The following is a 115,343-nucleotide window of genomic DNA, read 5'->3' as shown; positions in this document are numbered from 1 at the left end:
CAGCAGGTGGCGGTTATTCCTTACGTGGCCTGCCAGCAGTGTCCGGCATGCCTGAGCGGGCGCACCAACTGCTGCGAGAAGATTTCAGTGATTGGCGTGCACCAGGATGGCGGTTTCAGTGAATATCTGTCCGTTCCGGTGACCAACCTGCTGGATGCGCAGGGGATTGACCCGCAGGCGGCGGCGCTGATTGAGCCTTACGCTATCAGCGCTCATGCGGTACGCCGGGCGGCGGTGGCTCCGAGTGAGCAGGTGCTGGTGGTCGGCGCGGGTCCGATTGGTCTGGGGGCGGCAGCGATTGCCAAAGCCGATGGCGCACAGGTGGTGGTCGCCGATACCAGTCCAGCACGCCGGGAGCACGTGTCTTCCCGGTTGGGACTCCCGGTTATCGACCCATCCGCTGAAGATTTTGATGCGCAGCTGCGCGCTCAGTTTGGCGGTTCGTTGGCGCAAAAGGTTATTGATGCCACGGGGAATCAGCATGCGATGAATAACACGGTGAATTTGATTCGTCATGGCGGCAGCATCGTTTTCGTTGGGCTGTTCAAAGGCGATTTGCAGTTCTCTGACCCTGAGTTCCACAAGAAAGAGACCACCATGATGGGCAGTCGCAACGCCACGCCGGAAGATTTCGCCAAAGTGGGCCGTCTGATGTCGGAAGGCAAACTTACCGCCGACATGATGCTCACGCACCGTTACGCGTTTGCCACACTGGCAGAAATCTACGAACGGGATGTGATTAACAACCGTGAACTGATTAAAGGCGTGATCACGTTCTGAGAGGGGAAATGTGATGAAGACATTGAATCGACGTGATTTTCCGGGGGCCTGCTACCCAACGCGCGTGATCCAGTTTGGTGAAGGTAACTTCCTGCGGGCGTTTGTTGACTGGCAACTGGATATCCTCAACGAGCAAACCGATCTGAACGCTGGTGTGACCATCGTTCGCCCGATCAATACCGATTTTCCGCCGTCGCTGAATACCCAGGACGGGCTGTATACCACGCTTATTCGCGGGCTAAACGAGCAGGGTGAGGCAGTGAGTGAGGCACGGCTTATCCGTTCGGTGAATAACGAAATCAACCCGTATCAGGATTTCGCGGCGTATCTGGCGCTGGCGCACAATGCGGACATCCGTTTTGTGTTTTCGAATACCACCGAAGCCGGAATTAGCTATCACGCAGCTGACCGTGTGGATGATGCGCCGCCGGTGAGTTTTCCGGCCAAGCTGACACGCCTGCTGCTGGAGCGTTTTAACCACTTTGCGGGCGCGGTGGATAAGGGCTGGGTAATTATCCCGTGCGAGCTTATCGACTATAACGGTGAGGCGCTCAAAACCCTGGTGCTGCGCTATGCGCAGGAGTGGCAGCTTCCTCCGGCATTTGCCGACTGGGTGGAGACGGCAAACACGTTCTGTTCCACGCTGGTCGACCGTATTGTCACCGGCTACCCGCGCGAAGAAGCCGCTACGCTGGAGGCTACGCTTGGCTATCACGATGCGTTTCTCGATACCGCGGAGCATTTTTACCTGTTTGTGATCCAGGGGCCGCAGTGGCTGGCAGAGGAGCTGAAGCTGGCGCAGTGTCCGCTGAATATCCGTGTGGTGAGCGATATCAAACCGTACAAAGAGCGCAAGGTCGCTATCCTCAATGGTGCGCATACGGCTCTGGTGCCGGTCGCGTGGCTGTGCGGGCTGGAGACCGTTGGCGAGGCGATGCAGGATGCTGATGTCCGCCGCTTTGTCGAGCGGGCGATTAGTGAGGAGATTATTCCGGTGTTGGATCTCCCAGCGGACGAATTGCGTGAATTTGCCGATGCGGTGAGCGGGCGTTTTCAGAACCCCTACATTCGCCACCAGTTGCTTTCCATTGCGCTTAACGGGATGACCAAATTCCGCACCCGAATTTTGCCGCAGCTGCTGGCGGGTCAGCACAATGGGCGCTGGCCCGTGCGGTTAACGTTTGCCCTCGCTGCGCTGCTGGCGTTTTATCGTGCAGAGCGCGACGGGGAACGCTATCCGATACAGGATGATGAGCAGTGGGTAAGCCTGTATGCCAGCCTGTGGCCGCGAGTTGGCAATGATTTAACGCTGCGTGAACTGGTGGATGCCGTGCTCGGCGATGCGGCGCACTGGGGAGAGGATTTGACGTTGTTACCTGGGCTCGCCGGGCAGGTGACGGCCAATCTGGAGATGATTCTGGTGCAGGGTATGCGCCAGGCGGTGAACGGTCTGGAATAAGGTTGCCATGCAGCGCCCGGTGTGGTGTTGGGCGCTGTTTTTTTTCAGACAATACATTCGGTTCACGATAGGCCTGATAAGCAAAGCGCTATCAGGCCTTTCATGTTACGAACCCTGAGCCACTACTTTGATTTCAACCATCCCGATCCCCAGCTTACGCGGTGAGTGACCGAGAATATTGCCTTCGTTGGTGGCGACCGGATCGGGTGGAACAATTACCAGCGTATCGGCATCCGCCGGGTTATCAAAATGTAAGGTGGTGGTGCTGACATCATGGCCTAACACCAGCGTCTGCTCCTCGTTGCCAACGCGCACGGGGATCGGACGATTGGCATTGTCACCGAAGGCTTTCGCGGTAATGACCAGATCGAATTTCTTCGGTAGCGGGGCTTTGTACTCAATCGTTACTTCTTCGCTGAGCTGCGCATTGGACCAGCGTCCCCAGGATTCGGGGCGTGAAATGCCGCTAAACTGTTTGACTTCTTCCGGCGCGCCCGCCACGTTGAAAACGAAGCTATCTGCTTTGTAGCGAATGTCGTTATCGACAATTTTCAGCGTATCGACGTTACCTTTATAGCGCTCCATGTCGATCACCGTGTCTTTAAATACGGTTTTACTTTTCCACTTGGCTTTATCTACGTGCTGTACGATTTGCTGTCCGCCCAGCTGCCCCTGTGATACGCACCAATCGGTAGAGAGTGCCAGCTCCGGCGCCCACAGTTGCGCCATTTTGTAGCAGCGATCGACCCAGACGAAGTTATCGCGTGGGGCGAAATCTGCTAGTTGGAAGCGCAGCGGGGCCGAGTATTCGCTTTCCGGCAGCGGCTCGACGCGTTTGTCCGATACGCGCAGCAGCAGCGGCAGGCGGAAATGACTGCCGGAGAAAGAGATCATATTTTTTTCCTGGTCGACGGTGAACTCTTTCATCTCTTTCGGGAAATTCCACAGGCGAATGATATCGGGCTTCCACGCCAGCATTTTTTCTTTGATGTTCAGGAACACTTCCGAGACGGATTCGCTCGACAAGCTGCTGCGGCCAAGGCCGATAAAGTTATCGCCGCCGAGAATATCCAGTACCGTTGCGCCGTTATCCATTGTGTTACGCTTTACCGCCAGCGTGTCCTGTTGCGGTTGATCGCCGCGCAGTACGAAGAACAGGTTGTTGCGGTCCTGCTTGTTCAGATACTTCCATGCGGTGTTGTTCATCGCCAGATGATCGGAAGACACCACGATAACGGTATCTTTAAACCACGGCGATGCTTTGATTTTATTGATAAATTCGGCAATATTTTCCTGGCTGCAGCTGACCGCGCTGAACGATTGGTTGGCCTTCCCGTCGATGTCATAACGTTTACGGTTGCAGCTACGGGAGATAAATCCATCCGGATGATGGGTATCCACGGTCAGGGTAAACAGTGAAAAACGCTGGCCCGAGCGCGAAAGCTCTTCGAATTTTTTCCACGCTTCGTCCAGCACGGTATCGTCGTAGAAGCCCCAGTCGTTACGATAGGTCGGGTCCGCCACCACGCTTTTTAACTCTTCCGCACCATACAGATGGTCAAAGCCGTGAGATTTCAGGAACACGTCTTTGCCAGCAAAGCGCAGGTTGGCACCCTGCACAAAGTAGTTCTGATAGCCGGAGTTTTTCAGGATATCGCCCAGACAAATATTGTTAGGGAAGAAACTTGAAACCGACGCAGAGGCGTTGCCTTCAAACGGCGCAAACAGCGGAATACCGCACTGGGAGGCGACCATGCCCGCGATGGTGTAATCCGTACCCGGCAGCTGCATGGTGTTGCTGAAATCCAGACCTTCGTTTTTCAAGGCGCCGAGTTCCGGGGTCAGATCCGGGAATGCGTCGTTATTAAAATAGGTACGTTCGAGGCTTTCACCGTAGATATACACCAGGTTCAGCTTCGGATTGGGAATGGTTTTCGATGGCTCTTTATAATACGTCGGGAAATCCGGGTCGCCATCGCGTGACTGCGACTTCACCAGTTCGGTTATCTGGTGAAATGCCGGGCTAGCGTCAACGGAGGCCAGCGCCAGCAGCAGGGCCAGCAGACTGTAACCCACATGATGTGGATGATGGCGACGGCGGCGTAGGATCCAGCCGAGAGCGACAAAAACGGTCGTCAGCGCCAGCGCGATCCCAACGCCCGGCAGGATATATTTGCCGATGCCTGCGCCGGTCAGGCTGTTGGTCAGCGTATAGAGAACCGCGTCATTGATCCCGTCGCCGGTGAAATAATCACTGGCGTACAGCGTGATATTCAAGACAATAAAAATCCCCAGCACCGTTAACGTGGCGGCAAACCACCAGGTGTTGCGACCCGCTTTCCAGGCATAAATCAGCACTGAAGCGAGAAACAGAGTGATGGAGATTAATTCTGACAACGGTCGATCCTCAGTAAACCGGGCAATTGCCTGGCAGGCTAATCATTTGGTGAGAGAACAATGTAATAGCGTTGTTACATTGCTGCAATTGTAGTGACATTAAATTACGTTGTTATTCAGAATTGGTTTAGATATGCGCGTTTTTGTGGGGAAATACTGTTTATTTGGAATGTGAATGTATTGTCGAAAATAAATAGATGCCGCGCAGGTTATACGCGGCATGTCGTGCGTCAGGAAATGAAGTTCATGCCCTGTTTTAACACCAGATCGCAGGCCTTGGTTTTTACCTGCTTCGCCAGCGAGCTGTTACCGATCGTGCTCAGGTTCAGCTGTTGACCATCTTTGGCGTTGAGCAGCCCCTGAATCCCGTCCATATAGTTGGTATCTTGTTTCTGCTCTGGCGCGCTGAGTCCCAGTTTATCCAGCACCTGGTTTTTGACGTTTTGCGCGTCGGTGACCGAGGCCAGTTTCTGTTTAGCGCAGTATTCCAGGATCCCGGCGGCGTTATTCATGCTGCTGGAGGTCAAAGACTGATTGCTGCCGTTCAGCAGGCTGGTCAGGGAAGAGAGCGACGAGCTGCTTTGCGAGCCGGAGCTTTGTTTGCTCAGCTCACTGGCCGCGCTGGAGAGCGAATCCTGCCAGGAGGCGGCGAAAACGCTGGTAGATATGAGCGTGCTGGCGGCAAGCGCACAGCACAGCAGACGTTTGGTAGTTTTCATCATTATATGCAACTCGTGTTATGCCTTTTCAGCGCAGTATAGCGCTGGCAGTCTTAGGAGTGGTCCTAATACGTTAATACTCTTTACCGGTTACCCGACTACGGTAGCTTTCCCAGTTAAAAATGACCCACAGACTGTTGCCAAGGCGCATACGATCCATCACGCGCTCACCCAGCAGCTTGTTCATTTCATCCATATTGCTGTTAGTTAACATACCGGTCGGACGTTTTGAGGACGAACGGCGATCGACAATCTGATTAATGATCACTTTTTCATAGCGGGATTCGGTCTGCATGCCGATCTCGTCGATCACCAGCAGATCCACATTGCTCAGATCGTTGAGCAGCTGTTCTTCGCTGGTTTCACGATTACTGAACGTTTCTTTCATCGCCGACATGATATCGGCCACGGTAATAATCAGTACCGACTTGCCGCGCAGCAGCAGTTCGTTGCAGATGGCGGCGGCTAAATGGTTTTTGCCGGTGCCGGGTTTGCCGGAGAAGATAAAGCTGGCGATGTTGCCGTCAAACTCTTCAACATACTGGCGGGCTTTGCTCAGGGCGTTCATCTGACCTTCGCACTCTACCCGATAGTTTTCGAACGAACAGTTCTGATGCAGCGGACGGATACCGGAACGGTTGAATGTGCGCTGCATTTTCATAGCCCGGTTTTCGCGGGCCAGCGCTGCGGCACGAATTTCACCTTGCTCTTTTTGCCATGCCAGCAGCTCTTCGCCCGTTTTAAAGGCGGGCTCGACATTAGGTGGCATCATTTTTTGCAGACGTTTCATCAGGTCGCCAACGTTTTTCATCGTTATCCTCTAAAACCCGGTGGAATGTGGCTGTCAGGTTCACTGACGCTGTTCACATCGCGCTTTGGCATTCCGCCATTGCTGGCCCGTCCAATCTGAATGCTGCGCGCCAGTTTTTGCTGCCACTGAATATGGTGAAAGACTTTGCCTTCAGCCTGCCAGTAGGCAACAAAAGAGGCCAGCTCTTCAGCAGTAACCGGCTCTCTCAACGCTACGCCCCATAAAGCAGCCTGACGCTGAAAGTCGGCATCAGGCTGCCAGGCAGCGTACATCGCAAATTTCCCCATTGGTACGGCAACGGGAGCGGCTTGCGGCTCTTCATAAAATTGATCATCCAAAGTCACATCGCTTCCCGGGCGTGACAGTTTCTCCTCAAGCGCCAACAGCTCAGCCAGTCTCGCAGGCGTCACCGCGTAAAACGCTGGCGCATTGTTAGCGAATACGGCTACGGCGCCACCCGCAGACTTGGCCAGCACGGCGTGGTGATCGTGTAGTAAGGCGTCAATGCTAGTGACGTCTGGCGTCAAAATTTTGCAGGGCATAATGTTTCTCAATACTGAACAACAACCGAGAAGGGGACTGCTTTTATAGTAACACAGAGAAGAAGGAGAGCAGCAGATGAGGGGGAGATTCCCCTCTCTGCAGGGTATTAAAGAAAGTGCACCGTCAAACGCGTGGGCGTTTGCGATACAGCCATAATCCTGGCACGGATAGCCCGATGGAGAGCGCGCCGACAATCGATGAGGCTTTCAGGAAATTGGTCAGCAGGGTGATCATCAGCGCTTCGCTGTAGCCAAAATGACCGATTTTTACCGCCGAGATCATGGCGGTGTAGGCGGAGATCCCAGGGAACATCGGGATCACTGCCGCAACGGTAAAGACTTTCGGATGTGCCAGATACCAACGCGACCACTGGATCCCAATGCAGCCGACCAGCAACGATGCCATAAAGGTCGACCATTCGATATTAAACCCTGCGCTCATCATTACCATTCGCGAACCGTGGCCGAGCGCGCCGAGTAACGCACACCAGGGGAGCGCCCGATGAGGGACATTAAATACCATGGCAAAGCCTACCGCCGGGATCGCCGACAGGATCATGTCCTGCATTAATGCCAATATGAAATCGATCACGCCCATCCGCGCAGCCCCCATAAGGTCATCGACATGACCACGCCAATGCAGGTTGCCAATGTCAGCAAACTGGCAATCGCCCAGCGGGCGAGCCCGGTATTAATGTGTCCCTTAAACATATCCGCGACGGAGTTGATCAGCGGAAAGCCCGGAACCAGCAGCAGCACGCTGGCGGCCATGGCGATGGTCGGGGTGTGGTTAAACGTCGGTAGCGTCAGCAGCAGACCAGAAATCGTTGTCGCCACAAACGCGGTGATGCAAAAGTTAATTTGCGGGTGCAAATGCCGGGACGCCAGAATCTGGCGGATATACATTGCCACCATGCTGGCGAAAAAGGTGATCACCGCACCATCCCATCCGCCGTTATTGAGCTTACAAAAGCAGGCGCAGGACAAGCCGACCATGAAGGCGACCAGCCATCTTGGATAGCGTAGCGGCTTAATCTGGCTAAAGCGTTTCTCTACCCCTTTAATATCCAGCAGTTTATGTTCCGCCAAAATGACAATGTGCTGCACTTCCGTCACGACGTGCATATTAATGCCGCGATCCTGATTTTTTCGCGTTGATGTCAGGCATTGCCCGTCTTTAATGGTGGTCAGGACGATAGCGTTAGAGGAGATGGCGCTTTCTACGCTATCCATGCCAAGTGCCAGCCCGAGTCGGGTGGATAACTCGTCAACCAGAGCGCTTTCTGCCCCATGCTGAAGTAAAAAAAGTCCGCATTGAATACATAACCGTGTAACCGTTCGCTGTGACGACTGCTCTGTTTGCATGGCTCGCTCTGACTGAAAAGGATCTCTTTGAGTGACGAATGTCTTCTTTTTATCATGAAGCATGAGCCCGCTGGCTCTGGCTAAGATCAATCTTTGTGTCGAAAAAAGACACAGGTGATACGGTTGTGGCATCTTAACGCCCCCGTTCGCTAAGGTACGAGAGGGAGACATGATTGAAATGTAGCGCTATTTTCCCGGATGGCAAATACGTAAGCCATGCTAACGATCTATTGTAGTTATTATAATTGTACAGATAATGTATTTATACGTAATTGTGCAATAATAGCTTAGAATTTGGCGCTATTTGGATGGTGCCGTCAATACTTTTTGAAATAAATACCAAGGATAACAATTCACCCCGCTTATTGTTCGGAGTATTTTCCTGTGAGTTAAGATTATTAATCCACCCGGGAGAATTTAATTAAGTACGATTGCGGACTGGTGAGTGTGGAGGGGATATGTTGCCAGGACGCTGCAAAAACGCAATTATTATTAGTAAATCACCGATTATACAAACTGGGCTTAAAGGTATAATGCAGGGAAAGTTCTCCGATTACGAACTTACCTACTGTCGTTCTGTTGAAGAACTGACGTTATTACAGCTACGGTGTGCTGATTTGGTAATTGCTGATTTAACCGGAGACTGCAATCATCCACGTGCAGTTTGCGAACAATATTATTCTTTATTATCTCAATACCGTGATATTCACTGGGTATTTCTCGTATCTCGTATCTTTTATCCTCTGGCGGTTGAACTACTGATGTGTCCTGTCAGCTCGCTGCTCTCTGACGCCGAGCCGATTGAAAGTTTAGTGAATGTCATTCACGCGGGAAATACACGAGCAGAGAGAATAAGCAAGGCGCTGCTCTCTCCGCCTGCTATGCCGCAATTGTTAGACCATAGCGCACGATCTATCATTCTCACTCTCTCTGAAAGAAAAGTATTGCGCCTCCTTGGGAAAGGATGGGGGATTAACCAGATTGCGGCGTTGCTGAAAAAAAGCAATAAAACAATCAGTGCCCAAAAGAATAGCGCTATGCGTCGCTTGTCGATAAATAGCAATGCAGAAATGTATGCCTGGATAAATAGTTCTCAAGGATCGCGAGAACTTAATTTACCTTCAGTTTATGGAGAAACCACGGAATGGAAAGCAGAATCATCAAAAGAAACGTTGCACTGGTAGAAAAGTGCACGATGAGCAGCGTGGGTATTAAGAGTTTATTTAATACCATGCCGGATGACCAATATAAACTTCATCTCTTTTCAAACCAGCCCGCTTTTAGCCAGGCAATGTTAAAGATGTCGTTTTCGGCAGTTATTTTTTCCCTCTCTGCAATCAGAACCGATCGAAGAGCAGGGTTGACCTATTTAACGGAGCTGGCGATAAATTATCCGCGGATTCGCCGTGTGGTGATTGCCGATGATGACGCTGAAGCGCGTTTAATTGGTTCCCTATCCCCCTTGCCGTTAGATGGCGTTGTGAGTAAAGCTTCTTCGTTAACGGTGTTGCAGGACGCGTTATTTACGGCGTTAAGCAGCCCTGGCCGGGGAACCGAAGGTACGAAAAACCATTGGTATATTAATCAAAGCCGTATGCTCAGCCCGACAGAACGAGAAATACTGCGCTTTATGTCGAATGGTTATTCGATGCCACAGATTGCTGTTCAGCTTGAACGGAACATCAAAACCATTCGGGCACACAAATTTAATGTGATGTCCAAACTGGGGGTCAGCTCGGATGCCGGGTTATTGGATGCCGCCGACATCCTGTTGTATCTGCGTGCCGGCGAGCCAGCGCCTTTTATGCAGGCGGTTTCGTGACGGGCAACGTTGACGTGTTTCTTGCCGGGCTTGGCAGCCGGTTTAGCGCGTGGAACATTACTGACACACGTCAACCCAGGTGGCAGAAGTCAGTTCAGCCATCCTTTCAGGCGTGATGCGAACCGCGCTGTGGATGGCACCAGCGGCAGGCAGCACTTCAGCGTAGTGTTTCAGAGAAACATCACAGTACACTGATATCGGTGTTTCTAATCCGAAGGGGCAAACGCCGCCAACGGGGTGCCCCGTCGCGTTCACGACCTCATCACTACTTAACATTCGGGCTTTGGCACCGAACGTACTCTTAAGCTTTTTATTATCCAGTCGGGCATCGCCTTTTGCCACGACCAGGATGATATCGTTCTTCACCTTTAGCGAAAGTGTTTTCGCTATTTGGCCAGGTTCAACGTTATGGGCTTTTGCTGCCAGATCAACGGTTGCTGTGCTCTGGTTTAATTCGATTATCTCGATATCTGGTGCATGTTGCGCCAGGAATTGGCGTACTGATTGCAAACTCATTCTTCTCTCCCTATCGCTTACAGATAGCCCTGCACAGCAGAAAACTGCAGGATGTAATTTGTCATAGGGGCAACCACACTGTAAATATTTTATTGTAACAACATAGCAACATTAGCAGTTTTTCGATCGTCTTCACAATCAAAGAAACCGGTTACAGTAACCGGTTGCAGAATGCTGAAATGACGATTAATACTGAAGTTGTCACTTCCTCTGTATCACATAATAAGAGCCATCTATGAAACTTAACTCGAAAAGCGGTAGCGCTGGTGTTCCTCCCGGCACGGTTGCGAAAAGTGGTAATGGGCTTTACGTGGTGGCGGTGTTGATGCCAGCACGGTTGCAGGGTTTTGCACAACGGGAGAACGGCTATGTCTACTAACCATGCTGTGTTTAACGTGATTTTCCGCTTTGTTGAAAATTACGTCAGCCCTATTGCCGGGCGCATCTCTTCGCAACGACATGTAATGGCCATTCGCGACGGTTTTATTTCGGCGATGCCTTTTATGATTGTAGGCTCTTTTCTGCTGGTTTTTGCCTACCCGCCTTTTTCTCCGGATACCACCTGGGGATTTGCTCGCGCGTGGCTGGATCTGGCAAAACAGTTTGAAGGCCAAATCCTCACACCGTTTGATATGACGATGGGGATTATGTCGGTCTACATATGTGCGGCTATTGCTTATAACCTGGGCAAGCACTATGTGAAGTCCCATCAGTTAGATCCGTTTATGTGTGCGATGCTATCAATCATGGCTTTTTTGCTGATTGCCGCGCCAAAAACCAAAGGCACAATGCCGGTTGAAAGCCTGGGAGGAACGGGGATTTTCACCGCCATCCTGGTGGCCATTTACTGTGTTGAAATGATGCGCTTCCTGAAGGCGCACAACATCGGCATCCGTTTACCCGATCAGGTGCCGCCGATGATCAAAAACTCTTTCGATCTGCTGATCCCGGTGCTGGTGGTAGTACTGGCGCTGTACCCGCTGAGTCTGGTGATACAGTCGCAGTTTGACATGCTGATCCCGCAGGCCATTATGGCCATCTTTAAACCACTGGTGTCGGCTGCAGATTCTCTCCCGGCGATACTTCTGGCGGTATTGATTGGACATCTATTGTGGTTTGCGGGTATTCACGGCGCGGCAATTGTGTCGGGAATGCTGCAAATGTTCTGGCTAACTAATCTTGGGATGAACCAGTCGGCGCTGGCGCAGGGCGCGCCGTTACCGCATATCTTTATGGAAGCGTTCTGGACGTTCTTTATTGTGGTCGGAGGGTCAGGTGCAACGATGGGGTTGGTGATTTGCTATCTGCGTAGTCGTTCGGCTCATCTACGCTCGATTGGGCGTCTGAGCGTAGTCCCCAGCATTTTTAATATTAACGAACCGGTGATTTTTGGTACGCCGATTGTCATGAACCCGGTGTTTTTTATCCCCTTCCTGCTGGCCCCAATGGTGAATGCGGTACTGGCCTGGGCGGCGATGAAACTGGATTTAATTGGGCGGGTCATTTCAGTGGTTCCCTGGACAGCACCGGCACCGGTTGGCGCGGCATGGGCATTAGGCTGGGATTATCGTGCGGCTATTCTGGTGGTGCTGTTGGCGCTGGTGTCGGCCGTTATCTACTTCCCATTCTTTAAGGTCTACGAAAAGCAGCTATTGGCGCAGGAAAAAGAAGAAGCGCAGCGTATGGAAGAGGAAAACCAGCAGGTTGCATAAATATCTGGCGAGGGGCTACGGCTCCTCGCTTACTTCAGCGTGCAGTCTCCGCATTGCTGAACGTCAGGCAGGCGATAGCGTTGGCAGCAGGTTCTGCGTACTAACAGCCCCTCGCGCGGAACAACGGTTCGCCACAGAGGGTTATCCTGACCGCAGGAGAGTTGTTTCTCAAAAAAGCAGGTCTGGCGCAGCGTGGTCAGCAGTTCCTCACCTAGCAACGGCTTCATTTCCGTTAAATACCAGTGAATTAAATATCCGGTGTTGCTCCAGATAAGCTTCGCGTTGATCTCGCCCGTCGCTTCCAGCGCCTGCACAACCGGCGTCAGCGCTGAGAGAATCAGCGTTTCCATGCGTTGTTGAGGAGACAGGGCTGTAGCCTGGTGATCCTGATGGACGTCGATCCAGAAGCAGGCCGCTCGGCCCGTTTCGTGAAACTCTACGCGCATATGTTCAGGAGAGACGTCGATAGCCTCTTTTTGCGTCAGTAGGGCCACCATTAACGGAGGCATCATCAGGCCGATATACCATTGCGCCCAAAGAGAAATCAGGGGCTTATTTTCGCGGGGTAGCGTGGGTTGGTTGCGATAGATATGGTCTGAATAAACGGCCAGCAGCGAGCTAAGCGTCGCCGGTTGCGTCCATTCATGCAGCGTCATTGCACCTGGCACAGGTGTTTCGTCAAGACGAATGAAGTCCAGCAGGTGCTCGCGAGTTTTGGCTATCGTTGCGCGTACGGCAGCAGCCAGCGAGGGCATCTCTGAGGGGAGATGGCTACGCCAGATGACATCTTCAACGATCGGTGCGGAACGATAAGCCATGTCGATATAAGGATGTTAATCTTAATGATAATGATTGCTAATCCTATAATTGACATTGAGCGATGGCAAGATCTTTGTCGCCATCCCGAGCGGCAGCGCACAGAAAGCTCAGGTAGAGGGGCAGTTTACCCGCAGCTCATCGCTGACCAGGGTATTGTTACGCCCAAGATTCTTGGCCTCGTAAAGGGCTTTATCCGCTTTGGCGATAGCAGCATCAATATCCTGTTCTACCAGAGGTGCAATGCCGATACTGACGGTTACGTTGGTTGCCACGCTCTCATTAAACATGTGAGGGATTTTAAGGTCGTACACTTTCTGGCGGATACGTTCGGCGGCAGCCTGGGCCTGCTGTGGATCGACCGCGGTCAGCAAAATCATAAACTCTTCACCGCCAAAACGCGCCACCACATCCCGGGAGCGTACGGAGTCTCGGATGGCGGCAGAAACACGGATCAACGCCTGATCGCCCATCATATGTCCGTAATGATCGTTATAGGATTTGAAATGGTCGATATCCAGCAGCAGAACGAAGTGCCTCGAATTACTCAGAGCCAACAGCGTATCGAGCCGGTGTTGCAGCCCCCGGCGATTATACAAACCGGTTAGCGGGTCGAGCATGCTGAGCCCGTTTAGGGTTTCCCTTTCCTCCAGTAGTTTGTACATCAGTTGCTGAGCGAATCCATCGTAGCGCTTTTGTATCACATGCTGGATGGCGATACCGGCCATAGGCAGCGCCATAAAATAGAAAATCCGCAAACCATGTTCGCTGCCGTTAAGCCATAAACAAACGGCGACGGAGGGGAGTGAGTGGAGCGTAAACGCGATGATATTATTGGCAAAAGCGATAGAGCCAATAAACAGTACGCTGAGCAGCGCTATTAACAGGAAATAATAATCATTCTGACCTAGAGCATTATATTTCAAGAATATATGTAACGCCCATAACAAGCCAAAAACGATTGAAATAAAAGGGAGATTAATTCTTTTATCCGCGTATTTCCCATGCCATACCAGCAGCAGTGTACTCATCACCAGCATCAGCAACGCCGGTACTGATAAGGCTTTGACCGCAAACAGTGGGAAAAAAAGCGTAAACAGCGCGGAGACTGCGTTGAGCAGTAGAAACAGTCGTAAAGAGAGTTGGTATTTTTTTGTGCGCAGAGTTCGCCAGGATTGTACTGTCATAGGTAAATATTGTTAGTTATCTGCAATGTACGAAGGTGTGTTGGTAAATAAAACAAATAACGAACGGGGTATCATTCGCAGAGGTTTTTATTGTTTTTAGTTGAAGAGCTAACCGCTGAGCAATTTATCACCTTGGATTATTCATGTCATCAATCGTTAAGTAAAACTCATATAATTGATAGTGCTTCACGGCTGACAAATGAGAAATTTTATCATATGATATTGGTTATCATTATCAATGTCATAGGTGAAATCATGTTGCAACGTACGCTGGGCAGTGGATGGGGTGTTCTGCTGCCGGGAATGCTGATTGCCGGGATGGCATATAGCGACCTGTCGGTCTACGTATGGAAGGTGATGATTGTATTAGGATTACTGCTGACTTCGCTCATGCTGTACCACAAACGTTTACGGCACTTTGTTTTGTTACCTTCATGCGCGGCACTGATTGGTGGCATTGTTTTGGTAATGATGAACTGGAATCAGGGATGAACAAAACAGAGAAGGAAATCGAGAGGGAAATAAGATAATTGGTGCGAGGGGGGGGACTCGAACCCCCACATCCTAAGGACACTAACACCTGAAGCTAGCGCGTCTACCAATTCCGCCACCTTCGCACAGTCATCTTATTTTTTTGATATCGCCTCGTTGGTGCGAGGGGGGGGACTCGAACCCCCACATCCTAAGGACACTAACACCTGAAGCTAGCGCGTCTACCAATTCCGCCACCTTCGCCCAGTGCGAGCAATATCAACGTGGATTATGGTGCGAGGGGGGGGACTTGAACCCCCACGTCCGAAAGGACACTAACACCTGAAGCTAGCGCGTCTACCAATTCCGCCACCTTCGCATACCATCGACACTCAAAAAGTATCGTTACCACGGGGGCGAATTCTAGAGATTTTATGCAGGGCGTCAACAGTTAATTTTCGAACTTAACGTGATTGCCGAAAAAAAAGGCGTTTCTTCGGTTTTTGGCGTTTTATGCAGGCCGGATAAGCGATAGCGCCATCCGGCGTTGCTCGGTGTCACGCCGAATGGCGGCGTAAACGCCTTATCTGGCCTACAGCCGTTAGGCTTTTTTCGCCTGGCGCGTCATCACTGTGCGATAGACCTTGAAACGTCCGGTCTGCGCGATAACTTCATGGAAGCCAAACACATCATCCAGTACCTTCGGATAAGGCAGGAAGGCGTTCGCCACAATTCGCAGTTCACCACCGCTGTTGAGATGACGCACTGCGCCACGAATCAGCGTTTGTGCGGCATCAAGGCTGGTCTGCATACCGTCGTGGAACGGCGGGTTGGAGATGATCATATCAAAACGACCCGTTACGTCAGAAAAGACGTTACTGGCGATGACGTCACCTTCAATGCCGTTGGCTGCAAGCGTTGCGCGGCTGGCTTCAACGGCGGCGGCGCTAACATCGCACAGGGTTAAGCGCACTTTCGGCGAGTGGCTGGCTAAGGCGACGGAGAGAACGCCTGCGCCACAGCCGACATCCAGCACTTTGCCTTTGGTGTGCGGCGTCAGCGTGGAGAGTAGCAGTTGGCTGCCAACATCCAGACCGTCACGGCTGAAGACGCCCGGCAGCGTTTTGATGGTCAGATTTTCTGTCTGGTATTCATCCCAGTATTTTTCTGCATCAAAGACCGGCTGTTTTTCCAGACGACCGTGGTACAGGCCACAGCGACGTGCGCTGTCGACTTTGTTTAACGGTGCGTATTCGGCCAGCATCTGCTCTGCGCTACGTACGCCGCTGCGATTCTCGCCGACAACAAAAATATCGGTGCCCACCGGTAACAGCGACAGAATGTTCATCAACTGGAACTGGGCTTCTGGCTTATTCTTCGGCCAGTAGTAGATCAGCGTATCGCTATCGGCAACGTCATCGGCCTGCGCGACGAGGCTGAAACGGACGTTGTCGCCCATCTGGCGGTTAAGCACCTGCCAGTGGTGAAGTTGCTGGGTGTGCGCACGGCTTGCGGCGCTTTCAAAATGGGCAGGCAGGTCATCCTGCAAATCACCGGCAAACAGAATACGGCTTTGTTCGAAATCATCACTGTGGCGCAGCAAGACTTCACTTGCCGGGGTAAAAGCAGACATGGAATGCTCCTTAAATTGTACAGCGGAGGATTATAGTTGTTTGATGGCACGGATTCGACAAATTTGCTATATTTGCGCCCCTGATAGACAGGAGTGTTTCGCTATGACATCCCGACGAGACTGGCAGTTACAGCAACTGGGCATTACGCAGTGGTCGTTGCGTCGTCCTGGCGCACTGCAGGGCGAGATCGCGATTTCCATTCCTGCGCATGTCCGTTTGGTGATGGTTGCTGCACAGTTACCCGCGCTAACCGAACCGTTGATCAGCGATATTTTACGCGCATTAACCGTTAGCCCGGATCAGGTTTTACAACTGACGCCTGACCGTGTCGCCATGCTGCCGCAAGGCAGTCGCTGTAATAGCTGGCGGCTGGGAACCGAAGAGCCGCTGCTGCTGGAGGGCGCTCAGGTCGAGAGTCCTGCGTTTAATGAATTACGGGAAAACCCAGCGGCACGCGCCGCGTTATGGCAACAAATCTGCGCATATGAACACGATTTCTTCCCTCGAGCCGACTGATTTACCCGCAGCATTTCAGATTGAAAAACGCGCCCACGCTTTTCCGTGGAGTGAAAAAACATTTGCCAGCAACCAGGGCGATCGCTACCTCAATTTTCAGTTGAGGGTTGACGACGTGATGGCCGCCTTTGCAATTACGCAGGTCGTACTGGATGAAGCGACGTTGTTCAATATCGCCGTCGATCCTGACTTTCAGCGCCGGGGCCTGGGGCGTGAGCTGCTGGAGCATCTGATCGATGAGCTGGAAAAGCGTGGCATTTTGACCCTGTGGCTTGAAGTGCGCGCCTCGAATGCGGCCGCTATCGCGCTGTACGAAAGCTTAGGCTTTAACGAGGCGACGATTCGTCGCAACTACTATCCAACGGCCGATGGTCACGAAGACGCCATCATTATGGCGTTGCCAATCAGCATGTAAGATAAGGTGTAATGATGAAGAAGTGGGACTGGATTTTCTTTGATGCCGACGAAACGCTGTTTACGTTTGACTCGTTTACCGGCTTACAGCGGATGTTTCTCGACTATAGCATTACCTTTACCGCTGAAGATTTTCAGGACTACCAGGCCGTGAATAAACCGCTGTGGGTGGATTACCAAAACGGCGCGATTACCTCATTACAACTGCAGCATGCCCGTTTTCAGAGCTGGGCCGAACGCCTGAAGGTTGAACCGGGCCAGCTTAATGACGCATTCATCAATGCGATGGCGGAGATCTGCTCACCGTTGCCGGGGGCGGTTTCTCTGCTCAATGCGATTCGTGATAAAACGAAAATAGGCATCATTACTAACGGCTTTACCGCGTTGCAGCAAATCCGCCTTGAGCGGACGGGGCTGCGCGACTATTTCGACCTGCTGGTGATTTCTGAGCAGGTTGGGGTGGCAAAACCCGACCCCCGTATTTTTGACCATGCGCTGGAGCAGGCGGGTAATCCTGACCGTTCTCGCGTGCTGATGGTGGGTGACACCGCAGAGTCCGATATTCTTGGCGGCATTAACGCCGGGCTATCCACCTGCTGGCTAAATACGCACCACCGCGAGCAGCCAGCGGGCATTCAGCCGACCTGGACCGTAGCGTCATTAAGCGAACTGGAGCAGCTCCTGTGTAAACACTGATTGCCTCCCCCCCGTTGATGGGTAAAATAGCCGCAATTTTTCGTATTCAACTTGCCCGGCCCGTTGCCGTGCTTACCTAAGAAGATTTGACTATGACGTTGTCTCCTTATTTGCAAGAGGTGGCCAAACGCCGCACTTTTGCCATTATTTCTCACCCGGATGCCGGTAAAACGACAATTACTGAAAAGGTACTGTTATTCGGACAGGCCATTCAGACCGCCGGTACGGTAAAAGGCCGTGGTTCCAGCCAGCATGCAAAATCTGACTGGATGGAAATGGAAAAGCAGCGTGGTATCTCCATTACCACCTCTGTGATGCAGTTTCCGTATCATGACTGCCTGGTGAACCTGCTGGACACCCCGGGGCACGAAGACTTCTCCGAAGATACCTATCGTACTCTGACGGCGGTGGACTGCTGCCTGATGGTTATCGATGCCGCAAAAGGCGTCGAGGATCGTACCCGTAAGCTGATGGAAGTTACCCGTCTGCGCGATACGCCGATCCTGACCTTTATGAACAAACTCGACCGTGACATCCGCGATCCGATGGAGCTGCTGGATGAAGTCGAGAACGAACTGAAAATCGGCTGTGCGCCAATCACCTGGCCAATTGGCTGCGGTAAGTTGTTCAAAGGTGTCTATCACCTTTATAAAGATGAAACTTACCTGTATCAGACCGGTAAAGGACACACCATTCAGGAAGTGCGTGTTGTTAAAGGTCTGAACAACCCGGAACTTGATGCTGCCGTGGGTGAAGACCTGGCGCAGCAGCTGCGTGACGAGCTGGAGCTGGTGCAGGGCGCGTCCAATGAGTTCGACCATGAGCTGTTCCTCGCGGGCGAAATCACCCCGGTCTTCTTCGGTACCGCGCTGGGTAACTTCGGCGTTGACCATATGCTGGACGGCTTAGTGGAGTGGGCGCCTGCGCCGATGCCGCGTAAAACCGACACCCGCGTCGTCGAAGCCTCAGAAGAGAAGTTCACCGGTTTCGTGTTTAAAATTCAGGCCAACATGGACCCGAAACACCGTGACCGCGTGGCGTTCATGCGTGTGGTATCCGGCAAGTATGAGAAAGGCATGAAAATGCGCCAGGTGCGCATTGGTAAAGACGTGGTGATCTCCGACGCACTCACCTTTATGGCCGGTGACCGTTCTCATGTGGAAGAAGCGTATCCGGGCGATATTCTCGGTCTGCATAACCACGGCACTATCCAGATCGGTGATACCTTTACCCAGGGCGAAATGATGAAGTTCACCGGTATTCCGAACTTCGCACCGGAGCTGTTCCGTCGTATTCGCCTGAAGGATCCATTGAAGCAGAAACAGCTGCTGAAAGGACTGGTTCAACTGTCAGAAGAGGGCGCTGTGCAGGTATTCCGTCCGATTGCCAATAACGATTTGATCGTGGGCGCGGTGGGTGTGCTGCAGTTTGACGTGGTGGTTTCACGTCTGAAGAGCGAGTACAACGTTGAAGCGATTTATGAATCTGTCAACGTGGCGACTGCGCGCTGGGTAGAATGTTCTGACGTGAAGAAATTCGAAGAATTTAAGCGTAAGAACGAAATTCAGCTGGCGCTGGATGGCGGCGATAACCTCACCTATATCGCACCAACCATGGTTAACCTGAATCTCACCCAGGAACGTTACCCGGACGTTCAGTTCCGTAAAACACGCGAACACTAATCGACCTTCCAGGGCACGGTATCCGCCGTGTCCTGCAACTTTTCCTGTCTTTTAAATCCCTTGCGGAATGTTCTTAAAACCTCGCGTTTTTCTTTTGTTTGCCTGTTTTTTAATCAATTCTGACTGCGATCACGAAATCGTGAACTATATTTAACAATGTGATGACATAAATATCGGCGTTAAATGCTTTTTAGGCTGCCTGTTGCAGCGTCTATTGCTGATATTTATTCCACTTACAAGATTAGTTGCTGGTTCAGGCCGTGTAACGGCAGAGCATAGCTTTTAGCAAAACATACAGGAATACATCGATGACAATGACAGGACTTAAGATTTCTAAAACGCTGCTGGCCGTGATGCTGACCTCCGCTGTTGCAACGGGTTCTGCTTATGCAGAAAACGCCACGATGGATAAAGCGCAATCCGGCGTCGAAAGTGCGGGGCAGAAAGTCGATAGCTCTATGAACAAAGTCGGTAATTTCATGGATGACAGCACCATCACCGCGAAAGTAAAAGCCGCGCTGGTGGACCACGAAAGCATTAAGAGCACCGATATTTCCGTCAAAACAGATCAAAAGGTGGTGACACTAAGCGGGTTTGTTGAAAGCCAGGCACAGGCCGAAGAAGCGGTGAAAGTGGCGAAAGGCGTTGAGGGTGTGACCTCCGTTAGCGACAAACTGCACGTGCGCGATAGCAAAGACACCTCTGTAAAAGGTTATGCGGGCGATACGGCAATCACCAGTGAGGTAAAAGCCAAGCTGCTGGCCGATGATATCGTCCCTTCCCGCAAGGTGAAAGTTGAGACCACCGAGGGCGTAGTGCAACTTTCAGGCACCGTCGATTCACAGGCTCAAAGCGATCGTGCTGAGAGCATCGCCAAAGCGATTGATGGCGTGAAAAGCGTCAAAAACGATCTCAAAACTCAGTAATTAGACTTAATTCGTCCTCCTGACGTTTGTCGGGAGGCGTGTTGTGCACCACACTGAAAATATCGCCGATGGGCAGCCTGAGCGCTCATATCAAGCGGTGAAATTAACTATGGTAAAGGAGAAGCATATGTTTCGATGGGGCATCATATTTCTGGTTATCGCGTTAATTGCCGCTGCACTGGGTTTTGGTGGACTGGCGGGTACCGCAGCCGGCGCTGCGAAAATTGTGTTTGTGGTGGGGATCATTCTGTTTTTGGTCAGCCTGTTTACCGGGCGTAAACGACCCTAGCCCATAGCCGTAAAGAAAAATTGCTACTAAGCCAGTCCATTGGACTGGCTTTTACGGTTTTAGCGTCAGGCGATTTGCGTTACTTTGTTGCTCTATTACAAAAACAACAGGAAGGCAGAGGTGGGGCAGAGAATACCCGTCACGCTCGGTAATATTGCGCCGTTATCGTTACGTCCATTTCAACCAGGCAATATGGCGCTGGTGTGCGAGGGTGGGGGACAAAGAGGTATCTTTACCGCTGGCGTACTGGATGAATTCATGCGCGCGCAGTTTAATCCTTTTGAGCTCTTCTACGGGACGTCCGCTGGCGCGCAAAACCTTTCAGCCTATCTCTGTAACCAGCCCGGTTACGGCCGCAAAGTTATTATGCGATACACTACCCGACGCGAATTTTTTGACCCGGTGCGCTTTGTGCGCGGGGGAAACTTAATCGATCTCGACTGGCTGGTGGATTCGACTGCGTCCCAGATGCCGCTGGCAATGGATAACGCCGAGCGTCTGTTTGCCGCAGGGAAAGCGTTTTATATGTGCGCCTGTCGGGGCGATGATTACACGCCCGGCTATTTTTCGCCGAACCGGCAAAACTGGCTCGACCTCATTCGAGCCTCCAGCGCGATTCCCGGGTTCTACCGCACAGGGGTTGTATTGGACGGCGTGAACTATCTGGATGGAGGAGTTAGTGATGCCATACCTGTGCAGGAGGCAGCGAAGCAGGGGGCAAAAACGTTGGTAGTGATTCGCACTGTGCCTTCGCAAATGTACTACACCCCGCAGTGGTTCAAACGTATGGAGCGCTGGTTGGGTGAAAGTAGCCTGCAACCGTTTCTGAATCTGGTGCAGCATCATGAGACCAGCTATCGTGCTATCCAGAGTTTTATTGAGAAGCCGCCGGGCAAGCTGCGTATTTTTGAGATCTATCCGCCAAAACCACTCCATAGCATGGCGTTGGGCAGCCGTATTCCGGCACTGAGGGAAGATTACAAAACCGGACGCCTGTGCGGTCGTTACTTTCTGGCGACAGTCGGCAAACTGCTGGCGAAAAATGCGCCCTTGCCTCGTCAGACGCCGAAGATTGTGGTGCCGGGACCGGTGGTAGTTCCTCCCGCACCGGTGGCCAACGATGCCCATGTGCCAGTGGTGACCGATGCACCTCAGGCGAACGACACGACGTTTGATAATGAGGATTTGGCGTGAGTTATCGTTTTATCGATACGCATTGTCACTTTGATTTCCCGCCGTTTACCGGCGATGAATCTGCCAGCATTCAGCGCGCGGCGGAGGTTGGTGTACAGAGCATTATCGTTCCGGCCACCCAGGCGGCGAATTTTCCCCGCGTACTGGCGTTAGCGGAAAATTATCCTCCATTGTTTGCCGCGCTTGGTCTGCATCCCATTGTTATTGAAAAACATAGCGATGACTGCCTGGACCAGTTGCAACAGGAGCTGGATAAGCGCCCACAAAAGCTGGTGGCGCTAGGCGAGATTGGATTGGATCTGTATCGGGACGATCCGCAATTCGAAAAGCAAGAGCGGGTGCTGGAAGCGCAGCTAAAGCTGGCGAAGCGGTATGAATTGCCGGTGATCCTGCATTCGCGGCGTACCCATGACAAGCTGGCGATGCACCTGAAACGTCATACTTTGCCACGAACTGGCGTGGTGCATGGTTTTTCCGGGAGCGTGCAGCAGGCAGAGCGCTTTGTGCAACTGGGATACAAAATTGGCGTGGGAGGCACCATTACCTATCCGCGCGCCAGTAAAACCCGCGAGGTAATAGCGCAACTGCCGCTGGAATCTCTGTTGCTGGAAACCGACGCGCCGGATATGCCGCTCAACGGCTTTCAGGGGCAGCCCAATCGCCCGGAGCAGGTAGTCAGAGTCTTCGACGTCTTATGCGAACTGCGCCCGGAACCTGCGGACGTGATCGCTGACGCGCTGTATCGTAATACCACGGCGCTGTTTAACATGTGATTGGATGGCGTAGCCAGCCGACAAAAGTGTCCGCTTCGTAGGCCTGATAAGCGAAGCGCATCAGGCATAACTTTGCCGGATGGCGGCTGCGTCTTATCAGGCCTACAAAAGTGTGTGCTTCGTAGGCCTGATAAGCAAAGCGCATCAGGCATATTTTTTGCCGGATGGGGCTGCGCCTTATCCGGCCTACAAAAGTATGCGCTCCGTAGTCCTGATAAGCGAAGCGCATCAGGCATAACTTCGCCGGATGGGGGCTGCGTCTTATCCGGCCTACAAAAGTAGGCGCTCCGTAGGCCTGATAAGCGAAGCGCATCAGGCATAACTTCGTCGGATGGCTGCTGTGTTTTCTCCGGCCTGCAAATGATGTAGCCGCATCCGGCAATCACAGGTACAGCGCCGGGAAGATCAAATTATCCACCCCGCGCTCGCGCAATCTTTGCGCCAGGTGTTCCACATCCTTCGGCGTGGCGCTCGGCCAGTCCTTCGCTTCGCCATACACCCCGTGCGCATGAAAGGCATTCAGCCGTACCGGTACGTCACCGGTGCGTTTGATAAACGCCGCCAGCGCATCGATATGCTGTAGATAATCTTCCTGACCAGGAATTACCAGTAGGCGGAGTTCCGCCAGTTTTCTCTGCCCGGACAAAAAGGTAATGCTTTGTTTAATCAGCGTGTTATCGCGGCCGGTAAGCTGCCGATGACACGTGCTGTCCCAGGCTTTTAAATCCAGCATTACGCCGTCGCACACCGGCAGCAGCTTCTGCCAGCCGGTTTCGCTCAGCATGCCGTTGCTGTCGACCATGCAGGTCAGGTGTTGCAACTGCGGATCGGTTTTAATCGCGGTAAATAGCGCCACAATAAACGGCAGCTGGGTAGTCGCTTCACCGCCACTAACGGTTATCCCTTCGATAAACAGTGACGCTTTACGAATATGTTGCAGCACTTCATCAACGCTCATACTCTGCGCCATCGGCGTGGCCTGCTGGGGGCACATATGCAGGCAGGTGTCACACTGCTGACACACATCGGACTGCCACCACACTTTCCCCGCGCTCAGGTTCAGCGCCTCATGCGGGCAATGCAGCACACACTCCCCGCAGTCGTTGCAGCGTCCCATCGTCCACGGATTGTGGCAATTTTTACAGCGCAGATTACATCCTTGCAGAAACAGAGCCAGGCGACTGCCCGGGCCGTCGACGCAGGAGAAAGGAATCAGCCTACTGACTAAAGCGCATCTGCTGTTCATGGCTAATCACGCGAGGTTGTCGTTCCAGAATGCGCGTATTGCGCGCGGCTTCTTCGCCAAGCCAGGTGGTGTTGGTTCGTGACCCTTCGGCGCGATACTTTTCCAGATCCGACAGGCGCACCATATAACCCGTAACGCGAACCAGATCGTTGCCGCTCACGTTGGCGGTAAACTCGCGCATTCCGGCTTTAAACGCCCCGAGGCACAACTGTACCAGCGCCTGAGGATTACGCTTGATGGTTTCATCCAGAGTGAGAATGTCGCTGATCCCGGCGTGATAAAACGCGTGATGTGGCGCAACGGTTTGCAGATGGGTGATCGGGTCCGGCTCATCGCCGTAAGGCAGACGTGCACCTGGCGTGGTGCCGATGTCAGAACTGATCCCCGACTGTGCATGCAGCATCGCGCGCTGCTTCCAGCCATATTTCACCGGGGTGTTTTCGACAAACTCCGCCAGGTAGGCGCTAATACGATAGCCGAGCTGATTGGCGAACTCATCTTTCCCATAGCGCGCATTCTGTCCCGACTTATCGCACAGCAGGTTCACCGCCTCCGCCAGACCATACATCCCGAACATAGGCACAAAACGTTCGGGATCAATCAACCCTTCCTGCACGAGGAAGCTATTCTCAAAGAAATGTGATTTCTCATAGAGGAATTCACATCGTGAATCAATGATGGCGATTTGCTGCTGGCAGTAGTGCGGTAGGGTGCGAGTAAAGAAGTCATCGACAGAGGTGCTGCGCTCTGCGATGGCTTTCAGATTAAGCCTGACCAGCGTGCTTCCACCCCCGGCGAGCGGCAAAGAGTTGTAACAACTGACGACGCCATACTGACCTTTTGTGAAAATTTTATCATTTTCAGGGCCGTTGGAAATATGCGGCTTACTGCACTCGCAGATATTTTGCGCCACGTTGAGCAGCAGATCGTCAGGTGTGATTTGCGGGTCATAAATGAATGTCAGATTAGGCGAAACCTGCTTTAACTCTGCATCTGCGCGTAAAATTGCACGGGTGACTGGTGTATCGGCGGGGCCGATATTGGCATGCATAAACGCGTCTGGCAGGGTTCTGTCGAGATAACGCCAGAAACGTTTTATTCGAATATCGATCTCGTCTTGTGTTAGAATTATAACATACGGTTGCAGCAAGGCATCGAGGTGGCCGAGATAAACCGGCATCGACGTCACTGACGGAACATGGTGGTAAAGAATAGTGAGTAAGGACAACGCGTCATCAAGATCCCTGGCGCCTTCCAGCTCCAGCCACGATGAGCCATTGGCCAGAAAACGCGCGTAATCGGGTAAAACATAGCGCGGTTTGAACGGGGCATGACCTTCGTACATATCGCAGATTACCCCATCATCCAGCGCCTGACGTGCCTGTGCAGGCAGTTGCGGGTAAGGCAGCGCGTTTTCAGCCTCCAGCGCCAGAAAATGGCGTTTCTGCTCAGGGCTGAGCACCGGACTGGTCACGATTTGTTGGCAACGCTGTTGCAGCGCGAGTTCGCTTGAAGTGGGCATCGTTGATTCCTTTTTATCCCGAAGGTGTAACGCCATTGTAGAAAGCAACGCCGCCGCAACCTTTGATCCGGATGCGCCTGATGCCACCGCATCCCTTTAGAAAAGGTGATTTATTTGAAGTAGATCTCATTAGAGTAATGCAAATCTGTATGTGGTTTTCATTAACTGTGATGTATATCGAAGTGTAATAGCGAGCGGATGTTAGAATACTAACAAACTCGCAAGGTGAAATTTTATACGGCGATGCCGTTGGAGAATGTTATGACCGATTTAACAGCAAGCAGCCTGCGTGCACTGAAACTGATGGACCTGACTACCCTGAATGATGACGACACCAATGAAAAAGTGATCGCGCTGTGTCATCAGGCGAAGACCCCGGTTGGCAACACTGCCGCAATCTGTATCTATCCGCGTTTCATCCCTATTGCGCGTAAGACCCTGAAAGAGCAGGGCACGCCGGACATCCGCATTGCAACCGTAACCAACTTCCCGCATGGCAACGACGACATCGAGATTGCGCTGGCTGAAACCCGCGCGGCGATTGCTTACGGCGCAGATGAAGTTGACGTGGTGTTCCCGTACCGTGCGCTGATCGCCGGTAACGAGCAGATTGGTTTCGATCTGGTTAAAGCCTGCAAAGACGCGTGTGCGGCGGCAAACGTGCTGCTGAAAGTCATCATCGAAACCGGTGAGTTGAAAGAAGAAGCTCTGATTCGCAAAGCGTCTGAAATCTCCATCAAAGCTGGTGCTGATTTCATCAAAACCTCTACCGGTAAAGTGCCGGTCAATGCGACGCCGGAAAGCGCACGCATCATGATGGAAGTGATCCGCGACATGGGTGTTTCTAAAACTGTAGGTTTCAAACCGGCTGGTGGCGTGCGCACTGCAGAAGATGCACAGCAGTTCCTGGCGATTGCCGATGAACTGTTTGGCGCTGACTGGGCTGATTCTCGTCACTACCGTTTTGGCGCATCCAGCCTGCTGGCGAGCCTGCTGAAAGCGCTGGGTCACGGCGACGGCAAGAGCGCAAGCAGCTACTAAGCCTTATATTGCCGGAGCTGTAGCGACGTAGGCCGGATAAGGCGTAGCCGCCATCCGGCATTAAGACGACTGCCGGGTGGCGCGTTGCTTACCCGGCCTACAACGGCCTTCTACTCTTTTCCCCTGGGGGTTACCGTGTTTCTCGCACAAGAAATTATTCGTAAAAAACGTGATGGTCATGCGCTGAGCGATGAAGAAATTCGTTTCTTTATCAATGGTATTCGCGACAACACCATCTCTGAAGGGCAAATCGCCGCCCTGGCGATGACCATTTTCTTCCACGATATGACAATGCCTGAGCGAGTTTCGCTGACCATGGCAATGCGTGATTCAGGAACCGTGCTGGACTGGAAAAGCCTGCAGCTGAACGGCCCGGTTGTGGATAAACACTCTACCGGCGGTGTAGGTGACGTAACGTCACTGATGTTAGGCCCGATGGTCGCAGCGTGCGGCGGCTATATTCCGATGATCTCCGGGCGTGGCCTGGGGCATACCGGCGGTACGCTCGATAAACTGGAAGCGATTCCTGGATTTGACATCTTCCCGGACGACGCGCGCTTCCGTGAAATTATTAAAGACGTGGGTGTGGCGATTATTGGGCAAACCAGCTCGCTCGCACCGGCGGATAAACGTTTTTATGCCACCCGCGATATTACCGCGACGGTGGATTCCATCCCGCTGATTACCGGTTCCATTCTGGCGAAAAAACTGGCGGAAGGGCTGGATGCGCTAGTGATGGATGTGAAAGTGGGCAGCGGCGCCTTTATGCCGACCTACGAGCTTTCTGAAGCTCTTGCTGAAGCGATTGTCGGTGTGGCAAACGGTGCGGGTGTACGTACCACCGCGCTGTTAACCGATATGAATCAGGTGCTGGCCTCCAGCGCAGGTAACGCGGTCGAAGTTCGCGAAGCGGTGCAGTTCCTGACCGGTGAATACCGCAATCCACGTCTGTTAGACGTCACCATGGCGCTGTGCGTGGAAATGCTGATCTCCGGCAATCTGGCGAAAGATGACGCCGAAGCCCGTGCGAAATTGCAGGCGGTGCTGGACAACGGTAAAGCGGCAGAGATTTTTGGTCGCATGGTTGCGGCGCAAAAAGGCCCGACCGATTTCGTCGAAAATTATGCGAAGTATCTGCCGACGGCAATGCTCAGCAAAGCGGTATATGCTGATACCGAAGGTTTTGTCAGCGCGATGGATACCCGTGCGCTGGGGATGGCGGTCGTTTCCATGGGCGGCGGTCGTCGTCAGGCTTCGGACACCATTGATTACAGCGTTGGCTTTAGCGATATGGCGCGTCTGGGCGACAGCGTAGACGGACAACGCCCGCTGGCGGTGATCCACGCGAAAGACGAAGCCAGCTGGCAGGAAGCGGCGAAAGCGGTCAAAGCGGCAATTAGCCTTGACGATAAAGCGCCAGAAATTACACCGACAGTCTATCGTCGTATTACCGAATAACTGTATACTGATCTGATCGCTTTTTTGCGGCGCAGATGTATGGAGAACAAGATGAAACGTGCATTTATTATGGTGCTGGACTCCTTTGGTATTGGTGCGACTGAAGATGCGGATCGCTTTGGCGACGTAGGTTCAGACACTATGGGACACATTGCAGAAGCCTGTGCGAAAGGTGAGGCTGACAATGGTCGCAAAGGTCCACTGAATCTGCCTAACCTGACCCGTCTGGGCCTGGTGAAAGCTCACGAAGGTTCTACCGGTAAAATTGCTGCTGGTATGGACGGTAACGCGGAAGTGATTGGTGCCTACGCATGGGCGCATGAACTTTCTTCCGGGAAAGACACGCCGTCTGGCCACTGGGAAATCGCGGGTGTCCCGGTTCTGTTTGATTGGGGTTATTTCTCCGATCATGAAAACAGCTTCCCGCAGGAACTGCTAGATAAACTGGTAAAACGTGCCAACCTGCCAGGCTACCTCGGCAACTGCCACTCTTCCGGTACCGTGATCCTGGATCAACTGGGTGAAGAGCATATGAAAACCGGCAAGCCGATTTTCTATACCTCCGCTGACTCCGTGTTCCAGATTGCCTGCCACGAAGAGACGTTTGGCCTGGATAAACTCTACGAGCTGTGCGAAATCGCACGTGAAGAGCTGACCGAAGGTGGTTACAACATCGGTCGTGTTATCGCACGTCCGTTCATCGGTGATAAAGCCGGTAACTTCCAGCGTACCGGTAACCGTCACGACCTGGCCGTTGAGCCGCCAGCACCGACCGTGCTGCAGAAATTGGTCGACGAAAAAGACGGTCACGTGGTTTCCGTCGGTAAAATTGCGGATATCTACGCTAACTGCGGCATCACCAAAAAAGTGAAAGCCACCGGTCTGGACGCGCTGTTCGACGCCACCATCAAAGAGATGAAAGAAGCAGGTGATAAGACCATCGTCTTCACCAACTTCGTTGATTTCGACTCTTCCTGGGGACATCGTCGCGATATCGCCGGTTATGCTGCGGGCCTGGAACTGTTCGACCGCCGTCTGCCTGAGCTGATGGAGCTGGTGGGTGAAGATGACATTCTGATCCTGACCGCTGACCACGGCTGCGACCCAAGCTGGACCGGCACTGACCACACCCGTGAACACATCCCGGTACTGGTCTACGGCCCGAAAGTGAAACCAGGTTCTTTAGGTCACCGTGAAACCTTCGCGGATATCGGTCAGACGCTGGCGAGCTACTTTGGTACGTCACCGATGGACTACGGTAAAAACATGCTGTAATACCCGTTGTCTTTCGCGCTGTAGATGCGTTGATTTCATTCGCTCACCCCGGTCACATAGTGAATCTATGCTCCCGGGGATTCACGAATTCGTCGCCTTCCTACAACGCGAAATCCTTAGGGTATTTCACTGTTTTGCATACGTTTTGTAGGCCTGATAAGGCGTAGCCGCCATCAGGCAATAACAACGAAATAAGGACAAAAAATGGCAACTCCACATATTAATGCAGAAATGGGTGATTTCGCTGACGTCGTATTGATGCCGGGCGACCCGCTGCGTGCAAAGCATATTGCTGAAACTTTCCTCGAAGATGTTCGTGAAGTGAACAACGTTCGCGGCATGTTAGGTTTTACCGGTACTTACAAAGGCCGTAAGATCTCCGTTATGGGTCACGGTATGGGTATCCCGTCCTGCTCCATCTACACCAAAGAGCTGATCACCGATTTCGGCGTGAAGAAAATCATTCGCGTAGGCTCCTGCGGCGCTGTGCGTATGGACGTTAAACTGCGTGACGTGGTTATCGGTATGGGCGCTTGCACCGACTCCAAAGTTAACCGTATCCGTTTTAAAGATCATGACTTCGCTGCTATTGCTGACTTCGACATGGTGCGTAACGCGGTTGATGCGGCAAAAGCACTGGGTGTAGACGCGCGCGTGGGCAACCTGTTCTCTGCTGACCTGTTCTACTCTCCGGACGGTGAAATGTTCGACGTGATGGAAAAATACGGCGTGCTGGGCGTGGAAATGGAAGCGGCGGGCATCTACGGTGTTGCTGCGGAATTTGGTGCAAAAGCGCTGACCATCTGCACCGTTTCCGACCATATCCGTACTCACGAGCAGACCACTGCCGCTGAACGTCAGACGACCTTCAACGACATGATCAAAATCGCGCTGGAATCCGTTCTGCTGGGCGATAAAGAGTAAGGGTTGTTATGGCCCGGTGGCGCTTCGCTTATCGGGCCTACGGGAATGCCGCTATTAATGCCTGATGGCGCTTCGCTTATCAGGCGTACAGGAGCGGTCTTGTAGGCCCGATAAGGCGCAGCCGCCATCCGGCAATTCGCCACTAATCGCTTAACGCACGGCCTTCGCCACCCACGCCGCCAGTTCACGCAGCTCGTTTTCCTGATCCGGATATTCCGTAACCAGCGCTTCGCAAGTCTGCTGTAAAACATCGGCGCGATACTGGCAGCCCTGTAGCCGCTCCGCCAGCGCTTCTAACGGCGCGGGATTGAGACTGTCGGTAAACACCTGTGTGCGCGTGATATGACCTTTTTCGACGTCGAAATGCAGCTCAACGCCACCCCAGGTGAAACGCTCGTCCAGCAGATGCGAGAAAGCAGGTGCCTGACCAAAATTCCATTCCCAACTGCTCTGGCGGGCAAAGGTTTCGGCAAAATTTGGCAGGTCCGGCGTTTTATCTGGTGAGATCACTTCCGCTTCAACGCGTTCGCCATAATGAGCAAAAAAGGCTTCCGTGATGGCCTGACAGACCTGTTCATGGGTGATGCCCGGTAACAGCTCCGTCAAATTCGCCACCCGTGAGCGGACAGAGGTGATCCCCTTTGCCGCGAGTTTCTTTTTGTCGGGATTGAGATAATTTGCCAGGCGGCTGAGATCGGCATTTAGCAGCAGCGTGCCGTGGTGGAAGCCGCGATCTTTCGTTTCCCGATAAGCAGAGCCTGAAACCTTGCGATCGCCGTCTGGCGTTTTCACAACCAGATCGTTACGCCCGGAGGCGTCCGCCGTCACACCCAGAGAATTCAATGCGTTGAGGACAATCGCGGTGGAAATGGTTTTGTCGTACTCCGGTTTACCGGCCATAAAGGTAAAGCAGGTATTACCTAAGTCATGGAACACCGCGCCGCCGCCGCTGCTACGGCGGGCGAGCCGCACGTTGTCTTCCTCCATACGGCGGGTATTACACTCTTTCCACGGGTTTTGCGCCCGGCCAATCACCACCGTATCGGCGTTACGCCACAAGAACAGGACGCGCTGCGTGGCGGGCATCTGGCGAAAAATGCACTCTTCGACCGCGAGGTTAAACCACGGATCATAAGAGTCTGAGATAAGCAGGCGTAGTGTAGTCATGGTTGATTTCCCTTCTGTATTACAGTTTTTACTGCTTTTACTCTTTTTTCTCGTTGTCTTCTTCCTGCACCGGTTTGTTGGCGGTCAACAGGAAAGGGGATTGCTGCCAGCGGGTACGCTTGCCTTGCAATAAGGTACGGGTGAGCACGACGCCAATCGCCAGCGCCAGCAGCAGCATCAGGCGTAAGATATTGGTGGTGTTATCTACCTGCTTCGCCTCGGTGGCGAGGGTGTGGGTATCCAGCGTCAGACGCAAATAGCCCAGCGGACCATTTTTCCCCTGAATGGGTTCGACAATCTGCTGGTTAAAATAACCCCCGGCTTTTTTGCCGTCGAGCGCCAGTCGGTCACGAACGTTGACGCTCTCGCCGGTGCGCGTAATCAGGTCTCCCTGTTCATCGTATACGCCAGCGTCCAGAATACGGCTACTTTCCGTCAACTGTGTGAGTACCGCTTTGATGCGTTTTTCATCCGGCGTTTCGGTACGCATTAGCGGAGCAACATTTAGCGCCACCTGGCGGGCCAGCGTACGGGCCAGCTCTTCGAGCTGCGGATTACGCTGCTGCTGGTGACTTTGACTAAACCAGGATGCGCCCTGCATCAGGGCGACGAGCAGCGCAAGACAGAACAATACAATCACTGCACGATGAAGTCGGAATTTCAGTTTTGCGCGAGCCATATTCCACCTGCTGAAAATTTGAGACTTAATGTTGCCAGAAGCGCTGGTTACAGGGTAGCCTCATGCGTTATTTTCCCCTGATGATTCCGACCCGAACGATTTTACAGGAGCTTTAATGCCTAACATAACCTGGTGCGATCTACCTGAAGATGTTTCTCTGTGGCCAGGTCTGCCTCTCTCTTTAAGTGGCGATGAAGTCATGCCGCTGGACTACCACGCGGGCCGCAGTGGCTGGCTGCTGTACGGTCGTGGGCTGGATAAACAACGTTTAACGCAATACCAGAGCAAACTGGGTGCAGCGATGGTGATTGTTGCTGCCTGGTGCGTCGAGGATTATCAGGTGATTCGCCTGGCGGGTTCGTTAACGCCGCGCGCGGCAAAACTGGCGCATGATGCCAAACTGGATGTTGCCCCGTTAGGCAAAATTCCGCATCTGCGCACACCGGGTTTACTGGTGATGGACATGGACTCAACGGCAATCCAGATCGAATGCATTGATGAAATTGCTAAACTGGCTGGAACCGGTGAGATGGTTGCGGAAGTCACGGAACGCGCAATGCGCGGCGAACTGGACTTTACCGCCAGCCTGCGTAGTCGCGTGGCGACGCTGAAGGGCGCTGATGCCAATATTCTGCACCAGGTGCGCGAAACGCTACCGCTGATGCCAGGCCTGACACAGCTGGTGTTAAAACTGGAAACGCTCGGCTGGAAAGTGGCTATTGCCTCTGGCGGCTTTACCTTCTTTGCCGATTACCTGCGTAATAAACTGCGTCTGACGGCGGCTGTAGCAAACGAGCTGGAGATCATGGACGGTAAATTTACCGGCAACGTGATCGGCGATATCGTCGATGCCCAGTACAAAGCCAATACCCTGACCCGCCTGGCACAAGAATATGAGATCCCGATGGCGCAGACGGTGGCGATCGGCGACGGTGCTAACGATCTGCCGATGATCAAAACGGCTGGGCTGGGTATTGCGTATCATGCTAAACCGAAAGTGAATGAAAAGACGGAGATTACTATCCGCCACGCTGACCTGATGGGCGTGTTCTGCATTCTCTCCGGCAGCATGAACCAGAAATGATTAAATTGCCCGATGGCAAGGTGTCCGTAGGCCGGATAAGCGCCTGCGCCATCCGGCAAAAGCGTTAACGAAAGAGGTAAAACGTGGCCAAAGCTCCAAAACGCGCCTTTGTTTGTAATGAATGCGGGGCCGATTACCCGCGCTGGCAGGGGCAATGCAGCGCCTGTCAGGCCTGGAATACCATTACCGAGGTGCGCCTTGCCGCATCGCCAACGGTGGCGCGTAACGAGCGGCTCAGTGGCTATGCCGGGAATGCGGGCGTGGCAAAAGTGCAGAAGCTGTCTGACATCAGCCTTGAAGAACTACCGCGTTTTTCCACTGGATTTAAAGAGTTTGACCGCGTGCTGGGCGGCGGTGTGGTACCCGGCAGCGCTATTCTGATTGGCGGTAACCCCGGCGCGGGGAAATCAACGCTGCTGCTGCAAACGCTGTGCAAGCTCGCTGAGCAGATGAAAACTCTGTACGTCACCGGTGAAGAGTCACTGCAGCAGGTGGCGATGCGTGCGCACCGGCTCGGTTTGCCGACAGCGAATCTGAATATGCTGTCGGAAACCAGTATCGAACAAATTTGCCTGATTGCCGAAGAAGAACAGCCGAAGCTGATGGTGATCGACTCCATTCAGGTAATGCACATGGCGGATATTCAGTCTTCGCCGGGCAGCGTGGCGCAGGTGCGTGAAACGGCGGCTTATCTGACGCGCTTTGCCAAAACGCGCGGCGTGGCGATTGTGATGGTCGGCCACGTCACCAAAGACGGCTCGCTGGCCGGGCCGAAGGTGCTCGAACACTGTATTGACTGTTCGGTACTGCTCGATGGTGACGCCGATTCCCGTTTCCGTACTCTGCGTAGCCATAAAAACCGCTTTGGCGCGGTGAATGAGCTGGGCGTCTTTGCCATGACCGAACAGGGCCTGCGTGAAGTCAGCAACCCTTCCGCTATCTTCTTAAGCCGTGGCGATGAGGTCACCTCCGGCAGTTCGGTGATGGTGGTCTGGGAAGGTACGCGCCCGCTGCTGGTAGAGATTCAGGCGCTGGTCGATCACTCAATGATGGCGAACCCGCGTCGCGTGGCGGTCGGTCTGGAACAGAACCGTCTGGCGATTCTGCTGGCGGTGCTGCATCGTCACGGTGGCTTGCAGATGGCGGATCAGGACGTGTTTGTTAACGTAGTCGGCGGCGTAAAAGTCACCGAAACCAGCGCCGACCTGGCGTTGCTGCTGGCAATGGTCTCCAGCCTGCGTGACAGACCGCTGCCACAGGATTTAGTGGTCTTTGGCGAAGTGGGGTTGGCGGGCGAAATCCGTCCGGTACCCAGCGGGCAGGAGCGTATTTCGGAAGCGGCGAAGCACGGCTTTCGCCGGGCGATTGTCCCTGCCGCTAACGTACCGAAAAAAGTACCGGAAGGCATGCAGGTCTTTGGCGTTAAGAAGCTTGCGGATGCGTTAAGCGTGTTTGACGACCTATAATCAAATACCCGTACATACTGATTTTGTAGGCCTGATAAGCGAAGCGCCATCAGGCAGTGTTACGCGATTTTTCCAGCAGGAGGCTCTTGTGTCATTTGAATATCTGAAAACCGCCATAAAGCAAAAGGGCTGTACCCTGCAACAGGTGGCGGATGCCAGTGGCATGACCAAGGGATACCTAAGCCAACTGCTGAATGCCAAAATCAAAAGCCCCAGCGCGCAGAAGCTGGAGGCGTTGCACCGCTTTCTCGGTCTGGAGTTTCCGCGCCAGCAGAAAAATATCGGTGTGGTATTCGGCAAGTTTTATCCGCTGCACACCGGCCATATCTATCTTATCCAGCGCGCCTGTAGCCAGGTCGATGAACTGCATATCATCATGGGCTATGACGACACGCGCGATCGCAGCCTGTTTGAAGACAGTGCCATGTCACAACAGCCTACGGTGCCCGATCGTTTACGCTGGCTGCTGCAAACCTTTAAGTATCAGAAAAATATCCGTATTCATGCCTTCAACGAAGAAGGCATGGAGCCGTATCCGCACGGCTGGGACGTGTGGAGCAACGGGATCAAAAGGTTTATGCAGGAGAAAGGGATCCAGCCAAACTGGATCTACACCTCTGAAGAATCAGATGCCCCGCAGTATCTCGAACATTTGGGGATCGAAACCGTGCTGGTGGATCCTAAGCGGACGTTCATGAGCATCAGCGGCGGGCAAATCCGTGAAAACCCGTTTCGCTACTGGGAGTATATTCCGACCGAAGTGAAGCCGTTTTTCGTGCGCACCGTGGCGATCCTCGGCGGGGAGTCGAGCGGTAAATCGACGCTGGTGAACAAGCTCGCCAATATTTTTAATACCACCAGTGCGTGGGAATACGGGCGTGATTATGTCTTCTCCCATTTGGGCGGCGATGAGATGGCGTTGCAGTATTCTGACTACGATAAAATCGCCTTAGGACAAGCGCAATACATTGATTTTGCTGTTAAGTACGCCAATAAAGTGGCGTTCATCGACACCGATTTCGTGACCACTCAGGCCTTCTGTAAAAAGTATGAAGGGCGTGAACACCCGTTTGTGCAAGCGCTTATTGATGAGTATCGCTTTGACCTGGTGATCCTGTTGGAAAACAACACCCCGTGGGTGGCGGATGGCTTACGCAGCCTTGGAAGCTCAGTTGACAGAAAAGCGTTTCAGACGCTGCTGGTCGAGATGCTGCAGGAAAACAATATCAATTTCGTGCACGTACAGGAGCCTGACTACGACGGTCGCTTCCTGCGCTGCGTGGAGCTGGTGAAAGAGTTGATGGGCGAGCAGCGTTAGGTTTTAATGCCGGATGCGCTGCGCTTATCCGGCCTACAAGTCGCACTAACCTCGTAGGCCGGATAAGGCGTAAAGCCGCCATCCGGCACTTAACGCTAATTACTTAGAAATACGCTTGTACTTAATACGTTTCGGCTCCAGCGCATCGGCACCCAGCGTACGTTTCTTGTACTCTTCGTATTCGGTAAAGTTACCTTCGAAGAACTCAACCTTACCTTCATCCTGGTAATCCAGAATGTGGGTGGCGATACGGTCGAGGAACCAACGGTCGTGCGAGATAACCATCGCGCAGCCCGGGAATTCCAGCAGGGCGTTTTCCAGCGCGCGCAGGGTCTCGATATCCAGGTCGTTGGTTGGTTCATCGAGCAGCAGCATGTTGCCGCCAACCTGCAGCAGCTTCGCCAGGTGCAGACGACCACGCTCACCACCGGACAGCTCGCCGACGCGTTTGCCCTGATCCACACCTTTGAAGTTGAAGCGGCCCACGTAGGCACGGCTTGGCATCTCGGTGTTGCCGATTCGCATGATATCCAGCCCGCCGGAAACTTCTTCCCACACGGTTTTGCTGTTGTCCATGGCGTCACGGAACTGGTCAACGGAGGCCAGTTTGACGGTTTCACCCAGCGTGATGGTGCCGCTGTCAGGCTGTTCCTGACCGGACATCATACGGAACAGGGTAGATTTACCCGCGCCGTTCGGACCGATGATGCCGACAATTGCGCCTTTCGGTACGGAGAAAGTCAGATCGTCGATCAGAACGCGATCGCCGTAGGATTTACGCAGATTGGTGACTTCAACGACTTTATCGCCCAGACGTGCTCCAGGTGGAATAAACAGTTCGTTGGTTTCGTTACGTTTCTGGTATTCGGTGTTGTTCAGCTCTTCAAAGCGTGCCAGACGGGCTTTACCCTTAGACTGACGACCTTTAGCGCCCTGACGCACCCACTCCAGCTCTTTCTCAATGGATTTACGGCGAGCCGCTTCCTGAGAGGCTTCCTGGGCCAGACGCTGATCTTTCTGCTCCAGCCAGGAAGAGTAGTTACCTTCCCACGGAATACCTTCACCACGGTCCAGCTCCAGGATCCAGCCCGCAACGTTGTCGAGGAAGTAACGGTCGTGGGTAATCGCCACTACGGTGCCTTCGAAGTCGTGCAGGAAGCGTTCCAGCCACGCGACGGATTCCGCATCCAGGTGGTTGGTCGGTTCGTCGAGCAGCAGCATGTCTGGTTTTTCCAGCAGCAGGCGGCACAGCGCAACGCGGCGGCGTTCACCACCGGAGAGATTCTCAATTTTAGCGTCCCAGTCCGGCAGACGCAGGGCGTCAGCGGCACGCTCAAGCTGCACGTTCAGGTTATGGCCGTCGTGCGCCTGGATAATTTCTTCAAACTTGCCCTGTTGTGCGGCCAGTTTATCGAAGTCGGCGTCCGGCTCGGCGTACTTGGCGTAAACTTCATCCAGACCTTTCAGTGCACTAACCACTTCGGCAACCGCTTCTTCAACGGATTCACGAACGGTATGTTCTGGGTTCAGTTTTGGTTCCTGCGGCAGGTAACCGATTTTAATGCCTGGCTGTGGGCGAGCTTCACCTTCGATATCGGTATCAATACCGGCCATGATGCGCAGCAGGGTAGATTTACCCGCACCGTTCAGACCGAGAACACCGATTTTGGCGCCAGGGAAGAAGCTCAGTGAGATGTTTTTAAGAATATGACGTTTCGGCGGAACGACCTTGCCGACACGATGCATGGTATAAACGAATTGGGCCACGTTGGACTCGCCTCTATGTTTATCCCGTCATACTTCAAGCCGCAGATGCGTTGGCTGTGTCGTTCACCCCAGTCACGTACTTTTGTACGCTCAGGGGATTCACTTCCTCGCCGCCTTGCTGCAACTTGAATTATTTAGGGCTAATTATTGGTAAATAGTTATCAAAGGCGAAGTGTAGCCTTTTTCATTGCCCAATCCCAGCCAGCAGATCCCACTCGCAACAAAAGTAAAAAAGTGTCCGTGACGTGGCGCATTCTGCAATGTCTGGTTAGCATGAATTAATTAAGCGGCATGATGCTGCACAGACGTAACATGAGAAGAGGAAGAGCTTGTGGACAAAGCCAATCAATTTACCTGGCGCCTGCTGGCAGCCAGCGTATGTCTGCTGACGGTCAGTCAGGTGGCGCGAGCCGACTCCCTGGATGAGCAGCGCAATCGCTATGCGCAAATTAAGCAGGCCTGGGATAACCGACAGATGGATGTCGTAGAGCAGATGATGCCCGGCCTGAAGAACTATCCTCTGTATCCCTATCTGGAATATCGTCAGATCACTGACGACCTGATGAATCAGCCGACCATTACCGTCACCAATTTTGTGCGCGCCAACCCGACGCTGCCCCCGGCGCGTACTCTGCAATCGCGTTTTGTGAATGAACTGGCGCGCCGCGAAGACTGGCGTGGACTGCTGGCGTTTAGCCCGGAAAAACCGGGTACCACGGAAGCGCAATGTAACTATTACTTCGCGAAATGGAGTACCGGGCAAACCGAAGAAGCCTGGCAGGGCGCGAAAGAGCTGTGGTTGACCGGGAAAAGTCAGCCGAATGCCTGTGACAAATTATTTGGCGTATGGCGCGCCTCAGGCACTCAGGATCCGCTGGCGTATCTGGAGCGTATTCGTCTGGCGATGAAAGCCGGGAATACCGGTCTGGTGACGGCGCTGGCCGGACAGATGCCCGCACAATACCAAACCATTGCCTCTGCGATCATCTCGCTGGCCAACGATCCGAATTCGGTGATGACTTTTGCTCGCACCACTGGTGCCACGGATTTCACCCGACAGATGGCGGCGGTCGCCTTTGCCAGCGTGGCGCGTCAGGATGTGGAAAACGCCCGCCTGATGATCCCGTCCCTGGTACAGGCGCAACAGCTTAATGACGAGCAAACCCAAGAGCTACGCGATATTGTTGCCTGGCGTCTGATGGGCAATGACGTCACCGACGAGCAGGCCAAATGGCGTGATGATGCGATTATGCGCTCCAATTCCACCTCGCTTGTGGAGCGCCGCGTGCGCATGGCGCTGGGAACCGGCGATCGTCGTGGCCTGAATACCTGGCTGGCGCGTCTGCCAATGGAAGCAAAAGAAAAAGACGAGTGGCGCTACTGGCAGGCTGATCTGCTGCTGGAGCGCGGACGTGATGCGGAAGCCAAAGAGATCCTGCACCAGCTCATGCAGCAGCGTGGTTTCTATCCGATGGTGGCGGCACAGCGCCTGGGCGAAGAGTACGAGCTGAAAGTGGATAAAGCGCCAGCGAACGTTGATTCTGCGCTGACTCAGGGGCCAGAAATGGCACGTGTACGCGAGCTAATGTACTGGAACATGGATAATACCGCGCGCAGTGAATGGGCGAATCTGGTTACCAGCCGTACCAAGTCCGAGCAGGCTCAGTTGGCGCGTTACGCGTTCAACAATCACTGGTGGGATCTGAGCGTTCAGGCGACGATCGCCGGTAAGCTGTGGGATCATCTGGAAGAGCGCTTCCCATTGGCCTATAAAGATCTGTTTACCCGTTACACCAGCGGCAAGGATATTCAGCCAAGTTATGCGATGGCGATAGCGCGTCAGGAAAGCGCCTGGAACCCGAAAGTGAAATCACCGGTCGGCGCCAGCGGGCTGATGCAGATTATGCCGGGCACGGCGACGCATACGGTGAAAATGTTCTCGATTCCAGGTTACAGCAGTCCGAGCCAGCTACTGGATCCTGATACCAACATCAACATTGGTACCAGCTATTTGCAGTACGTATATCAGCAATTCGGCAATAACCGCATCTTTGCGTCGGCAGCCTATAACGCCGGTCCGGGACGCGTTCGCACCTGGCTTGGCAATAGCGCTGGCCGCATTGATGCTGTGGCGTTTGTCGAAAGTATTCCATTCTCAGAGACGCGTGGTTACGTGAAGAATGTGCTGGCTTATGATGCGTACTATCGCTATTTCCTCGGCGATAAACCGGAGTTGATGAGCGACGCAGAATGGCAACGTCGTTACTGATCGTGTCGATTGTGTTATGCTATCGTACTCGTTAAAGAGTACAAAAGGGGGAAGCAAGCACGCTTCCCCCGCAACGATGGCGATATCTTATGACTCAGCAATCACCCTATTCAGCAGAGATGGCAGAACAACGTCACCAGGAGTGGTTACGTTTTGTCGATCTGCTTAAACACGCCTACGAACAAGATTTACACCTGCCACTGCTCAATTTGATGTTAACGCCGGATGAGCGTGAAGCGTTGGGCACGCGTGTGCGTATCATTGAAGAGCTGCTGCGCGGCGAGATGAGTCAGCGTGAGCTTAAAAACGAGCTCGGGGCGGGAATTGCCACTATTACGCGGGGGTCGAACAGCCTCAAATCCGCACCGGTGGATTTGCGTCAGTGGCTGGAGCAGGTGTTGCTCGGGAAACATTGATCCGCCGGATGCGGCTTTGCCTTATCCGGCCTACGATTGAACATCCGGCACAATGCTATAAATACACCGCGTTATGAAACGGGCTGAGCGCCAGAATCACCGCCTGGTGATAGACGCTTGAGCGCGTCAGCTTGCCCGCGGTAAAAACGCCGATTGCGCCTTCTTTACGGCCAATCTCATCAATACCTGTATAGTCCGACATCACCGGGCCGAGTGCTTCACCTTTACGGACTCTGTCGAGAATGACAGTAGGCAATGGCAGCGTGGCTGAACGAGCTTCACCGCGCTGAACGCCGTTATCAATCACCACCCAACTAAAGGTGGCGTCATCGTCAATTCCTGCTTCAATGGCGACCCAGAAATCAGCCTGCGGGTGCAGGCGGCGAGCGTTATCAACGCGATTTCGTGCGCCAGTGCGCGTTTCCTGGTTTCCGAAAGGTTGTTCCGGCACGCCACTCTCGACGGCGACGGGTTCAATATGGCAGGATCCTTCCCCGAAAATCTCTTCAAATGCCCGCAGAATTGCCTGAATTTTGGCAGGATTGGTGGTCGCAGAGATAACCTTGTGCATAATTAAGCTCAGTTTGAAAATTCATCGCAGAGTCTACTCAAAGTATGACGAGTATATAACGGAAAAAAAGCATGTTACAGGTATACCTTGTTCGCCATGGCGAAACGCAGTGGAACGCCGAGCGACGTATTCAAGGCCAGTCAGACAGCCCACTAACCGCTAAAGGTGAACAACAAGCCATGCAGGTGGGAGAACGCGCCCGCTCGTTTGGTATTACGCATGTCATCAGTAGCGATCTTGGTCGTACACGACGCACCGCAGAAATCATCGCCCAGGCCTGCGGCTGTGATATCACCTATGATTCTCGTCTGCGTGAGCTGAATATGGGGGTGCTGGAAAAACGTCACATCGATACGCTGACGCCAGAGGAAGAGGGCTGGCGTCGCCAGTTGGTGAACGGCACGGTGGATGGTCGTATTCCGGAAGGGGAATCGATGCAGGAGCTGAGCGATCGCGTCAATGCGGCGCTGGCATCCTGTCTGGAGCTGCCGCCGGGAAGTCGTCCACTGCTGGTCAGCCACGGTATCGCGCTGGGTTGCCTGGTGAGCACAATTCTGGGATTACCGGCATGGGCTGAACGTCGCTTGCGTCTGCGCAACTGTTCAATTTCTCGCGTTGATTACCAGGAAAGCTTATGGCTGGCGCCGGGATGGGTCGTTGAAACGGCAGGGGACATCTCACATCTGGACGCCCCTGCGTTGGATGAACTACAGCGCTAGCGGCGAATCGGAATCAGGAATTCGCAGCGCAGGTTGATCGGGCGATCTCCCGCTTTGGCATCTTCTGCCGGGTAGTATCGCTCGATATCCTGTCCTTTACGGCGCGTCAGGTTCAGCATCGGCATGCATGTGCCGTAAACCGTCAGGATAAACTCTTGCACGCCGGTTCCCAGCCCTTCGTAGGTAAACATCACGTACTCGCCACCCTGTAACAGGATAGGCTGCGCCGACGGCACATAGCCATTGGCCTGCTCCGGCGTCAGTGCTGTGGTGTAAAACACTTCCTGTTCGTCATCTTTTTCAATGCTCGGACGCGTTTCGTTAAGCCCGTACAGCACTGGCGGGATCGCCGGAGCCTGAGCAAGGAAGTCGCGCCAGAACTGAATACGCATTTCATGACGGAAATCTGAAATCTGTTCCAGCGAGCAGGAATAGCTTTGCGTGGTGCCGAGCAGTTGCGTATCTTCCAGCGTAACGAACTCGTGCGCAGGCATCGCAAATTCACCCAGTCGCATTGGCGGGCGAATACCAAACGCACTCCATTCCGGTGAACGGCGATACAGCGCTGGTGTCTGCGAAAATTGTTTCTTGAATGCGCGAGTAAAAGTTTGTTGAGAGTCGAAGCGATATTGCAGCGCAATATCCAAAATTGGACGCGCAGTCAGGCGCAGCGCCACTGCGGATTTCGATAAACGACGGGCGCGGATATAGGCGCCAATAGCATGGCCCGTCACGTCCTTAAACATTCTCTGCAGGTGCCACTTGGAATAGCCCGCTTTTGCCGCCACATTGTCAAGCGACAAAGGCTGATCCAGATGACCTTCCAGCCAGATTAATAGGTCGCGAATAATGCCAGCCTGATCCATAAAATATCCTCATCCTTTCAACAACGAGTACCTGACGTCAGGTATGAGGATAATAGCATTTTTTGCTGTTTTAGCATTCAGTGTTTTTTTTGCTCATAAGTGCTTTTTTCGGACATACGAAAGCGTGATTATTGTAATCCTGTGATCTGTATACATTTTATCTTAGAATGTTTAATAATTACGCAGAACAACTTTTAAGAATGGTAACAATATGAAATATAAGAGCTTAGTCATTTCCTCAATTCTGCTGATGTTGGCGCAGGTCGCCCATGCGGAGCAGATTGGATCTGTCGATACGGTGTTCAAAATGTTTGGGCCGGATCATAAAATTGTGGTCGAAGCGTTTGACGATCCGGATGTTACCAATGTGACCTGCTACGTGAGTCGTGCGAAGACCGGCGGCATCAAAGGTGGACTGGGGCTGGCGGAAGATACCTCCGATGCCGCCATCTCTTGCCAGCAGGTTGGGCCGGTAGAACTGAGCGACAGAATCAAGAACGGTAAAGCTCAGGGCGAAGTGGTATTTAAGAAACGTACCTCGCTGGTGTTTAAATCTTTACAGGTCGTGCGTTTTTACGATGCGAAACGTAATGCGCTGGCCTATCTGGCCTATTCAGATAAAGTGGTCGATGGATCGCCCAAAAATGCCATCAGTGCGGTACCCATCATGCCGTGGCGGCAATAACAAGGAAGCACAATGCAACAGCCGTTGATCTGGTTGGTTGAGGATGAGCAGGGAATCGCTGATACGCTTATCTACATGCTGCAACAGGAAGGGTTTAGCGTAGAGGCGTTTGAGCGCGGATTTCCCGTGCTGGAGAAATCTCGCCAGCAATGCCCTGATGCCATCATTCTGGATGTCGGGCTACCGGATATCAGCGGTTTTGAACTGTGCCGACGTTTACTGGAACGCCACCCGGCGTTGCCGATCCTCTTTCTGACCGCGCGCAGCGATGAAGTGGATCGCCTGTTGGGGCTGGAAATTGGCGCAGATGACTATGTTGCCAAGCCTTTCTCGCCGCGTGAGGTGTGCGCTCGTGTGCGTACGCTGCTGCGGCGGGTGCAAAAATTCTCCACGCCTTCATCGACGACGCGCTGTGGGGATTTTGAACTTAATGAGCTGGCCGCACAAATTACCTGGTTCAGCATGCCGTTGAACCTGACGCGTTATGAATTCCTGCTGCTGAAAACATTGCTGATGTCGCCGGGACGTATTTACTCTCGCCAGCAGCTGATGGATTTAGTCTGGGCAGACGCGCAGGATACCTTTGACAGAACGGTTGATACTCACATCAAAACGCTGCGCGCCAAGCTGCGGGCTATCAATCCGGAGCTTTCCCCCATCAATACTCATCGCGGTATGGGATACAGCCTGAGGAATTGCTGATGCGCATTGGCATGCGTTTGCTGCTCGGCTATTTTCTGATTGTCGCGGTCGCCGCCTGGTTTGTTCTGTCGATCTTTGTGCAGGAAATTAAGCCAGGCGTTCGTCGGGCGACCGAAGGTACTTTAATTGATACCGCCACGCTGCTGGCTGCACTGGCGCGTGATGACGTGCTCTCTGACTCACCGGCTAACGGCAAGCTGGCGCAGGCATTTGCGCAGCTGCATAACCGCCCATTTAACGCCAACATCAGCGGCATTAACAAAGTGCGTAATGAATACCATGTCTATATGACGGACGCGCAGGGCAAGGTGTTGTTTGATTCAGCTAACCAGGCCGTCGGTCAGGACTACTCCCGCTGGAACGATGTGTGGTTAACGCTGCGTGGGCAGTATGGCGCCCGCAGCACGCCGCAAAACCCGAACGATCCGGAAAGCTCGGTGATGTACGTTGCCGCGCCGATCGTAGACGGTGGGCGTATTATCGGCGTGCTCAGTGTCGGCAAACCAAATGCGGCGATGGCACCGGTGATTAAACGCAGTGAACGGCGAATGCTGTGGGCCAGCGCCGTATTGCTGGGCATTGCCCTGGTGATTGGCTTCGGGATGGTATGGTGGATAAACCGATCCATTGCCCGGCTGGCGCGTTATGCCGACTCCGTTACCGAGAATCGCCCCGTCCCACTGCCTGATTTAGGCAGCAGCGAGTTACGCAAACTGGCGCAGGCGCTGGAAAGTATGCGTCTGAAGCTCGAAGGCAAGAACTACATTGAGCAATATGTCTACGCGTTAACGCATGAGCTGAAAAGTCCGCTGGCGGCCATTCGTGGCGCGGCAGAAATATTGCGCGAAGGCCCGCCGCCAAACGTGGTAGCGCGTTTTACCGATAATATTCTGACGCAAAATGCGCGTATGCAGGCGCTGGTCGAAACTTTGCTGTGCCAGGCGCGACTGGAGAATCGACAGGACATTACGTTGACGGCGGTGGAGGTAGATACGCTTTTTGCTCAGCTCAAAGAGGCGCGTAGCGTGCAGCTGGCGGCAAAAAACATTACGCTGACCATTCTGCCTTCATCGCTTAGCGTCGCTGCCGATCCCGCGTTACTGGAGCAGGCATTGGGGAACTTGCTCGACAACGCTATCGACTTCACGCCACAGGGCGGGACGATTACGTTGAGCGCGCATCAGCAGGAGGAGCTGGTCACATTGCAGGTTACCGACAGCGGTAGCGGGATCCCTGATTTTGCGTTGCCGCGTATTTTTGAGCGCTTCTACTCGCTGCCCCGCGAGAATGGGCACAAGAGCAGCGGTTTGGGGCTGGCGTTTGTCAGTGAAGTTGCACGACTGCATGAAGGTACGGTGACATTATCTAACCGACCAGAGGGCGGCGCCCAGGCCTCGTTTACGCTTCACCGTCACTTCACATAACTTCAAATTCTCCGCACATAGCTGTTCTACCTTGCTGATATTGCAAAGGAGAACGCTATGTTTAAATCACCCCTGTTTTGGAAAATCGTCACCTTAGGCGGCGCAATATTACTGCTGTTAATTCCACTGACGATGGTCAGGCAGATAATCGTTGAGCGATCGGATTATCGTGATGAAGTCGAAGATGCTATCCGTCAGAGCACCAGCGGGCCGCAAAAGATGGTCGGGCCGCTGATAGCCATTCCGGTGACAGAGCTTTACACCTCGCTGGAGGATGGCAAAGAGATCCAGCGTAAGCGCAGCTATATCCATTTCTGGCTGCCGGAGTCGTTGGTGGTTGAGGGGAATCAGAACGTTGAAGCACGTAAAATTGGTATTTATGAGGGCCAGGTCTGGCACAATGACCTCTCGGTGAAGGCCGAGTTTAACGCCGAACGCTTGCGCGATTTAAACCATCCCAATGTCAGCGTCGGCAAACCGTTTATCGTGGTTGGCGTGGGGGATGCGCGCGGGATCGGTGTGGTGCAAGCGCCGCAGGTCAATGGGGAATCGCTGGCCGTTGAGCCAGGGACGGGGCTGGATGGGGGAGCTCAAGGGATCCACATACCGCTACCTGACGCGAGCTGGGCGGAGCAAAACCTGAGCATGGCGCTGTCGTTGAATTTGAGCGGAACCGGAGATTTCTCCGTTGTTCCGGTTGGCCGTAACAGTGAAATGACCTTAACCAGCAACTGGCCGCATCCCAACTTTTTGGGGGATTTCCTCCCGGCGAAGCGCGAAATCAGCGAATCAGGATTTAAGGCCCAGTGGCAAAGCAGCTGGTTCGCGAATAACCTCGGCGAACGCTTTGATGGCGAAAAGATTGGCTGGAAGGGAATGCCTGCATTTAGCGTTGCCGTCGCCACGCCAGCGGATCAGTATCAGTTAACGGACAGGGCTACCAAGTATGCCATCCTGCTGATTGTACTGACCTTTATGTCTTTCTTCGTGCTTGAAAGTATGACCAGCCTGCGTCTGCACCCGATGCAGTATCTGCTGGTGGGGCTATCGCTGGTGATGTTTTATCTGCTGCTGCTGGCATTGTCTGAGCACATTGGGTTTACGGCGGCGTGGATTACGGCAAGCCTGGTAGGCGCGTTAATGAACGGGGTGTATCTGCAGGCGATATTACAGAGTTGGCGGAACAGTATTTTATTCACCGTGGCGCTGCTGGGGTTGGATGGGGTGATGTGGGTGCTGCTACGTTCACAGGACAGCTCTTTACTGCTGGGAACCGGCGTGCTGTTGGTCGCGTTGTGTGGCGTGATGTTCCTGACGCGTCATCTTGACTGGCACTCGCTGGCACAGCCAAAACCAAAGCCGACAGAAATTCCGGAGCCTCTGCCTGCGCAGAGTGACGAGTTTCGCTTATGGAAATAGGGCGGTGGGGAAATGAAAAACGGCGCATAACGCGCCGTTTTTTTACCTGTGAGGATTGAATTAATCCTGCAGGTCGCCGCAGAAACGGTAGCCTTCACCGTGAATGGTGGCGATGATTTCTGGCGTATCCGGCGTAGATTCGAAATGTTTACGAATGCGGCGGATAGTCACGTCAACGGTACGGTCATGCGGCTTCAGTTCGCGACCGGTCATTTTTTTCAGCAGTTCTGCGCGAGACTGGATTTTGCCCGGATTCTCACAGAAGTGAAGCATTGCACGGAATTCGCTGCGTGGCAGTTTATACTGCTCGCCGTCAGGACCAATCAGAGAGCGGCTGTTGATGTCCAGCTCCCAGCCGTTGAACTTGTAGCTTTCGACGCTACGGCGTTCTTCGCTGACAGTACCCAGGTTCATGGTACGGGACAGCAGGTTACGAGCACGGATAGTCAGTTCGCGCGGGTTAAACGGCTTGGTGATGTAATCGTCTGCGCCGATTTCGAGGCCGAGAATTTTATCGACTTCGTTATCACGGCCCGTCAGGAACATCAGCGCAACGTTAGCTTGTTCGCGAAGTTCGCGCGCTAACAGTAGGCCATTTTTCCCAGGCAGATTGATATCCATAATCACAAGGTTGATGTCATATTCAGAGAGAATCTGATGCATTTCCGCGCCATCTGTCGCTTCGAATACATCATAGCCTTCTGCTTCGAAAATGCTTTTCAACGTGTTGCGTGTTACTAACTCGTCTTCAACGATAAGAATGTGCGGGGTCTGCATGTTTGCTACCTAAATTGCCAACTAAATCGAAACAGGAAGTACAAAAGTCCCTGACCTGCCTGATGCATGCCGTAAATTAACATGATCGGCGTAACATGACTAAAGTACGTAATTGCGTTCTTGATGCACTTTCCATCAACGTCAACAACATCATTAGCTTGGTCGTGGGTAGTTTCCCTCTGGACCCGACAGTGTCAAAAACGGCTGTCATCCTAACCATTTTAACAGCAACATAACAGGCTAAGACATGCCGGACACCCAATAAAACTACGCTTCGTTGACATATATCAAGTTCAATTGTAGCACGTTAACAGTTTGATGAAATCAACGTATCCAAATGTTTGCTTTCATCACAAAATTGCAATATTACAACTAGTTGCACGAGCTAATTAATAAATGTAATGAATCCAACCAATGCGATCCATTTTAAAATAAATTATCATGGATAAACAGAGGGATATACAACTTTTGTTAACATAAAAAGCAATAGTACAGTTTGGAAATAGTTTAGCATTTTTTACCGGATGCGAAATCCTTTTTCAGTGACTTCTGTTAAAAAAATGTAAATTCGCGCTGCGTAATATGTTGACTTGCGTCACATTATTACTTGCAGACTGACCAAAAAGAGTATCGAAATGCGTTTAACAATTATTCTGGTTGCCCCTGCCAGAGCGGAAAATATTGGTGCGGCTGCCCGTGCGATGAAGACCATGGGATTCACTCAATTACGTATCGTTGACAGCGAGGCGCACCTGGAACCCGCCACGCGATGGGTCGCGCATGGATCGGGCGACATTATTGATAATATTAACGTTTTTCCAACGTTAGCCGATGCGCTTCACGACGTTGATTTTACCGTTGCGACCACCGCGCGTAGCCGGGCGAAGTTTCATTATTACGCCACCCCGGTCGAACTGGTTCCCCTGTTACAGGAGAAATCCACGTGGATGGAACATGCAGCGCTGGTGTTTGGTCGTGAAGATTCGGGGCTGACCAATGAAGAATTAGCGCTGGCAGATGTACTCACTGGTGTACCGATGGTCGCTGACTATCCTTCACTCAATTTGGGGCAGGCGGTGATGGTGTATTGCTATCAATTAGCAGGTTTAATACAACAACCGGCCAAAAACGTTGAGGTGACGGATGAGCTTCAACTGCAGGCATTGCGCACACGTGTTTTGCGTTTATTAGCCACGCTGAACGTTTCTGACGACATCAAGCTGACGGACTGGTTGCAACAGCGAATGGGTCTGTTGGGGCAGCGAGACACGGCAATGTTGCACCGTTTTTTACATGATATTGAAAAAAACATCACAAAATAAAATTTCGATCAGTTTTTGTTACGTGGTTTTTTATTCTGGCTTCAAGTGGGGGGGAACATGCTGTTTTGGTTGAAAGTAAAAGGGCAAGCAGTCGCTCGTGAACAAGTTTCGGAATGTGATCAATTTAAAAATTTATTGACTTAGGTCAGCAGATACTTTAACCCTAAAAGAATACAGCACAGACAGATAATAATTACAGAGCACACAACATCATGAAACGCATCAGCATCACTATTACCACAACCATCACCATTACCACAGGTAACGGTGCGGGCTGACGCGTACAGGAAACACAAGAAAAAGCCCGCACCTAAACAGTGCGGGCTTTTTTTTCGACCAAAGGCAATGAGGTAAACCATGCGAGTGTTGAAGTTCGGCGGTACATCAGTGGCAAATGCAGAGCGCTTTCTGCGGGTTGCCGATATTCTGGAAAGCAATGCCAGACAGGGGCAGGTCGCGACCGTTCTCTCTGCCCCCGCAAAAATTACCAACCATCTGGTGGCAATGATTGAGAAGACCATCGGTGGTCAGGATGCTTTAGCTAATATCAGCGACGCCGAACGCATTTTCTCTGAACTGCTGGTGGGTCTTGCCGCCGAGCAACCAGGTTTTCCGCTGGCGCAGCTCAAAGCCTTTGTTGAACAAGAATTTGCTCAGATTAAGCACGTCCTGCACGGTATCAGCCTGCTGGGACAGTGCCCGGATAGTATCAATGCCGCGCTTATCTGCCGTGGTGAAAAAATGTCGATTGCTATCATGGCCGGCCTGCTGGAAGCACGCGGGCATAACGTAACGGTCATCGACCCGGTGGAGAAATTGCTGGCTGTCGGCCATTACCTCGAATCTACCGTTGATATCGCCGAATCTACGCGCCGCATCGCCGCCAGCCGTATTCCTGCGGACCACATGATTCTGATGGCAGGGTTTACCGCTGGAAATGAAAAAGGTGAGTTAGTGGTGTTGGGGCGTAATGGCTCTGACTACTCTGCCGCCGTACTGGCCGCCTGTTTGCGTGCCGATTGTTGTGAAATCTGGACCGATGTCGACGGCGTATATACTTGCGATCCGCGTCAGGTACCCGACGCCCGACTGCTTAAGTCGATGTCTTATCAGGAAGCGATGGAGCTTTCTTACTTCGGCGCTAAAGTGCTGCACCCGCGCACCATTACCCCTATTGCCCAGTTCCAGATCCCGTGCCTGATTAAAAATACCGGCAATCCGCAAGCGCCCGGTACGCTGATCGGTGCCAGCAGTGATGACGATGATTTGCCGGTAAAAGGTATTTCTAACCTCAATAACATGGCGATGTTTAGCGTTTCTGGCCCTGGAATGAAAGGCATGGTGGGCATGGCGGCGCGCGTTTTTGCCGCAATGTCGCGTGCGGGCATCTCGGTAGTGCTGATCACCCAATCCTCTTCTGAATACAGCATCAGTTTCTGCGTCCCGCAGGGCGACTGCGCGCGTGCGCAACGCGCCATGCAGGATGAATTCTACCTCGAGCTGAAAGAAGGCCTGCTGGAGCCGTTGGCGGTGACTGAGCGTCTGGCCATCATCTCTGTTGTTGGCGATGGTATGCGCACCCTGCGCGGCATCTCGGCGAAGTTCTTTGCCGCGCTGGCTCGGGCGAACATCAATATTGTAGCGATCGCCCAGGGCTCGTCTGAGCGTTCTATTTCGGTGGTGGTGAATAACGATGACGCGACCACCGGCGTGCGCGTGACCCATCAGATGCTGTTCAACACCGACCAGGTGATTGAAGTGTTTGTGATTGGCGTAGGTGGCGTGGGCGGTGCACTGCTGGAGCAGCTTAAACGTCAGCAAACCTGGCTCAAAAAGAAGCATATCGATCTGCGCGTGTGCGGCGTGGCGAACTCGAAGGCTCTGCTGACCAACGTCCACGGTCTGAATCTGGAAAACTGGCAGTCGGAGCTGGAGAGCGCGAAAGAGCCTTTCAACCTTGGGCGCTTAATTCGTCTGGTGAAAGAATACCATCTGCTCAATCCGGTGATTGTCGACTGTACGTCAAGCCAGGCGGTAGCGGATCAATATGCCGACTTCTTGCGTGAAGGCTTCCACGTGGTTACGCCGAACAAAAAGGCCAACACGTCGTCGATGGATTACTATCATCAGTTGCGTTTTGCCGCCGCGAAGTCTCGTCGTAAATTCCTGTACGACACCAACGTGGGCGCGGGCTTGCCGGTTATTGAAAACCTGCAAAATCTGCTCAGCGCAGGTGATGAACTGCAACGTTTTTCAGGCATCCTTTCTGGCTCACTGTCGTTTATTTTCGGCAAGCTGGATGAAGGCATGAGCTTCTCGCAGGCCACCACCCTGGCGCGTGAGATGGGCTATACCGAACCCGATCCGCGTGACGATCTTTCCGGTACGGACGTGGCGCGTAAGCTGCTGATCCTGGCCCGTGAAACCGGTCGTGAGCTGGAGCTTTCTGACATTGTCATTGAGCCGGTCCTGCCAAAAGAGTTTGATGACTCCGGTGATGTTTCCGCGTTTATGGCGAAATTGTCGCAGCTGGATGACGTCTTTGCCGCGCGTGTGGCGAAAGCCCGTGATGAGGGAAAAGTATTGCGCTATGTTGGCAATATCGAAGAGGACGGCGTTTGTCGCGTGAAAATTGATGCAGTAGACGGCAACGATCCGCTGTTTAAAGTGAAAAATGGTGAAAACGCGCTGGCGTTCTATAGCCACTATTATCAGCCGTTACCGTTGGTTCTGCGCGGATATGGCGCGGGTAACGATGTGACGGCGGCGGGCGTCTTTGCCGACCTGCTACGCACCCTTTCATGGAAGTTAGGAGTCTGACATGGTGAGAGTTTATGCCCCGGCTTCCAGTGCCAATATGAGCGTCGGGTTTGATGTGCTCGGTGCAGCGGTAACGCCGGTGGACGGTTCGCTGTTGGGTGATGTGGTGTCCGTTGAGGCGGCTGATCAGTTCAGCCTGAACAACCTTGGGCGCTTTGCCAACAAACTGCCGTCCGAGCCAAGTGAAAATATTGTCTACCAGTGTTGGGAGCGATTCTGCCAGGAGCTGGGTAAAACCGTTCCGGTGGCGATGACGCTGGAAAAAAATATGCCGATTGGCTCCGGGTTAGGCTCCAGTGCCTGTTCCGTCGTGGCGGCGCTGGTCGCTATGAACGAACACTGCGGCAAGCCGCTCAACGATACGCGCCTGTTAGCGATAATGGGCGAGCTGGAAGGGCGTATCTCCGGCAGTATTCATTACGATAACGTCGCCCCGTGCTTTTTGGGCGGCATGCAGTTAATGATTGAAGAAAACGGCATTATTAGCCAGCAGGTGCCAGGCTTTGATGAGTGGCTGTGGGTACTGGCGTATCCGGGGATTAAAGTGTCGACGGCTGAAGCGCGGGCGATTCTCCCAGCGCAGTATCGCCGTCAGGACTGTATCGCTCACGGGCGGCATCTGGCTGGATTCATCCATGCCTGCTATTCCCGTCAGCCTCTTCTGGCCGCGAAGCTGATGAAAGATGTCATTGCTGAGCCGTATCGTACCCGCTTGCTGCCAGGCTTTAGCCAGGCGCGTCAGGCGGTCGCAGAAATTGGCGCACTGGCCAGCGGTATATCTGGGTCTGGGCCGACGCTGTTCGCTTTGTGCGATAAGCCGGATACGGCACAGCGCGTAGCAGATTGGCTGGGTAAAAATTACCTGCAAAATCAGGAAGGCTTTGTTCATATTTGCCGGCTGGACACGGCGGGCGCACGGGTACTGGGATAATCAATGAAACTGTATAATCTGAAAGATCACAACGAACAGGTCAGCTTTGCACAGGCTGTTACGCAAGGACTAGGCAAGAATCAGGGATTGTTTTTTCCGCACGATCTACCGGAATTCAATCTGACAGAAGTGGATGAGATGCTGAACCAGGACTTCGTTAGCCGCAGCGCGAAGATCCTGTCCGCATTTATTGGTGATGAGATCCCTCAGGAAATTCTGGAAGAGCGCGTGCGTGCGGCATTTGCCTTTCCGGCTCCGGTTGCCCAGGTTGCCGCGGATGTCGGCTGTCTGGAACTGTTCCACGGCCCTACGCTTGCATTTAAAGACTTTGGCGGGCGCTTTATGGCGCAGATGCTGACGCACATCAGTGGCGACAAACCGGTAACGATTCTGACGGCGACCTCCGGAGACACCGGGGCGGCGGTTGCGCATGCCTTTTATGGCCTGAAAAATGTGCGCGTGGTGATCCTCTACCCGAACGGCAAGATCAGCCCATTACAGGAAAAACTGTTCTGTACGCTGGGCGGTAATATTGAAACTGTGGCGATTGATGGCGATTTTGATGCCTGCCAGGCGCTGGTGAAACAGGCGTTTGATGACGAAGAGCTGAAGGTAGCCCTGGGACTGAACTCGGCTAACTCAATTAACATCAGCCGTCTGTTGGCGCAAATCTGTTACTACTTTGAGGCTGTGGCCCAACTGCCGCAAGAGGCGCGTAATCAACTGGTGATTTCCGTTCCCAGCGGTAACTTTGGCGATCTGACCGCCGGGCTGCTGGCGAAATCACTGGGCTTGCCGGTGAAGCGTTTTATCGCGGCGACTAACGTTAACGATACGGTTCCGCGTTTCCTTGCAGAAGGTGAGTGGGCGCCGAAAGCGACCCAGGCAACGTTGTCGAATGCGATGGATGTCAGCCAGCCGAACAACTGGCCGCGCGTGGAAGAACTGTTCCGCCGTAAAATCTGGCGTCTGAATGAGCTGGGTTATGCCGCTGTTGACGATGCAACAACTCAGGACACGATGCGTGAGTTACATGAGATAGGCTACACCTCAGAACCGCATGCGGCGGTGGCTTACCGAGCGCTGCGTGACCAACTGAATCCTGGCGAGTACGGCCTGTTCCTTGGTACTGCGCATCCGGCGAAGTTTAAAGAAAGCGTTGAAGAGATTCTTGACCTGACGCTGGCGTTGCCAAAAGAACTGGCGGAACGCGCGGACCTGCCGCTGCTTTCTCATCACCTGCCAGCTGATTTTGCTGAACTGCGCAAGCTGATGATGACCCGCGGTTAACGGTTGCGCCCGCTGGCGCTTTGCATAGCGGGCCGACAAAACCTGTAGGCCGGATAAGGCGTTAGCCGTCATCCGGCCTTTTTACTATTGCTCGTGGCGTTTAAACACCAGTTCGCCGTTTCCTGATGCTTCTTCATCAAAGAAGTAGCCTTCGCTGTTAAATGCGGTCAGCTGTTCCGGTTGCGTTAAGCGGTTCTCAATAATGTAGCGACTCATCAGGCCGCGCGCTTTTTTGGCATAGAAGCTGATGACTTTAAACTTGCCGTTCTTCTCGTCGAGGAAGACCGGTTTGATAAGCTCAGCGTTGAGTTTTTTCGGCTTCACGGATTTAAAATACTCATCCGAGGCGAGGTTGATCACCACGCTGTCGCCTTGCGCTTCCAGCGCTTCGTTAAGTTTATCGGTGATGGTATCTCCCCAGAACTGGTAGAGATCTTTACCCTTCGCATTGGCCAGACGAATGCCCATCTCCAGACGGTATGGCTGCATCAAATCCAGCGGACGCAAAACGCCGTACAACCCGGACAGCATCCGTAAATGCTGTTGAGCGAAGTCGAAATCCGCCTCGCTGAAGGTTTCAGCCTGCAACCCTGTATAGACGTCGCCTTTAAACGCCAGAATGGCCTGACGTGCATTGTCCGGCGTGAAGTCAGGCTGCCAGTCATGGAAACGGGTGGCGTTCAGATCCGCCAGCTTGTCGCTAATCCCCATGAGCTTGCCAATCTGCGGTGCAGAGAGCTGGCGTGCCACGTGAATAAGCTGCTGAGAGTGATCCAGCAACTCGGGCAGCGTATGACGTGTCGTTGCCAGCGGGCTTTGGTAGTCGAGCGTTTTTGCAGGTGAAATCAGAATCAGCATATCCAGTCCTTGCAGGAAATTTACTGCGACTTTAGCAAAAAAAACGACTGAATTGATCGATGGTTGCGATTGCCGCGCTATTCGCGCGGCGTTTCATCCCAGCTATCGGGCGCAAGCTGTTGTCTGATATCAGGATAACGGCGCGGATCGAATTCCGGGCGCACCCCGAGTTTTCGCTGGCGCAGATAATCGCTGGCGATGGTATGGACAACCGGAGAAAGCAGCAGAATCGCCGTCAGGTTAGTAATGGCCATACAGGCCATGATGATGTCGGCAAGTTGCCAGACCAGCGGAAAACTGATTAACGTACCGCCAATGACGGTGCAAACGGTGGCAATACGTAATAACCAGATAACCCGGATGTTGTCCAGTTTCAGGAAAATGAGGTTGTTTTCCGCATAAATGTAGTTGGCGACGATAGAGCTAAAGGCAAACAGAATCACTATTAAGGCAACGAATCCGGCCCCCCATTCACCCGTCAGCGAGACCATGGCTCGTTGCAGCAACTGGATGCCTTCCATTGGCACATAAGTGGTGCCATTACCCGCCAGTAAAATGATCATTGCGCTGGCCGTACAAAGAATTAGCGTATCGCCCAATACACCAATCATTTGCACAATGCCTTGTGCTGCAGGGTGTGGCGGCCAGGATGCTGCCGAGGCAGCAGCGTTCGGAGTTGAGCCCATTCCGGCTTCATTAGAGAACATACCGCGCTGAAAACCGCTGGCAATGGCCTGGCTTAGCGTATACCCGGCTGCACCGGCCGCGGCTTCCTGCCAGCCAAAGGCGCTTTTTATGATGGTCATGATAATGCCGGGGAGCTGTCCGAAATGCCAAAGGCAGATGACGAGGCTACAACCGATCCACAGCAGCGCCATCATCGGAACAAACCATTGCATCAGGCGGGCAACGCCTTTAATGCCGCCGACAATGACCAGTAATGACACTATCGCCAGTGCGATACCGGAGAAGAGGGGAGGAATGTCAAAAGCAAAGGTCAACGCACGAGAGACTGAGTTTGCCTGCACGCTGTTAAAAATCAGGCCATAGGCAATGAGTAAAAAGATGGCAAACAGCACGCCCATCCAGCGCATGCCCAATCCACGGGCCATATACCATGCAGGACCGCCGCGAAACTGTCCCTTGCTGTCTCGCTCTTTATACAGCTGGGCAAGGGAACATTCGGCGAATGAGGTTGCCATACCAATGACCGCCGAGACCCACATCCAGAAAATGGCTCCTGCGCCGCCGGCGGCGATCGCCAACGCCACACCCGCCAGATTCCCGCTACCGACGCGCGCGGCAAGACTGGTGCACAGAGCCTGAAAAGAAGTTAAACCGCCCGGCTGCGGGCTGATGCTGTTTTTAAGACTATTGCTAAACTGGCGAATATAGCGGAACTGCACGAACCCTGTACGCCAGGTGAACCAACATCCTGCGCCAAGCAGGAGGTAGATCATCACCGATCCCCAGAGTATTTCATTAATAAATGAGAAAAAATCAGGCATTAACATCCCTCTTGTTGATGCCGGTAAGCGCGAATAATCCCGTGTAAGCGCTACCAATTATCGACCAGTATATACCTTATAAGGTGATTGATTGCGGGAGTTTACCATAACAATAGGTATATCCTTAATTGCGCATCACGAGCTGTGAGATGCGTAATCAGGGCTGAGCGGCGGGTCGGACAATCCAGGCGGTTGCGCTGAGAGTGCGTCGTGCTATCATCAGGGAAGATCGGTTACATCCCCCTAACAAGCTGTTTAAAGAGAATCGCTATCATGACGGACAAATTGACCTCCCTTCGTCAGTTCACCACAGTAGTGGCTGACACCGGAGACATCGCGGCAATGAAGCTGTATCAGCCTCAGGATGCCACAACTAACCCTTCTCTCATTCTTAACGCAGCGCAGATCCCAGAATACCGCAAGCTGATTGATGACGCTGTAGCCTGGGCTAAGCAGCAGAGCAACGACCGCGCACAGCAGATCGTCGACGCGACCGACAAACTGGCAGTAAATATCGGTCTGGAGATCCTGAAACTGGTCCCGGGTCGTATCTCTACTGAAGTTGACGCTCGTCTGTCCTACGACACCGACGCGTCCATCGCGAAAGCAAAACGTCTGATCAAAATGTACAACGATGCTGGCATCAGCAACGATCGCATTCTGATCAAACTGGCTTCAACCTGGCAGGGCATCCGTGCCGCTGAGCAGCTGGAAAAAGAAGGTATCAACTGTAACCTGACTCTGCTGTTCTCCTTCGCGCAGGCGCGCGCATGTGCAGAAGCTGGCGTATACCTGATTTCTCCGTTTGTTGGTCGTATTCTGGACTGGTACAAAGCCAACACTGACAAGAAAGAGTATGCACCGGCAGAAGATCCGGGTGTGGTTTCCGTAACGGAAATCTATGAGTACTACAAACAGCACGGTTACGAAACCGTGGTGATGGGTGCGAGCTTCCGTAACGTCGGCGAAATCATTGAGCTGGCAGGCTGCGATCGTCTGACTATTGCTCCGGCACTGCTGAAAGAACTGGCGGAAAGCGAAGGCACTATCGAACGTAAACTGTCCTTCTCTGGTGAAGTGAAAGCGCGTCCTGCACGCATCACCGAAGCTGAGTTCCTGTGGCAGCACAACCAGGATCCGATGGCTGTAGACAAACTGGCGGACGGTATCCGTAAGTTTGCTGTAGACCAGGGTAAACTGGAAAAAATGATCGGCGATCTGCTGTAATCATTAATGCGTGGCCCTGATATGGGTCACGCTACCTCTTCTGAAACCTGTCTGTCCTTCCCTTCGCAGTGTATCATTCTGTTTAACGAGACTGTTTAAACGGAATAATCATGAATACTTTACGCATTGGCCTGGTTTCCATTTCTGACCGTGCTTCCAGCGGCGTTTACCAGGATAAAGGTATCCCGGCCCTTGAAGAGTGGCTGGCATCTGCCCTTACCACCCCTTTTGAGCTGCAAACGCGACTGATCCCGGATGAACAGGCGATCATCGAACAGACCTTATGTGAGCTGGTGGATGAAATGAGCTGTCATCTGGTGCTGACTACCGGCGGAACGGGTCCGGCCCGCCGCGATGTAACGCCTGATGCCACGCTGGCCGTAGCCGACCGCCAGATGCCGGGCTTTGGCGAGCAGATGCGCCAGATAAGCCTGCACTTTGTGCCAACGGCTATTCTCTCCCGCCAGGTTGGTGTGATTCGTAAACAGGCATTGATTCTGAATCTGCCAGGGCAGCCGAAATCGATCAAAGAAACGCTGGAAGGCGTGAAAGATACCGACGGTAAGGTTATCGTGCCGGGTATATTTGCAAGTGTACCGTATTGTATACAGTTGCTGGATGGGCCGTATGTGGAAACTGCACCGGCTGTTGTAGCATCTTTTCGTCCTAAAAGCGCAATCCGCGATACAAACGCCTGAAAGTAGCCCGATCGTGACATAAGTGCTAATGATAGTGGAGTATTGAATTGTTTACGATATAGTAATTTTTGATTTACATGTATCGATAGGCATATTCAATAACTCCACTGACTCATGGTTTGCTATGTCACAACACACTCGACCGCTGAATCGCCAGGATTATAAAACTCTTACGCTTGCTGCCCTCGGCGGTGCGCTTGAGTTTTATGATTTCATTATCTTCGTCTTCTTTGCCGCTGTTGTTGGCGAACTCTTCTTCCCGGCAGACATTCCTGAATGGCTACGTCAGGTGCAAACCTTCGGCATTTTTGCCGCCGGATATCTGGCGCGTCCGCTGGGGGGCATCATCATGGCGCACTTTGGCGATCTGGTCGGGCGTAAGAAAATGTTCACCCTGAGCATTTTGCTGATGGCGATACCGACGCTGGCGATTGGTCTTTTGCCTATCTACGCCTCAATGGGGATCCTCGCGCCGCTGCTGTTACTGCTGATGCGTATTTTGCAAGGCGCTGCCATCGGCGGAGAAGTGCCCGGCGCGTGGGTGTTCGTTGCGGAGCACGTACCGGAGCGCCGCATCGGCATTGCCTGTGGCACGCTGACCGCCGGGCTGACGGTGGGGATTCTGCTGGGATCGGTGGTTGCGACGCTGGTGAATACCAGCCTGACGCAGCAGGCGGTGCATGACTACGGCTGGCGTATCCCGTTCCTGCTGGGTGGCGTGTTTGGGCTGGTGGCGATGTACCTGCGTCGCTGGTTGCAGGAAACGCCCATCTTCCTCGAAATGCAGCAGCGTAAAGCGCTGGCGCAAGAGCTACCGGTGAAGTCGGTGGTGAGCAAACATAAAAAAGCGGTGGTCATTTCCATGCTGCTGACCTGGCTGTTATCGGCCGGGATTGTGGTGGTGATCCTGATGTCGCCAGTCTGGTTGCAGAAGCAGTATGGTTTTGCACCGGCGTTGACGTTACAAGCCAACAGTGTCGCGACCATTATGCTGTGCGTCGGCTGTCTGCTGGCCGGGTTTATTGTCGATCGGGTCGGCGCCAGCAAAACCTTTATTGTCGGCAGCCTGCTGCTGGCCTGTTCAAGCTGGTTTTTCTATCATCTGACCGGTAGCCATCCTCAGCACTTGTTCTTGTTATACGGGCTGGTAGGGTTGTGCGTTGGCGTGGTGGGGGCTGTGCCTTATGTGATGGTGCGGGCGTTTCCGGCGGAGGTCCGCTTTACCGGAATCTCCTTTTCTTACAACGTGTCGTACGCCATTTTTGGTGGTCTGACACCAATCGCCGTGACGATGTTAATGAGCGTGTCGCCAATGGCTCCGGCCTGGTATGTGCTGGCGTTATCGCTGGTGGGGTTAGGTCTGGGGATTTGGCTGCGACAGGATATTTATCATCGCGATACGAGCGTGCAGGGCGAGTTACAGCGCTTGTAAGGAATATCCCCCCGTCCGGGGGGATAGCGTCAGATTAGTGCGCTTCACCGATCGGCAGGATGGTACGGCCAAACTGTTCGTTCAGCACTTCACCCATCGCCAGGTAAATGGCGCTTGCGCCACACACTAAGCCAATCCAGCCAGCAACGTGAATGATCGCTTCGTTACCTGCAATGTTGCCGACCGCCAGCAGTGCGAACAGCACTGTCAGGCTCAGGAAGACAAACTGCAACGCGCGGTTAGCTTTCAGCGTGCCGAAGAACATGAACAGTGTAAACACGCCCCACAGACCCAGGTATACGCCCAGGAACTGACCATTGGTTGCATCCGCCAGGCCCATTTTCGGCATGATCAGGATTGCAACCAGCGTCAGCCAGAACGAACCGTAGGAGGTAAAGGCGGTTAAACCGAAGGTGTTGCCTTTTTTATATTCCAGCAGACCGGCAAATATTTGCGCGATACCGCCGTAGAAAATGCCCATCGCCAGAATAATAACGTCAAAGGCGAAGAAACCCGCGTTGTGCAGGTTAAGCAGAATGGTGGTCATGCCAAAGCCCATCAGGCCCAGCGGTGCCGGATTAGCCAACTTAGTGTTGCCCATAATTCCTCAAAATCATCATTGATTGAATGGTGAAATAGTTTCCCCAAATAACGATCACTGTCTTCGGGGCGCGGCATGATAATCAGGGGAGAGGGCACTGTCTATGATCTAACGAAGGGAAAATGAATTATTTTCCCTGTGATGGACATCACGCTTACGCGTGGTTGATCATTTTGCTAAGACAGACGATTTGAAGTGCCGCCGGGAGCTGAGGGATTTGGTGGACGATCTGGTGAGAAATACCCATCGCCAGATGGCGCTGCTTCATGGGCGCGGCAGTGGTTATTCCAGATCAAAGGCTTTCACATCAACCGCGTGTCTGCCCCGCATGTTTTCTATGGCTTCTGAATCAAAATGTGCGGAATTAATCGTCGCCAATAACTTTCAGCGTTCCCATGTCAGAGGAGTTTACTGACTGGCCTGAGAAGGTGATTTTAGACACGCAGCGTTTATTGTCGTTGTCGCTATTAATAGTGATCCAGTTGGTCGTTTGTCCATCTTTAATGGATGACGGGACGTTCAGGCTTTGGCTGGAAGTGCGTACTGCTTTGAAGTAGACGGATGCGCCGTTAAGTTTAATATCGCCGCGATCGGCGGTGAGCTGAATGCGCTTCACCACCCGGCAAACGGGAATTCTCAGCGTGAGATCGTTGGTTGCGTTGCGGGGCATCGCAATCATACCCAGAACTTTATGATCGTTAGCGTGCGCGGCGCTGCTCAGCAGCAGGCCCATAAGCAGGCTGGTGGAAAGGGTTAACACGGATTTCATGGAATTTCTCTTTGACGGCTGTAAAAGTGTGTGACATCAGACCATCTTACCGCCGACGGGAAACCGTTTCATGGTCGTAATCTTTTCTTTTTATTACAATTTTCACATGAATGACCGTGCTGGTTTTGATTTGTTTTGTGAATTGATTTTGATTGGAAACTATTCGTTTTTTTGCCTTTCTGCCTTTTTACCTTAATTTTATCGCCACTGTGCTAAAAAAAATTTTCATGCCCCCCTTGATGACGTGGGTTACGACCCCATCTTGTAGACAACCGCAGTGGTGAGTCTGAAAAAAAACGATTCAGGGTAGTTGAAACCGCACGTTTCGCCCTTATTACAGATTCACAACCACATGATGACCGAATTTTTAGTGGAGACGTTTAGATGGGTAAAATTATTGGTATCGACCTGGGTACTACCAACTCTTGTGTAGCGATTATGGATGGCACTACTGCACGTGTGCTGGAGAACGCCGAGGGCGATCGCACCACGCCTTCTATCATTGCTTATACCCAGGATGGTGAAACTCTGGTTGGTCAGCCGGCTAAACGTCAGGCAGTGACAAACCCGCAAAACACCCTGTTTGCGATTAAACGCCTGATTGGCCGCCGCTTCCAGGACGAAGAAGTACAGCGTGATGAAGCCATCATGCCGTACAAAATCATCGGTGCTGACAACGGTGATGCATGGATTGACGTAAAAGGTCAGAAAATGGCACCGCCGCAGATTTCTGCTGAAGTGCTGAAAAAAATGAAGAAAACGGCTGAAGATTACCTGGGCGAACCGGTAACTGAAGCGGTTATCACCGTACCTGCATACTTCAACGATGCTCAGCGTCAGGCAACCAAAGATGCTGGCCGTATCGCAGGTCTGGAAGTAAAACGTATCATCAACGAACCGACCGCAGCGGCACTGGCTTACGGTCTGGATAAAGAAGTCGGCAACCGTACTATCGCGGTTTATGACCTCGGTGGTGGTACTTTCGATATCTCTATTATCGAAATCGACGAAGTTGACGGCGAAAAAACTTTCGAAGTTCTGGCAACCAACGGTGATACCCACCTGGGTGGTGAAGACTTCGACAGCCGTATGATCAACTACCTGGTTGACGAATTTAAGAAAGATCAGGGTATCGATCTGCGTAATGACCCGCTGGCGATGCAGCGTCTGAAAGAAGCCGCTGAGAAAGCGAAGATCGAACTGTCTTCCGCTCAGCAGACCGACGTGAACCTGCCGTACATTACTGCAGACGCGACTGGTCCGAAACACATGAACATCAAAGTGACCCGTGCGAAACTGGAAAGCCTGGTTGAAGACCTGGTTAACCGTTCTATCGAGCCGCTGAAAGTTGCTCTGCAGGATGCTGGTCTGTCTGTTTCCGACGTTCAGGACGTTATCCTGGTCGGTGGTCAGACTCGTATGCCGATGGTACAGAAGAAAGTTGCTGAGTTCTTCGGTAAAGAGCCGCGTAAAGACGTTAACCCGGACGAAGCAGTGGCAATCGGTGCTGCCGTTCAGGGTGGTGTATTGACCGGTGATGTGAAAGACGTGCTGCTGCTGGACGTTACCCCGCTGTCTCTGGGTATCGAAACCATGGGTGGCGTGATGACTCCACTGATCGCGAAAAACACCACTATCCCGACCAAGCACAGCCAGGTGTTCTCTACCGCTGAAGACAACCAGTCTGCGGTAACCATCCACGTGCTGCAGGGTGAACGTAAACGCGCCGCTGATAACAAAGATCTGGGTCAATTTAACCTGGATGGTATCAGCCCGGCTCCGCGCGGTATGCCGCAGATCGAAGTTACTTTTGACATCGATGCCGACGGTATCCTGCACGTTTCCGCGAAAGACAAAAACAGCGGTAAAGAGCAGAAGATCACCATCAAGGCTTCTTCTGGTCTGAACGAAGAAGAAATTCAGAAAATGGTTCGCGAAGCAGAAGCGAACGCAGAATCTGACCGTAAGTTTGAAGAGCTGGTTCAGACTCGTAACCAGGGTGACCATCTGCTGCACAGCACTCGTAAGCAGGTTGAAGAAGCAGGCGACAAACTGCCAGCTGACGACAAAACTGCCATCGAGTCTGCACTGACCGCGCTGGAAACTTCTCTGAAAGGCGAAGACAAAGCGGATATCGAAGCGAAAATGCAGGCGCTGGCACAGGTTTCCCAGAAACTGATGGAAATCGCTCAGCAGCAGCACGCACAGCAGCAGGCTGGTGCAGCAGGCGCTGATGCTTCTGCAAATAACGCGAAAGATGACGACGTTGTCGACGCCGAGTTTGAAGAAGTGAAAGACAAAAAATAATCGCCCTTTGAACGGGTAATTACTGGCACGGGCGAAGAGGTTTCCTCTCCGCCCGTGCACGCATGTTAGGGGCAGATAAAAAGAGATGGCTAAGCAAGACTATTACGAGATTTTAGGCGTTTCCAAGTCAGCGGAAGAGCGTGAAATCAAAAAGGCCTACAAGCGCCTGGCCATGAAATTTCACCCGGACCGCAACCAGGGTGATAAAGAGGCCGAAGCCAAGTTTAAAGAGATCAAAGAAGCGTACGAAATCCTGACCGATGCGCAAAAACGTGCGGCTTACGATCAGTACGGTCATGCTGCGTTTGAGCAAGGCGGCATGGGCGGCGGCGGCGGTTTTGGCGGCGGGGCTGACTTCAGCGATATCTTTGGTGACGTGTTTGGCGATATCTTTGGCGGCGGTCGTGGTCGTCAGCGCGCCTCACGTGGTGCTGATTTACGTTACAACATGGATCTCACTCTGGAAGAAGCCGTGCGTGGCGTCACCAAAGAGATCCGTATTCCGACTCTGGAAGAGTGTGACGTCTGCCACGGTAGCGGTGCGAAGGCAGGTACTCAGCCACAGACCTGTCCAACCTGTCACGGTTCTGGTCAGGTACAGATGCGTCAGGGCTTTTTTGCCGTACAGCAGACCTGTCCACACTGTCAGGGCCGCGGTACGCTGATCAAAGATCCGTGCAACAAATGCCACGGTCATGGTCGCGTTGAGAAAAGCAAAACGCTGTCCGTTAAGATCCCGGCAGGGGTTGATACCGGCGACCGCATTCGTTTAGCGGGCGAAGGTGAAGCCGGTGAACATGGTGCGCCAGCAGGTGATTTGTACGTTCAGGTGCAGGTAAAACAGCACCCAATTTTCGAACGTGAAGGCAATAACCTGTACTGCGAAGTACCGATTAACTTTGCGATGGCTGCGCTGGGCGGCGAGATTGAAGTCCCAACGCTGGACGGTCGCGTGAAGCTAAAAATTCCGGGCGAAACGCAAACTGGCAAACTTTTCCGCATGCGTGGAAAGGGCGTCAAGTCTGTACGCGGTGGCGCTCAGGGCGACCTGCTGTGCCGCGTGGTGGTTGAAACCCCAGTGGGCCTGAACGACAAGCAGAAGCAACTGCTCAAAGATCTGCAGGACAGCTTTGGCGGCCCGACCGGCGAACAAAACAGTCCGCGCTCCAAAAGTTTCTTCGACGGTGTGAAGAAGTTCTTTGACGATCTGACTCGCTAATTCGCAGTTTTATCTCGAATAAAAAGCCTGGGACTGAAAAGTCTCAGGCTTTTTTTATTTCTGTTTTCCGTTCGGAAAATCTTTATCGGCTTTCTCTATATAGATCGTAAAAACCGATCTATCCATCATGAATAATCTAATTTTAACGAGCTTTTTGAGGGTGTAAGATAGTATTTACGAAGTATTCACCCAATAGAGAGAATAAAAGTGAAACATCTGCATCGTTTTTTTAGTAGTGACGCCTCGGGGGGCATCATTCTGATCATCGCAGCCGTGGTCGCTATGCTGATGGCAAATATCGGGGTTACCAGTGGATGGTACCACGCCTTTTTGGAAACGCCCGTTCAACTGCGGGTTGGCGCGCTTGAGATCAACAAAAATATGCTGCTGTGGATCAACGACGCGTTGATGGCGGTGTTCTTCCTGTTGATTGGTCTGGAAGTAAAGCGCGAGTTAATGCAAGGTTCGCTGGCCAGTCTGCGTCAGGCGGCGTTCCCGATCATTGCTGCTATCGGGGGCATGATTGTCCCGGCGCTGCTGTACCTGGCATTCAACTATGCCGATCCCATCACCCGTGAAGGGTGGGCGATCCCGGCGGCAACGGATATTGCTTTTGCGTTAGGTGTGCTGGCGTTGTTGGGCAGTCGTGTACCACTGGCGTTGAAAATCTTCCTGATGGCGCTGGCGATTATTGATGACCTCGGCGCTATCGTAATCATCGCACTGTTCTATACCAGCGACCTCTCGCTGCTGTCGCTGGGCGTTGCCGCGTGCGCGATCCTTGTTCTGGCAGGATTGAATCTGTGCGGAGTGAGACGCACCGGTATTTATATTCTGGTCGGCGTAGTGCTGTGGACTGCCGTACTGAAGTCTGGCGTGCATGCAACGCTGGCGGGCGTGATCGTGGGCTTCTTCATTCCATTGAAGGAAAAACACGGGCGTTCACCGGCGAAGCGACTGGAGCATGTTCTGCATCCATGGGTGGCATACCTGATCCTGCCACTGTTTGCCTTCGCCAACGCAGGCGTTTCACTGCAGGGCGTCACTATTGATGGACTGACCTCGATATTACCGCTGGGGATCATTGCCGGCCTGTTGATCGGCAAACCGTTGGGTATCAGTCTGTTTTGCTGGCTGGCGTTACGCCTCAAGGTGGCGCAATTGCCGGAAGGAACGAATTTCCAGCAGATTATGGCGGTCGGTATTCTTTGCGGTATTGGCTTTACGATGTCGATTTTTATTGCCAGCCTGGCGTTTGGCAACGTCGATCCTGAGCTGATTAACTGGGCAAAACTGGGGATCCTGATCGGCTCCTTGTTGTCGGCAGTGATAGGTTATTGCTGGTTACGTGCCCGGTTGAACGCATCAGCCTGACGGGATAACCCTTTCGTGACAATTTTCAGGGAGAGAGTATGTCTCATATAAATTACAACCATCTGTACTACTTTTGGCATGTCTATAAAGAAGGGTCAGTGGTTGGTGCAGCAGAAGCGCTTTATCTGACACCGCAGACCATTACCGGGCAGATTAAAGCGCTTGAGGAACGCTTACAGGGAAAATTGTTTAAGCGGAAGGGGCGTGGGCTGGAGCCCAGTGAGTTAGGCGAATTGGTTTTTCGTTACGCGGATAAGATGTTCACCTTAAGCCAGGAAATGCTGGATATCGTGAACTACCGCAAAGAGTCTAATTTGCTGTTCGATGTCGGCGTGGCGGATGCGCTATCGAAGCAGTTGGTCAGCAGCGTACTGGATGCCGCTGTGGTTGAAGATGAACAAATCCATCTGCGTTGTTTTGAGTCAACGCACGAGATGCTGTTGGATCAACTCAGCCAACATAAGCTGGATATGATCATCTCCGACTGCCCGATCGATTCTACGCAGCAGGAAGGGTTGTTCTCAGTGCGGATAGGCGAGTGCAGCGTGAGTTTTTGGTGCACCAAACCGCTGCCTGAAAAACCATTCCCGGCCTGCCTTGAGGAACGTCGGTTGCTGATCCCTGGACGTCGTTCGATGCTCGGACGTAAGCTGCTGAACTGGATCAACTCACAAGGATTGAATGTCGAAATCCTCGGCGAGTTTGATGACGCTGCGCTGATGAAAGCGTTTGGGGCAACGCATAATGCTATTTTTGTTGCACCTACTCTGTATTCGCACAATTTCTATGCCGATGATTCTATTGTTGAAATTGGACGCGTAGAAAATGTGATGGAAGAGTATCACGCCATATTTGCGGAAAGAATGATCCAGCATCCGGCGGTGCAGCGTATTTGCAATGCGGACTACTCGGCATTGTTCAAGCCACAGTAGACATACTTACCGTAATACTCCCGGCTGCGGTACTCACCCGCAGCCGGTTTCATGCTATAGCCTCAATAAGCTACGATATTGCCCACCTTCGCGGATAAATACCGGAATTCTGTTCAATGGCGCGGCATAGTGCAACGTTTGCCCTCCCGAATAACTCTCGCCGGTCGTAAGATCCGTCCATGTTTCCCCTTCCGGTAGCCAGATATCACGTTCGCGCATACCTTCATGCATTACGGGGGCGATCAGCAGGTCAGGACCAAAACAGTACTGGTCGGTGATTGCCCAACTTGTTTCCTGTTCGGGGAAATCAAAAAACAGGGGGCGCATCACTGGCGTATTGTGCTTATGGGTTTCCTCCATCAGCTCTTTGATATAGGGCTTCAGTTTCTCTCGCAACGCCAGGCAACCCGTCAGTACGTCGCACACATCTTCACCGTAGCTCCAGATTTCGTTCGGTGCACCGGTAGGACACTGGGCGATACCATCCCGGTACGGTTGTTCCGGTAAAATCTGCGGATCGCGGTTGCCGTGCAGACGCATCACCGGGCTAAATACGCCCCACTGGAACCAGCGGATCAGCAGTTCATGGAAACGCGGGTCGTGAATATTACCGCCATGAAAACCACCGATATCCGTCGTCCACCACGGTATCCCCGCGATTCCCATATTGAGTCCGGCGGCAAACTGGTTGCGTAGCGATCTAAACGAGGAGTGAATATCACCTGACCAGACCAGTGCGCCATACTTTTGACTGCCGGCCCAGGCGCAGCGTAGCAGGTTGATAACCTTGTCTTCACCATCAGCTTTCATGCCATCAAAAAAGGTTTTGGCGTACATTCGCGGGTAGATATTGCCCACTTCCAGTACCGGCCCGGCATGGTAGCGATAGTTGTCATAGTCATAAACGCTGAACTCAGGTTCGGCTTCGTCTAACCAGAATAGCTTCACGCCCTTATCATAATAGTTGCGTTTGGCTTTGCCCCAGACGTAGTCCCGCGCACCCGGATGGGTTGCATCAAAGAAAGTGGTGTTGCCGAGGAAATCCATATTGATCGGCAAGCCACGTTCCGTCTGTACCAGCCAGCCGTTTTCGCGCATCTCCCGATAGCTTTCGGTGCGGTTATCCACCGTCGGCCAGACGGAGACCATCAGCTCAATTCCCAGCGATTTCAGCTCGGCAATCATGGCATCAGGGTCGGGCCAGTCGCGCGCATCGAACATCCAGTCACCCTGATTCGGCCAGTGAAAGAAGTCGATAACGATCACCGAGATAGGCAGATTGCGGCGCTTATATTCGCGGGCAACCTCCAGCAGCTCTGCCTGCGTACGATAGCGGAGTTTGCACTGCCAGAAGCCCATGGCGTAGTCCGGCATCATCGGCGGTGTGCCGGTAGCCAGCGCATATGCCCGGCTAATTTCTGCCGGGGTATCGCCAGCCGTGATCCAGTAGTCCAGCTGTTCGCTGACCTGTGCTTCCCATTCGGTAACGTTGTGGGCAAAGGTTACGCGCCCGACTGCCGGGTTGTTCCATAAAAATCCGTAGCCCAGACTGGAGAGCATAAACGGTACTGAGGCCTGGGAGTTACGTTGCGCCAGCTCAAGAACGCATCCTTTGAGATCCAGGTTAGCCTGTTGATACTGCCCCATACCATAAATTTTTTCCCCTTCAGTGGCTTCGAAGCGGGCTTTAAGTGAATATTTTCCACCCTGAATAGGTCGGAATTCGCGCCCTTCAAGGTTGAGTGCGCTGACGTACTGGCCGTGAGAAGATTCATCCTCGCCAATTTCGCCCCGCAGGCGCCAGAACTCCTGCAACAGAGGTTTGTGTGGATGGCGGTAAAAGGTAACTTGTCCTTTTTGATTGACGATAGCGATAATTTTGCCGTTGGTCAGCGTCGCCTGGTGGTGCTCATAATCAATGTGGCAGTGGCTTTCTGCGACTGGCTCAGTCAATGCCCAGTCTTCATTTCTCATTACCGGCAGATGACGGCCACTGCGTACGCGCAGGCTGTTCTCGCCCCAGGGTTCAATCCATAAATAGCGATCGTTTTGCTGCCAGACCAGGCGACGCGGGTCATGTTGCATAAATGGCATGGTGGTGCCTCCCATATTTCGAGGGTGAAGGTAAAGATCGTTTTTAGTTGATGGTTTCCAGATCGTGGCGAATCTTCTCTTCCATCGCTTCGTATTTACGAAAGAAAAGTAGTGGGATCGCTGCGAGCGCGAAGAGTAGGGCGGGTGCCCAGATAAAGGCCCAGGTAATTCCCTCCAGACCCGCAGCACTCTGGGCATGGTTGGGGACATAGCCAAAACTGTTCATGATCCAGGCAGCGAAAGCGGTACCGAGGCCACTACCCATCTTGATGCAGAAGGTGCTGCCGAAGGCGATAAGAATGCCGGTAGCCTTAATACCCGTCTTCCATGCGCCGAAGTCGACTGCGAAGCCCAGCATGGCAAACGGCATTGAGCAGGCGATACCGCTGCCGATATTGCCGAGTACCCAGGCGGCGATGAGAAAAGGAATGTTGTCCGCTGCCAGCCACATCATGATGCCGCCAAGCGTGGCGACCAGCAGACCGCCTACCCATATCCACGTTTTAGCCAGGTATTTGCTAAAGAAGGGGATAGCGATGATAAACAGGATCTGAATTGTCGCCAGGCTGTTAATCAGCGGAACCAGATCTTTGCGGTCGAGGTTGTAGGTCAGATAGTAGACAATCGTTGTGGAGCGTTGTTGTAGGGCAATCCAGAAGATCAGGTTTGCCAGCACCATCAGGATCCATGGCCAGTTGCCTTTCATTGCCGCAAAACTCTTTTTCATCGGCAATTTAGGTTCTTGTTGAATTTTATCCGTATTCATTTCTCGGATATTTTTAAAGGCGAAAAGCGTTAACGAACAGGATATTACGGCAAATATAATCGCCGTATAAATAAAACCCGCATGATCATTTCCGTTACCTAAAAAAGCAACTAACGGCAGTGCAGTCGCATTCATTAATAAAACCCCAATCTGCCCACCGGTCATTCGCCAGGAATTTAAAACCAGTCTTTCCTTAGGAGATAAGGTCATCAGGGGTAATATTGCACTGAGCGGTGTGTTAAGTCCGGTAAATAGAATGCTGGCAATCATATAAGATATTGCTGCATAGATAGCTTTTCCGGTCATACTGATATCAGGAGACCAAAATGACAGGGCGCTGAATACGGCAAAAGGTAATGGCAACCATAAAAACCAGGGGCGGCATTTACCGTAACGCGAACGCGTTTTATCGATGATGATCCCCCATATGGGGGCGTCTATGCCATCGACAATACGCGCCAGCAGCAGGATGACGCCTGCTACGGCGAGGCTAATACCTGCAACGTCTGTGTAGAAATATAAAATGTAAGTTGAACCGAAACAATACAGCAGATTACCCGCCACATCCAAAGAGCCGTAGCTAATACGCTGTAGTAAAGATAATGATGTTGACCCGCATGACTGGGTATCCTCAATAACAGAACTCATAATAATAACTCCGATACTGGAACGATACGCCCAGAAAAACAGCTTCTACTTTCCAAGCAAGTTTTAAATATTATTTTTTATGTCGTTACTTAATTTAACCTCAGATTAAAATGAGTGAGTAAGGTGTACATGAAAAGTAGTTAACCCTACCGCAGCAATCAATTATCAAATCTTACATCAGGATTGCGTTTATTCGTTTTTGAATGAACGATGTTTCTATTTGCTAAGGTGGTCACAGTTTTTTTAATAATGAAATAAAAAAAGGAAAACAGTGAAAGAAAATAACTTTCACGTATTACGCGACGCGACTGAGGAAGGGATAGCTGAAAAAACAGGCTGGTCAGAAAGAGTGTGAACGAGCGAGAACAACATCAGTGGCTAAAGAGAAAAACGTCAGATAGCAGGCATAAAAAAACCCGCTTGCGCGGGTTTTTCACAAAGCGACAACAAGCAGGCGATTAAGCCAGTTTGTTGATCTGTGCAGTCAGGTTTGCTTTATGACGTGCAGCTTTGTTTTTGTGGATCAGACCTTTAGCAGCCTGACGGTCCACGATTGGTTGCATTTCGTTAAATGCTTTCAGTGCAGTAGCTTTGTCGCCAGCTTCGATAGCTGCGTATACTTTCTTGATGAAAGTACGCATCATAGAGCGACGGCTAGCGTTGTGCTTGCGGGCCTTTTCAGACTGAACGGCGCGCTTCTTAGCTGATTTGATATTAGCCAAGGTCCAACTCCCAAATGTGTTCTATATGGACAATTCAAAGGCCGAGGAATATGCCCTTTTAGCCTTCTTTTGTCAATGGATTTGTGCAAATAAGCGCCGTTTAAATTGCAGCACTCGTTGCGTAGTGATGGCGCAGGATTCTACCAGCTTGCGTGGCGTGAATACAGCTTTTCCACGAGAAAAATTGCATTGGCGTGCCCATGAAGGTCTGCAATTTGTTTCATAACAATGAAAACAATCCTCTTTCTGTTTCGTAGAAACAATCGCCGGTTAACGTTGACCGCGGTACAGGGTATACTTTCACGATTTTCACTGTTTTGAGCCAGACATGAAGCTGATACGAGGCATACATAATCTCAGTCAGGCCCCGCATGGGTGTGTGCTGACTATTGGTAATTTCGACGGCGTGCACCGTGGCCACCGTGCGTTGCTGCAGGGTTTACGGGAAGAAGGGCGCAAACGCAATTTACCGGTGATGGTGATGATTTTCGAGCCGCAGCCGCTAGAGCTGTTTGCGACCGACAAGTCACCTGCGCGCCTCACTCGCCTGCGCGAAAAACTGCGTTATCTGGCGGAATGCGGCGTGGACTACGTGCTGTGCGTGCGTTTTGACAGGCGCTTTGCGGCATTAACGGCGCAGACCTTCATCAGCGATCTGCTGGTTAAGCGCCTTGGTGTACAATTTCTTGCCGTTGGTGATGATTTCCGCTTTGGCGCTAGCCGTGCGGGCGATTTCTTGTTATTACAGGAAGCGGGCGCTGAGTATGGTTTTGATATCACCAGCACCCAAACCTTCTGCGAAGGCGGTGTGCGCATTAGCAGCACCGCGGTACGTCAGGCGCTGGCAGAAGATAACCTGCAACTGGCCGAAAGCCTGCTTGGGCATCCTTTTACTATCTCAGGACGTGTCGTTCACGGTGATGAATTAGGGCGCACCATCGGTTTTCCGACGGCAAACTTACCGCTGCGTCGCCAGGTTTCTCCGGTGAAAGGGGTTTATGCGGTTGAAGTGATGGGACTGGGCGATAAACCGTTGCCCGGCGTCGCCAACATCGGCACCCGCCCGACGGTAGCAGGCGTACGCCAACAGTTGGAAGTGCATCTATTGGACGTTGTAATGGACCTGTATGGTCGCCATATAGATGTAGTACTGCGTAAAAAAATACGCAGCGAACAGCGATTTGCCTCGCTGGATGAACTAAAAGCGCAGATTGCGCGTGATGAGTTGACTGCCCGTGAATTTTTTGGGCTAACAAAACCGGCTTAATGCCTATACGAGTTTTAAATACGGAACCGAGAATCTGATGAGTGACTATAAATCAACCCTGAATTTGCCGGAAACAGGGTTCCCGATGCGCGGCGATCTCGCCAAGCGCGAACCGGGAATGCTGGCGCGTTGGACTGATGATGACCTGTACGGCATCATTCGTGCGGCCAAAAAAGGCAAAAAAACCTTCATTCTGCATGATGGCCCTCCTTATGCGAATGGCAGCATTCATATTGGTCACTCGGTTAACAAGATTCTGAAAGACATTATCGTGAAGTCCAAAGGACTCACGGGTTATGACTCGCCTTACGTTCCGGGCTGGGACTGCCACGGTCTGCCGATCGAGCTGAAAGTAGAGCAGGAATACGGCAAACCGGGCGAGAAGTTTACCGCCGCTGAGTTCCGTGCCAAGTGCCGCGAATACGCAGCGACCCAGGTTGACGGTCAGCGTAAAGACTTTATCCGTCTTGGCGTACTGGGCGACTGGTCGCATCCGTACCTGACCATGGACTTCAAAACCGAAGCCAACATCATTCGTGCGCTGGGTAAAATCATCGGTAACGGTCACCTGCACAAAGGTGCGAAGCCGGTGCACTGGTGCGTTGACTGCCGTTCCGCGCTGGCGGAAGCGGAAGTTGAGTATTATGACAAAACCTCCCCGTCCATCGACGTGGCGTTCCACGCCGCCGATCAGGATGCGGTGAAAGCGAAATTTGGCGTTTCTGACGTCAACGGCCCGATCTCTCTGGTTATCTGGACCACTACCCCGTGGACGTTACCGGCGAACCGCGCAATCTCTCTGGCACCTGATTTTGACTATGCGCTGGTGCAGATTGACGGCCAGGCTGTGATTCTGGCGAAAGATCTGGTTGAAAGCGTTATGCAGCGTATTGGCGCGGCTGAATACACCATTCTCGGCACCGTTAAAGGCGCTGAGCTGGAACTGCTGCGCTTTACCCATCCGTTTATGGGCTTTGATGTGCCAGCTATCCTTGGCGATCACGTTACGCTGGATGCGGGTACCGGTGCGGTTCATACCGCTGGCGGTCACGGTCCGGATGACTACGTCATCAGCCAGAAATACGGTCTGGAAATCGCTAACCCGGTTGGCCCGGACGGCGCATACCTGGCGGGTACCTATCCGGATCTGGACGGCGTGAACGTCTTTAAAGCCAACGACAAAATCGTTGCGCTGCTGAGCGAAAAAGGTGCGCTGCTGCACGTTGAGAAGATGCAGCACAGCTACCCATGCTGCTGGCGTCACAAGTCACCGATCATCTTCCGTGCGACCCCACAGTGGTTCGTCAGCATGGATCAAAAAGGCCTGCGCGCACAGTCGCTGAAAGAGATCAAAGGCGTGCAGTGGATCCCGGACTGGGGCCAGGCGCGTATTGAATCGATGGTTGCTAACCGTCCTGACTGGTGTATCTCCCGTCAGCGTACGTGGGGTGTGCCGATGTCTCTGTTTGTTCACAAAGACACCGAAGAGCTGCATCCGCGCGCTATCGAACTGATGGAAGAAGTGGCTAAACGCGTTGAAGTTGACGGCATCCAGGCGTGGTGGGATCTCGATCCGAAAGATATCCTCGGCGACGAAGCTGACCAGTATGTCAAAGTCCCGGATACGCTGGACGTGTGGTTCGACTCTGGTTCAACCCACTCCTCCGTCGTGGACGTGCGTCCTGAGTTTGCAGGCCATGCGGCCGATATGTATCTGGAAGGCTCTGACCAGCACCGTGGCTGGTTCATGTCATCTCTGATGATCTCCACCGCCATGAAAGGCAAAGCACCTTATCGCCAGGTACTGACTCACGGTTTCACCGTTGATGGTCAGGGCCGTAAGATGTCCAAGTCTATCGGTAACACCGTTTCTCCGCAGGATGTGATGAACAAACTGGGCGCGGATATTCTGCGTCTGTGGGTGGCTTCAACCGACTATACCGGTGAAATGGCCGTTTCTGACGAAATTCTGAAACGTGCTGCCGACAGCTATCGTCGTATCCGTAACACCGCGCGCTTCCTGCTGGCGAACCTGAATGGGTTCGATCCGGTTAAAGACATGGTGAAACCGGAAGAGATGGTGGTTTTGGACAGGTGGGCGGTAGGTTGTGCGCAAGCGGCGCAGGACGAAATCCTGAAAGCCTATGAAGCCTATGACTTCCACGAAGTGGTACAGCGCCTGATGCGCTTCTGCTCCGTCGAAATGGGTTCGTTCTACCTCGACATCATCAAAGACCGTCAGTACACCGCGAAAGCGGACAGCGTGGCGCGTCGTAGCTGCCAGACTGCGCTGTTCCATATCGCTGAAGCGCTGGTTCGTTGGATGGCGCCGATCATGTCCTTCACCGCCGATGAAATCTGGGGCTACCTGCCGGGCGATCGTGAGAAGTATGTCTTTACCGGTGAATGGTACGAAGGTCTGTTTGGCTTAGGCGAAACCGAAGCGATGAACGATGCCTTCTGGGACGAGCTGCTGAAAGTGCGTGGCGAAGTGAACAAGGTCATCGAACAGGCGCGTGCGGATAAGAAAGTCGGTGGTTCTCTGGAGGCGGCAGTGACCCTGTACGCTGAACCTGAGCTGGCGGCGAAACTGACCGCACTGGGCGAAGAGTTGCGTTTTGTACTGCTGACCTCTGGTGCGACGGTTGCGGATTATGCAGCGGCTCCTGCTGATGCTCAGCAGAGCGAACTGCTCAAAGGTCTGAAAATCGTACTGAGCAAAGCCGAAGGTGAGAAATGCCCGCGCTGCTGGCATTACACTACCGACGTCGGCCAGGTGGCGGAACATGCAGATATCTGCGGACGCTGTGTCAGCAACATCGCCGGTGATGGCGAACAACGTAAGTTTGCCTGATGAGTAAGCCTCTTTGTTCAACAGGACTACGCTGGCTGTGGCTGGTGGTAGTCGTGCTGATTATCGATTTAGGCAGCAAATACCTGATCCTCCAGAACTTTGCTCTGGGGGATACGGTGTCGCTGTTTCCGTCGCTTAATCTGCACTACGCGCGTAACTATGGTGCGGCGTTTAGCTTCTTAGCCGACAGCGGCGGCTGGCAACGTTGGTTCTTTGCCGGCATCGCCATCGGTATTTGCGTCATCCTGATGGTGATGATGTATCGCTCGAAGGCGACCCAGAAGCTGAACAACATCGCGTATGCGTTAATCATTGGCGGTGCGCTGGGCAACTTGTTTGACCGCCTGTGGCACGGCTTCGTGGTTGATATGATTGACTTTTACGTCGGCGACTGGCATTTCGCGACCTTCAATCTGGCCGATACTGCTATCTGTATCGGCGCGGCATTGATTGTTCTCGAAGGCTTCCTGCCGTCGAAAGAGAAAAAAGCCGCATAAAAAATGCCGGATGGCGCTATGCTAATCCGGCCTACAATATACTGCGATCCTTGTTTGCCCGGTAAGCGTAGCGCCACCGGGCAAACAGGCGGCAGCAATTTTAAAGAGCAACCTGCATGTCTAAATCAGTACAGAGTAACAGTGCGGTGCTGGTGCACTTCACCCTTAAGCTCGACGATGGCTCAACCGCAGAGTCAACCCGCAATAACGGCAAGCCTGCGCTGTTTCGCCTGGGCGACGGTTCTCTGTCTGAAGGACTGGAACAACACCTGCTGGGGCTAAAAGAAGGTGATAAAACCACTTTTGCTCTGGAACCGGATGCCGCCTTTGGCGTGTCAAGTCCGGACTTAATTCAGTATTTCTCGCGTCGGGAGTTTATGGACGCGGGCGAGCCAGAAATTGGCGCTATCATGCTCTTTACCGCAATGGACGGCAGTGAGATGCCTGGCGTGATCCGCGAAATCAACGGTGACTCGATCACGGTTGATTTCAACCATCCGCTGGCCGGGCATACCGTTCATTTTGATATTGAAGTGCTGGAAGTCGAACCGGCACTGGAGGCGTAAAATGCAGATCCTGTTGGCCAACCCGCGCGGTTTTTGCGCTGGCGTAGACCGCGCTATCAGCATTGTGGAAAACGCGCTGGCTATTTATGGCGCACCGATTTATGTCCGTCACGAGGTGGTGCATAACCGCTATGTGGTGGATAGCCTGCGCGAGCGCGGCGCTATTTTTATCGAGCAAATCAGCGAAGTGCCGGATGGCGCGATCCTGATTTTCTCCGCTCATGGCGTATCTCAGGCGGTGCGTAACGAAGCCAAAGGCCGTGACCTCACGGTTTTTGATGCGACCTGCCCGCTGGTAACGAAAGTGCATATGGAAGTTGCCCGCGCCAGTCGTCGTGGCGAAGAATCCATTCTGATTGGGCACGCCGGGCACCCGGAAGTCGAAGGCACAATGGGCCAGTACAGCAACCCGCAAGGGGGAATGTATCTGGTTGAATCACCGGATGATGTGCTGAAACTGAATGTGAAAAATGAAGGAAAATTATCCTTCATGACGCAGACAACGCTTTCCGTTGACGACACTTCTGACGTTATTGATGCGCTGCGTCAACGCTTCCCGAAAATTGTCGGGCCGCGCAAAGACGATATCTGTTATGCCACCACCAACCGTCAGGAAGCGGTTCGCGCGCTGGCGGAACAGGCTGATGTTGTGCTGGTGGTCGGCTCTAAGAACTCCTCTAACTCCAACCGTCTGGCTGAACTGGCCCAGCGAATGGGGAAAGCGGCGTATTTGATTGACGATGCGACCGACATTCAGGAAGCGTGGGTGAAAGAAGCGAAGTGTGTGGGCGTGACGGCCGGAGCCTCGGCGCCGGATATCCTGGTGCAAAACGTGATTGCTCGCCTGCAAGAGCTTGGTGGTGGGGAAGCGATCCCACTGGAAGGCCGCGAAGAGAACATCGTTTTCGAAGTGCCGAAAGAGCTGCGTGTGGATGTTCGTGAAGTAGAGTAAGTCTTTCCGGTTACGATTATGAGAAGATGCCAGACTTAACGTCTGGCATTTTTTTTATGGAGAAACCATGCGCTTACCGATCATTCTTGATACCGATCCCGGCATTGATGATGCCGCCGCCATTGCCGCCGCGCTGTTTGCCCCTGAGCTGGATCTGCAACTGATGACCACGGTAGCAGGCAATGTGTCGGTTGAAAAAACCACCCGTAATGCGTTGCAACTGCTGCACTTCTGGAATGCGGATGTTCCGCTGGCGCAGGGAGCATCAATGCCGCTGGTGCGGCCGCTGCGTGATGCCGCTTCCGTGCACGGCGAGTCCGGTATGGAAGGGTATGAATTTGTCGAACACGACCGCCAGGCGATGGCAAAACCCGCCTTCCAGGCGATTCGCGATGCGCTGATGCATGCCCCGCAGCCCGTGACGCTGGTGGCAATTGGCCCGCTGACCAACATTGCGCTGCTGCTGACCCATTATCCTGAATGCGTATTCAACATTCACCGTCTGGTGATTATGGGCGGCTCTGCCGGGCGCGGGAACTTCACACCCAACGCCGAGTTTAATATTGCTATCGATCCCGAGGCCGCAGCGAAAGTCTTCCAGAGTGGGCTGGAGATTGTGATGTGTGGGCTGGATGTCACTAATCAGGCTATGCTCGCCCCGGACTATCTGGCGACGTTGCCTCAGCTTAACCAGACGGGGAAAATGCTGCATGCGCTGTTTAGCCATTACCGTAGCGGCAGTATGAATACGGGGCTGCGAATGCACGATCTGTGCGCCATTGCCTGGCTGGTGCGCCCGGAACTGTTTACCCTGCAGTCGTGTTTCGTGGCGGTTGAAACCCAGGGCGAATATACCTCGGGTACGACGGTAGTGGACATTGAAGGACGTTTGGGGCATCCGGCAAATGCGCAGGTTGCGCTGGGCCTGAACGTTGAAGGTTTCCAGCAGTGGGTGGCAGAGGTATTTGCCCGCGCGCTGTAATCAGGTGTTGTGCAACGGCACCTTCTCGCTGAGATAATCAATCATCGCCCGCATTCTGGCGGGCATATGTTGATTGCGCGTCCATAGCAGCCACAGTTCCCCGCTGTAGTCGCTGATAAATTCCCATTCTGGCAGTACCTGGACAATCTCGCCATTGGCGAGTGCCTCGCTGGCGGTGAACAGTGGCAGGCTGCCGATTCCCAGATCCTTTTTTACCGCGTCCAGACGTACACCGGTGTGGTTGGCGGCGTAGCGGCCATGAGTCTGAATGGTCTCCATGAGCTCACCGCGTCGAAACTTCCAACGTGAATCCGCAGGTGTCTCGCCAAGACTGATACAGCTATGCTCTCGCAGTGCCTGCGGGTGCTCGGGCGTACCGTGCTTGCGTAAGTATTCGGGGGTTGCGCATATCACATGGCTGACCGGCATCAGCGGTTTCCCGTACAGGCCCGGGGAGGGCGACTGACTGATGCGCAGTGCAAGGTCGACGCCGTCGTCGATTAAATCCATATACCGGTCTTCCAGCCGAAGGCAGACGTCCACTTGCGGGTAGCGCGTAAAGAATTCGGCCATCAGTGGATGAATGACAAATCGCCCCACCGCTTTCGGCACGCTGAGGGTCAGTTGCCCTTGCGCGATGGTTTGTCGACTGCTGCCTGAGTCGACGGCCATTTGCGCCGCATGCAGCATTTCCTGCGCGTGTGCATACACAATTTTGCCCGTTTCGCTGAGCGCCAGCTTGCGCGTCGTACGGTGCAGCAGCTTACTGCCCAACGCCTTCTCGAGGCGTGAAGCGCTGCGGCTAATAGCGGAAGGCGTAGCACCCGAGGCTTTGGCGGCAGCGGAGAAGCTCCCCTGGTCGATAATCAACACAAAGGTGGCAAGGTCGGGAAGAAGGTTAGGATTCATTTGTGCGTACCAGGCAAAAATGCATTGAACCAGCGCAGGATTATCGCCGTCAGTAAAGTGAATATACTCTTCCCATCAAGAGGAGAGCAATCATGACTGAACGTCTTTATTACACCAGCGATAACACTGAAGGCCAGGCTAACTTACTGAGTTGCTCGGCTGAACCGGATGGACGGTACGCGGTGGTACTGGATAGAACCCTTTTTCACCCGCAGGGAGGCGGGCAGCCTGCGGATGCGGGCTGGATTGATGATGAGCGGGTTGAAACAGTCCTCGCGCGCGGTGACGATGTGGTGCACATCGTGGCAAAACCGCTCCTCCCCGGCATCGTGAACCTGTGTGTGGATGCCGCGTTGCGTCAACTGCACGCCCGCCTGCACTCGGCAGGACATCTTATCGGCCTGGCGGGTACAGCGTTTGGCTGGCTCCCGGTGAAAGCACACCATTGGCCCAATGAGGGGCGCATTACTTTCGCCGCCGGTGAAAACGGTACGTTACCGGATACGCTATCGCTGCAGGAGAAAATCAACGCCTGGCAGGCAGACAATCTCTCCAGACAAGTGACATTCACCGACGGGTTGCGGCAGGTTGGATTTGGTCCTCTCCTCGCTTATCCCTGCGGAGGGACGCATGTTGCCCATCTCTCTGAGATTGGACCGGTGACGATTACTCAGGTGAAGATGAAAAAAGGGCAAATGATCGTCAACTACACGCTCGTGCCATAAAACCACACTCGCGAAAATATCTACGCAGACTGGCTGATTTCTGCTCGTATTTCCGTCGTTTTCCCATCATTTTGCGCCATACTGAGTAAGTTTGACTTCTTTCCTGTGCTCCAGCAATGATTCATCCTGCGGGATGAATCATGTCTTTTACTGATATTCCCCTCTGTTTATCATTAAATTCTAATTATGGGTGTTTTCAGCTAGCGGCCTCCGGGCGCGCTGGTTACTCTGAAAACGGTTTACGCAATTTTTATAAAAGAGAATAGCTATGCATGAAGCACAAATCCGTGTCGCCATTGCCGGCGCCGGTGGCCGCATGGGACGGCAGTTAATCCAGGCCGCCATGGCGATGGAAGGTGTTCAATTGGGTGCCGCGTTAGAGCGCGAAGGCTCGTCCTTACTGGGAAGCGATGCCGGAGAATTAGCGGGGGCTGGAAAAACGGGCGTTACCGTGCAAAGCAGCCTTGAAGCGGTGAAAGATGATTTCGATGTTTTCATCGATTTTACCCGCCCGGAAGGCACGCTGGCGCATCTGGCGTTTTGCCGCCAGCACGGTAAAGGGATGGTGATTGGCACCACCGGCTTTGACGATGCCGGTAAACAGGCTATTCGTGATGCCGCGCAGGAGATTGCGATCGTTTTCGCCGCGAACTTTAGCGTCGGCGTGAACGTTATGCTTAAGCTGCTGGAGAAGGCGGCGAAAGTGATGGGCGATTACACCGATATTGAGATTATTGAAGCTCACCACCGCCATAAAGTTGATGCGCCGTCAGGCACTGCGCTGGCGATGGGCGAGGCGATTGCCGGGGCGCTGGATAAAGATTTAAAAGAGTGTGCCGTCTATTCGCGTGAAGGTTACACCGGCGAGCGCGTACCGGGCACGATTGGTTTTGCCACGGTGCGTGCGGGGGATATCGTCGGTGAGCATACCGCGATGTTTGCTGATAATGGCGAGCGTATTGAGATCACGCATAAAGCGTCCAGCCGCATGACTTTTGCCAATGGCGCAGTGCGTTCGGCAATTTGGCTAAAATCAAAGTCAAATGGTCTTTTTGACATGAAAGATGTGCTTGATTTACGCAGTTTATAGCTTTCATTACCCTTCGTGATGTGGTTATTGTAATCATAATTATTTGATTACATAGGGCAATATTTTATTGCCCTTTTATTTTTGGCTTCTGAATGTGTTTTTTCTTTTGATTGGTTATTTGTCTATGTTTTGTTGGGTGATTCTGTTATCTCAATGTAAATTTTGACCAAATGGTCCACTTTTTTCTCTCCCGCATTCTGTTTTTACACTCTTTGTCTGCCGCAAGCGTTTTCCACCCTGAGTTAGCTGATCTTTTTGCCTGTTAAATCGTGTATTTTATCCCAGTGGCGCAAAATAATAATAAAAAAAGCCCTTTTGGGTAGACTTTTGTGTGAGCTGTCTCTAGAATGCCGCCGTTTGCCAGAAATCCATAGGTAAGCAAATTTGCATTGATTCATGAGGTGTTAATGAATTAATATGCAAATAAAGTGAGTGAATATTCTCTGGAGGGTGTTTTGATTAAGTCAGCGCTATTGGTTCTGGAAGACGGAACCCAGTTTCACGGTCGGGCCATAGGGGCAACAGGTTCGGCGGTTGGGGAAGTCGTTTTCAATACTTCAATGACCGGTTATCAAGAAATCCTCACTGATCCTTCCTATTCCCGCCAAATCGTCACTCTTACTTATCCTCATATCGGTAATGTCGGCACCAATGAAGCCGATGCAGAATCTTCTCAGGTACATGCGCAAGGCTTGGTCATCCGCGACCTGCCGCTGATTGCCAGCAACTTCCGCGATACTGAAGACCTCTCTTCTTACCTCAAGCGCCATAACATTGTGGCGATTGCTGATATCGATACCCGTAAGCTGACGCGTTTGCTGCGTGAAAAGGGCGCACAGAACGGCTGCATCATCGCGGGCGATAACCCGGATGCGGCGCTGGCACTGGAAAAAGCAAAAGCTTTCCCAGGCCTGAACGGTATGGATCTGGCGAAAGAAGTGACCACCGCGGAGCCTTATAGTTGGACGCAGGGGAGCTGGACGCTAGCCGGTGACCTGCCGGAAGCGAAATCTGCCGATGAAATGCCGTTCCACGTTGTGGCTTACGATTTCGGCGCCAAACGTAACATTCTGCGTATGTTAGCGGACCGCGGCTGCCGCCTGACGGTTGTACCGGCGAAAACCTCAGCAGAAGACGTTCTGAAGATGAATCCGGACGGTATTTTCCTGTCCAACGGCCCTGGCGACCCGGCGCCGTGCGACTACGCAATTACCGCGATTCAGAAATTCCTCGAAACCGATATTCCGGTATTTGGCATCTGCCTCGGCCATCAGCTGCTGGCGCTGGCGAGCGGTGCGAAGACCATTAAGATGAAGTTTGGCCACCACGGCGGTAACCATCCGGTAAAAGATATTGATAACAATACCGTGATGATCACCGCACAGAACCACGGTTTTGCTGTAGATGAAGCTTCCATGCCTGCCAACCTGCGCGTGACCCACAAGTCACTGTTCGACGGCACCTTGCAGGGGATTCATCGTACCGACAAACCGGCGTTCAGCTTCCAGGGACACCCTGAAGCGAGTCCGGGTCCGCACGACGCTGCACCGTTGTTCGACCACTTTATCGAGTTAATTGAGCAATACCGTCAGTCCGCGAAATAATCAGGAGTAATAGAGCCATGCCAAAACGTACAGACATAAAAAGTATCCTGATTCTGGGCGCGGGTCCGATTGTTATCGGTCAGGCGTGTGAGTTTGACTATTCCGGCGCGCAGGCGTGTAAAGCCCTGCGTGAAGAGGGTTACCGCGTTATTCTGGTGAACTCGAACCCGGCAACCATCATGACCGATCCGGAAATGGCCGATGCCACTTACATCGAGCCGATTCACTGGGAAGTGGTGCGCAAAATTATTGAGAAAGAACGCCCGGATGCGGTGCTGCCAACCATGGGCGGTCAGACAGCGCTGAACTGTGCGCTGGAACTGGAACGCCAGGGCGTACTGGCTGAATTCGGCGTGACCATGATTGGCGCAACGGCGGATGCCATTGATAAAGCGGAAGATCGTCGTCGCTTCGATATCGCGATGAAAAAGATTGGTCTCGACACCGCACGTTCAGGCATCGCTCACACCATGGAAGAAGCGCTGGCGGTTGCCGCTGACGTTGGCTTCCCGTGCATTATCCGCCCTAGCTTCACCATGGGCGGCACCGGTGGCGGTATCGCCTATAACCGCGAAGAGTTCGAAGAAATCTGCGAACGCGGTCTGGATCTTTCCCCAACCAACGAGCTGCTGATTGATGAATCACTGATTGGCTGGAAAGAGTACGAGATGGAAGTGGTGCGTGATAAAAACGACAACTGCATCATCGTCTGCTCCATCGAAAACTTCGACGCGATGGGCATCCATACCGGTGACTCCATCACCGTAGCACCTGCCCAGACGCTGACCGACAAAGAATATCAAATCATGCGTAACGCCTCGATGGCGGTACTGCGTGAAATCGGCGTAGAAACCGGCGGCTCTAACGTCCAGTTTGCGGTAAACCCGAAAAACGGTCGCCTGATTGTCATCGAGATGAACCCGCGCGTGTCCCGCTCCTCGGCGCTGGCGTCCAAAGCTACCGGCTTCCCGATTGCGAAAGTTGCCGCCAAGCTGGCCGTAGGTTACACCCTCGACGAACTGATGAACGACATCACCGGTGGTCGTACTCCGGCCTCGTTTGAACCGTCCATCGACTACGTTGTGACGAAAATACCACGCTTCAACTTCGAGAAATTCGTTGGTGCTAACGACCGCCTGACCACGCAGATGAAATCTGTCGGTGAAGTGATGGCGATTGGTCGTACCCAGCAGGAATCGTTGCAGAAAGCGCTGCGCGGTCTGGAAGTGGGCGCAACCGGCTTCGACCCGAAAGTAAGCCTGGACGACCCGGAAGCACTGACTAAAATCCGTCGCGAACTGAAAGACGCTGGCGCTGAGCGTATCTGGTACATCGCCGATGCCTTCCGTGCTGGCCTGTCCGTCGATGGCGTGTTCAACCTGACCAACATCGACCGCTGGTTCCTGGTGCAGATCGAAGAGCTGGTACGTCTGGAAGAAAAAGTCACCGACCTTGGCATCAACGGCCTCGACGCTGACTTCCTGCGCGTACTGAAGCGCAAAGGCTTCGCCGATGCGCGTCTGGCGAAACTGGCCGGCGTTCGCGAAGCGGAAATCCGCAAACTGCGCGACCAGTACAATCTGCACCCGGTCTACAAACGCGTGGATACCTGTGCAGCAGAATTTGCCACCGACACCGCTTACATGTACTCCACCTATGAAGATGAGTGCGAAGCGAACCCGTCCGTTGACCGCGATAAAATCATGGTGCTGGGCGGTGGTCCAAACCGTATCGGTCAGGGCATTGAGTTTGACTACTGCTGCGTACACGCCTCGCTGGCGCTGCGCGAAGACGGTTACGAGACCATCATGGTCAACTGTAACCCGGAAACCGTTTCAACTGATTACGACACCTCCGACCGCCTGTACTTCGAGCCGGTCACGCTGGAAGACGTACTGGAAATCGTTCGTATCGAGAAGCCGAAAGGCGTCATCGTACAGTACGGCGGACAGACCCCGCTGAAGCTGGCGCGTGCGCTGGAAGCGGCAGGTGTACCGGTTATCGGTACCAGCCCGGATGCCATCGACCGCGCGGAAGACCGCGAGCGTTTCCAGCAGGCGGTTGACCGTCTGAAGCTGAAACAACCGGCGAATGCTACCGTAACGGCTATCGAACAGGCTGTTGAGAAGGCGAAAGAGATTGGCTACCCGCTGGTGGTGCGTCCGTCGTATGTTCTCGGTGGTCGCGCGATGGAAATCGTCTACGACGAAGCCGACCTGCGTCGCTACTTCCAGACCGCAGTCAGCGTTTCTAACGATGCGCCGGTACTGCTGGACCGTTTCCTTGATGACGCGGTTGAAGTGGACGTGGACGCTATCTGCGACGGTGAAATGGTGCTGATTGGCGGCATCATGGAGCATATCGAACAGGCGGGCGTGCACTCCGGTGACTCCGCATGTTCTCTGCCTGCTTACACCCTGAGCCAGGAAATTCAGGATGTGATGCGCCAACAGGTGCAGAAACTGGCTTTCGAACTGCAGGTTCGCGGTCTGATGAACGTCCAGTTTGCAGTGAAGAATAACGAAGTTTACCTGATTGAAGTGAACCCGCGTGCAGCGCGTACCGTTCCGTTCGTCTCCAAGGCAACTGGTGTACCGCTGGCGAAAGTCGCGGCGCGCGTGATGGCCGGGAAAACGCTGGCACAGCAGGGCGTAACCAAAGAAGTTATCCCGCCGTATTACTCGGTAAAAGAAGTGGTGCTGCCGTTCAACAAATTCCCGGGCGTTGACCCGCTGTTAGGGCCAGAAATGCGCTCTACCGGGGAAGTGATGGGCGTGGGCCGTACCTTCGCGGAAGCGTTCGCCAAGGCACAGCTGGGCAGCAGCTCCACCATGAAAAAACAGGGTCGTGCGCTGCTCTCCGTTCGCGAAGGCGATAAAGAGCGCGTGGTTGACCTGGCAGCGAAACTGCTGAAGTTTGGCTTCGAGCTGGATGCGACGCACGGGACCGCGATTGTGCTGGGTGAAGCGGGTATCAATCCACGTCTGGTGAACAAGGTGCATGAAGGTCGTCCGCACATTCAGGACCGTATCAAGAATGGCGAGTACACCTATATCATCAACACCACCGAAGGTCGTCAGGCGATTGAAGACTCCAAGCTGATTCGCCGCAGCGCGCTGCAGTACAAAGTGCATTATGACACTACGCTGAACGGCGGTTTCGCCACAGCGATGGCGTTGAATGCCGATGCCACCGAGAAGGTAACCTCGGTGCAGGAAATGCACGCGCAGATCAAAAAGTAATAAACAAAAGGTCCGGTGAATATTGCTCTAACCGGACCTGTAATATAATTTTGAAAGGGTTTCTGTAAAGAAACCCTTTTTTTGTCTTGCGTAAGGTCATTCCTGGACAAGTCCGTTTCCGTAACCACATTTTCAATGTAATAAGCACGATATTGCTCACACTAATCAACATTCAAGTCGCATACTATCCTTTATATCCACAATTTTAATATGGCTTAGTTTTTATTAATTTGGACAGGCCGTAGCCAGATTTTTAATTTGTGAAAATGGTGTGCTTATGTGTGAAAAATATGTTGAAAGACCGCTTTATTTGTTAATTGCTGACTGGATGATGGCCGAGGATCGTTGGATCACCGCAAAGGAAATTTCCCGCCATTTTGATATCGAGCACTGCAAAGCAATTAATACGCTCTCTTATATTCTGTCGGAAGTGGGGGAAATTGTTTGTGAAGTGAAGATGATCCCTAACCAGATTGCAGGACGAGGCTGTCAGTGCCAGCGCCTGGTAAAAGTCGTGAGTATTGACTCTCATCTCTACAGCCGACTGAATCACAATTTGCAGGAGAAAAAGGTGAGCATGGCGAAAACGCCACGCCTGTCTGCCGTTCCTCCAACAGAGCTCAACCGTGAGCAGAAATGGCAGATGATGCTCTCCAAGAGTATGCGTCGCTAATAATCAGTTTGCCTGATGGCGGCATAAACGGTGATTGACGCGTAGGCCGGATAAGCGTGAGCGCATCCGGCATCAATTATTGTGCTGATTTGGGTTTTACGTCCGTTGTGCCTTTCAGGCGTGGCCGGTTTTCTTCGACCCGCGTTAAGGGCTGCGTTTCGTGTAGACCTGTGTGGCAGCGAGTTGCAAGATCCTGATACTCTTTGGTGTTTAGCCGTTTCCAGTGCAGTTCCTGGTCCGTGACTTCACGCAATACGCGAGCGGGTGAGCCAACCAGCATCTGCCTTGCCTCTCCCTGAAATCCGGCTTTGACAAAACTCATAGCGGCGACAATGCTCTCTTCGCCAATCACTGCGCCGTCCATAATGACGCTGTTCATGCCGATCAGCGCATCTCTGCCCACCACGCAACCGTGCAGGATTGCGCCATGGCCGATGTGTCCGTTTTCATGCACGATGGTATCGGTGTCACAGTAGCCGTGCATGATGCAGCCATCCTGCAAATTAGAACCTGCCTCCAGGATCAAGCGACCATAGTCACCGCGCAATGACGCGTGCGGGCCAATATAAACTCCGGCACCCACTATGACATCGCCAATCAGCACGGCGCTGGGATGGACAAAGGCATCCGGATGTACCACCGGAATCAGGCCCTCAAAGGCGTAGTAGCTCATCGTTTTATCTCGGTTTTATTGCCGGATAAGCGAATCGCTATCCGGCATCGGCACATTAACGACCTTTCCACACCGGGTCGCGTTTTTCGGCAAACGCCTGCGGACCTTCAAGCGCATCTTCCGAATGCAGTACAGATGGATAGTGCTTCAGCACGCCGCTGCGGATGTAGCGGTAGCCTTCTTCCACCGTCATTTCGCTAGTGGTGCGATAGATCTCTTTCAGTGCGGCGATAGCCAGCGGGGCGCTATTGACCAACTGCTGCGCCAGTTCACGCGCGCTATCCATCAGTTCGCCCTGGCTGACAACGCGGTTGACGATGCCCCAACGCAGCGCTTCTTCGGCGCTCATTCGTCTGCCGGTCATCACCATTTCGTTGACGATTGCCGGTGGCAGCAGCTTAGGCAGACGCAGTACGCCGCCGCTGTCAGGCACGATCCCGAGCTTGGCTTCCGGCAGTGCGAAGCTGGCATTTTCCGCGCAGACAATAAAATCCGCTGCCAGCGCCAATTCAAAACCACCGCCAAACGCATAGCCGTTTACCGCAGCGATGACCGGCTTATCGAGATCGAAAATTTCGGTTAAACCGGCGAAGCCGCCTGGGCCAAAATCGGCATCTGGCGCTTCACCTTCAGCTGCCGCTTTTAAGTCCCAGCCTGCAGAAAAGAATTTCTCACCGCCGCCGGTGATAATCGCTACGCGTAATTCCGGGTCGTCACGAAAATTAAGAAACGCTTCACCCATGGCAAAGCTGGTTTTGGCGTCAATGGCATTGGCTTTAGGCCGGTCGAGGGTAATTTCCAGGATCGGGCCGTTACGGGTCAGATGTAATGAATCACTCATAGTTCATCTCCAGATAAATAGATTTCCCGGCAGGAGGAGTTCCTGTCGGAAGGGTTATTTCAGATTTTTTTTGATTATTTTTCCTGAACAATTGCGCGGCAGGTCGGTTCTTATCTCCATAAAAGAGGGAACCTTGAATTTCGCCATATTGTTTTCGCAGAAGCTGAAGAACTCGGCTTCGCTTAATGTTTCACCTTCATTAAGGACGATAAACGCTTTAATGGCTTCATCACGGATTGAATCTTTAATACCGACAACCACAATGTCCTGAATTTTGGGATGCGCAGAAATAATATTTTCCAGCTCGACGCAGGAGACATTTTCTCCGCCGCGTTTAATCATGTTGCAGCGCCTGTCGACGAAATAAAAATAGCCATCCTCATCCTGATAGCCCGAATCACCGGTATGTAACCAGCCCTCAGGTTCCAGCGCTTTGGCGGTAGCCTCCGGCTGCGCGTAGTACTCTTTGAAGATTGTTTTGCCCGGCACGCCTTTAATACAGATTTCGCCAATTTCTCCGGCGGGCAGGGGACGGTTGTGATCGTCACGGATTTCGGCTTCATAGCTAAATCCCACGCGGCCAATGGAGGGCCAGCGTCGTTTGTCACCGGGACGGTCGCCGATAATACCGACGATGGTTTCAGTCATACCGTAGGAGGTCAGCAGCCTGACGCCAAAGCGTTCGGTAAAATCGTCTTTTTCCTGCTCGGATAAATTGAGGTAGAACATCACTTCGCGCAGGTGATGCTGTCTGTCGGTTGGTGCAGCGGGCTGCACCATTAGCGTTCTGATCATCATCGGAATGCATTCGGTAACCGTCGCCTTATATCTATGCACCTGATTCCAGAACGCCCTGGCACTGTACTTCTCTAGCAGCACAAAGGTGCTGCCAGCGGAGAATGCGGGCATTGCGGCGGTACACTGACAGTCGATATGAAACGCGGGCATCACCGTCATGTAGACGTCATCATCGCGCAGGGCGATTTGCCAGGCAGAGTAGTAGCCTGCAAAACGCAGGTTGTAGTGGGTAATTACCACCCCTTTAGGCCGCGAGGTGGTGCCTGAGGTAAACAGAATTTCCGCCGTATCGTCAGTGGATAACGCGGGCGTATAGCACAGCGTGGTGGACTGGCGGGATTGCAGTTGGGTAAAGTGACTCACACCGTCGTCAGCCGGAAGCTGTTCGCCAATCAGACAGATATGATTAAGCGGGGTGCTATTTTCCAGTCGTATCTGGCGGTACATAGGATAAAACTGGGCGCTGGTGACCAGCAGACTTACCTGGCTGTTTTGCAGGATCCAGGCACTTTCTTCACCCAGCAAGCGGGCATTAATCGGTACCATGATGGCGCCAATTTTTGCCAGCCCAAACCAGCAAAAAATGAATTCCGGACAGTTATCCAGATGCAATGCGACCTTATCGCCCTTGCGGATCCCTAAGGAATGGAACAGGTTTGCCGTGCGGTTAATCTCTTCATTGAGCGAGGCATAGCTAAACTGCCGAACGATTCCTTCGCAGGATTCGAAAATTAACGCCGTTTTATCTCCGTACACCCCGGCCAGGTCGTCCCACATCTGACGTAAGTTTTGTCCGCCAACGATATCCATATTGCTTTATCCACTGAAATCAGGCGTGAGCGCTAACCATCGAGGGGTCAGCGCGTCGCGTTTATTCCTCAACTCTGGCCAGGCCTTTGCCGACCAGCTCATTTATGTCTGCTTCGCTATAACCAATATTTTTCAGAATGGCGGCAGTATCCATGCCATGTGACGGCATGCCACGCCAGATTTTCCCCGGGTTGTTTTTAAATTTCGGCATGATGTTTGGCCCTTTGCAGGTGCGGCCATCCATTGTTTGCCACTGAGTAATAGATTCACGGGCAACGTACTGCGGGTTGCCTTCCAGTTCAGGAATAGTCAGCACCTTCGCGCATGCGATGTTCAGCTCAGCAAAGCGCGCCTGGACTTCGGCGATGGTGTGCGTTGCCAGCCAGGCGTCCAGTTTCTCTTCCACAAGCGGGCCGTAAGGGCATTCCACACGATGGATAAGCTGGGTGCCTTCCGGGACTTCCGGTGTGCCAAGAATGTGGGCGAGGCCAATATCCTTGAAGCATTCGTTGATTTGCGTGATGCCGACCAGCTCCATGACGATATAGCCATCGGCGCATTTATACAGGCCGCAGCCAGCGTAATACGGGTCTTTGCCTTTGGTCATGCGTGGGCAAATTTCGCCGCCGTTGAAGTAATCCATCATGAAATACTGACCCATGCGCAGCATCACTTCGTACATAGCGATATCGATGCTTTCACCTTTACCCGTTTCGCGCACTTTGTGCAGGGCCGCCAGCGCTGCTGTCGTTGCGGTCATCCCGGAGAAGTAATCGGCGGTGTACGGGAAGGCGGGCATTGGCTGATCCACGTCGCCGTTTTGGATCAGATAGCCGCTGAACGCCTGTGCGATGGTGTTATACGCCGGAAGATTGGTGTACTCCTCGGTACCAAACTGGCCGAAGCCGGAAAGATGGGCGATAACCAGCTTCGGGTTATGTTCCCACAGCACTTCATCGGTAATACCGCGGCGGGCAAAGGCCGGGCCTTTACTGGCTTCAATGAAAATATCGGTGGTTTCCATCAGCTTCAGAAACGCTTCCCGGCCTTCATCTTTGAAAATATTCAGCGACAGGGCGTGCAGGTTACGGCGTGAGAGCTGCGGATAGTTAGGCTGTACGCGGATGGTATCGGCCCATGCGACGTTTTCAATCCAGATAACCTCAGCGCCCCATTCGGCGAACATCTGTCCGGCGAACGGACCGGCAATTTCGATCCCTGAAAAGACAACGCGTACCCCGGAAAGCGGGCCGAAGGCTGGCATTGGTAAATGATTCATCATTTTTCTCCTGGCATTTATGGGTGTCCATGTAGGCCGGATAAGACGCCTTAGCGTCGCCATCCGGCATTGATTGCCTGATGGCGACGCTAAGGCGTCTTATCAGGCCTACAGGTTGCGTCGTTCTATCGGTATTGCTTGAGTACCGCACGACCCAACGTCAGGATCTGCATTTCGTCAGAACCACCAGAAACACGGTCAACGCGCAGGTCACGCCAGAAACGCGTGATGCGGTGGTTGCCCGCGATACCAACACCTCCCAGTACCTGCATGGCGGTGTCTACCACTTCAAACGCGGCGTTGGCGCAGAAGTATTTACACATTGCCGCGTCACCCGAAGTAATGGTGCCGTTATCCGCTTTCCATGCGGCTTCCAACAGCATGTTCTTCATGGAGTTCAGTTTGATCGCCATGTGCGCGAACTTCTCCTGGATCAGCTGGAAACGGCCGATCGTTTCGCCAAACTGTACGCGTTGGTTGGCGTAGCGCGCGGCGTCTTCAAAAGCGCACATTGCCGTACCGTAGTTGGTCAGCGCGACGAGGAAGCGTTCATGGTCAAACTCTTCTTTCACACGGTTGAAGCCATTACCTTCCCGACCGAACATGTCTTTCTCGTCCAGTTCAACGTCATCAAAGGTGATTTCACAGCAGCTATCCATGCGCAGACCGAGTTTCTCCAGTTTGTTGACCTTGATACCCGCTTTGCTCATGTCAACAAACCACTCGGTATAAACAGGTTTATCCGGCGATGCACCATCTCTCGCCATCACTACGATGTACGGGGTATAGGCGCTACTGGTGATAAAGCACTTACTGCCATTAAGATAAACCTTACCATTTTTGCGTGTATAAGTGGTTTTCAGACTGCCAACATCCGATCCCGCTCCCGGTTCGGTGATAGCAGAGTTCCACATCTGCTTACCGGTGCCCTGGAACGCCATGATTTTATCAATTTGCTCCTGAGTCCCTTCACGCAGGAAAGTGTTAAAACCTCCCGGTAATTGGTACAACACGTAAGTCGGTGCGCCAAGACGTCCGAGTTCCATCCAGACGGCGGCAACGGTGACAAAACCGGCTTCCAGGCCGCCGTGTTCTTCTGGGATCAACAGGCTATCGATGCCCATATCCGCCAGCGCTTTTACAAAACGCTCAGGGTAGACGCTGTCGCGATCGCACTCGGCAAAATAAGCTTCCCAGTTCTCACTGGCCATCAGTTCACGAATACCGGCGACAAACAGTTCCTGCTCGTCATTTAAGTTGAAATCCATCTTTCAGCCTCTTGATCAATTGGGTTAATAAGAATTACTTGTCTTTCCAGTGCACTTTGGCGTCTTTAATAAAGGACAGCGTCACCATGATGTTGACGAAGAACAGCGGACATCCCCCGGCGATAATTGCGGTCTGAATAGGCTTCAGCCCACCCAGCGCCAGCAGAACGATGCCGATGACGCCGACCAGAACGGACCAACCGATACGCACCAACAGCGGCGGTTCTTCACCATCACGAACTTCGCGACAGGTGGACATCGCCAGGGTGTAGGAGCAGGCGTTAATCAGCGTGACGGTGGCAATAAAGCAGAGGATAAAGAATCCCCACATGGTGGCGGTGCTGAGCGGTAAAGCAGCCCAGGTTTCGATAATGGCGCGCGCCACGCCGTGTTGTTCAATCAGTTGCGGGATGTTGAGAATGTTTTTATCCATCAGCAGCAGCGTGTTGCTGCCAAGGACGGTCCACAGGATCCAGGTGGAAGCGGTCAGGCCCAGTACCATCCCGAAACACAGTTCACGTACGGTACGACCGCGAGAAATACGTGCCAGGAAGATACTCATCTGGATAGCGTAAATAACCCACCACGCCCAGTAGAAAACAGTCCAGCCCTGCGGGAATCCGCCTTTGCCGATGGCATCGGTATAGAACAGCATGCGCGGCAGATGCATCAGCAGCATGCCGACCGAGTCGGTGAAGTAGTTCATGATGAAGCTGGCGCCGCTGACGATAAACACCCAGCCGAGCATCAGGAAGCTCAGATAACTACGTACGTCGCTGGCGATCTTGACCCCTTTTTGCAGGCCGCAGGCCACGCAAATGGCGTTCAATATGATCCAGCAGGTAATGATGATGGCGTCGAGTTGCAGCGTATGCGGAATACCGAACAGCCATTGCATACACTCGGTTACCAGCGGGGTAGCGAGACCGAGGCTGGTGCCCATCGCGAAGATCAGCGCCACCAGATAGAAGTTATCGACGATGGTGCCGAACAAGCCCTTAGCATGCTTCTCGCCAACTAACGGTACCAGCGTGGAACTGGGGCGGATAACGTCCATTTTGCGTACAAAGAAGAAGTAGGCGAACGCGACTGAAAGGAAGCTGTAGGTCGCCCACGGCAGCGGTCCCCAGTGGAACAAGCTGTACGCCAGAGCTATCTCTTTTGCGCCAACGGAGTTGGGGGCGAGAGCAAACGGCGGGGTAGAGATATAGTAGTAGATCTCGATGGAACCCCAGAACAGCACCGCGGCGGATGTACAGGAAGCGAACATCATAAAAATCCAGCTGGCGGTACTAAACTCAGGTTTTTCGTCGCCTAATTTCTTTTTCGAATACGGGCCAAAGACCAACCAGAACCAGCCGAAGAGCATGACGACCATATACCATTCGAATGCCCAACCCCAGACGTTGGTGACATAACTGAATACCGCATTAATAACGACGTTAGCGGCATCAAGATCTCTTACTGTTAACCAACAAAGTATCCCAACAATTATTAATGGCGGAAAAAAAACCTTCGGTTCAATTCCCGACTTTCTCTTTTCATTTTTCATAAGTGAATTCCAGTGTGAAAACGAAATTTATTTAGCGTGCCCGTATGTGATCGTTTGTTTATTTATTATTAATGATTTGTTGATAACTTTTTAACCTCTGGGCGCCTCAGTGAGTAACTCATAATGGGTATTCATTTCCGGCTATTCTGTTATCTGCGTCACACTTTCTTATGCTGGTTATTTTGTCTGAAAATACAAATAATTTCCTTATTAATCATAATGTTGATGTTTCTTTTTTAACTTTTTTAAGTGACTGACGTTCAATATTGTTGAACCAGCAGACAATATTGAAAATTTTCGTATTTGACATGTTTCTTTCAATATTGGTGAGGTGCATAACACTATTGAAAGTTACGAATATCAATGTGTGACATTTTCAATATTGGTGATTAATGTTTTATTTCCGAATTAAAGAGCGTGATATCTGTATTTAACACCGCCGATATAAATACGTTTCCTTCATGATTTCTGGAGATGCAATGAAGATAATTACTTGCTACAAATGCGTACCTGATGAGCAGGATATTGCGATTAATAATGCTGATGGAACACTCGATTTCAGCAAAGCAGATGGCAAAATCAGCCAATATGATCTGAATGCGATCGAAGCGGCTTGCCAGTTAAAACAGCAGGTGGGAGAGGCTCAGGTTGTGGCCATGAGCGTCGGCGGCAAAGCGCTGACCAATGCAAAAGGGCGCAAAGATGTGCTCTCCCGTGGCCCTGATGAACTGATTGTTGTCATTGACGATCAATTTGAACAGGCGCTGCCGCAACAAACCGCCACTGCGCTGGCTGCCGCCGCACAAAAATCAGGTTTTGATCTGCTTATTTGCGGCGACGGTTCTTCCGATCTTTATGCACAGCAGGTTGGTCTGCTGGTGGGCGAAATGCTGAACGTGCCGGCGATTAACGGCGTGAGTAAAATCCTCTCTCTTACCGACAGCACGCTGACGGTAGAGCGTGAACTGGAAGATGAAGTTGAAACCCTGAGTATCCCGCTTCCGGCGGTGATCGCGGTCTCTACCGACATCAACACCCCTCAAATCCCTTCCATGAAAGCCATTCTTGGTGCAGCGAAAAAACCGGTCCAGGTCTGGTCGTCTGCGGACATTGGGCTGAACGGCGCGCAAGCGTATTCCGAACAACAGGTTGCCGCACCGAAGCAGCGCGAGCGTCAGCGCGTTGTGATTGAAGGTGACGGTGAAGAACAGATTGCCGCGTTTGTCGAGAATCTTCGCAAAATCATTTAATTATCAGGGGATGTTATGAACAAATTTTCCAGTGTCTGGGTATTCAGCGATACCCCTTCTCGTCTGCCGGAACTGATGAATGGTGCGCAGGCTTTAGGTGAAAACGTTAACACGTTTGTGCTCAGCGATGAAGACAGCGCGGCGGCATGCCATTTAGGTGCGGATCATGTCTGGCTGCTCAGCGGCAAACCAGAAGACCGTATGGTTGAAGACTACGCCGATGCGATGGCCGAAACCATTCGTCAGCACAGCGAGGGCGGCGCGGTGCTGCTGCCGAATACGCGTCGGGGCAAGCTGTTAGCGGCAAAGCTGGGCTTTCGCTTGTCGGCTGCAGTCTCAAACGACGCCAGCGCAGTCGCGGTGCAGGACGGAAAAGCGGCGGTCAAACATATGGTCTACGGCGGCCTGGCGATGGGAGCAGAAACAATCGCTTCACCGTTTGCCGTGATCACTCTCAGCAGCGGAACGTTTGACGCGCAGCAACCGGATACTGCCCGCAGCGGCGAGGTGCACACCGTCCAGTGGCAGGCTCCGACTATCGCTGTGACCCGTACTGCAACGCAGGCGCGTCAGAGCAACAGTGTCGATCTCGACAAAGCCCGTCTGGTGGTCAGCGTGGGACGCGGTATTGGTAGCAAAGAAAATATCTCGCTGGCCGAAGCGCTGTGCCAGGCGATTGGCGCTGAGCTGGCCTGTTCACGTCCGGTGGCGGAAAACGAGAAGTGGATGGAGCACGAACGCTACGTCGGCATTTCCAATCTGATGCTCAAACCAGAACTGTACCTGGCCGTGGGGATCTCCGGGCAGATCCAACATATGGTCGGCGCCAACGGCGCGCAGACGATTTTCGCCATCAACAAAGATAAAAATGCGCCGATCTTCCAGTACGCAGATTTTGGCATCGTTGGCGATGCGCTGAAGATCCTGCCTGCGCTGACGGCTGCTCTGGCGCGTTAAACCATTCGGGCAGGGTGCGAAAGTATCCTGCCACTGACAGGAGTACGTATGTCCGAAGATATCTTTGATGCCATCATCGTGGGTGCAGGTCTGGCCGGTTCGGTTGCGGCGCTGGTGCTGGCTCGGGAAGGTGCACAGGTGCTGGTCATCGAGCGCGGCAATTCTGCTGGCGCGAAGAATGTCACCGGTGGGCGCATGTATGCCCATAGCCTGGAACGCATCATTCCCGGCTTTGCTGAGCAGGCCCCCATTGAACGCATAATCACCCACGAAAAACTCGCCTTTATGACCGACAAAGGGGCGATGACCATCGACTATTGCAATGGTGAAGAGGCTGCATCGTCGCAGGTTTCTTATTCCGTCTTACGCAGCAAATTTGACGCCTGGCTGATGGAGCAGGCCGAGGAGGCGGGAGCCCAGCTTATCACCGGTATTCGGGTGGATAACGTTGTGCAGCGCGAAGGCAAAGTCGTGGGCGTGGAAGCCGACGGCGATATTCTGGAAGCCAAAGTGGTGATCCTCGCTGACGGGGTGAATTCTTTGTTGGCAGAAAAACTGGGCATGGCAAAGCGCGTTGAGGCATCGCATGTTGCCGTTGGCGTAAAAGAGCTGATCGAATTGCCAAAATCGGTGATTGAAGATCGTTTCCAGTTACAGGGGAACGAAGGTGCAGCGTGCCTGTTTGCCGGTTCTCCAACTGATGGGTTGATGGGCGGGGGCTTCCTCTATACTAATGAAACGACCCTTTCTCTGGGGCTGGTCTGCGGTCTTCATCATCTGAAAGATGCTAAAAAATCGGTCCCACAAATGCTGGAAGATTTCAAACAGCATCCGGCGGTTGCCCCACTGATCGCCGGTGGCAAGCTGGTGGAATATGCCGCGCACGTCGTACCGGAGGCCGGTATGAATATGCAGCCTGAACTGGTGGGTGACGGTGTGCTGATTGCCGGTGATGCTGCCGGAATGTGTATGAACCTCGGCTTTACCATCCGCGGTATGGATCTCGCCATATCCGCAGGCGAAGCGGCCGCGAAAACGGTGCTTTCCGCAATGAAGCGCGACGACTTCAGCAAACAGTCGCTGGGCGAATACCGTCAGCATCTCGATGATGGTCCAATGCGCGATATGCGCATGTATCAGAAGCTTCCCGCTTTCCTAGATAACCCACGCATGTTTACCGCCTATCCCGAAATGGCGGTCAGCATCGCGCGCGACCTGTTCACCGTAGATGGCTCTGCTCCGGTGCCAATGCGCAAAAAAATCCTGCGTCATGCGAAGAAAGTGGGCTTCATCAACCTGATGAAAGATGGCCTGAAAGGAGTGACCGTATTATGACATCTCCCGTCAATGTGGACGTCAAACTGGGCGTCAATAAGTTCAATGTGGATGAAGACAGCCCGCACATCATTCTCAAAACCGATCCTGATAAACAGGCGCTGGAAGTACTGATTAAAGCTTGTCCAGCCGGACTGTATAAAAAGCAGGACGACGGCAGCATCCGTTTTGATTACGCCGGATGCCTGGAGTGCGGAACGTGCCGCATTCTCGGACTTGATACAGCGTTGGAAAAATGGGAATACCCGCGCGGGACATTTGGCGTGGAGTTTCGCTACGGCTAATAAGTACGAGGTTGTGCACCCGTAGGTCGGATAAGACGTGGTAGCGTTGCCATCCGGCAATCATGTGGCGCCAATGCCGGATGGCGGCGTAAACGCCTTATCCGGCTTACAGATGACGCTTTGCCCGTGTTGAAACAGGAAGTCGCTATGCAGCAGCCCAGGAACTTTGATGACATCAAATTTACCTCTATTCACCGCCGGATAATGCTGTGGGGAAGCGGTGGGCCATTTCTGGATGGTTATGTGCTGGTGATGATTGGCGTGGCGCTGGAACAGCTCACGCCAGCATTGAAACTGGACGCACAGTGGATTGGTCTGCTGGGTGCCGGCACGCTCGCCGGTCTGTTTGTGGGGACGTCGCTGTTTGGCTACATTTCCGATAAGGTCGGGCGGCGCAAAATGTTCATCATCGATATTATCGCCATTGGCGTGATATCGGCGGCAACCATGTTTGTTTCCTCACCCATTGAGCTGTTGGTAATGCGCGTGCTGATAGGCATTGTAATTGGCGCTGATTACCCGATTGCTACCTCGATGATTACCGAGTTCTCTAATACCCGCCAGCGCGCTTTCTCCATCGGTTTTATCGCCGCGATGTGGTATGTCGGCGCCACCTGTGCCGATCTGGTCGGTTACTGGCTGTATGATGTTGAAGGAGGATGGCGCTGGATGCTGGGCAGCGCGGTGATCCCTTGTATTTTGATCCTGATTGGGCGCTTCGATCTTCCTGAGTCGCCGCGCTGGCTGTTGCGTAAAGGTCGGGTGAAAGAGTGTGAAGCGATGATGATCAAACTGTTCGGCGAACCGGTGGTGTTCGACGAAGAGGCGCCGCAGGAGACGCGCTTCCTACAGCTGTTTAACCGCCGTCATTTCCCGTTTGTCCTGTTTGTTGCCGCTATCTGGACCTGTCAGGTGATCCCGATGTTCGCCATTTATACCTTTGGTCCGCAGATTGTTGGACTGTTGGGGCTTGGTGCCGGGAAAAGCGCGGCGTTGGGCAATGTGGTGATAAGCCTGTGCTTTATGCTGGGGTGCATTCCACCCATGTTCTGGCTCAATAGCGCGGGCCGTCGGCCATTGTTAATTGGCAGCTTTATTATGATGACGCTGGCGCTGGCCGTGCTGGGGTTAATTCCTGATATGGGAGCGTGGCTGGTGGTGCTGGCGTTTGCCGTGTACGCCTTTTTCTCGGGGGGACCGGGAAATCTTCAGTGGCTGTACCCAAATGAACTGTTTCCTACCGACATTCGCGCATCTGCCGTCGGGGTGATTATGTCCTTAAGCCGCATCGGCACCATTGTTTCAACCTGGGCGCTGCCGGTGTTCATTACCAAATACGGGATCAGCAATGTCATGCTGATGGGCGCAGGAATTTCGCTGATTGGCCTGCTGGTGTCCATCGCTTTCGCCCCGGAAACGCGAGGTCTGACGCTGGCGCAAACCAGCCAAATGACGATTCGCAGTAAGCCCGTGACCAGGGCGAGTTATTAGGAGTGTTCTGTATTTTCCCTGCAACTCAGTCAGTTAGCCTACAGTTAACTGGGTATATCACTGAAAACAACTGAAAAGCAGGGAGAACACCATGCAAAAACATATCCTGATCACCTCAATTTTTACCGCAGCAGCACTGTTTACCGTGGCCGGTTGTTCCTCAAACCAGGCGGTTAAAACCACCGATGGTAAAACAATCGTCACTGACGGCAAACCGCAAGTCGATGATGATACTGGCCTGGTGTCGTATAAAAATGCGCAAACGGGTAAGACGGAACAGATTAACCGCGATCAGGTTAAGGATATGAGTGAGCTTGATAACTAGTTCAGTTTTCTCCATTCAGCCACTTAATAATATTGACTGTTAGCCTGTGGATTAACTGACTAAACTCACTGTTATTACAATAATGCAGTGAAACAGGCTAATCATGATCCTCATCATTTATGCGCATCCCTATCCGCAGCATTCGCATGCGAATAAGCGGATGCTTGAACAGGCAAGGACGTTGGAGGGCGTGGAGATCCGCTCGCTCTACCAGCTCTACCCCGACTTCAATATCGATATTGCCGCTGAACAGGATGCGCTGGCACGCGCTGACTTGATCATCTGGCAGCATCCGATGCAGTGGTACAGCACACCTCCATTACTCAAGCTGTGGATGGATAAAGTCCTTTCGCACGGCTGGGCGTATGGTCATGGCGGTACTGCGCTGCACGGTAAACATCTGCTGTGGGCGGTGACGACCGGCGGCGGTGAAAACCACTTCGATATTGGCTCCCATCCAGGATTTGATGTGCTTTCTCAACCCTTACAGGCGACGGCACTTTATTGTGGCCTCAAATGGCTACCGCCGTTTGCGATGCACTGTACGTTTATCTGTGATGATGAAACCCTGCAAGCGCAGGCGCGTCACTACAAACAGCGTCTGATGGAATGGCAGGAGGCACACCATGGATAGCCATACGCTGATACAGGCGCTGATTTATCTCGGATCGGCGGCACTGATTGTCCCCATCGCCGTACGGCTGGGACTCGGGTCGGTACTGGGGTATCTCATCGCCGGGTGCATTATCGGCCCATGGGGCCTGAGGCTGGTGACGGACGCTGAATCCATCCTGCATTTTGCGGAGATCGGTGTGGTGCTGATGCTGTTTGTCATTGGTCTGGAGCTGGATCCGCAACGTTTGTGGAAACTACGAGCCTCGGTGTTCGGCGGCGGCGCATTGCAAATGGTGGTCTGCGGAGGCCTGATTGGTGTGTTCTGTATGTTCCTCGGCCTGCGCTGGCAGGTAGCGGAGCTGATCGGCATGACGCTGGCGCTTTCCTCTACGGCTATCGCTATGCAGGCGATGAATGAACGCAACCTGATGGTGTCGCAAATGGGCCGCAGCGCGTTTGCCGTGCTGCTGTTCCAGGATATCGCGGCCATTCCACTGGTGGCGATGATTCCGTTACTGGCAGCGAGTGGCGCATCAACAACGCTTGGGGCGTTTGCATTGTCTGCCCTTAAGGTAGCGGGCGCACTGGTGCTGGTGGTGCTGTTGGGGCGTTATGTCACACGTCCTGCCTTGCGTTTTGTCGCCCGTTCGGGCCTGCGGGAAGTGTTCAGTGCCGTTGCGCTGTTCCTCGTGTTTGGCTTCGGTCTGCTGTTGGAAGAGGTTGGATTGTCGATGGCGATGGGGGCATTCCTGGCCGGGGTGCTGCTGGCAAGCTCTGAGTATCGCCACGCGTTGGAAAGCGACATTGAACCATTTAAAGGACTGCTGCTGGGGCTGTTCTTCATCGGTGTAGGGATGTCTATCGACTTTGGTACGCTGATTGATAATCCCTTGCGTATTATCATTCTACTGGTCGGTTTCCTGGTTATCAAAACCGTCATGTTGTGGTTGATAGCGAAACCGTTGCAGGTGCCGAACAAGCAGCGTCGCTGGTTTGCCGTATTATTAGGGCAGGGCAGTGAGTTTGCCTTTGTGGTGTTTGGCGCGGCGCAAATGGCAAATGTGCTCGATCCTGACTGGGCGAAATCGCTGACGCTGGCGGTGGCGTTGTCGATGGCGGCTACACCGATTTTGCTGGTGATTTTGACGCGTCTGGAAAAATCGGCGACTGAGGAAGAGCGCGAAGCCGATGAAATCGATGAGGAGCAACCGCGGGTGATCATCGCCGGGTTTGGGCGATTTGGCCAGATAACCGGTCGTTTGCTGTTGTCGAGCGGGGTCAAAATGGTGGTTCTTGATCATGACCCGGATCATATCGAAACGCTGCGTAAATTCGGGATGAAGGTTTTCTATGGCGACGCGACCCGGATGGATCTGCTGGAGTCTGCCGGGGCGGCGAAAGCTGAAGTTATTATTAATGCCATTGACGATCCGCAAACCAGCCTGCAGTTAACCGAAATGGTGAAAGAGCATTTCCCGCATCTGCAAATTATTGCCCGCGCGCGCGACGTGGATCATTACATCCGCCTGCGCCAGGCGGGCGTGGATATGCCGGAACGTGAAACCTTTGAAGGTGCACTGAAGACCGGACGTCTGGCGCTGGAAGGTCTCGGGCTAGGGCGCTATGAGGCACGTGAGCGGGCTGACGTATTCCGCCGATTCAATACCATGATGGTAGAGGAGATGGTGAAAGGGGAAAATGACGCGACTTCCCGCGCGGCCGTTTATAAACGCACCAGCGCAATGCTGAGTGAAATTATTGCGGAAGATCGTCAGCACTTATCGTTAATTCAACGCCATGGCTGGCAAGGCACGGATGAAGGTAAGCATACGGGCGACGTCGCCGATGAGCCGGAAGTGAAACCGTCAGCATAGGGTAAAAAATGTGATGTTCTGCAAACTTTACTGCTAATTGGCTGTTTTTGAACTACTGTAATGCTGGCGTACCACCTTAAATAGGTCGGTTCGCCAGCAGAACGGAAAATTTTCCTGTTCATCCTCTTTCCGCCAGTCGACGAAAGATTGCGCTTTCCGTATAGTGGCGACAATTTTTTTGTATCCGGGAAATATTCAATGATCAGTCTGATTGCGGCGTTAGCGGTAGATCGCGTCATCGGTATGGAGAACGCCATGCCGTGGAACCTCCCTGCCGATCTCGCCTGGTTTAAACGTAATACCTTAAACAAGCCGGTTGTCATGGGACGCCACACCTGGGAATCCATCGGGCGACCGTTACCTGGGCGTAAAAATATCGTCATCAGCAGTAAGCCTGGCACCGACGATCGCGTGCAGTGGGTGAAGTCTGTGGATGAAGCAATTGCGGCCTGCGGCGATGAACCTGAAATTATGGTAATTGGCGGTGGGCGTGTGTATGAGCAGTTCCTGCCAAAAGCGCAGAAACTGTATCTGACGCACATTGATGCGGAAGTGGAAGGGGATACGCATTTCCCGGACTACGAACCGGATGACTGGGAATCGGTGTTCAGTGAATTCCACGATGCCGACGCGCAAAACTCTCACAGCTACTGCTTCGAGATTCTGGAACGTCGTTAATACTGTAAGTGCCGGATGGCGGCGAAACGCCTTATCATCCAGCTAATGTAGGCCGGATAAGGTGCGAGCACCGCATCCGGCAAACGACTATCAGGCGTTGACCGCTTCGCCAGGATCCAGATTCAGATGGCGATTTGACGGCTGCACGAAGTACTGTTTGTCTTCCCAGCGCAGACAGGTGAGATCGCCTCCCCAGCAACACCCCGTATCCAGCGCGTAAATGCCTTCTGGCGTGCCTTTACCCTCCAGCGATGCCCAGTGCCCGAATGCAATGCTGTACGCTTCACTGACAGGTCCAGGAATGGCAAACCACGGCTTCAGCGGGGCAGGTGCGTCTTCTGGTGACTCTTTGCTGTACATATCCAACTGACCGTTAGGGAAGCAGTAACGCATGCGGGTAAAGGCGTTGGTAATAAAACGCAGGCGCGCCAGCCCGGTCAGTTCCGGGGTCCAGTTATTGGGCATGTCGCCGTACATCGCATCAAGGAAGAAGGGATACGAGTCGCTCGACAGCACGGCTTCAACATCGCGAGCACAGTCTTTTGCTGTCTGCAGGTCCCACTGTGGGGTGATACCGGCATGCGCCATCACCAGCTTCTTCTCTTCGTCTACCTGCAACAGCGGTTGACGGCGGAGCCAGTTAAGTAATTCGTCGGCATCCGGTGCTTCGAGCAGCGATGTGACCCTGTCTTTAGGTTTATTACGACTGATACCAGCAAATACGGCCAGCAGGTGTAAATCGTGATTACCCAATACTAACCGCACGCTGTCGCCCAGTGATTTCACGTAGCGCAAAACGTCCAGCGAGCCCGGTCCACGAGCGACCAGATCGCCGGTGAGCCATAGGGTGTCTTTTTCGGAATTAAAGTCTACCTGATGCAGCAAGGCTACCAGTTCATCGTAACAACCGTGAACGTCGCCAATAAGGTATGTCGCCATAGTTATTGTTTTAATGAATGAGTGTTGGAACGGCGAGTCGGAATACGGGAATATCGATGGTAAAGGCGATGCCTTGTTCATCGATCATTTCGTAATGACCCTGCATGGTGCCCAGCGGTGTTTCAATCACCGCACCGCTGGTGTACTGGTACTCTTCGCCGGGTTCGATGTGGGGCTGGACGCCAACCACGCCTTCACCCTGAACTTCGGTTTCGCGGCCATGACCATTAGTGATCAACCAATAACGCCCCAACAGCTGCACAGGCGCTCGCCCCAAATTGCGGATAGTTACGGTGTAAGCAAAAACGTAACGTTCATCATCAGGTGAGGATTGCGCCTCAATGTAGACGCTTTGTACCTGAATGCACACTCGGGGCGAATTGATCATGTTTAACTCTCCTTCGATGGCGCGTTTTCTGACAGATAGTTAGCCATCCGGCAGTATTGCGCGACAGAGATATTTTCCGCTCGCATCGCCGGATCAATGCCCAGCTCTGTCAGTACTTCAACGCTAAACAGGTTGCCGAGACTGTTACGTACCGTTTTACGGCGCTGATTAAACGCTTCGGTGGTAATACGGCTCAGCACACGAACATCTTTAACCGGGTACGGCATCGTCGTATGAGGCACCAGACGCACAACGGCTGAATCAACTTTAGGCGCTGGCGTAAATGCGGAAGGCGGTACTTCAAGTACCGGGATTACATTGCAGTAATACTGCGCCATGACGCTTAATCGACCATACGCTTTACTGTTTGGCCCTGCAACCAGACGGTTCACCACCTCTTTTTGCAACATGAAATGCATGTCGGCAATGGCATCAGTATAGGAAAAAAGATGGAACATGAGCGGCGTGGAGATGTTGTACGGCAGGTTGCCGAATACGCGCAGCGGCTGTCCCATCGTTTGTGCCAGTTCGCCGAAGTTCATGGTCATGGCATCTTGCTGATAAATCGTCAGCTTAGGCCCTAAAAACGGGTGTGTCTGTAGGCGTGCTGCCAGATCGCGGTCGAGTTCAATGACCGTGAGCTTGTCCAGACGTTCGCCTACTGGTTCGGTCAATGCCGCCAGACCAGGGCCGATTTCGACCATAGCCTGACCTTTCTGCGGGTTGATAGCAGAGACAATACTTTCGATCACAAACTGATCGTTGAGGAAGTTCTGCCCGAAACGTTTACGGGCTAAATGGCCCTGATGGACTCGATTATTCATTGGTATTAACAATCATTTTGATGGCGAGATTAAGCGCCGTAATAAAACTGCCGACATCTGCTTGCCCACGACCCGCGAGTTCAAGTGCGGTGCCGTGATCGACGGATGTGCGAATAAAGGGCAGGCCCAGCGTGATATTCACACCGCGACCAAATCCTTGGTATTTTAGCACGGGGAGACCCTGATCGTGGTACATTGCCAGCACGGCATCCGCGTGGTCGAGATATTTGGGCTGAAACAGCGTATCTGCGGGCAGCGGACCGTTTAATTTCATTCCCTGCGCACGCAGTTCATCGAGTACCGGAATGATGGTATCTATCTCTTCCGTTCCCATATGACCGCCTTCACCAGCATGCGGGTTAAGACCGCACACCAGAATATGCGGATCGGCAATGCCGAACTTGGTGCGTAAATCATGATGCAAAATGCCGATCACTTCCTGAAGCAGGGCGGGCGTAATGGCGTCGGCAACGGCTCTGAGCGGCAAATGCGTGGTTGCCAGGGCAACGCGCAGCTCTTCGGTCGCCAGCATCATAACAACTTTCTTTGCCTGTGAGCGCTCTTCAAAAAACTCGGTATGTCCGGTAAACGGGACGCCAGCGTCATTGATAACGCCCTTGTGAACCGGGCCGGTGATCAGCGCCGCAAACTCACCTTGCAGACAGCCATCGCAGGCGCGAGCCAGCGTATCCACCACATATTGCCCGTTTTCTACCGCCAACTGACCCGCGACAACAGGTGCCCGCAGCGCAATCGGTAACAGCGTCAATGTGCCTGCTGATTGCGGTTTGGCTGGGGTATCTGGAGAGTAGGGGAGGAGTGAAAGCGGTAAACCGAGCATCGCTGCCCGGTCATTGAGGAGTGCTGCATCCGCACAGACAACAAGTTCTACAGGCCAATCGCGCTGGGCGAGCTGAACCACCAGGTCCGGGCCAATCCCGGCGGGTTCGCCGGGAGTGATAACAACGCGTTGAGCACGAGTCATTAGTTGCTCAGAACTTTAACGTAAGCGCTGGCGCGCTGTTCCTGCATCCAGGTTGCTGCTTCTTCCGAGAATTTACGGTTCATCAGCATACGGTAAGCTCTGTCTTTCTGCGCTGCGTCAGTTTTATCAACGTTACGCGTATCCAGCAGTTCGATCAGATGCCAACCGAAAGAGGAGTGCACCGGGGCGCTCATCTGGCCTTTGTTAAGTTTGGTCAGCGCATCGCGGAAAGCAGGGTCGAAAATATCCGCTGCAGCCCAGCCCAGATCGCCGCCCTGGTTGGCAGAGCCTGGATCCTGAGAAAACTCTTTAGCGGCTGCCGCGAAGGTCGTTTTACCGCTCTTAATATCTGCCGCGATTTGTTCCAGCTTCAGACGCGCCTGCTGATCGGTCATGATCGGCGACGGCTTAAGCAGAATGTGGCGAGCATGAACTTCAGTCACGGAGATGCTCTGGCTTTGGCCACGCATATCGTTGACTTTCAGGATGTGGAAGCCGACACCGGAACGAATTGGGCCAATGATATCGCCTTTTTTCGCAGTGCTTAACGCCTGGGCAAAGATACCCGGCAGCTCCTGAATACGTCCCCAGCCCATCTGGCCGCCTTTCAGCGCCTGCTGGTCAGCGGAATAAGTAATAGCCAGTTTGCCGAAATCACTACCGTTACGCGCTTCATCAACAACAGAGCGCGCCTGGCTTTCAGCCGCGTTAACCTGGTCGGACGTTGGGTTTTCTGGTAATGGGATCAGAATGTGGCTCAGGTTCAGCTCGGTGCTGGCATCGTTTTGGTTGCCTACCTGCTGCGCCAGGGCATCCACTTCCTGAGGCAGGATAGTGACGCGACGGCGAACTTCGTTGTTACGCACTTCAGAGATGGTCATCTCTTTGCGGATCTGGCTACGATAGGTTGAATAGCTTAAGCCATCCTGTGCCAGACGGCTGCGCATCTGATCCAGCGTCATGTTGTTCTGCTTGGCGATGTTGGCAATAGCCTGATCCAACTGCTCGTCAGAGATTTTCACCCCCATCTTCTGACCCATTTGCAGGAGGATTTGATCCATGATCAAACGTTCCAGGATCTGATGACGCAGCGTAGTGTCATCCGGTAATTGCTGACCTGCCTGACCTGCATTCAGTTTTACTGACTGCATTAAGCCATCGACGTCGCTTTCCAGAACGACGCCGTTATTGACGACGGCTGCAACTTTATCGACTACCTGTGGGGCAGCGAAACTGGTATTCGCGATCATGGCGATACCGAGAAGCAGCGTTTTCCAGTTCTTCATACTTTTTCCATTTCAATTAACCGCAATGCGGATTACGTTGTAAATCAATCAGATCATAAAGCGCTTTGATACGGCAAAATGTTCGAACGCAGCATTTGGTTGGTGCCGAGACCGTAGTTGGAGCTCAGACCGCGCAGTTCGATATTAAAGCCGATCGTGTTGTCATAAATCGCGTGTTGCTGTTTGTCATCCCAACCGTTCAGCTTACGCTCGTAGCCGAAGCGAATGGCGTAACAGCAGGAGTTGTACTGTAAGCCCAGCATTGAATCTGCTTCTTTGTTCACATTGGTATCGAAGTAGTAAGCACCAACAATCGACCAACGATCGGCGATCGGGAAGCTTGCCACTGCGCCCACCTGCGAAATCCCGTTTTCATACTGGGCGTTAGTTACATCACGTGAAGGTACAGCGGCCTTAATATACTCTGGGCTGGCATAACGGTAGTTCAACTGCAGCATACGGTTTTCGTCGCGGCGGTATTCGATACTGCTATTGCTGGTTGCGATGCTATCCAGACGCGTGTCGTACTGGATCCCACTGCGTAAACCCCAACGATCGGAGATGCGCCAGTAGGTATCGCCAGCCCATACCAGTGAACCCGTTTTGTCGTCATTCTCCCATTCTGTATGGTCATCGCCAGTGCGAGACTCGGTGAAATAGTAGATTTGACCCACAGAAATATTAAAACGTTCAACGGCCGCGTCATCATAAACGCGAGATGTGACCCCGGTCGTCACCTGGTTGGCAGAAGCAATACGGTCCAGACCGCTATAAGTACGGTCACGGAACAGGCCGCTGTAGTCAGATTGCAGCAAGGATGAGTCATAGTTATAGATATGACTTTGGTCGCGATACGGTACGTACAGGTACTGCGCGCGTGGCTCCAGCGTCTGGGTATAGCCCGGTGCCAGCATTTGCATGTCGCGCTCGAATACCATTTTGCCGTCAACTTTAAACTGCGGCATGACGCGATTGGCTGACTCGTCGAGCTTGTTAACGTTACTCGGGTTGTTGTTGTACCAATCCAGATTGGTCTGCTGATAGTGTGTCGCCAGCAGCTTCGCTTCGGTATTGATACTGCCCCAGTTATTCGACAACGGCAGATTGATCGTCGGTTCCAGGTGAACACGCGTTGCTTCCGGCATGTTGTCATTGGTATTGACGAAATGGACCGCCTGGCCATAAATACGGGTATCAAATGGACCAACGTCATTCTGGTAATAGTTGACGTCTAACTGCGGCTGCGCAGAGTAGCTATTACTGTTTTGTGCGTCGAAGACCTGGAACTGCTTGGTCGATACCGTAGCGTCAAAGTTTTGTACCGCGTAGCCGACGCTGAATTTCTGCGTGGCGTAGCCGTCGGTACTGGAGCCGTATTTATTATCGAAATCGTTAAAGTAGCTGATGTCGCTGACCTTGGTGTAGTCGACGTTGAAACGCCACACCTGGTCCATTACGCCAGCGTGCTGCCAGTAGAACAGCCAGCGACGTGAATTGTCATCCTTCGGATGTTCGTCCTCGTACACTTTATCGGAATTCAGATAGTCAAACTCCATCAAGCCCGCACCCGCCTGGGTGAGGTAGCGGAATTCGTTCTCCCACATGATCCCGCCACGACGGTGCATATAATGTGGCGTGATGGTGGCGTCCATATTGGGCGCAATGTTCCAGTAATACGGGAGGTAGAACTCAAAATAGTTATTGGTGGAATATTTTGCGTTCGGGATCAGGAAACCGGAACGGCGCTTATCGCCGACGGGTAACTGTAAATAAGGACTGTAAAAGACCGGAACCGGACCCAGTTTAAAACGGGCGTTCCAGATCTCCGCGACCTGTTCTTCACGGTCGTGGATAACTTCGCTACCGACGACGCTCCAGGTATCTGAACCTGGCAGACAGGAGGTAAAGCTACCGTTTTCCAGAATGGTATAACGGTTTTCCCCACGCTGTTTCATCAGGTCGGCTTTCCCGCGCCCCTGACGGCCCACCATCTGGTAATCACCTTCCCAGATGTTGGTATCTTTGGTATTCAGATTGGACCAGCCCTTCGGTCCCTTCAGAATAACCTGATTGTCGTCATAATGGACATTGCCCAACGCATCGACGGTACGTACTGGCTCCGGCTGGCCTTCAGCCTGCTTCTGATGAAGCTGTACTTCGTCGGCCTGCAGGCGGCTGTTACCCTGTGCGATATCCACGTTGCCGGTAAACACCGCGTCATCGGGATAATTCCCTTTCGCGTTGTCGGCATTGATGGTGACGGGTAACTCATTAGTCTCGCCCTGTACCAGAGGACGGTCATAGCTCGGCACGCCCAGCATACACTGTGAGGCGAGATCGGCTGCCAGGCCCTGATGGCTATAGAGGGCGCTGGCAATCATGGTGGCCAGAAGAGTGGGAATACGTTTTTTCATACGTTGTATTTATTGTTCCATCATCAGTAGCGTCGCGCGTGACAAACGGTCACAGCCTAACTTATCTCATCTTCACTTCGCTAGTATTAATCCTGCCCATTTTATACCCGCCACCTTTCAAGCTGCATCTTCGTTGTCTTCCTCGTTCACCCCAGCCACTTACATGGGTAAGCTCCAGGGGACTCACTACGTTGCCGCCTTGCTGCAACTCGAAATCCAACGGGTATAGCGTTTGTGGTGTTAGGCACGGCATTGAATGACAGGTATGATAATGCAAATTATAGGCGATGTCCCACAATTGACCGCAGCCGTAAATCGGTAAAAGCACCTTATATTGTGGGACATAGCCTGGCTGAGAGCGGAAAGATTTGGGGAGTCTATGCAGTATTGGGGAAAGATAATTGGTGTAGCCGTGGCCTTAATGATGGGCGGCGGCTTCTGGGGTGTGGTTCTGGGGCTGTTAGTTGGCCACATGTTCGACAAAGCCCGCATGCGCAAAATGGCGTGGTTTGCCAACCAACGTGAACGCCAGGCGCTGTTTTTTGCCACCACTTTTGAGGTGATGGGACATCTGACAAAATCCAAAGGTCGCGTCACGGAAGCCGATATACATATCGCCAGCCAGTTGATGGATCGGATGAATTTGCACGGTGACTCGCGAACGGCTGCACAACATGCCTTCCGGGTAGGAAAATCGGATAATTACCCATTACGTGAAAAGATGCGTCAGTTTCGCAGCGTCTGTTTTGGTCGATTCGATCTGATCCGCATGTTTCTGGAGATTCAGATCCAGGCGGCATTTGCCGATGGGTCGTTGCATCCTAACGAACGTGAAGTGCTTTATGTGATTGCTGAAGAGTTGGGGATCTCACGCACCCAATTTGATCAGTTCCTGCGCATGATGCAGGGCGGCGCACAGTTTGGCGGCGGATATCAGCAGCAGTCTGGCGGCGGTGGCTGGCAGCAGGCGCAACGCGGCCCGACGCTGGAAGACGCCTGTAATGTGCTGGGTGTGAAAACGACCGACGATGCGACCACCATCAAGCGGGCTTACCGTAAGCTGATGAGCGAGCACCATCCGGACAAACTGGTTGCGAAAGGTCTGCCGCCAGAGATGATGGAAATGGCGAAGCAAAAAGCGCAGGAAATCCAAAAAGCTTACGAGCTGATTAAGGATCAAAAAGGATTCAAGTGATTGAATTGCCGGATGCAGCTAGCGCCTTATCCGGCCTACGTTAATGAATGTATGCCGGGTAAGCGAAGCGCCCCCGGCATAAATTGGCTCAGAATTTAAAAATCCGCCGGGACTTTAAACGTCATACTGTTGCCGTATTCGGGATGCGTGATGGTTAACATCTCTGCATGCAGCAACAGGCGCGGCGCTAACGCGAGAGCTTCCGGCGGAGCATAGAAGCGGTCGCCCAGGATAGGATGCCCTAAAGCCAGCATATGCACACGCAGCTGGTGGGAGCGTCCGGTAATGGGCTTGAGCACTACCCGGGCGGTGTTATCCGCCGCGAACTCCACGACTTCATACTCGGTCTGCGCCGATTTCCCGGTCTCATAACATACTTTTTGCTTTGGCCTGTTTGGCCAGTCGCAAATCAGCGGTAAATCAACCAGACCCTCGGCCGGAGCAGGATGCCCCCAGACGCGTGCGACATACTGTTTTTTCGGTTCGCGCTCGCGAAACTGGCGTTTTAGCTCGCGCTCTGCCGCTTTGGTTAGCGCGACTACAATCACGCCGCTGGTTGCCATATCCAGACGATGCACGGATTCAGCCTGCGGATAATCGCGCTGAATACGTGTCATCACGCTGTCTTTGTGCTCATCCAGACGACCTGGCACAGACAACAAGCCACTCGGCTTGTTGACCACCATAATGTGTTCATCCTGATACAGGATGACCAGCCAGGGTTCCTGCGGCGGATTGTAGTTTTCCATCCCCATGTATGGCTCCGTTACTGATGCGTCACGACGATCAGGCGCAGGGCATCGAGACGCCAGCCCGCCTGATCCAGGCTTTCCATCACCTGCTGACGGTTGCTTTCAATTGCGCTAAGTTCGTCATCACGGATGTTCGGGTTAACGGCACGCAGCGCTTCGAGACGGGAAAGTTCTGCCGTCAGCTTCTCGTCAGCTTCTTTACGCGCTGCGTCGATCAGCGCGCGGGCTGATTTTTCCACCTGCGCTTCACCGAGTTGCAAAATGGCATGAACATCCTGCTGCACGGCGTTGACCAGTTTGCTGCCGGTGTGGCGGTTAACGGCGCTGAGCTGACGGTTAAAGGTTTCGAATTCAACCTGCGCGGCAAGGTTATTGCCGTTTTTATCCAGCAGCATGCGTACCGGCGTTGGTGGCAGGAAGCGGTTTAGCTGCAGTTGTTTCGGCGCTTGCGCTTCAACAACATAGACCAGCTCAACCAGCAGTGTACCAACAGGTAATGCTTTGTTTTTCAACAACGAAATAGTGCTGCTTCCGGTGTCGCCGGAGAGGATCAGATCCAGACCATTGCGGATCAGCGGATGCTCCCAGGTAATAAATTGTGCATCTTCACGCGACAGGGCGACATCGCGCTCGAACGTAATGGTGCAGCCATCTTCCGGCAGCCCAGGAAAATCCGGCACCAGCATATGATCGGACGGCGTCAGCACGATTAAATTGTCGCCACGGTCATCCTGATTAATACCGACGATATCAAACAGGTTCATGGCGAAGGCGATCAGGCTAGTATCATCGTCCTGTTCTTCAATACTCTCAGCCAGCGCCAGTGCTTTTTCGCCGCCGTTAGAGTGGATCTCCAGCAGGCGATCGCGACCTTGCTCTAGCTGTGCTTTCAGCGCGTCATGCTGTTCGCGGCAGGTTTTGATCAGATCGTCAAAGCCCTCGGTATTTTCTGGTTCAGCCAGGTAGCCGATCAGATTGTTATAGACCGTGTCATAGATAGTACGGCCGGTCGGACAGGTGTGTTCGAACGCATCCAGACCTTCGTGGTACCAGCGCACCAGCACAGATTGCGCGGTTTTTTCCAAGTACGGAACGTGAATCTGAATATCATGCGCCTGACCAATACGGTCCAGACGGCCAATACGCTGTTCCAGCAGATCCGGGTTGAACGGCAGGTCAAACATCACCAGATTGCTGGCGAACTGGAAGTTACGCCCTTCGGAGCCGATTTCAGAGCACAGCATTACCTGGGCGCCGCTATCTTCTTCGCTAAACCATGCTGCGGCGCGGTCACGTTCAATGATCGACATCCCTTCATGGAATACGGCAGCGCGGATACCTTCGCGTTCGCGCAGAACCTGCTCCAGCTGAAGCGCGGTGGTGGCTTTTGCACAGATAACTAATACTTTTTGCGAGCGGTGGCTGGTCAGGTAGCCCATCAGCCATTCCACGCGCGGGTCAAAGTTCCACCAGGTGCCGGTGTCGCCTTCGAATTCCTGATAAATCTGTTCCGGGTAGAGCATGTCGCGCGCCCGGTCTTCTGCACTTTTACGCGCGCCCATAATGCCGGAGACTTTAATCGCCGTCTGGTATTGGGTCGGCAGCGGCAGCTTGATGGTATGCAGCTCGCGTTTCGGGAAGCCTTTCACACCGTTACGGGTGTTACGGAACAGCACACGGCTGGTGCCATGGCGGTCCATCAGCATCGAAACCAGTTCCTGACGCGCGCTCTGGGCGTCTTCGCTGTCGCTGTTTGCCGCCTGCAATAGCGGCTCAATGTCCTGCTCGCCAATCATGTCGCCTAACATGTTCAGCTCATTGTTACTCAGCTTGTTGCCTGCCAGTAGCATGGCGACGGCGTCGGCGACCGGACGATAATTTTTTTGCTCTTCAACAAACTGGGCGAAATCGTGGAAGCGGCTCGGGTCCAGCAGGCGCAGGCGTGCAAAGTGACTTTCCATGCCCAGCTGCTCCGGTGTAGCGGTTAGCAGCAGGATGCCCGGCACACGTTCTGCCAGTTGTTCAATGGCCATATATTCGCGGCTGGGCGCGTCTTCGCTCCACACCAGGTGATGGGCTTCATCGACAATCAGCAGATCCCACTCGGCGTCACACAGGTGCTCCAGACGTTGTTTATTACGACGGGCAAAGTCCAGCGAGCAGATGACCAGTTGTTCGGTTTCAAACGGGTTGTAGGCGTCGTGCTGCGCTTCTGCATAACGCTCATCATCAAACAGTGCAAAACGCAGGTTGAAGCGGCGCAGCATTTCGACCAGCCACTGGTGCTGTAATGTCTCTGGGACGATGATCAGCACGCGCTCTGCGGCGCCGGACAGCAGTTGCTGATGCAGGATCATCCCGGCTTCAATGGTTTTACCTAAACCCACTTCGTCTGCCAGTAAAACGCGAGGAGCATGACGACGGCCAACATCATGGGCAATGTTCAGCTGGTGAGGAATCAGGCTGGTACGTTGACCACGCAACCCACTCCACGGCATACGGTATTGTTCACTCTGAAATTTACGGGCGCGATAGCGCAGAGCAAAGCGATCCATGCGGTCAATCTGGCCGGCAAACAGGCGATCTTGTGGTTTGCTGAATACCAGTTTGCTGTCGAGCAGTACTTCACGCAGCATGACACCGGTTTCTTCGGTATCCAGGCGGGTTCCGATATAGGCAAGCAGGCCGTTTTCTTCTTTTACTTCATCGACATGCAGTTGCCAGCCTTCATGGCTTGTTATCGTATCGCCAGGATTGAACATCACGCGGGTCACGGGGGAATCACTGCGCGCATACAGACGGTTTTCGCCCGTCGATGAGAAAAGTAAAGTGACGGTTCGCGCATCCATGGCGACAACAGTACCAAGTCCCAATTCGCTTTCTGTATCGCTGATCCAGCGTTGACCAAGTGTAAAAGGCATATATGTTCGGCTCTATATCTTTAATTGCAGGCAATACTCGTCATTTTCCGGGCTAATCCCCGTTATTGAGAGCATACGACCCCGCTACCAGGCTAATAAATCAGTGGTAGTGGTGTTAAATGGGTCCAGGAATGGAAAGGGCGCTATGGTACTGGATGGCGGCGGTTTCGTCACGCGTCAAAATAACCCCAGTTGTCCTGTGAGTAGTGTAGCAAAATTATCGTCAATAAAGGGAAGAATTCCCTCGGCAACGGGTTGGATCTGGCGGGTCAGATAATGCTCGTAATCGAGCACAGATAGCTGATAATCAACAGGTTCTGGGCCATTGACCGTCCAGACATATTTTATGGTTCCGCGATTCTGATACTGCGGTGGACGCCCCAGCTTTACATTCTGCTCATCGGCGAGTCGCGCGGCACGAACGTGTGGTGGAACATTTCGCTGGTATTCGCTTAACGGGCGGCGCAGGCGCTTGCGGTACACCAGTTGTTCATCCATTTCACCGGCCATCAGACGGTCAATAGTCTCGCGAACAAACTCCTGATAAGGTTCGTTACGAAAAATTCGCAGGTATAGCTCCTGCTGAAACTGTTGGGCCAGCGGCGTCCAGTCGGTTCGTACCGTTTCCAGTCCCTTAAACACCATACGTTGCTCTGCACCGTCCTGAATCATCCCCGCATAGCGTTTTTTACTGCCGGTATCTGCACCGCGAATGGTCGGCATCAGAAAGCGACAAAAATGGGTTTCAAATTCCAGCTCCAGCGCGCTGGTCAGATTTTGTTGCTTCAGCGATTGCGCCCACCAGGTGTTGACATAGCTCACCAGTTCCCGACCAATTCGGGCTGCATCGTCTTCTGAGTGCGCCTTTTTCAGCCAGACAAAGGTGGAATCGGTATCGCCATAAATGACATCGTAACCCTGAGCCTCAATTAACGCTTTGGTCTGGCGCATGATCGCATGGCCGCGCATGGTAATGGACGAGGCCAGTCTCGGGTCGAAAAAGCGACAGGCGGTGGTGCCCAGCACGCCGTAAAATGCGTTCATGATGATTTTCAACGCCTGCGAGAGTGGCTTATTGCCGCGGCGTTTTGCTTCTTCGCGCCCGTGCCAGATCTGAGTAACGATTTCCGGCAGGCAGTGCTTTTCGCGTGAAAACCAGGCGTCAAGGAAACCTTCGGTGCTGTGTTCCGGATCCGGCTGCGCCATCCCTTCGA

At 53.0% G+C, this 115,343-nt stretch carries 104 protein-coding genes, 3 tRNA genes, 1 pseudogene and 1 other annotated feature (2 of these 109 running past the window's edge); of the genes and pseudogenes, 64 read left to right on the top strand and 44 right to left on the bottom strand.

The features are described from left to right. Together OGY08_RS09390 and OGY08_RS09385 are read left to right on the top strand one after the other, a co-directional pair. Positions 1 to 780, top strand: partial view of a zinc-binding alcohol dehydrogenase family protein gene (locus OGY08_RS09390; protein ID WP_008786112.1) — the 3' portion only. The gene continues 243 nt to the left of window position 1, outside the view; the window shows 780 of its 1,023 coding nt (coding positions 244-1,023); its start codon lies off the left edge, out of view; it ends in the stop codon at positions 778 to 780. Positions 781 to 793: 13 nt separating this feature from the next. Continuing rightward, positions 794 to 2,239, top strand: a complete 1,446-nt coding sequence (locus tag OGY08_RS09385) for a tagaturonate reductase (RefSeq protein ID WP_032942307.1) — start codon at positions 794 to 796, stop codon at positions 2,237 to 2,239. Positions 2,240 to 2,344: 105 nt separating this feature from the next. Here the strand turns inward: OGY08_RS09385 and opgB are convergent, their stop codons facing one another. From opgB to OGY08_RS09355, 6 genes are all read right to left on the bottom strand, one after another. Continuing rightward, positions 2,345 to 4,636: a phosphatidylglycerol--membrane-oligosaccharide glycerophosphotransferase gene (gene opgB, locus OGY08_RS09380; RefSeq protein WP_103285800.1), complete on the bottom strand. Its 2,292-nt coding sequence runs from the start codon at positions 4,634 to 4,636 to the stop codon at positions 2,345 to 2,347. Between the two features lie 230 nt (positions 4,637 to 4,866). Then, positions 4,867 to 5,358: a YjjA family protein gene (locus OGY08_RS09375; protein WP_111466152.1), complete on the bottom strand. Its 492-nt coding sequence runs from the start codon at positions 5,356 to 5,358 to the stop codon at positions 4,867 to 4,869. A 70-nt stretch (positions 5,359 to 5,428) separates the two neighbouring features. Next, positions 5,429 to 6,166 carry a replicative helicase loader DnaC gene (gene dnaC / locus OGY08_RS09370; RefSeq protein ID WP_003019133.1) on the bottom strand — a complete coding sequence of 246 codons (738 nt, stop codon included), beginning with the start codon at positions 6,164 to 6,166 and terminating at the stop codon, positions 5,429 to 5,431. Between the two features lie 2 nt (positions 6,167 to 6,168). Beyond that, positions 6,169 to 6,708, bottom strand: coding sequence for a primosomal protein DnaT (gene dnaT, locus OGY08_RS09365; protein WP_008786116.1), 540 nt, complete (start codon positions 6,706 to 6,708; stop codon positions 6,169 to 6,171). Positions 6,709 to 6,832: 124 nt separating this feature from the next. Continuing rightward, complete coding sequence (locus OGY08_RS09360) at positions 6,833 to 7,306, bottom strand: threonine/serine exporter (protein WP_020996241.1); 474 nt, start codon at positions 7,304 to 7,306, stop codon at positions 6,833 to 6,835. Further along, positions 7,297 to 8,073, bottom strand: coding sequence for a threonine/serine exporter family protein (locus tag OGY08_RS09355; RefSeq protein ID WP_003830006.1), 777 nt, complete (start codon positions 8,071 to 8,073; stop codon positions 7,297 to 7,299). The genes OGY08_RS09360 and OGY08_RS09355 overlap by 10 nt, the downstream gene beginning before the upstream one ends. A gap of 458 nt (positions 8,074 to 8,531) precedes the next feature. Between OGY08_RS09355 and OGY08_RS09350 the strand changes: the two genes are divergently transcribed. Continuing rightward, positions 8,532 to 9,257, top strand: a complete 726-nt coding sequence (locus tag OGY08_RS09350; protein WP_125363496.1) for a helix-turn-helix transcriptional regulator — start codon at positions 8,532 to 8,534, stop codon at positions 9,255 to 9,257. Beyond that, on the top strand, positions 9,218 to 9,895 hold the full coding sequence (bglJ, locus tag OGY08_RS09345) for a DNA-binding transcriptional activator BglJ (RefSeq protein ID WP_008786120.1): 678 nt from the start codon (positions 9,218 to 9,220) through the stop codon (positions 9,893 to 9,895). Before OGY08_RS09350 ends, bglJ begins: the two co-directional genes overlap by 40 nt. A 57-nt stretch (positions 9,896 to 9,952) precedes the next feature. Here bglJ and OGY08_RS09340 read toward each other — a convergent pair whose 3' ends face one another. Continuing rightward, positions 9,953 to 10,411, bottom strand: coding sequence for a YbaK/EbsC family protein (locus tag OGY08_RS09340; protein ID WP_003830001.1), 459 nt, complete (start codon positions 10,409 to 10,411; stop codon positions 9,953 to 9,955). 235 nt (positions 10,412 to 10,646) lie between these two features. On the opposite strand from OGY08_RS09340, the gene OGY08_RS09335 reads away from it, so the two are divergent. Further along, positions 10,647 to 10,790: a hypothetical protein gene (locus OGY08_RS09335; protein WP_020996240.1), complete on the top strand. Its 144-nt coding sequence runs from the start codon at positions 10,647 to 10,649 to the stop codon at positions 10,788 to 10,790. Next, the gene (locus OGY08_RS09330) at positions 10,780 to 12,123 is read left to right on the top strand and encodes a PTS sugar transporter subunit IIC (RefSeq protein WP_125363495.1); all 1,344 of its coding nucleotides are present in this window, start codon (positions 10,780 to 10,782) and stop codon (positions 12,121 to 12,123) included. The genes OGY08_RS09335 and OGY08_RS09330 overlap by 11 nt, the downstream gene beginning before the upstream one ends. Positions 12,124 to 12,152: 29 nt before the next feature. Here OGY08_RS09330 and fhuF read toward each other — a convergent pair whose 3' ends face one another. Both fhuF and OGY08_RS09320 read right to left on the bottom strand, forming a co-directional pair. Next, positions 12,153 to 12,941 carry a siderophore-iron reductase FhuF gene (gene fhuF, locus OGY08_RS09325; protein WP_032942310.1) on the bottom strand — a complete coding sequence of 263 codons (789 nt, stop codon included), beginning with the start codon at positions 12,939 to 12,941 and terminating at the stop codon, positions 12,153 to 12,155. 108 nt (positions 12,942 to 13,049) lie between these two features. Next, complete coding sequence (locus OGY08_RS09320; protein ID WP_003829994.1) at positions 13,050 to 14,126, bottom strand: GGDEF domain-containing protein; 1,077 nt, start codon at positions 14,124 to 14,126, stop codon at positions 13,050 to 13,052. Positions 14,127 to 14,381: 255 nt separating this feature from the next. Here OGY08_RS09320 and OGY08_RS09315 point away from each other — a divergent pair, with 255 nt between their 5' ends. Further along, the gene (locus OGY08_RS09315) at positions 14,382 to 14,618 is read left to right on the top strand and encodes a DUF1435 domain-containing protein (RefSeq protein WP_003019100.1); all 237 of its coding nucleotides are present in this window, start codon (positions 14,382 to 14,384) and stop codon (positions 14,616 to 14,618) included. A 39-nt stretch (positions 14,619 to 14,657) separates the two neighbouring features. On the opposite strand, the gene OGY08_RS09310 is transcribed toward OGY08_RS09315, so the two are convergent. The 4 genes from OGY08_RS09310 to rsmC all read right to left on the bottom strand — a co-directional run bounded on the left by OGY08_RS09310 (position 14,658) and on the right by rsmC (position 16,230). Then, positions 14,658 to 14,743, bottom strand: a tRNA-Leu gene (locus OGY08_RS09310). A gap of 32 nt (positions 14,744 to 14,775) precedes the next feature. Continuing rightward, positions 14,776 to 14,861: transfer RNA gene (locus OGY08_RS09305), tRNA-Leu, on the bottom strand. A 28-nt stretch (positions 14,862 to 14,889) separates the two neighbouring features. Beyond that, positions 14,890 to 14,976, bottom strand: a tRNA-Leu gene (locus tag OGY08_RS09300). Between the two features lie 222 nt (positions 14,977 to 15,198). Beyond that, positions 15,199 to 16,230 carry a 16S rRNA (guanine(1207)-N(2))-methyltransferase RsmC gene (rsmC, locus tag OGY08_RS09295; RefSeq protein WP_286565865.1) on the bottom strand — a complete coding sequence of 344 codons (1,032 nt, stop codon included), beginning with the start codon at positions 16,228 to 16,230 and terminating at the stop codon, positions 15,199 to 15,201. A 103-nt stretch (positions 16,231 to 16,333) separates the two neighbouring features. On the opposite strand from rsmC, the gene holD reads away from it, so the two are divergent. The 8 genes from holD to OGY08_RS09255 all read left to right on the top strand — a co-directional run bounded on the left by holD (position 16,334) and on the right by OGY08_RS09255 (position 22,721). Continuing rightward, complete coding sequence (gene holD, locus OGY08_RS09290; RefSeq protein ID WP_003829988.1) at positions 16,334 to 16,747, top strand: DNA polymerase III subunit psi; 414 nt, start codon at positions 16,334 to 16,336, stop codon at positions 16,745 to 16,747. Further along, complete coding sequence (gene rimI, locus OGY08_RS09285; RefSeq protein WP_003829985.1) at positions 16,716 to 17,162, top strand: ribosomal protein S18-alanine N-acetyltransferase; 447 nt, start codon at positions 16,716 to 16,718, stop codon at positions 17,160 to 17,162. The genes holD and rimI overlap by 32 nt, the downstream gene beginning before the upstream one ends. A gap of 14 nt (positions 17,163 to 17,176) precedes the next feature. Continuing rightward, positions 17,177 to 17,857, top strand: a complete 681-nt coding sequence (gene yjjG, locus OGY08_RS09280; protein WP_008786125.1) for a pyrimidine 5'-nucleotidase — start codon at positions 17,177 to 17,179, stop codon at positions 17,855 to 17,857. A gap of 92 nt (positions 17,858 to 17,949) precedes the next feature. After that, positions 17,950 to 19,539: a peptide chain release factor 3 gene (gene prfC, locus OGY08_RS09275; protein WP_003829982.1), complete on the top strand. Its 1,590-nt coding sequence runs from the start codon at positions 17,950 to 17,952 to the stop codon at positions 19,537 to 19,539. A 308-nt stretch (positions 19,540 to 19,847) separates the two neighbouring features. Next, positions 19,848 to 20,465: a molecular chaperone OsmY gene (osmY, locus tag OGY08_RS09270; RefSeq protein WP_032942312.1), complete on the top strand. Its 618-nt coding sequence runs from the start codon at positions 19,848 to 19,850 to the stop codon at positions 20,463 to 20,465. A gap of 127 nt (positions 20,466 to 20,592) precedes the next feature. Further along, positions 20,593 to 20,754: a DUF1328 domain-containing protein gene (locus tag OGY08_RS09265; protein ID WP_003019081.1), complete on the top strand. Its 162-nt coding sequence runs from the start codon at positions 20,593 to 20,595 to the stop codon at positions 20,752 to 20,754. A gap of 120 nt (positions 20,755 to 20,874) precedes the next feature. Further along, entirely contained in the window at positions 20,875 to 21,948 is a 1,074-nt protein-coding gene (locus tag OGY08_RS09260) for a patatin-like phospholipase family protein (protein ID WP_008786128.1), read from the top strand. Beyond that, positions 21,945 to 22,721 (top strand): metal-dependent hydrolase, encoded by a 777-nt coding sequence (locus OGY08_RS09255; protein WP_125362759.1) that lies wholly within the window; start codon positions 21,945 to 21,947, stop codon positions 22,719 to 22,721. The genes OGY08_RS09260 and OGY08_RS09255 overlap by 4 nt, the downstream gene beginning before the upstream one ends. A gap of 382 nt (positions 22,722 to 23,103) precedes the next feature. Here the strand turns inward: OGY08_RS09255 and OGY08_RS09250 are convergent, their stop codons facing one another. After that, positions 23,104 to 23,967, bottom strand: a complete 864-nt coding sequence (locus tag OGY08_RS09250; RefSeq protein ID WP_048227134.1) for a YjjW family glycine radical enzyme activase — start codon at positions 23,965 to 23,967, stop codon at positions 23,104 to 23,106. Beyond that, positions 23,939 to 25,489 carry a YjjI family glycine radical enzyme gene (locus OGY08_RS09245; RefSeq protein WP_125362758.1) on the bottom strand — a complete coding sequence of 517 codons (1,551 nt, stop codon included), beginning with the start codon at positions 25,487 to 25,489 and terminating at the stop codon, positions 23,939 to 23,941. The genes OGY08_RS09250 and OGY08_RS09245 overlap by 29 nt, the downstream gene beginning before the upstream one ends. Positions 25,490 to 25,750: 261 nt before the next feature. Between OGY08_RS09245 and deoC the strand changes: the two genes are divergently transcribed. From deoC to deoD, 4 genes are all read left to right on the top strand, one after another. Next, positions 25,751 to 26,530: a deoxyribose-phosphate aldolase gene (deoC, locus tag OGY08_RS09240; RefSeq protein WP_003019042.1), complete on the top strand. Its 780-nt coding sequence runs from the start codon at positions 25,751 to 25,753 to the stop codon at positions 26,528 to 26,530. Positions 26,531 to 26,665: 135 nt separating this feature from the next. Continuing rightward, on the top strand, positions 26,666 to 27,988 hold the full coding sequence (gene deoA, locus OGY08_RS09235) for a thymidine phosphorylase (protein ID WP_125362757.1): 1,323 nt from the start codon (positions 26,666 to 26,668) through the stop codon (positions 27,986 to 27,988). Between the two features lie 51 nt (positions 27,989 to 28,039). Beyond that, positions 28,040 to 29,263 (top strand): phosphopentomutase, encoded by a 1,224-nt coding sequence (deoB, locus tag OGY08_RS09230; protein ID WP_003019037.1) that lies wholly within the window; start codon positions 28,040 to 28,042, stop codon positions 29,261 to 29,263. Between the two features lie 204 nt (positions 29,264 to 29,467). Beyond that, positions 29,468 to 30,187 (top strand): purine-nucleoside phosphorylase, encoded by a 720-nt coding sequence (gene deoD, locus OGY08_RS09225; protein ID WP_000224864.1) that lies wholly within the window; start codon positions 29,468 to 29,470, stop codon positions 30,185 to 30,187. Positions 30,188 to 30,337: 150 nt separating this feature from the next. Here the strand turns inward: deoD and lplA are convergent, their stop codons facing one another. Together lplA and OGY08_RS09215 are read right to left on the bottom strand one after the other, a co-directional pair. Next, positions 30,338 to 31,354: a lipoate--protein ligase gene (lplA, locus tag OGY08_RS09220; RefSeq protein WP_111466146.1), complete on the bottom strand. Its 1,017-nt coding sequence runs from the start codon at positions 31,352 to 31,354 to the stop codon at positions 30,338 to 30,340. A gap of 37 nt (positions 31,355 to 31,391) precedes the next feature. After that, positions 31,392 to 32,033 carry a YtjB family periplasmic protein gene (locus OGY08_RS09215; protein ID WP_003829948.1) on the bottom strand — a complete coding sequence of 214 codons (642 nt, stop codon included), beginning with the start codon at positions 32,031 to 32,033 and terminating at the stop codon, positions 31,392 to 31,394. Positions 32,034 to 32,148: 115 nt separating this feature from the next. On the opposite strand from OGY08_RS09215, the gene serB reads away from it, so the two are divergent. The 3 genes from serB to nadR all read left to right on the top strand — a co-directional run bounded on the left by serB (position 32,149) and on the right by nadR (position 35,901). Further along, entirely contained in the window at positions 32,149 to 33,117 is a 969-nt protein-coding gene (gene serB, locus OGY08_RS09210; RefSeq protein ID WP_003829946.1) for a phosphoserine phosphatase, read from the top strand. Between the two features lie 83 nt (positions 33,118 to 33,200). Further along, the gene (gene radA / locus OGY08_RS09205; protein WP_003829944.1) at positions 33,201 to 34,583 is read left to right on the top strand and encodes a DNA repair protein RadA; all 1,383 of its coding nucleotides are present in this window, start codon (positions 33,201 to 33,203) and stop codon (positions 34,581 to 34,583) included. An 88-nt stretch (positions 34,584 to 34,671) separates the two neighbouring features. Further along, complete coding sequence (gene nadR / locus OGY08_RS09200) at positions 34,672 to 35,901, top strand: multifunctional transcriptional regulator/nicotinamide-nucleotide adenylyltransferase/ribosylnicotinamide kinase NadR (RefSeq protein ID WP_032942319.1); 1,230 nt, start codon at positions 34,672 to 34,674, stop codon at positions 35,899 to 35,901. 99 nt (positions 35,902 to 36,000) lie between these two features. On the opposite strand, the gene ettA is transcribed toward nadR, so the two are convergent. Beyond that, positions 36,001 to 37,668, bottom strand: a complete 1,668-nt coding sequence (ettA, locus tag OGY08_RS09195; RefSeq protein WP_032942320.1) for an energy-dependent translational throttle protein EttA — start codon at positions 37,666 to 37,668, stop codon at positions 36,001 to 36,003. A gap of 331 nt (positions 37,669 to 37,999) precedes the next feature. Here ettA and sltY point away from each other — a divergent pair, with 331 nt between their 5' ends. Both sltY and trpR read left to right on the top strand, forming a co-directional pair. Next, positions 38,000 to 39,937 carry a murein transglycosylase gene (gene sltY / locus OGY08_RS09190; protein WP_057067007.1) on the top strand — a complete coding sequence of 646 codons (1,938 nt, stop codon included), beginning with the start codon at positions 38,000 to 38,002 and terminating at the stop codon, positions 39,935 to 39,937. Between the two features lie 89 nt (positions 39,938 to 40,026). Then, positions 40,027 to 40,353 carry a trp operon repressor gene (gene trpR / locus OGY08_RS09185; RefSeq protein WP_008786138.1) on the top strand — a complete coding sequence of 109 codons (327 nt, stop codon included), beginning with the start codon at positions 40,027 to 40,029 and terminating at the stop codon, positions 40,351 to 40,353. 55 nt (positions 40,354 to 40,408) lie between these two features. Here the strand turns inward: trpR and yjjX are convergent, their stop codons facing one another. Then, positions 40,409 to 40,924, bottom strand: a complete 516-nt coding sequence (yjjX, locus tag OGY08_RS09180) for an inosine/xanthosine triphosphatase (RefSeq protein WP_048214986.1) — start codon at positions 40,922 to 40,924, stop codon at positions 40,409 to 40,411. A gap of 71 nt (positions 40,925 to 40,995) precedes the next feature. On the opposite strand from yjjX, the gene gpmB reads away from it, so the two are divergent. After that, positions 40,996 to 41,643: a 2,3-diphosphoglycerate-dependent phosphoglycerate mutase GpmB gene (gene gpmB, locus OGY08_RS09175; RefSeq protein ID WP_003019006.1), complete on the top strand. Its 648-nt coding sequence runs from the start codon at positions 40,996 to 40,998 to the stop codon at positions 41,641 to 41,643. Here gpmB and robA read toward each other — a convergent pair. Next, positions 41,640 to 42,509 (bottom strand): MDR efflux pump AcrAB transcriptional activator RobA, encoded by an 870-nt coding sequence (gene robA, locus OGY08_RS09170; protein WP_048214985.1) that lies wholly within the window; start codon positions 42,507 to 42,509, stop codon positions 41,640 to 41,642. The genes gpmB and robA overlap by 4 nt on opposite strands. 211 nt (positions 42,510 to 42,720) lie before the next feature. Here robA and creA point away from each other — a divergent pair, with 211 nt between their 5' ends. Genes creA through creD form a run of 4 tightly spaced genes read left to right on the top strand, consistent with a single transcriptional unit; the run spans position 42,721 to position 46,739 of the window. Further along, the gene (gene creA, locus OGY08_RS09165) at positions 42,721 to 43,194 is read left to right on the top strand and encodes a protein CreA (protein WP_003018998.1); all 474 of its coding nucleotides are present in this window, start codon (positions 42,721 to 42,723) and stop codon (positions 43,192 to 43,194) included. Positions 43,195 to 43,206: 12 nt separating this feature from the next. Beyond that, the gene (creB, locus tag OGY08_RS09160) at positions 43,207 to 43,896 is read left to right on the top strand and encodes a two-component system response regulator CreB (RefSeq protein WP_048214984.1); all 690 of its coding nucleotides are present in this window, start codon (positions 43,207 to 43,209) and stop codon (positions 43,894 to 43,896) included. Further along, the gene (gene creC, locus OGY08_RS09155) at positions 43,896 to 45,320 is read left to right on the top strand and encodes a two-component system sensor histidine kinase CreC (RefSeq protein WP_111466143.1); all 1,425 of its coding nucleotides are present in this window, start codon (positions 43,896 to 43,898) and stop codon (positions 45,318 to 45,320) included. Before creB ends, creC begins: the two co-directional genes overlap by 1 nt. 57 nt (positions 45,321 to 45,377) lie before the next feature. Then, positions 45,378 to 46,739, top strand: coding sequence for a cell envelope integrity protein CreD (creD, locus tag OGY08_RS09150; protein ID WP_125362756.1), 1,362 nt, complete (start codon positions 45,378 to 45,380; stop codon positions 46,737 to 46,739). A 60-nt stretch (positions 46,740 to 46,799) separates the two neighbouring features. On the opposite strand, the gene arcA is transcribed toward creD, so the two are convergent. Next, complete coding sequence (gene arcA, locus OGY08_RS09145; RefSeq protein WP_001194359.1) at positions 46,800 to 47,516, bottom strand: two-component system response regulator ArcA; 717 nt, start codon at positions 47,514 to 47,516, stop codon at positions 46,800 to 46,802. A gap of 95 nt (positions 47,517 to 47,611) precedes the next feature. Here arcA and yjjY point away from each other — a divergent pair, with 95 nt between their 5' ends. The 6 genes from yjjY to thrC all read left to right on the top strand — a co-directional run bounded on the left by yjjY (position 47,612) and on the right by thrC (position 53,879). Then, on the top strand, positions 47,612 to 47,752 hold the full coding sequence (gene yjjY, locus OGY08_RS09140; RefSeq protein WP_042998021.1) for a YjjY family protein: 141 nt from the start codon (positions 47,612 to 47,614) through the stop codon (positions 47,750 to 47,752). 399 nt (positions 47,753 to 48,151) lie between these two features. Then, a complete protein-coding gene (locus OGY08_RS09135; protein WP_286565864.1) occupies positions 48,152 to 48,838 on the top strand; it encodes a tRNA/rRNA methyltransferase in 687 nt (228 codons plus the stop codon). A 207-nt stretch (positions 48,839 to 49,045) separates the two neighbouring features. Beyond that, positions 49,046 to 49,172 (top strand) — a sequence feature (Thr leader region). Further along, complete coding sequence (gene thrL, locus OGY08_RS09130) at positions 49,051 to 49,116, top strand: thr operon leader peptide (RefSeq protein WP_032337689.1); 66 nt, start codon at positions 49,051 to 49,053, stop codon at positions 49,114 to 49,116. It overlaps the preceding feature by 66 nt. Before the next feature lie 23 nt (positions 49,173 to 49,195). Beyond that, positions 49,196 to 51,658: a bifunctional aspartate kinase/homoserine dehydrogenase I gene (gene thrA, locus OGY08_RS09125; protein ID WP_003829761.1), complete on the top strand. Its 2,463-nt coding sequence runs from the start codon at positions 49,196 to 49,198 to the stop codon at positions 51,656 to 51,658. A gap of 1 nt (position 51,659) precedes the next feature. Next, positions 51,660 to 52,589 carry a homoserine kinase gene (thrB, locus tag OGY08_RS09120; RefSeq protein ID WP_286565863.1) on the top strand — a complete coding sequence of 310 codons (930 nt, stop codon included), beginning with the start codon at positions 51,660 to 51,662 and terminating at the stop codon, positions 52,587 to 52,589. Between the two features lie 3 nt (positions 52,590 to 52,592). Then, entirely contained in the window at positions 52,593 to 53,879 is a 1,287-nt protein-coding gene (thrC, locus tag OGY08_RS09115; protein ID WP_008786145.1) for a threonine synthase, read from the top strand. Between the two features lie 84 nt (positions 53,880 to 53,963). Here the strand turns inward: thrC and yaaA are convergent, their stop codons facing one another. Together yaaA and OGY08_RS09105 are read right to left on the bottom strand one after the other, a co-directional pair. Beyond that, positions 53,964 to 54,737 carry a peroxide stress protein YaaA gene (gene yaaA / locus OGY08_RS09110; protein ID WP_032942329.1) on the bottom strand — a complete coding sequence of 258 codons (774 nt, stop codon included), beginning with the start codon at positions 54,735 to 54,737 and terminating at the stop codon, positions 53,964 to 53,966. Between the two features lie 77 nt (positions 54,738 to 54,814). Beyond that, positions 54,815 to 56,245, bottom strand: coding sequence for an alanine/glycine:cation symporter family protein (locus OGY08_RS09105; protein ID WP_286565862.1), 1,431 nt, complete (start codon positions 56,243 to 56,245; stop codon positions 54,815 to 54,817). Between the two features lie 273 nt (positions 56,246 to 56,518). Here OGY08_RS09105 and tal point away from each other — a divergent pair, with 273 nt between their 5' ends. The 3 genes from tal (at position 56,519) to OGY08_RS09090 (ending at position 59,602) form a co-directional block, all read left to right on the top strand. Continuing rightward, complete coding sequence (gene tal / locus OGY08_RS09100; RefSeq protein ID WP_003829752.1) at positions 56,519 to 57,472, top strand: transaldolase; 954 nt, start codon at positions 56,519 to 56,521, stop codon at positions 57,470 to 57,472. Positions 57,473 to 57,582: 110 nt separating this feature from the next. Beyond that, complete coding sequence (mog, locus tag OGY08_RS09095) at positions 57,583 to 58,170, top strand: molybdopterin adenylyltransferase (protein ID WP_195994971.1); 588 nt, start codon at positions 57,583 to 57,585, stop codon at positions 58,168 to 58,170. Between the two features lie 124 nt (positions 58,171 to 58,294). After that, the gene (locus OGY08_RS09090; RefSeq protein WP_079934409.1) at positions 58,295 to 59,602 is read left to right on the top strand and encodes an MFS transporter; all 1,308 of its coding nucleotides are present in this window, start codon (positions 58,295 to 58,297) and stop codon (positions 59,600 to 59,602) included. A 34-nt stretch (positions 59,603 to 59,636) separates the two neighbouring features. Here OGY08_RS09090 and satP read toward each other — a convergent pair whose 3' ends face one another. Then, the gene (satP, locus tag OGY08_RS09085) at positions 59,637 to 60,203 is read right to left on the bottom strand and encodes an acetate uptake transporter (RefSeq protein WP_003829744.1); all 567 of its coding nucleotides are present in this window, start codon (positions 60,201 to 60,203) and stop codon (positions 59,637 to 59,639) included. A 364-nt stretch (positions 60,204 to 60,567) separates the two neighbouring features. Next, the gene (locus OGY08_RS09080; protein ID WP_286565861.1) at positions 60,568 to 60,972 is read right to left on the bottom strand and encodes a DUF2541 family protein; all 405 of its coding nucleotides are present in this window, start codon (positions 60,970 to 60,972) and stop codon (positions 60,568 to 60,570) included. A gap of 384 nt (positions 60,973 to 61,356) precedes the next feature. Here OGY08_RS09080 and dnaK point away from each other — a divergent pair, with 384 nt between their 5' ends. The 4 genes from dnaK to nhaR all read left to right on the top strand — a co-directional run bounded on the left by dnaK (position 61,357) and on the right by nhaR (position 66,804). Continuing rightward, on the top strand, positions 61,357 to 63,279 hold the full coding sequence (gene dnaK, locus OGY08_RS09075; protein WP_003829739.1) for a molecular chaperone DnaK: 1,923 nt from the start codon (positions 61,357 to 61,359) through the stop codon (positions 63,277 to 63,279). Between the two features lie 85 nt (positions 63,280 to 63,364). Next, positions 63,365 to 64,498, top strand: coding sequence for a molecular chaperone DnaJ (gene dnaJ / locus OGY08_RS09070; RefSeq protein WP_003829737.1), 1,134 nt, complete (start codon positions 63,365 to 63,367; stop codon positions 64,496 to 64,498). Between the two features lie 207 nt (positions 64,499 to 64,705). Then, positions 64,706 to 65,872, top strand: coding sequence for a Na+/H+ antiporter NhaA (gene nhaA, locus OGY08_RS09065; protein WP_008786152.1), 1,167 nt, complete (start codon positions 64,706 to 64,708; stop codon positions 65,870 to 65,872). A gap of 38 nt (positions 65,873 to 65,910) precedes the next feature. Continuing rightward, positions 65,911 to 66,804, top strand: a complete 894-nt coding sequence (gene nhaR, locus OGY08_RS09060; RefSeq protein ID WP_032942332.1) for a transcriptional activator NhaR — start codon at positions 65,911 to 65,913, stop codon at positions 66,802 to 66,804. A gap of 54 nt (positions 66,805 to 66,858) precedes the next feature. Here nhaR and OGY08_RS09055 read toward each other — a convergent pair whose 3' ends face one another. The 3 genes from OGY08_RS09055 to rpsT form a co-directional block, all read right to left on the bottom strand. Next, positions 66,859 to 68,898, bottom strand: coding sequence for a glycoside hydrolase family 31 protein (locus OGY08_RS09055; RefSeq protein ID WP_286565860.1), 2,040 nt, complete (start codon positions 68,896 to 68,898; stop codon positions 66,859 to 66,861). 43 nt (positions 68,899 to 68,941) lie between these two features. Further along, positions 68,942 to 70,312, bottom strand: a complete 1,371-nt coding sequence (locus tag OGY08_RS09050; protein WP_048236162.1) for an MFS transporter — start codon at positions 70,310 to 70,312, stop codon at positions 68,942 to 68,944. 458 nt (positions 70,313 to 70,770) lie between these two features. After that, positions 70,771 to 71,034, bottom strand: coding sequence for a 30S ribosomal protein S20 (gene rpsT, locus OGY08_RS09045; protein ID WP_003018940.1), 264 nt, complete (start codon positions 71,032 to 71,034; stop codon positions 70,771 to 70,773). Between the two features lie 105 nt (positions 71,035 to 71,139). Here rpsT and OGY08_RS09040 point away from each other — a divergent pair. The 7 genes and pseudogenes from OGY08_RS09040 (at position 71,140) to rihC (ending at position 78,152) form a co-directional block, all read left to right on the top strand. Beyond that, positions 71,140 to 71,355: pseudogene (locus OGY08_RS09040) on the top strand (DUF2575 domain-containing protein). A 7-nt stretch (positions 71,356 to 71,362) separates the two neighbouring features. After that, a complete protein-coding gene (gene ribF, locus OGY08_RS09035; RefSeq protein ID WP_003829725.1) occupies positions 71,363 to 72,301 on the top strand; it encodes a bifunctional riboflavin kinase/FAD synthetase in 939 nt (312 codons plus the stop codon). A 37-nt stretch (positions 72,302 to 72,338) separates the two neighbouring features. Then, positions 72,339 to 75,155, top strand: a complete 2,817-nt coding sequence (ileS, locus tag OGY08_RS09030) for an isoleucine--tRNA ligase (protein ID WP_003829724.1) — start codon at positions 72,339 to 72,341, stop codon at positions 75,153 to 75,155. Beyond that, positions 75,155 to 75,652: a signal peptidase II gene (lspA, locus tag OGY08_RS09025; RefSeq protein ID WP_003018932.1), complete on the top strand. Its 498-nt coding sequence runs from the start codon at positions 75,155 to 75,157 to the stop codon at positions 75,650 to 75,652. The genes ileS and lspA overlap by 1 nt, the downstream gene beginning before the upstream one ends. A 116-nt stretch (positions 75,653 to 75,768) precedes the next feature. Then, the gene (gene fkpB / locus OGY08_RS09020) at positions 75,769 to 76,218 is read left to right on the top strand and encodes an FKBP-type peptidyl-prolyl cis-trans isomerase (protein WP_003018929.1); all 450 of its coding nucleotides are present in this window, start codon (positions 75,769 to 75,771) and stop codon (positions 76,216 to 76,218) included. Between the two features lies 1 nt (position 76,219). Beyond that, entirely contained in the window at positions 76,220 to 77,170 is a 951-nt protein-coding gene (gene ispH, locus OGY08_RS09015; protein WP_003018925.1) for a 4-hydroxy-3-methylbut-2-enyl diphosphate reductase, read from the top strand. 67 nt (positions 77,171 to 77,237) lie between these two features. Then, a complete protein-coding gene (gene rihC / locus OGY08_RS09010) occupies positions 77,238 to 78,152 on the top strand; it encodes a ribonucleoside hydrolase RihC (RefSeq protein WP_125362749.1) in 915 nt (304 codons plus the stop codon). Here rihC and OGY08_RS09005 read toward each other — a convergent pair whose 3' ends face one another. Then, positions 78,153 to 79,061: a LysR family transcriptional regulator gene (locus OGY08_RS09005; protein WP_008786157.1), complete on the bottom strand. Its 909-nt coding sequence runs from the start codon at positions 79,059 to 79,061 to the stop codon at positions 78,153 to 78,155. It lies immediately after the preceding gene. Positions 79,062 to 79,153: 92 nt separating this feature from the next. Here OGY08_RS09005 and OGY08_RS09000 point away from each other — a divergent pair, with 92 nt between their 5' ends. The 5 genes from OGY08_RS09000 (at position 79,154) to caiF (ending at position 86,395) form a co-directional block, all read left to right on the top strand. Beyond that, positions 79,154 to 79,786, top strand: coding sequence for a serine-tRNA(Ala) deacylase AlaX (locus OGY08_RS09000; protein ID WP_032942337.1), 633 nt, complete (start codon positions 79,154 to 79,156; stop codon positions 79,784 to 79,786). Positions 79,787 to 80,054: 268 nt separating this feature from the next. Next, positions 80,055 to 80,876 carry a 4-hydroxy-tetrahydrodipicolinate reductase gene (gene dapB / locus OGY08_RS08995; protein WP_286565859.1) on the top strand — a complete coding sequence of 274 codons (822 nt, stop codon included), beginning with the start codon at positions 80,055 to 80,057 and terminating at the stop codon, positions 80,874 to 80,876. Positions 80,877 to 81,331: 455 nt separating this feature from the next. After that, a complete protein-coding gene (carA, locus tag OGY08_RS08990) occupies positions 81,332 to 82,480 on the top strand; it encodes a glutamine-hydrolyzing carbamoyl-phosphate synthase small subunit (protein ID WP_003829709.1) in 1,149 nt (382 codons plus the stop codon). A 17-nt stretch (positions 82,481 to 82,497) separates the two neighbouring features. Then, positions 82,498 to 85,722, top strand: a complete 3,225-nt coding sequence (carB, locus tag OGY08_RS08985) for a carbamoyl-phosphate synthase large subunit (RefSeq protein ID WP_003829707.1) — start codon at positions 82,498 to 82,500, stop codon at positions 85,720 to 85,722. A 277-nt stretch (positions 85,723 to 85,999) separates the two neighbouring features. Continuing rightward, a complete protein-coding gene (gene caiF, locus OGY08_RS08980; protein WP_003829705.1) occupies positions 86,000 to 86,395 on the top strand; it encodes a carnitine metabolism transcriptional regulator CaiF in 396 nt (131 codons plus the stop codon). A 76-nt stretch (positions 86,396 to 86,471) separates the two neighbouring features. On the opposite strand, the gene caiE is transcribed toward caiF, so the two are convergent. From caiE to caiT, 6 genes are all read right to left on the bottom strand, one after another. Then, the gene (gene caiE, locus OGY08_RS08975; protein ID WP_048214964.1) at positions 86,472 to 87,068 is read right to left on the bottom strand and encodes a carnitine operon protein CaiE; all 597 of its coding nucleotides are present in this window, start codon (positions 87,066 to 87,068) and stop codon (positions 86,472 to 86,474) included. A gap of 55 nt (positions 87,069 to 87,123) precedes the next feature. Further along, positions 87,124 to 87,909 carry a crotonobetainyl-CoA hydratase gene (gene caiD, locus OGY08_RS08970; RefSeq protein ID WP_008786162.1) on the bottom strand — a complete coding sequence of 262 codons (786 nt, stop codon included), beginning with the start codon at positions 87,907 to 87,909 and terminating at the stop codon, positions 87,124 to 87,126. A 54-nt stretch (positions 87,910 to 87,963) separates the two neighbouring features. Continuing rightward, positions 87,964 to 89,517, bottom strand: coding sequence for a crotonobetaine/carnitine-CoA ligase (gene caiC / locus OGY08_RS08965; RefSeq protein ID WP_060682769.1), 1,554 nt, complete (start codon positions 89,515 to 89,517; stop codon positions 87,964 to 87,966). Positions 89,518 to 89,578: 61 nt separating this feature from the next. Then, positions 89,579 to 90,796 carry an L-carnitine CoA-transferase gene (caiB, locus tag OGY08_RS08960; RefSeq protein WP_003018901.1) on the bottom strand — a complete coding sequence of 406 codons (1,218 nt, stop codon included), beginning with the start codon at positions 90,794 to 90,796 and terminating at the stop codon, positions 89,579 to 89,581. A gap of 125 nt (positions 90,797 to 90,921) precedes the next feature. Then, on the bottom strand, positions 90,922 to 92,064 hold the full coding sequence (gene caiA, locus OGY08_RS08955) for a crotonobetainyl-CoA dehydrogenase (RefSeq protein ID WP_003018898.1): 1,143 nt from the start codon (positions 92,062 to 92,064) through the stop codon (positions 90,922 to 90,924). A 34-nt stretch (positions 92,065 to 92,098) separates the two neighbouring features. After that, positions 92,099 to 93,616, bottom strand: coding sequence for an L-carnitine/gamma-butyrobetaine antiporter (caiT, locus tag OGY08_RS08950; protein WP_003829695.1), 1,518 nt, complete (start codon positions 93,614 to 93,616; stop codon positions 92,099 to 92,101). A 479-nt stretch (positions 93,617 to 94,095) separates the two neighbouring features. Here caiT and OGY08_RS08945 point away from each other — a divergent pair, with 479 nt between their 5' ends. The 9 genes from OGY08_RS08945 (at position 94,096) to folA (ending at position 102,425) form a co-directional block, all read left to right on the top strand. Continuing rightward, positions 94,096 to 94,866, top strand: coding sequence for an electron transfer flavoprotein FixA (locus OGY08_RS08945; RefSeq protein WP_032942343.1), 771 nt, complete (start codon positions 94,096 to 94,098; stop codon positions 94,864 to 94,866). A 15-nt stretch (positions 94,867 to 94,881) separates the two neighbouring features. Next, the gene (locus OGY08_RS08940) at positions 94,882 to 95,823 is read left to right on the top strand and encodes an electron transfer flavoprotein subunit alpha/FixB family protein (RefSeq protein WP_008786167.1); all 942 of its coding nucleotides are present in this window, start codon (positions 94,882 to 94,884) and stop codon (positions 95,821 to 95,823) included. 48 nt (positions 95,824 to 95,871) lie between these two features. Further along, on the top strand, positions 95,872 to 97,158 hold the full coding sequence (locus OGY08_RS08935; protein ID WP_003018887.1) for an FAD-dependent oxidoreductase: 1,287 nt from the start codon (positions 95,872 to 95,874) through the stop codon (positions 97,156 to 97,158). Then, positions 97,155 to 97,442 (top strand): ferredoxin-like protein FixX, encoded by a 288-nt coding sequence (gene fixX / locus OGY08_RS08930; RefSeq protein ID WP_125362747.1) that lies wholly within the window; start codon positions 97,155 to 97,157, stop codon positions 97,440 to 97,442. The genes OGY08_RS08935 and fixX overlap by 4 nt, the downstream gene beginning before the upstream one ends. Positions 97,443 to 97,589: 147 nt before the next feature. Further along, the gene (locus OGY08_RS08925) at positions 97,590 to 98,933 is read left to right on the top strand and encodes an MFS transporter (protein ID WP_020996234.1); all 1,344 of its coding nucleotides are present in this window, start codon (positions 97,590 to 97,592) and stop codon (positions 98,931 to 98,933) included. A gap of 91 nt (positions 98,934 to 99,024) precedes the next feature. After that, positions 99,025 to 99,258, top strand: coding sequence for a YgdI/YgdR family lipoprotein (locus tag OGY08_RS08920; protein ID WP_003018880.1), 234 nt, complete (start codon positions 99,025 to 99,027; stop codon positions 99,256 to 99,258). Between the two features lie 103 nt (positions 99,259 to 99,361). Next, positions 99,362 to 99,892, top strand: coding sequence for a glutathione-regulated potassium-efflux system oxidoreductase KefF (gene kefF / locus OGY08_RS08915; protein ID WP_003829618.1), 531 nt, complete (start codon positions 99,362 to 99,364; stop codon positions 99,890 to 99,892). Continuing rightward, positions 99,885 to 101,747, top strand: coding sequence for a glutathione-regulated potassium-efflux system protein KefC (gene kefC / locus OGY08_RS08910; protein WP_003829616.1), 1,863 nt, complete (start codon positions 99,885 to 99,887; stop codon positions 101,745 to 101,747). Before kefF ends, kefC begins: the two co-directional genes overlap by 8 nt. 198 nt (positions 101,748 to 101,945) lie before the next feature. Then, positions 101,946 to 102,425 carry a type 3 dihydrofolate reductase gene (gene folA / locus OGY08_RS08905; RefSeq protein ID WP_003018873.1) on the top strand — a complete coding sequence of 160 codons (480 nt, stop codon included), beginning with the start codon at positions 101,946 to 101,948 and terminating at the stop codon, positions 102,423 to 102,425. Between the two features lie 90 nt (positions 102,426 to 102,515). Here folA and apaH read toward each other — a convergent pair whose 3' ends face one another. Genes apaH through lptD form a run of 6 tightly spaced genes read right to left on the bottom strand, consistent with a single transcriptional unit; the run spans position 102,516 to position 109,261 of the window. Next, positions 102,516 to 103,364, bottom strand: coding sequence for a bis(5'-nucleosyl)-tetraphosphatase (symmetrical) ApaH (gene apaH, locus OGY08_RS08900; protein WP_003829612.1), 849 nt, complete (start codon positions 103,362 to 103,364; stop codon positions 102,516 to 102,518). Positions 103,365 to 103,374: 10 nt separating this feature from the next. Further along, positions 103,375 to 103,752 (bottom strand): Co2+/Mg2+ efflux facilitator ApaG/CorD, encoded by a 378-nt coding sequence (apaG, locus tag OGY08_RS08895; protein ID WP_003018867.1) that lies wholly within the window; start codon positions 103,750 to 103,752, stop codon positions 103,375 to 103,377. 2 nt (positions 103,753 to 103,754) lie between these two features. Then, complete coding sequence (gene rsmA, locus OGY08_RS08890) at positions 103,755 to 104,576, bottom strand: 16S rRNA (adenine(1518)-N(6)/adenine(1519)-N(6))-dimethyltransferase RsmA (RefSeq protein WP_003829609.1); 822 nt, start codon at positions 104,574 to 104,576, stop codon at positions 103,755 to 103,757. Next, positions 104,569 to 105,561: a 4-hydroxythreonine-4-phosphate dehydrogenase PdxA gene (gene pdxA, locus OGY08_RS08885; protein ID WP_008786171.1), complete on the bottom strand. Its 993-nt coding sequence runs from the start codon at positions 105,559 to 105,561 to the stop codon at positions 104,569 to 104,571. Before pdxA ends, rsmA begins: the two co-directional genes overlap by 8 nt. Next, positions 105,561 to 106,847: a peptidylprolyl isomerase SurA gene (gene surA / locus OGY08_RS08880; protein ID WP_125362746.1), complete on the bottom strand. Its 1,287-nt coding sequence runs from the start codon at positions 106,845 to 106,847 to the stop codon at positions 105,561 to 105,563. Before surA ends, pdxA begins: the two co-directional genes overlap by 1 nt. Positions 106,848 to 106,900: 53 nt before the next feature. After that, the gene (lptD, locus tag OGY08_RS08875; RefSeq protein ID WP_125362745.1) at positions 106,901 to 109,261 is read right to left on the bottom strand and encodes an LPS assembly protein LptD; all 2,361 of its coding nucleotides are present in this window, start codon (positions 109,259 to 109,261) and stop codon (positions 106,901 to 106,903) included. Between the two features lie 379 nt (positions 109,262 to 109,640). On the opposite strand from lptD, the gene djlA reads away from it, so the two are divergent. Further along, complete coding sequence (djlA, locus tag OGY08_RS08870; protein ID WP_008786173.1) at positions 109,641 to 110,456, top strand: co-chaperone DjlA; 816 nt, start codon at positions 109,641 to 109,643, stop codon at positions 110,454 to 110,456. A gap of 95 nt (positions 110,457 to 110,551) precedes the next feature. Here djlA and rluA read toward each other — a convergent pair whose 3' ends face one another. From rluA to polB, 3 genes are all read right to left on the bottom strand, one after another. Then, positions 110,552 to 111,211, bottom strand: coding sequence for a bifunctional tRNA pseudouridine(32) synthase/23S rRNA pseudouridine(746) synthase RluA (gene rluA, locus OGY08_RS08865; protein WP_003018849.1), 660 nt, complete (start codon positions 111,209 to 111,211; stop codon positions 110,552 to 110,554). An 11-nt stretch (positions 111,212 to 111,222) separates the two neighbouring features. After that, entirely contained in the window at positions 111,223 to 114,129 is a 2,907-nt protein-coding gene (rapA, locus tag OGY08_RS08860; protein ID WP_048236149.1) for an RNA polymerase-associated protein RapA, read from the bottom strand. A 177-nt stretch (positions 114,130 to 114,306) separates the two neighbouring features. Further along, a protein-coding gene (gene polB / locus OGY08_RS08855) for a DNA polymerase II (protein WP_008786176.1) crosses the window boundary here: on the bottom strand, positions 114,307 to 115,343 show its 3' end. It continues 1,315 nt past the right edge of the window; only the last 1,037 of its 2,352 coding nucleotides appear in the window; its start codon lies beyond the right edge, outside the window; its stop codon occupies positions 114,307 to 114,309.

It is taken from the genome of Citrobacter sp. Cpo069 (genome assembly GCF_030332785.1).
GTDB classification, from domain to species: Bacteria; Pseudomonadota; Gammaproteobacteria; order Enterobacterales; family Enterobacteriaceae; genus Citrobacter; species Citrobacter portucalensis.
The sequence above is the reverse complement of the archived record's forward strand: the minus strand, read 5'-3'. Positions and strand labels throughout refer to the sequence as shown.

What these genes read in the sequence shown, in the direction of transcription:
- apaG (WP_003018867.1), bottom strand. Translation starts at nt 103,752, where the DNA reads ATGATCAATTCGCCCCGAGTGTGCATTCAGGTACAAAGCGTCTACATT.
- ileS (WP_003829724.1), top strand. Translation starts at nt 72,339, where the DNA reads ATGAGTGACTATAAATCAACCCTGAATTTGCCGGAAACAGGGTTCCCG.
- rsmC (WP_286565865.1), bottom strand. Translation starts at nt 16,230, where the DNA reads ATGTCTGCTTTTACCCCGGCAAGTGAAGTCTTGCTGCGCCACAGTGAT.
- OGY08_RS09385 (WP_032942307.1), top strand. Translation starts at nt 794, where the DNA reads ATGAAGACATTGAATCGACGTGATTTTCCGGGGGCCTGCTACCCAACG.
- djlA (WP_008786173.1), top strand. Translation starts at nt 109,641, where the DNA reads ATGCAGTATTGGGGAAAGATAATTGGTGTAGCCGTGGCCTTAATGATG.
- OGY08_RS09080 (WP_286565861.1), bottom strand. Translation starts at nt 60,972, where the DNA reads ATGAAATCCGTGTTAACCCTTTCCACCAGCCTGCTTATGGGCCTGCTG.
- OGY08_RS09320 (WP_003829994.1), bottom strand. Translation starts at nt 14,126, where the DNA reads ATGACAGTACAATCCTGGCGAACTCTGCGCACAAAAAAATACCAACTC.
- trpR (WP_008786138.1), top strand. Translation starts at nt 40,027, where the DNA reads ATGACTCAGCAATCACCCTATTCAGCAGAGATGGCAGAACAACGTCAC.
- OGY08_RS09340 (WP_003830001.1), bottom strand. Translation starts at nt 10,411, where the DNA reads ATGAGTTTGCAATCAGTACGCCAATTCCTGGCGCAACATGCACCAGAT.
- deoC (WP_003019042.1), top strand. Translation starts at nt 25,751, where the DNA reads ATGACCGATTTAACAGCAAGCAGCCTGCGTGCACTGAAACTGATGGAC.
- OGY08_RS09215 (WP_003829948.1), bottom strand. Translation starts at nt 32,033, where the DNA reads ATGGCTCGCGCAAAACTGAAATTCCGACTTCATCGTGCAGTGATTGTA.
- OGY08_RS08935 (WP_003018887.1), top strand. Translation starts at nt 95,872, where the DNA reads ATGTCCGAAGATATCTTTGATGCCATCATCGTGGGTGCAGGTCTGGCC.
- caiT (WP_003829695.1), bottom strand. Translation starts at nt 93,616, where the DNA reads ATGAAAAATGAAAAGAGAAAGTCGGGAATTGAACCGAAGGTTTTTTTT.
- ispH (WP_003018925.1), top strand. Translation starts at nt 76,220, where the DNA reads ATGCAGATCCTGTTGGCCAACCCGCGCGGTTTTTGCGCTGGCGTAGAC.
- OGY08_RS09135 (WP_286565864.1), top strand. Translation starts at nt 48,152, where the DNA reads ATGCGTTTAACAATTATTCTGGTTGCCCCTGCCAGAGCGGAAAATATT.
- OGY08_RS08945 (WP_032942343.1), top strand. Translation starts at nt 94,096, where the DNA reads ATGAAGATAATTACTTGCTACAAATGCGTACCTGATGAGCAGGATATT.
- OGY08_RS09005 (WP_008786157.1), bottom strand. Translation starts at nt 79,061, where the DNA reads ATGAATCCTAACCTTCTTCCCGACCTTGCCACCTTTGTGTTGATTATC.
- osmY (WP_032942312.1), top strand. Translation starts at nt 19,848, where the DNA reads ATGACAATGACAGGACTTAAGATTTCTAAAACGCTGCTGGCCGTGATG.
- tal (WP_003829752.1), top strand. Translation starts at nt 56,519, where the DNA reads ATGACGGACAAATTGACCTCCCTTCGTCAGTTCACCACAGTAGTGGCT.
- lptD (WP_125362745.1), bottom strand. Translation starts at nt 109,261, where the DNA reads ATGAAAAAACGTATTCCCACTCTTCTGGCCACCATGATTGCCAGCGCC.
- dnaK (WP_003829739.1), top strand. Translation starts at nt 61,357, where the DNA reads ATGGGTAAAATTATTGGTATCGACCTGGGTACTACCAACTCTTGTGTA.
- creA (WP_003018998.1), top strand. Translation starts at nt 42,721, where the DNA reads ATGAAATATAAGAGCTTAGTCATTTCCTCAATTCTGCTGATGTTGGCG.
- creC (WP_111466143.1), top strand. Translation starts at nt 43,896, where the DNA reads ATGCGCATTGGCATGCGTTTGCTGCTCGGCTATTTTCTGATTGTCGCG.
- rihC (WP_125362749.1), top strand. Translation starts at nt 77,238, where the DNA reads ATGCGCTTACCGATCATTCTTGATACCGATCCCGGCATTGATGATGCC.
- thrB (WP_286565863.1), top strand. Translation starts at nt 51,660, where the DNA reads ATGGTGAGAGTTTATGCCCCGGCTTCCAGTGCCAATATGAGCGTCGGG.
- thrA (WP_003829761.1), top strand. Translation starts at nt 49,196, where the DNA reads ATGCGAGTGTTGAAGTTCGGCGGTACATCAGTGGCAAATGCAGAGCGC.
- OGY08_RS08920 (WP_003018880.1), top strand. Translation starts at nt 99,025, where the DNA reads ATGCAAAAACATATCCTGATCACCTCAATTTTTACCGCAGCAGCACTG.
- caiB (WP_003018901.1), bottom strand. Translation starts at nt 90,796, where the DNA reads ATGAATCATTTACCAATGCCAGCCTTCGGCCCGCTTTCCGGGGTACGC.
- gpmB (WP_003019006.1), top strand. Translation starts at nt 40,996, where the DNA reads ATGTTACAGGTATACCTTGTTCGCCATGGCGAAACGCAGTGGAACGCC.
- OGY08_RS09315 (WP_003019100.1), top strand. Translation starts at nt 14,382, where the DNA reads ATGTTGCAACGTACGCTGGGCAGTGGATGGGGTGTTCTGCTGCCGGGA.
- caiF (WP_003829705.1), top strand. Translation starts at nt 86,000, where the DNA reads ATGTGTGAAAAATATGTTGAAAGACCGCTTTATTTGTTAATTGCTGAC.
- mog (WP_195994971.1), top strand. Translation starts at nt 57,583, where the DNA reads ATGAATACTTTACGCATTGGCCTGGTTTCCATTTCTGACCGTGCTTCC.
- serB (WP_003829946.1), top strand. Translation starts at nt 32,149, where the DNA reads ATGCCTAACATAACCTGGTGCGATCTACCTGAAGATGTTTCTCTGTGG.
- deoD (WP_000224864.1), top strand. Translation starts at nt 29,468, where the DNA reads ATGGCAACTCCACATATTAATGCAGAAATGGGTGATTTCGCTGACGTC.
- dapB (WP_286565859.1), top strand. Translation starts at nt 80,055, where the DNA reads ATGCATGAAGCACAAATCCGTGTCGCCATTGCCGGCGCCGGTGGCCGC.
- OGY08_RS09360 (WP_020996241.1), bottom strand. Translation starts at nt 7,306, where the DNA reads ATGGGCGTGATCGATTTCATATTGGCATTAATGCAGGACATGATCCTG.
- arcA (WP_001194359.1), bottom strand. Translation starts at nt 47,516, where the DNA reads ATGCAGACCCCGCACATTCTTATCGTTGAAGACGAGTTAGTAACACGC.
- fhuF (WP_032942310.1), bottom strand. Translation starts at nt 12,941, where the DNA reads ATGGCTTATCGTTCCGCACCGATCGTTGAAGATGTCATCTGGCGTAGC.
- yjjY (WP_042998021.1), top strand. Translation starts at nt 47,612, where the DNA reads ATGACTAAAGTACGTAATTGCGTTCTTGATGCACTTTCCATCAACGTC.
- OGY08_RS09050 (WP_048236162.1), bottom strand. Translation starts at nt 70,312, where the DNA reads ATGAGTTCTGTTATTGAGGATACCCAGTCATGCGGGTCAACATCATTA.
- OGY08_RS09090 (WP_079934409.1), top strand. Translation starts at nt 58,295, where the DNA reads ATGTCACAACACACTCGACCGCTGAATCGCCAGGATTATAAAACTCTT.
- prfC (WP_003829982.1), top strand. Translation starts at nt 17,950, where the DNA reads ATGACGTTGTCTCCTTATTTGCAAGAGGTGGCCAAACGCCGCACTTTT.
- yjjX (WP_048214986.1), bottom strand. Translation starts at nt 40,924, where the DNA reads ATGCACAAGGTTATCTCTGCGACCACCAATCCTGCCAAAATTCAGGCA.
- OGY08_RS09375 (WP_111466152.1), bottom strand. Translation starts at nt 5,358, where the DNA reads ATGATGAAAACTACCAAACGTCTGCTGTGCTGTGCGCTTGCCGCCAGC.
- lspA (WP_003018932.1), top strand. Translation starts at nt 75,155, where the DNA reads ATGAGTAAGCCTCTTTGTTCAACAGGACTACGCTGGCTGTGGCTGGTG.
- lplA (WP_111466146.1), bottom strand. Translation starts at nt 31,354, where the DNA reads ATGACTACACTACGCCTGCTTATCTCAGACTCTTATGATCCGTGGTTT.
- folA (WP_003018873.1), top strand. Translation starts at nt 101,946, where the DNA reads ATGATCAGTCTGATTGCGGCGTTAGCGGTAGATCGCGTCATCGGTATG.
- deoB (WP_003019037.1), top strand. Translation starts at nt 28,040, where the DNA reads ATGAAACGTGCATTTATTATGGTGCTGGACTCCTTTGGTATTGGTGCG.
- OGY08_RS09055 (WP_286565860.1), bottom strand. Translation starts at nt 68,898, where the DNA reads ATGCCATTTATGCAACATGACCCGCGTCGCCTGGTCTGGCAGCAAAAC.
- OGY08_RS08925 (WP_020996234.1), top strand. Translation starts at nt 97,590, where the DNA reads ATGCAGCAGCCCAGGAACTTTGATGACATCAAATTTACCTCTATTCAC.
- rluA (WP_003018849.1), bottom strand. Translation starts at nt 111,211, where the DNA reads ATGGGGATGGAAAACTACAATCCGCCGCAGGAACCCTGGCTGGTCATC.
- pdxA (WP_008786171.1), bottom strand. Translation starts at nt 105,561, where the DNA reads ATGACTCGTGCTCAACGCGTTGTTATCACTCCCGGCGAACCCGCCGGG.
- rimI (WP_003829985.1), top strand. Translation starts at nt 16,716, where the DNA reads ATGAACACGATTTCTTCCCTCGAGCCGACTGATTTACCCGCAGCATTT.
- dnaJ (WP_003829737.1), top strand. Translation starts at nt 63,365, where the DNA reads ATGGCTAAGCAAGACTATTACGAGATTTTAGGCGTTTCCAAGTCAGCG.
- yjjG (WP_008786125.1), top strand. Translation starts at nt 17,177, where the DNA reads ATGAAGAAGTGGGACTGGATTTTCTTTGATGCCGACGAAACGCTGTTT.
- dnaT (WP_008786116.1), bottom strand. Translation starts at nt 6,708, where the DNA reads ATGCCCTGCAAAATTTTGACGCCAGACGTCACTAGCATTGACGCCTTA.
- nhaR (WP_032942332.1), top strand. Translation starts at nt 65,911, where the DNA reads ATGTCTCATATAAATTACAACCATCTGTACTACTTTTGGCATGTCTAT.
- surA (WP_125362746.1), bottom strand. Translation starts at nt 106,847, where the DNA reads ATGAAGAACTGGAAAACGCTGCTTCTCGGTATCGCCATGATCGCGAAT.
- OGY08_RS09250 (WP_048227134.1), bottom strand. Translation starts at nt 23,967, where the DNA reads ATGAACAGCAGATGCGCTTTAGTCAGTAGGCTGATTCCTTTCTCCTGC.
- fixX (WP_125362747.1), top strand. Translation starts at nt 97,155, where the DNA reads ATGACATCTCCCGTCAATGTGGACGTCAAACTGGGCGTCAATAAGTTC.
- robA (WP_048214985.1), bottom strand. Translation starts at nt 42,509, where the DNA reads ATGGATCAGGCTGGCATTATTCGCGACCTATTAATCTGGCTGGAAGGT.
- rsmA (WP_003829609.1), bottom strand. Translation starts at nt 104,576, where the DNA reads ATGAATAATCGAGTCCATCAGGGCCATTTAGCCCGTAAACGTTTCGGG.
- creB (WP_048214984.1), top strand. Translation starts at nt 43,207, where the DNA reads ATGCAACAGCCGTTGATCTGGTTGGTTGAGGATGAGCAGGGAATCGCT.
- OGY08_RS09335 (WP_020996240.1), top strand. Translation starts at nt 10,647, where the DNA reads ATGAAACTTAACTCGAAAAGCGGTAGCGCTGGTGTTCCTCCCGGCACG.
- rapA (WP_048236149.1), bottom strand. Translation starts at nt 114,129, where the DNA reads ATGCCTTTTACACTTGGTCAACGCTGGATCAGCGATACAGAAAGCGAA.
- OGY08_RS09265 (WP_003019081.1), top strand. Translation starts at nt 20,593, where the DNA reads ATGTTTCGATGGGGCATCATATTTCTGGTTATCGCGTTAATTGCCGCT.
- dnaC (WP_003019133.1), bottom strand. Translation starts at nt 6,166, where the DNA reads ATGAAAAACGTTGGCGACCTGATGAAACGTCTGCAAAAAATGATGCCA.
- satP (WP_003829744.1), bottom strand. Translation starts at nt 60,203, where the DNA reads ATGGGCAACACTAAGTTGGCTAATCCGGCACCGCTGGGCCTGATGGGC.
- thrC (WP_008786145.1), top strand. Translation starts at nt 52,593, where the DNA reads ATGAAACTGTATAATCTGAAAGATCACAACGAACAGGTCAGCTTTGCA.
- caiA (WP_003018898.1), bottom strand. Translation starts at nt 92,064, where the DNA reads ATGGATTTCAACTTAAATGACGAGCAGGAACTGTTTGTCGCCGGTATT.
- OGY08_RS09105 (WP_286565862.1), bottom strand. Translation starts at nt 56,245, where the DNA reads ATGCCTGATTTTTTCTCATTTATTAATGAAATACTCTGGGGATCGGTG.
- OGY08_RS09330 (WP_125363495.1), top strand. Translation starts at nt 10,780, where the DNA reads ATGTCTACTAACCATGCTGTGTTTAACGTGATTTTCCGCTTTGTTGAA.
- kefF (WP_003829618.1), top strand. Translation starts at nt 99,362, where the DNA reads ATGATCCTCATCATTTATGCGCATCCCTATCCGCAGCATTCGCATGCG.
- holD (WP_003829988.1), top strand. Translation starts at nt 16,334, where the DNA reads ATGACATCCCGACGAGACTGGCAGTTACAGCAACTGGGCATTACGCAG.
- OGY08_RS09355 (WP_003830006.1), bottom strand. Translation starts at nt 8,073, where the DNA reads ATGCAAACAGAGCAGTCGTCACAGCGAACGGTTACACGGTTATGTATT.
- OGY08_RS09245 (WP_125362758.1), bottom strand. Translation starts at nt 25,489, where the DNA reads ATGCCCACTTCAAGCGAACTCGCGCTGCAACAGCGTTGCCAACAAATC.
- ribF (WP_003829725.1), top strand. Translation starts at nt 71,363, where the DNA reads ATGAAGCTGATACGAGGCATACATAATCTCAGTCAGGCCCCGCATGGG.
- carB (WP_003829707.1), top strand. Translation starts at nt 82,498, where the DNA reads ATGCCAAAACGTACAGACATAAAAAGTATCCTGATTCTGGGCGCGGGT.
- fkpB (WP_003018929.1), top strand. Translation starts at nt 75,769, where the DNA reads ATGTCTAAATCAGTACAGAGTAACAGTGCGGTGCTGGTGCACTTCACC.
- caiD (WP_008786162.1), bottom strand. Translation starts at nt 87,909, where the DNA reads ATGAGTGATTCATTACATCTGACCCGTAACGGCCCGATCCTGGAAATT.
- kefC (WP_003829616.1), top strand. Translation starts at nt 99,885, where the DNA reads ATGGATAGCCATACGCTGATACAGGCGCTGATTTATCTCGGATCGGCG.
- caiE (WP_048214964.1), bottom strand. Translation starts at nt 87,068, where the DNA reads ATGAGCTACTACGCCTTTGAGGGCCTGATTCCGGTGGTACATCCGGAT.
- creD (WP_125362756.1), top strand. Translation starts at nt 45,378, where the DNA reads ATGTTTAAATCACCCCTGTTTTGGAAAATCGTCACCTTAGGCGGCGCA.
- OGY08_RS08940 (WP_008786167.1), top strand. Translation starts at nt 94,882, where the DNA reads ATGAACAAATTTTCCAGTGTCTGGGTATTCAGCGATACCCCTTCTCGT.
- apaH (WP_003829612.1), bottom strand. Translation starts at nt 103,364, where the DNA reads ATGGCGACATACCTTATTGGCGACGTTCACGGTTGTTACGATGAACTG.
- OGY08_RS09350 (WP_125363496.1), top strand. Translation starts at nt 8,532, where the DNA reads ATGTTGCCAGGACGCTGCAAAAACGCAATTATTATTAGTAAATCACCG.
- bglJ (WP_008786120.1), top strand. Translation starts at nt 9,218, where the DNA reads ATGGAAAGCAGAATCATCAAAAGAAACGTTGCACTGGTAGAAAAGTGC.
- caiC (WP_060682769.1), bottom strand. Translation starts at nt 89,517, where the DNA reads ATGGATATCGTTGGCGGACAAAACTTACGTCAGATGTGGGACGACCTG.
- yaaA (WP_032942329.1), bottom strand. Translation starts at nt 54,737, where the DNA reads ATGCTGATTCTGATTTCACCTGCAAAAACGCTCGACTACCAAAGCCCG.
- OGY08_RS09000 (WP_032942337.1), top strand. Translation starts at nt 79,154, where the DNA reads ATGACTGAACGTCTTTATTACACCAGCGATAACACTGAAGGCCAGGCT.